The organism is Undibacterium sp. RuTC16W (assembly GCF_049339445.1).
Lineage (GTDB): Bacteria > Pseudomonadota > Gammaproteobacteria > Burkholderiales > Burkholderiaceae_D > Undibacterium.
Map to the genome: position 1 here is coordinate 1 of NZ_JBMPPE010000002.1, position 115,343 is coordinate 115,343.

The following is a 115,343-nucleotide window of genomic DNA, read 5'->3' on the forward strand; positions in this document are numbered from 1 at the left end:
TAAACACGCTTACGCGCCCCTAACTCCCACTTCTAACATCCGTATCAACCGCTTCTCTTTCTCTTCCTTACCTTCCCGCCTCTCGACGGGAGCCGAACTATAGCAAATTCCTTCCGCCATTGGCAAGGATTATGTTTAAAAATATTCTTCATCAGAAATAGTCAATATTAAAACCCGCTTTGTTACTATCCAAAACACAATCGGCCATTCACATAACAATGACAAACTTCCAAAGACATCAATATCACACGCTAGATGGCATGCGCGGAATAGCCGCACTATTGATAGTTTTGTTTCATACATCTAATTATTTTGCGGGGCTATTTTTTCCTGAGAGTTACCTGGCTGTTGATTTGTTTTTTGTTCTTAGCGGATTCGTCATTGCAAAAGCATATGCACAACGCCTTGACGAGGGAGTATCAACTTACTCTTTTATGCGTATACGTTTGATCAGGCTTTATCCACTCTATGCCATGGGAACTGTGCTGGGAATTATTTTAGCAATAGCGAGTGTTATTGCAGGAAGCAATGCCGCCAATTGGAGTATCACGACCTTATTGCTCAGTAGCACATTAGCAATGCTCATTCTGCCATCCCCGTTAACACCTCAGCTCTATGCGGTCAACGCACCATCCTGGTCGCTACTATTTGAATTACTTGCCAATGCGCTTTATGCGATGTTCTATCGGTTTCTTAGCATCAAAAAATTAATCCTCATCACATTTTTAGCCGCAATTGGATTAAGTATTTGTGCCATCAAATTCGGACATCTGGATCTCGGCTACCAATGGTCGAGCGCCGTCGGCGGTGTTCCCAGGGTGACATATTCTTTTTGTATGGGTCTACTCATTGCGGCTTACAAGGGTCAATCTCTCCGTCCGAAACTACCGAGTTGGTGTGTTCTGGCACTTTGCATAAGTTTGCTATGCATAAGCCCAACAGCGGATCTACGCCCTTTTTATGATCTTGCTACGGTTTTGTTTCTGTTCCCCTTATTGGTATTGATCGGAAGCAGATCAGAATCAGATAAAAAATGGATGAAAGCCAGTTATGCCACATTAGGTTCTATTAGCTATGGGCTGTATGTCTTGCATGTCCCGGTTACTCTTTTAATTGACATTGCCTGTAAAAAATTAATTGGCAAAGAATTTGCCGCCTATGCGCCAACCTCAGGAATTATCTTGCTGCTTACTTTGGTACTCATAACCTGGTGGCTCGATCGAATCTATGACCAACCAATCCGAAAAAAACTAACGCAACTGTTGAAATATTGAGCTCACGTACTCATTTCATCTCGGGATAGGGGCTTTTACCGCCCTCAGAAATAAAGCGATCGATGCGTTGCTCTAATACTGATAGCGGGACAGAGCCCAACGCCAAAACCGTATCGTGAAAATTTCGGATATCGAATTTTTCTTTCAGTGCAGCTTCTGCTTTGCGACGAACCTTCCAGATAGTCATCTCACCCAAATAGTATGAAAGAGCCTGGGCCGGCCAGGAAATATATCGATCAACCTCTGTTTCAACTTCATGCATAGAAAGCGCTGTATTTTCCCTCAAATACTGCTGCGCCTGCTCCCGGCTCCAACCTTTTGCATGAATGCCCGTATCAACGACCAAGCGAGCCGCCCGCCAAGCTTGATAACTCAGCATTCCAAATAATTCGTAGGGCGAGTCATACATGCCCATTTCAACACCTAGACGCTCAGCATATAAAGCCCAGCCTTCACCGTAAGCCGACAAATAAGCCTGCCGAAACTCGGGCCGTCCCTTTTGTTCCATCGCAACGGGCATCTGAAACGCATGTCCCGGTGCGGACTCATGCAAAGTCAATGCAGGCAAACTATATAAACCTCGCGATGGCAAATCATATGTATTAACTAGGTAGATCCCAGGACCGCCACGACCTGATGTGTAAAACGGTGCCTGATCAGCAGGAACCGCTCTAATGGCAAAACGTCTGCGTGGCAAATAGCCAAAATAAGCTGCCGCCTTACCATCAAATTTCTTCGCAATAAACGCGGCTCTCATCAATAATTCCTCAGGCGTTTTTGCATAAAACTGAGCATCAGATCTAAGAAATTGCAAAAAGGCTGGGATATCTCCTTTAAAGCCGGCTTGACGAATCACGTCATCCATTTCTCGCCGTATCTTCGCGATTTCAATCAGGCCGATCTCATGAATATCGTCTGGAGATAGTGCTAAGGTCGTAAATTCTTCTATCTTTGACCGGTAGTAGGCCTTACCATCCGGCAGGCTTTCTGCACTTAGGTCTTGCCTGGATTGCGGAAAATATTCCGTTCGCAAAAATTGCAATAATAGCTTGTGTGAAGGCAGCACGAATTCTCGTATCGCCTTCATAGCTGCCTGGCGCAAACGAACTTGTTCTGTTGTGGGTACAGAATCAGGCATCTTGATAAAAGGAGTGAAGTAAATACTACTCTCTATATTTGGTACATTAATAACCGACTCAACTGATGCATCACGTCCCAGCAAAGTCACGCGGGGCGGAGTAAAGCCACGCTGCAAACCCGTCCGCATATTTTTGATTTGTTCAGAGAAATAGCGAGGCATATCACTTAACTGCGCGAGATAATGCTCAAAATCCAAACTACGTGACATTGGCACCTTAGCGATGTAAGTCAGATCAGACCAAAAAGCAGAGTCGGCATTGAGCGGTTTTTCGTAGTCACGAAATTCCTGGCTAAGCAGTAAGCTAGCAATCTGCATCTTATAGACCGCAAAATCAACTTGCTCGGAAGCGGACAATTCGTCAGTATTAATTTTATTCAGCTGATCGACTACGTCAGTCCAATAACGACGCTTCGACTCCTGCACTAAATAACTGACCTTTGGCAAGCTGGCAGATACTTTTTGCTCAGCATCCTCATCTGCCTCTCCTGTCTCGGCTTGCCGCCAGGCCCATTCTTTCATGTAAATATCTTTAAATCGATGGCTGGCAGTATCACTTTCGGCATAACACTGAGCACTCGACAACAAGATGATGCAACAGGTGACTTTAGTAAGGATTGTTCTCATGAATACTTATTCATATTGATGTCTATATAAAATCAACATCGTGACTTACAAAAAGTTTACTTATCTGCACGATAAGGATCAACTTCAGGCGAAATCTCCGGGGCAACCAGTGGCAATACCATTGTGAAGCGAGTGCCTTTACCGATATGACTTTCCAGATCAATTGATCCGCCCAATACACCGGTGACTAAGTTATACACGATATGCATACCTAGTCCAGAGCCTCCCTGCCCCAATTTTGTAGTAAAAAATGGATCGAAGACGCGCTTTTGATCTGCATCTGCAATGCCGTTGCCATCATCCGCAAACACAATCTCCACATGTCCGGCATCACGAAGACGGCTTGATATCCGCATCTCACCGCTCTCTTTGCCATCAAATGCGTGATTCAATGCATTTGTCATAAAATTGGTAATGATTTGCCCAAGAGGACCAGGAAAACTGTCCATGGCCACGTCTTGAATTAAATCAGTTCTCAAAACAAAAGCACCTTTGTGAAACATAGGCATCAATGTCGCAATGACCTCCTCTAAAGCCGCTTTTAAATCAAACTGCCGTCGCTGATTACTAGACTGATCTACAGCGACTTGCTTAAAGCTCCTGACCAGCTCACGCGCAATACCTAAGGTCCTCATTAAAAGTGCCGTACCGGTACTAGCGCTTTGTAAATAGCTATCCAAGGTCGAGCGACGTAATTTGCCTTCGTCAATATCTTGTAACAACTCTCTGGTTTTATCCTGCAAGGTGCTGGCAACGGTGACACTATTGCCGATCGGCGTATTTAGCTCATGCGCAACGCCTGCCACAAGAGAACCTAGCGCAGCCATTTTTTCGGAGCGGATCAATTCATCCTGCGTTCTCTTCAGCGACTCCATTGCTTCAGCGAGTTCTATATTCGCCTGCTCAAGCTTGATCGTTCGCAGCCTGACACGAGCCTCCAGTTGCACCGTCATCTCGCGAATTTCCTGCTCAATCTGGTATTGTCGAGTGACATCATGCAAGCCAAAAATAAACACTTTTTCGCCGTTCATGGTAAATAGACGCGCAGACAATAAACAAATGAGCACCTGCCCGTTCTGGTGGCGGTGATGTATTTCAAAACGATCGACACGCCCTTCGTTAAATAGCAACTGCATCATGGCATCGCGCTGCTCAAGTTTTTCCCAGAATTGCAATTCGAGTGCGGTTCTTCCCACTACATCGTCGCGCAAATAACCGAACAGTGCCAGCCACACATCATTGACCTCGATGAATAAGGACGAGTTAACACTGACGAGTCCTAATGCAATTGGGGACAATTGGAAGATCGTCGAATATTTGTATTCGTTCTCACGCAAAAGCATTTCGGCTTTTGCTCTTGCCATCTCGGCGGCGATCTCCTGATCAATATTATGGGAAGCTAACAAAAGGTAAGTCTCATCACCCGCCACAAATTTAGAACCAGAAACACGGCATTGAAAAATATGCCCTTCCTTGTGACGAAAGGCGATTTGCATTCCCCTTACCTCTCCATCCTGCTTGATCAGCTCAATCATCTTCTGACGCTGATCTGCAGATGCCCAAAGATCCAGATCTCCCGATGTGCGTCCAATCGCCTCTTCGCGCGCATAGCCAGACAAAGGTTCCCAATTCCTGTTCACATCAATGTAGTGACCATCAGCCATGCGGGTAATCGTCAGTGTATCTGGAACCAATTGGAAGACCGTTGCCAGAACAGCTTCTCTTTCTCGTAAATTAAGTTCCGCGCGCTTTCTTGCCTGCTCGCTTTCACGAATTTCGGTGATGTCACGCATTGCCGTCAGCAAGTATTTCTGTCCGTCGGATTCAAAAATTGTACAAAAAGCTTCCGCCAATATTGACGCATCTTCCTTACCTCTGAACCTGATCTCCTCACCGCGTATGCTATCCCCCTGGTCTAAGGTCAATAATCTACTGATGAATTGTGCTCTGCGCTCAGTATCCAGCCAGAGATTTAAATCCTGCCCGGGATGCTTGCCGATTGCCTGTTCGCGCTGCAAACCGAACATGGATAACCAGTGCGTATTCACATCAACTAACATGCCATTATCCATACTGATAATACTGATCGCTTCCGGGACCAGATCAAATATTTTGACAAATCTCTTTTCACGCTCACGGAGCTGAATCAAAGCCTCTTTGCGTTGATTTTCAATCTTATGAAACTCGGTCCGGTCCTCGACCAGATACATTACAAAAGACTCTCCACCAACCTCAAAACGCACACCAGAAATACTCACAAAATAATGATGTCCCAGTTTATGCCGGTAGATCGCCTGGAGGTCATGCACCTCACCAGTAGTCCGGATAGCCTCCAGTAATTGATCGCGCTGACTAGTATCGACCCAAAGGTGCAACTCCAATGAATATTTACCTAGAGATTCCTCACGGCTATAACCAGTCACCGCTTCCCAGTGCCGGTTTACCTCGACGTAGCGGCCATCCTTTTCTTTGCATATGACAAGTACATCCGGTACAAATTGAAAGACTTTTTCAAACAAAGCCTCTCTCTCCCTTAATACACCCTCAGCTTGCTTGCGTACGATCATTTCATCCTGAATTGAGGCTGACAATATCTCGCTCTGCTTTCTCTGTTCCAGAATGGCGACTACCAATAAAAGCATGCCTGTACTTAGGTCTAATAAACTAGACAACATGAAACCCCATGGCAGCAAATCACTATTGCCCCGGACAAAAGGAAAATCAAGAAGATGTATGCCTCTCAATGCAATCAATAGCGATAGTGCCTTATACCCGCCATTGCGATCCGTCTGCGGCACACGCCAAAAACTAACCGCCGATGTAATCAGCATCAGACCAGCAAATAAGTACACGGGAAACTCACGGAACAAACGATCAATTCCGGTCAGATGCGAGACAAAACTCCAGAGCACCAACAAGGAGAAGCACAAAATAATGCGGGGAGTAGCAGCGAATTTATCTAAAAAAATGCGCGTACCGTACCAAAAAGAACATGCGAGCCCTACCGTGAAAAAATCAACCCCCATTGCAGATAACGGAAATTGATAAACCTCTAATAAGGAACAAAATTGACGAAGAGCGATGCAGGCGTACGCAATCGCCCAGAATCGGGTGGCCCTGGCGCTGACTTTGATGCGCTGCAAATACACCAGGACAAGCATGGTAATCGAGCTGATGCCGATTGCCCAAGCGATTGCAACGGGTAGAAAAAAAGACGGCATAGAGACTGTGCTCAGACTAGTGTAGAACTACCAAATACTACGATGATGAATATTACCACCGGGTATTTGCACTGGCATAATTTGAAATAGAAAATATGCTAATTAGTTGTCATTTGTTAAAAATAGTGGTTCGACCTCTTGATTATCACAGGCGCATCACATAAGATTAAAACAGAGAAAAAATTTAATCCAAGCAACAGGGAGAAAACTGATGAAGCTTCAGAACAGTAAAATGCCCGGCTTGTTAGACCTCCACAATAACGATATTCAGACACCCTGTCATTTAATGGCATCTGGCATTCATCTCCGTGGATTTAAGCAAACAGGCATGATTGCTCGCCTGTCCGACGATGTCATCTCCAGCTGTTCTGTTGATCAGAGTGACGATGACGATCTCATTGATTTTTTGGAAGAGGAGCTGGAAACGCAAGACACAAAGCTGGCAACACTCCCCTGGAAAATCCTGATTGCCGATGATGATAGTAATGTGCACGATACGACTTTGCTTGCATTGAGTGGCGTGAAAATCCACGGTCGTCCACTTGAGTTTTTACATGCATATTCAGCAAAAGAAGCTCGTCAATTAGTCGTTGATCACTCTGATATGGCTCTCATTTTGTTAGACGTCGTCATGGAAACCGTTGATGCAGGGCTGAAACTCGTCAGTGTCATCCGCAATGAATTAGGTCGTCATAACTTACGTATCGTCTTACGCACCGGTCAACCTGGCTATGCGCCGGAAAAACAGGTTAATTATGAGTTTGCGATTGATGGCTACACAACAAAGTCTAAATTAACACGATCAATTTTGATCTCTGTGTTAAATGACACACTCTCCGAAACGCTTCCTGCACAAAATTTGCCGAACTAAACTGATTGCCGTTAAGTCACTGGCAAAAAAAAGGATGTTAAACAATTTAACATCCTTTTTTTACGCTCACGACTGACCATACAGCTTACTCAGCGTCTATCTGCCTCGCTGGAGATGCCTCCATAAAAGCCGGAAGCTGCATGCAATGCTGATTAATACTCATCAGAGTAGGCACCTGACTTAAATCACAGTTAAAGCGCTGAGCATTAAAAATCTGGGGAATCAGGCAGCAATCCGCCAGACTAGGCGTATCACCAAAACAAAAACGGCCAGCACACTGATCTTCAACCAAGCGCTGCTCTAAAATACGCAAACCTGACATACACCAATGTTGATACCAAATGTTTTTTTGCTCATCACTCAGCCCCAGATCTTTGGATAAATATTTCAATACCCGTAAATTATTTACTGGATGAATTTCACAAGCGATTCCCAACGCAAACGCGCGGATTTTAGCGCGGACAACCGGATCCTTGGGCAACAGCGGAATCTCAGGATATACCTCCTCCAGATATTCCATCATAGCCAGCGATTGATTGACCGAAAATTCCTGCCCCTGATATTGATCCACCAAAGCCGGCACCAAAGCATCGGGATTAATTTGCTTAAACGTATCCGATAATTGTTCGCCGCCATTTTTTACCAGATGAACAGGCAAGACCTCATACTCAAGGCCTTTCAGATTCAAGGCGATGCGTACCCGATAGGAGGCTGAGCTGCGAAAATAGCTATAGAGTTTCATAGAATATCTTTAAGTAGTCTTAAGAAATACGGACTTTTAATTCGCCGACGCCTGCAATACGCGCTTCCATTAAGTCGCCTGACTTTACTGCAGCAACTCCTTCTGGCGTACCTGAAAATATCAAATCGCCAGGCTGTAATTCATACAAGGTAGATAGAGTGGAAATCACTTCCGCCACATTCCAGATCAATTTATTGATATCGCTATCTTGCCTCTGCACTTGATTTACATCCAGATGAATATTGCCCTGATCTATCCATCCAGTCTGAGTCACTGGATAGACCGGGGAAATCGGTGCCGAAAAATCGAACCCCTTCGCCGTACACCAAGGTCGTCCTTGCTCTTTAGATTCTTGTTGCAAATCCCTGCGTGTCATATCTAGCCCCACTGCATATCCCCACACATGGGACATCGCCGTTCCCACAGAAATATTTTTTCCGCCGACACCAATCGCTACAACCAGCTCAACCTCGTGGTGCAGATTATTCGTCGTACTTGGGTAAGGCATTTCACCGACTTGTCCGTCTAACACCGGCAGCACCGCATCTGCCGGCTTCATAAAAAAGAAAGGTGCTTCACGCCCAGTCCAGCCCATCTCTTTTGCATGCTCCACGTAGTTTCGCCCCACACAGTAAATTCTGTGGACAGGAAACAGCAAATCTGAATTTGCTACTGGCACTGACGGTGTCTTAGGGTCGAATACATAACTCATAGCATTTCCTTCTCTTTTGCTCTCTTTAATTCTGCTTAGCTTGTTTGACAAAGGCAATGGTTAGATGTTGCTCGCTTTCAGCAAGCGCGCTACGCGCTGTTGCTGAGACGGCTCCAGAACCGCAGGCGTGGAATACAGTCGTTGCAACTGCTCAAGGCTGGCGCTGTGCTTATTGCCAGATTTGAGCGTTTCTTGCAACACGTCGACCTGCATCTGCAAACGAAGCCGGGACAATTCTGCCGGGCTATCAATACCATTCAATATTTCCAATTGCAAAATGATTTTTCCTGCGATTTCTGCATTAGCGGACAACTGATCGGCATAGGTCACATCCCCCGACTCAACCGCTTGCATCCATGCGGTAAAGCGCTTATTTAATGCCTGATCGAGTAAGGTAGATACTGCTTTTTTCTGCGAAAGATGATTCCATTCTGCCACCCATTTTGCCAAGCTCAATTTGCTTTGCTCAAGATTCTCTGACAACTGACGTTCAACTTGCTGACACAAATCGAATTTTGACTGCAACTGATGTCTGGCTGCCTGAGCATCACTTTCCCTTGCCTGTTCAATCTGATATTTTAGTTGTGAACAAATTGCCTGAAATTTTTTCTCAATCGCGTCGTCCTCATTACGCGGAACCGCACCGGTCTCACGCCACGCCTGCGTGATCTCTCGCAGTAATAGTTGAAGCTGAAACTGATCTTGCTGCTCAGCCGATACAATCACCTGCTCGACACGCGCGCAAATTGCAAGTTTGGTTGCCAAATTCGATTTGCGCTCTTCGTCAATCTGGCCGATAGTCGCTTTCCTCTGCATAAATAACGCATCACAGGCAGCGCGGAATTTTTCCCAAAGCTGTTGTTCATCTTTACGACGCAAGGGTAAAGCGAGCGCCCGTTCTTGCCAGCGAGCTTGCAGCTGCTTTAACTGATCAACAGCATCACGGCGTGCAGAATCAATTGCCGTCACTTGTTGAATCAATTGCTCTCTCAGATCAATCTCGGTTTTTCTTTGCAGTTCTAACGGCTGCGACAAGCACTGATATAGCGTATTAAACGTCGTATCAAGACGTTGTTTATGCTTACGGTCTACATTGCCCGATTCGCGCCAGGCTTGTTTCAGCTCGTTTAAAAAATGAGCTGCCGACTTCCAGTCTGAGCTTGCCAGCAACGCATCGGCTTTGTTCCGCCAGTCTGTGAGCAGCGCCTCCGCTTTTTTCAGATTCTCTGATCGTCCCTGAGCAAGTTGCTGAAAATATGCCGCAGCCGGTGCGTATGCAAGATTGCAAGCAGCGTCAAATCTATCCCAAATCTCTTTTGATGCGCCGCCACTGCTTGCCTCCAAGGATTTCCAGCGCTCTCTCAAACCGCCAATTTTCTTTGCGAGTTCATTAGGCTCTAGTTCTTGCACAGGCAAATTCTCTGCGGTTTTAATCAATTCATCCCGCGAAATACTACCGCCCCATTTGGCCCATGACAAAAGACGTCCTAATTCCGACTGAACTTTAAAAAGACGTTCTTTCTGGTCGCTGGCTAGGCTGCTACGTTTTACATCAACACCTCGCAAAATCTCACGCTCAATTTTCTGTGCCTGCAATGCGCTACCCTGCTCAAGAGCAAGCTCCATCGCCTCTATCGCTTTAATGATTTGCTCTGTACTCACCGCAGATACGGCTGGTGTAACTGGTATGGCTGATTTAATTTTTGATATCGGCAATACCGCTACTGACGTACTCTCGTCATCCTCACTTACAACAACATTCGATGACAAATGAGCATTGCTCTCAGCATCATCTGCCGGCATCTGCTCATGCACCATGTCTGAACGCACTACCGCTTCTTCAGGATTGCTTTTTTGCGTTTGCAACCATACCCATTGCTGACGTACCGCTTGCATTTTTTCAGTAAAATCTGACAGCAGATTCTTAGGCAAGCCAGGAGCTTCAGGATCAGACAATAGTTGATCAAATTCGTTTTGCCATTGATCGAGCTGTGCTGCATGCTCTGCATCAGCAATCCCCATTGATGCCGCCAGCAGATGAGATAGATCGATGATTTTTCTTTGCAAAGCCGTCTGCGACACAATCCTTGCCTGCAATGTTTGATACTGATGATCGAATTCTTGTTTCAGATCATCAGGGAATACGCTGAGCTTTGCGGTTAATTTATCCAGCTCAATAAGCTGTTGCGGAATCAGTTTTTCGTCATGAACTAATCGCTGCGCCTGCTCTACATATTGGATCGCTAATTGTCGTTGACGATCCAGTGTCGCAATGTCATCCAGCCTGGATTGCATTAACTTCACAACGCGTTTATCCGTATTGCGCAAAGCCATCGCAATTTTTCGTAAAGCCTCCTGACTGTGCACGTGCTGTGCAGCGCTAAAACGCCCATCTGCAAAATCACAACTGAGGACGATCTCGACCAGTGCGTTTTCATCCTTCGTCAGAGTTTGTATGCGCTCCATGAGCTCGGTGCGCTGGCTCGCATTTTTTACTGTATTTTTCTGATGTTCGGTCTCTTTTTGTTTTCCCTCGGCTAAAGAGGTTACATCTGCCGGGGAGATGTTAGTGGATGCAGGTCGGCGCTTAAAGAGGAACTCAAACATGGGGATAGATAAAGAGAGGTAAATGAGCAAAACACACATCATAACAATATCTGCCAGCCGCGACCAACATCGGTTTAGGAGAAGCAAGCTACCTTAGCCGATATTCTCGCCTACCAGGCTGCCCTGGGCGTAGAGATAGTCAATTCGTTCGACACCGCTGGCTTTGCCGCCGTCATGGTATTTGGCGACGATGTGACCGGCTGCGTCGTTGACGTAGTGGTTGATTTCGGCCCGATCCATGGCGTCGTCGAAGGATCTGATGGTTTGTTCTCAACCGTCGCCACTGTAGGTATAGTAGTAGGCCTTGTCGTTCGTGCAGGTGGTGTGCAGGGCGGTCTTGCTGATGCGACCAATGCCGTCGAACTCGCGGGTGAGTTCTTGTCCGCTACTTTCTTATTGCAGGTAATTGTTGGTGCCGCCACCGTTATAGATGACTTGTGCCAGACTGGGTGACGGGGTCTCATTCTCTCCGCCGTGGTACTGGTAACCGACTCACAAATATTCAATCGGTGCAAAATTGCGCCGCGAGATTTTGTTAATATCCGCAAAAAACAAAGCCTGCCTTAGCGTGGGCTTTTTTTAAAGTTGAAATTTCGCAGATGTCTATCTTATTGAAACAAGCCCCATGGATAAACGAACCTTACAGTTATTAGCAACGCTTAGAAAAATAAGTAAAGCGAACTAGATCATACACACAGACTAAATTGTGCGAGCGCTGGATTAACTACTGGAGCACTGTTGAAAGAAAGCATCGACAATGGATTCGGTGGGAAATGGTCGGGCCGTAATGGGCGAAGCCGTTTCCTGCTTTGTTGCATGGTTTGACCTGTGGAGCGAAGAAGCGTGACGGCGCACCATGCGAAAGCCAGGAATTATCAAAGTCAAATGGACGATGCCGTGTCCATGGCAAAGCGAGCGCGGGACCAGGAACGCCAGAGGGTAAGGCGAGGTCTTCCGTCAATGGCGAATTAGTGAAAATGTGGGCTTCTTTGCGAGCTGACTGACCGAACTTTGAGTCAATTGTTTCCCTCCCCGTCCTCATGTTGGCGATCATAGTCGTACTGAAAGTTCCCTTCGGTCATTCTTACGAGGTTTATTTGCTTATTGTCGTCTAAACGTGGTTGGTAAATACGAGCGAAACCCGATCGACGTCTCATGTGGAATATGTCAACGTAATCAATATATCCAAACACCCACAAAGTCTTATTGCCTGTCTTGACATCGTTGATGCTTTGTCCATTTATATTGAAATTTCTGGAGTGCGGGAGCGAATCATTCGGGACTAAGAATGCTTTTGGAATGACTTCACGGGCCGCAATATCAGTGTTACCAAGTTGCTCACCATTTTCTAAAATTTTAGATCCGATCGCAACATCAGTTACATTACCTGGAGTGCGTCCGTGATTCATGATTGCGATATGAACTTCAAATAACCCAGTAGAAGCATTTATCCATTTAAGTCCCGGCAACACGACAGATGCAGTTATATAAGCTCTTTCTGAGAGCATTGAGGTATCGGCACTTTTTTTTGCGGAATCTGCAGAAATTTTTGAAATTCTAAGGGATTCTTTCATCTCGCTGGCCTGCCTTTGTCCTGATTCTTTCGCGTCATCACCAAGAGCGACGGTGGCCTTAAACAAACATGCTGTGAAAATAAATAGCCCAATTGTTGCCGCCGCCAACACGCCCGTAAGATAGACGAGCCACCATTCAGAAGATGCGTAATCGTGATGTTTTTCAGTTTTATCAGTAGTTTCTATCTGGAGTACTGGTGCCTTAATTATTTCTATTGTTGTTGGTTGTTTTAAAATTTCTTTTTTGTCATCTTTTTGATCAACTGACGGCTCCGATTTTTTAACCGATTGCGAAGACATCGACTGTACCGACTTTAAATCAGATTCTGCAGATGATACGTTCGAGAAAAAAACAGAGCACAGCATTACGACAATGCTGAACCGTTTACGATAATTTAGGTGCAGGTTTCTTGTTGACATAGTCATTTGTGATCTAAGTTAAATTATTTTCGATTTTACAATATTGAACTTGCGTCATTGACGGGTATTGAAAACTCCCATTGATGGCTGGCTACAGTCAATACTGAATGTCCCTCGCGTTTAGGGATGTTTGCGGACATCTCCAGCATTGAAGGATGTCTTAATACTTGGGACGATTGACTCGGCAACTTTGCGGAGTCCAAGTCGTGTTTGAAACTCGACCCTGCGTTGCAAGACGGGTTTACAAATCCGGAGCTCAAACTGAGGATATGGCTATCCTGCATTGGCGGACGGCATTTCGTAAATCTATGAAATGAAAAAACTACTAAAAACGTTTTATTGATTGAAAAACATTCTCATTTTCAATCAAATTAGAAAGTAATCAGGGGGCACCAGTAACGGAATGCAGTAACTATCGCAGTAAATTTTAATGACAATCCTTAAGAGACTTTATCCAGGCCATTTTCGATTCCCGCCGTCCACCAATATTATTGCTAAGCCACTGACTCGTCAGTGGCTTTTGCATTTTTAGAACGTTCAGCTTTAATTTTACTTATTCAAAAATCGCGTTCATACGGTATGTACACGCTTATGCATGCGACGCAGTCCCAGCCATACGCCGACGGCAACAAAGGGGACTAATATGCCGACGACTGCATCAGTATTGACGATTAGTCCGAATACTTTCGCGGCTTTGCCTGTGTAGCTGAATAAACCGATGACGTAATAGGAAATCGCTGCGACGGAGAGGCCCTCGACCGCTTGTTGCAGATGTAACTGCTGTGCGGCTCGGGCGTTCATTGATTGTAGGATCTGGCGATTTTGCGCTTCTTGTACGATACCGACGCGGGTACGTAACAGGTCGTTCGAATTGGCGATCCGCTGTGCCAGTGCTTCCTGGCGACTTGCCATTGCATCGCAGGTATTCATCGCGGGTGTCAAGCGTCTGTCCATAAACTCCTCGACCATCGGAATTCCCTCGATCCTGACTTCACGCAACTCTTCGATGCGCGCATGTACTAGGCGCACATAGGCTTTAGATGCAGAAAAACGGTAGCTGTTATCGAGTGACAGTTTTTCTATCCGCGCGGCCAATCGCGTGATCTGATCAAGCAACGCACGCTCAGATACGCCGGACTGCTCTGATAGCTCTGCGTTCGCCGCCTCATCGGTCTCGACCATCGCACCGGCAAGTGCGACCAGCTCATTTTCGATGGCATTCAAGGCAGGAGCGGCTCTGTGTGCATAGGGCAAACCCAGCAGCGCCATCATCCTGTAGGTTTCGATTTCGAGCACACGCTGCACCAGACGCCCTGCCTGCAAAGCACGCATGCCAACGTCGCGAATCACAAAACGGCTGAAACCATCTGCCTGTATCGCGAAATCCGTCCATAGCTCGCCTCCCTGCATCACGTAGCTACCTGCGAGTACATTACCCTCAAATACTCGTTGCAGACTTTGTGCAAAGGCCTCTGTCCTGCCGCCGCTATCGTCAAGGACAACATGGGCGGCAACGATGATTTTGCCCTTCAGACTGAGCAACCATTCTTCAGGTAACTGCAACACCGGCATTGCCAAAAACGCTTCAGCAACCGGCAATGCACGCTCTAGCCGCTCAGCGAATGTATAAGTCGCAAACTCAGTGTGGCATTCCCATTTCAAGCGAAAATGACCAAAATCATAGTAAAAATATTTGGACTCAAGCATAGGCGGCGTGACGCCAAAGTGCGCGCACAATGCAGCCAGTGTTGCATGCTGCTCAGCGGCGATTGAGCTTAATGTGACCTCATCACTATCGCGATATACAGCAAAATGAGAGACCAGCTCAGGTGCTTCCAGCTTTAAGAAAGGTCGTGAATGAATCTCTGCCGCAAGTGGAACGCGCAGAGCGTGGTTGAGACTCGAGTAAGTGATTGTCATAAGGCAGGGTCCATCAATGAGAAATCAATTCGCAGTCGTTAGTACATGTGTACTCCGAATTCCGGCTATCGTCTCTAAGAACAAATACTGAGGCGTAACACTCTGTACAACGCTTGCCTTTGTACGTACAGCGCACTGAAGCAAATCAGCCTCCGGTCAGAGCGAGTAGTCTTGTTGGCGAATAATGCCAGCAGCATCCATTTTGCACGGTAGTTCGATCAAAATGCTCTGCACGATCAAAAAACACACCACTAACTCAGTAAGCTTCAGAACCATGGTACACACCATATTTGCTTGTATGCCACAGAGCGTTTCAAAAAGGATATTTCAAAAATGAAACCGCAAGCTGGGCAAGCCTATTAGCCCGAAAAGCCTCTGGAAGCCGCATCCAGCCTGCGGATTCATGTGGGATCTTCTAAAAACCTTCAAATTGAAAAATCACATCGGTAGGACTGACGCAAAAAAACAAATCCTTTCACCACGGAGACACAAAGACACATAGAGAAGACAGGAGTAAGCGGTTCCATGAATATTGACTAAAGGGTTTTTAGAAGTTCCCGGCGGGATAGCTCTATTGCTACGATAATGAAGTATGCCGATCCATTCAATGGAGCTCTCAGGTTGTCACGCCGGAGAAAGCATGCAGGAATGACGCGCTTTAGGGGTAACAACAACCTCGTGTCCGAGCACATCGCGTCATTTTAATACCCCCCCCCTCTTTAAGCCTTTCCATACCTTGGTAACACGGTGCCAAGGCTGACCATTCTGCCAGATACCACATCTCGATTACAGAGCATGGAGGCATTCCCGGAGAGTTGTGAGGAGCAAAATTTTTTTGCGTGAATCTGATTAAAAAGAATTATAACGACAACATGCATTTTGATCATCCACATCCAGTCAATCTGAGCAAAGATAAAAGCTCAGGTGATGTTTCTCACTATTTTTTGACTCATCTATTTTGACCAGCAACGACAAGTGCCCACATCCGAGGCAGAATTCAGGGGTCGCCAACGCTTTTTTCTAATTTCGGTTACCCTCTCGTCCTACTATTTGATCTGCAATTCCATAAGGGATATTCCTTGAATACTCAATTGACACGACGTCTTCTATTGCTGGCTAAAGATCAGCACCGTTCTCTCTTGGGCCAAGGGTTACGCGGCATAGAAAGAGAAACTCTGCGCATTGATCCAAAAGGCAAGCTGGCAGCGACTCAGCATCCGCTTGCGCTCGGTTCTACGCTGACACACGCGCAGATCACGACCGATTATGCCGAGACCTTGCTGGAATTCATTACGCCCACAGATAGCGATATCGCTACGACCTTAAATAAACTAGACACGATTCACCGGGTCGCTTACAGCGCATTAGGTAGCGAAATGCTGTGGAGCCAATCGATGCCGAGTATTTTGCCGGCTGAGAAAGATATTGAAATCGCCTGGTATGGCAAGTCGCATATCGGCATGCTCAAGCACGTATATCGTCGCGGCCTTGCTTTGCGCTATGGCAAAGCCATGCAATGTATCGCCGGTATTCATTACAATTATTCATTGCCTGAAACGTTGTGGTCTTTGTTCAAGCAAGAAGAAGATGTGTCAGGCACTGAGCAGCAGTTTCAATCCGAGAGCTATATCGCACTGATCCGGAATTTTCGTCGCTACAGCTGGCTGCTGATGTATTTGTTCGGCGCATCGCCTGCCCTGTCACGTTGCTTCTTGCAAGGGCGCGATCATCATCTTGATCGCTTGTCTGAAGATACGCTCTATCTGCCTTACGCCACTAGCTTGCGCATGAGCGATCTCGGCTATCAGAATGATGCGCAATCTGGCCTGCGTCCGCAAGAAAATAGCCTGGAAAGTTATGTCAACACTTTGTCGGATGCGGTCAGCAAGCCCTATCCTCCGTATGCCGCCCACGGAACCAAGAATAGCGACGGTGAATGGATACAGCTCAGCACGAATATTCTGCAAATAGAGAACGAGTATTACTCAACAATCCGCCCTAAACGTGTGATACGAAGCGGCGAGCGCCCGATACAAGCGCTGTGCGGCAGAGGTGTGCAATACATCGAAGTCCGCTGCATGGACGTTGACCCATTTGAACCAGTTGGCATCAGCCTGGAAACCGCACGCTTCCTCGATGTATTCTTGCTGTTTTGTGCACTGGATGCGAGCCCGGCCATTTCAGCGGAAGAAAGCCAGGAGCAGGCTGCCAATTTTGCGCTCACAGTGAAGGAAGGACGCCGTCCTGGCCTGTCTTTAATGCGACAAGGCGAGGCAGTTAATTTGCAAGCATGGGGACAAGATTTATTATCAAAAATGCGTCCGGTTGCCGAGCTTCTGGATCAGGAGCGTGACACCGGCTGTCATACAAGCAGCATGCATACACAATTGCAAAAACTACAGGATGCCGCGCTGACGCCATCAGCCCGTGTATTGCAGGCGATGAGTGAGCATGGTAATTCTTTCCATCAGTTTGGACTGCATCAAAGCGTGCAGCACGCTGCTTACTTCAAAGCGAATCCGCCAAACGCTGAGGAAAGTCATACCTTCAACGAACTTGCGGACAAATCGCTGGCAGAAACTGCGCAATTAGAGCAAGAGCAAACCGGAAGCTTCGACGACTATGTCGCCGCGTATCTTGCAAGCAGTCTGTGCAAGTCAGCGCCTTAGATCGAACGTAGTTGTACGTAATCGCACGTAATCGCACGTAATCGAACATAGCTGAGTTTGCCATGGCCGTAAAACCCTCCGCATTGAAGCCTGAGCGCCACACCGATGGTGACGGCAAACTACATCCGCGCAATCGTCACCAGGGCCGTTACGACTTTCATCAGCTGATCCCGGCAGAACCTTCTCTGGCAGAATTTATCCAGAAAAATATCAGCGGTGACGATAGTATTGATTTTGCTAATCCTGCTGCGGTCAAGGCACTGAATCGCGCTTTACTCAGGCAACACTACGGTATTACCTCCTGGGATATTCCGCAGGACAATCTTTGCCCACCCATACCGGGGCGCGCTGATTACCTGCATTATCTGGCCGATCTGTTGGCAATTAGTAATGGCGGCAAAATTCCCAAAGGTAGCGCGATACAAGTCCTGGATATCGGCGTCGGAGCAAATTGCATCTACCCATTGATCGGCTACAAGGAATATCAGTGGCAATTTGTCGGAACCGACGTCAGTACAGCATCACTGAGCAACGCGCAGACAATACTGGACGCTAATCCTGACGCAAAATCAGCCATACAACTCCGTCTGCAGACATCGAAAAATACTATTTTTAAAGGCGTTGTCGCGGAGGATGAATGGTTCGACCTGACCATGTGCAATCCGCCATTTCATGGCTCGGCAAAAGAGGCGGCAGAGGGTACGCAGCGCAAGTGGAGCAATCTGGGTAAGGAGGCCGCCAAACAACACAGCGCACTCAATTTCGGCGGGCAAGATACAGAATTATGGTGCCCCGGCGGTGAAGCCGCGTTTATCCAACGGATGATAAAAGAGAGCAAAGAGATCGCCACACGCAGCTTTTGGTTCACTACGCTGGTATCCAAGTCAGCAAACCTGCCTGCTCTTCAGGCGAGCCTAAAGCAAGCAGGCGTGTACGACAGCAAAACAATCTCGATGAGCCAGGGGCAAAAGCAGAGTCGCTTTCTGGCCTGGACATTTCTGAATCCGGCGCAACAAGGCGCGTGGCGCAAATTACGCTGGCCAAAAGCCTGAGTCAGGTCCGCAGACCGATGTGATCTCCGCGAATCATCGATCAGACTAGCATGTCCGTATCAGAAGTACGGTGCCGTGAGACCTTCCATGTCAAAAGTCCGCTTAACGCAAGGCCGCTCAGCCAGCCGGTTCAAAAATTTACCCAGATGCTCACGGTCTCGTGCCGGATTCTGCATATTGCGTGTCCAGCGACACAGCATGAATAAATAAGGATCGAGTATGCTGAATTGCTCGCCTAATAAATAGTTGCCGCCTGACCGGGCCAGATTGTTTTCTAACAAATCGATCATCTCAGCAACACGCGCTTCTGCATGTGCTTTTACCTGTGCAATGGCGGCATTGTCAGTCGCCAGACGATGCGGATAAAAATACGTGATCAACTCAGCCTGCAAGGTATTCGTCAGATACATCAGCCACCGATACAACTGCGCGCGCTGCGGTGTGCCCACAGAAGGCACGAGCTTGCCCTGGGAATATTTATCCGCAAGATGCAGACAAATCGCCGCCGTTTCTGTCAATACCAGATCGTCGTCCAATAATGCCGGTATCTTGCCAGTCGGATTCAGTTGCAGGTAAGCAGTTGCCTGATGTTCTTTCTTCTCGGTATCGACCAATACCAGCTCGTAAGGAACGCCCAATTCTTCGAGAATCATATGCGGTGCCAGATTGGCATTGCCTGGATAGTAATAAAGTTGAATCATGATGGTTGCTTTCTTTTGGTGGTTTTCGATGGCAATAATGATCTCAATCCCATAGGCAATCCGAGCGGCATCGCGATCAGGTTTAATGAAGCAGACGCTTAAGGGTAAAATACTGGATTAGTCAGCAATTTTACCTTGCTGGCATCACCTTGATTTTTGTTTTACCTGGAATACTGTAAATGCTACGCCTGACTGACATACAACTCCCTCTAGATCATCCTGAATCCGCTATTCAAGCGGCGATATTGCAGCGACTCAGCATTGCAGAAGAAGATCTGGTCAGTTTTATTATTTTTCGCCGTAGCTACGATGCACGCAAAAAATCTGCGATTGTATTAATTTACACGATTGACGTAGAGACCAGGCAAGGCAACCAACTGCTCGTCAGTATAAAAAATAAATCAAATATCACGATCACTCCGGATACCAGCTACCGCTTTGTTACTCATGCAGAGGCCGCGCCCGCATTACGTCCCGTCGTTATTGGCTTTGGCCCATGCGGTTTATTTGTTGCACTGATACTGGCACAAATGGGCTTTCGCCCTATTGTTCTGGAACGCGGCAAAGAGGTACGTGAACGCACCAAAGACACTTGGGGTCTGTGGCGCAAACGTGAGCTGCAGCCAGAGTCGAATGTGCAATTCGGAGAAGGTGGTGCCGGTACATTCTCGGATGGTAAATTATGGAGTCAGGTCAAAGACCCGAAACATTACGGTCGTAAAGTCCTCACAGAATTCGTCAAGGCCGGTGCGCCTGATGAAATTATGTATGTGAGCAAACCGCATATCGGTACTTTCCGTCTGGTCAAAATGATTGAGGAAATGCGCGCCAATATTGAAGCGCTTGGCGGCGAAATCCGCTTCCAGCAAAAAGTGACTGATATTGACATCGAGGATGGTCAGGTGAAAGGTGTACAGCTCGAGGATGGCGCATACATCCCGACCAGACACCTGGTACTCGCCGTCGGACATAGTGCGCGCGATACATTCCAGATGGTGCATCAACGCGGCATTTATGTCGAAGCAAAACCCTTCTCCGTCGGCTTCCGTATTGAACACCCACAATCGGTCATTGATAAAGCGCGCTTCGGTCCAAATGCCGGTAATAAAATTCTCGGTGCCGCAGATTATAAGTTGGTGCACCATGCAAGTAACGGACGCTCCGTGTACAGCTTCTGCATGTGCCCCGGCGGTACGGTCGTTGCTGCGACCTCAGAACCAGGTCGTGTCGTGACAAACGGGATGAGCCAGTATTCACGTAATGAACGCAATGCGAACAGCGCCATCGTGGTTGGTATCACGCCGGCAGATTATCCGGAACATCCTTTGGCGGGGATTGATTTCCAGCGCAAACTGGAGTCACTAGCTTATCAATTGGGCGGTGAGAATTACAATGCACCTGGTCAGCTGGTCGGTGATTTTTTAGCGAAAAAAACATCCACAGAGTTAGGGACTGTAGTCCCCTCCTACAAACCAGGTATTACGCTGGTGGATCTGGCACAAGCGCTTCCCGCTTTTGCGATTGAGGCAATTCGTGAGGCTTTGCCTGAATTCGATAAGCAGATCAAAGGTTTTGCAATGAATGATGCAGTGATCACCGGCGTAGAAACCAGAACATCATCACCGATCCGCATCAAACGCGATGATCACTCTTTACAAAGCCTCAATACCAAAGGACTCTATCCTGCAGGAGAGGGTGCGGGCTATGCCGGAGGTATTTTATCGGCAGCGATTGATGGCATCCGGGTAGCTGAGGCGCTTGCACTGGATATGCAGCGTAGTCTGCAACCAGAGGCGACATAATCTGATATCGCTCGAAATATCAAATGGACCAATCTCTGCGTCACACCTTACCGGACCGTCTGATATTTCCCATTTTGCTGAAGTCGCTTAACTAATTGAGTTAAGTAGATAAGTTAAGCGATTAAGTCTTCCATGCCCTCACTCAGCTCTGCAATTGGCGGCATGTCATTAAGTATGAGCGTCGCAGAAATGCCGAGTTTTTTAGCAACATCTTCAGGGAATGTGGCTTGCAACTCTTCTGCAGAATAATTATTCTCTAAAGCCCGGGAACGCCACGCAGCAATATGGATCACCGCGGCCATCGGTTCAAAAACCGTTGCCGATAAAGGCTCTGGAAACGCCAGTATGACTGAGGCAAAATTATCAGGGAAGCGCCAGCGCTTTGCCAGTTCCGCACCGACATCTGAAAAGTTATAGTTGAAAGAAGTCCGCTCTACATCCAGACGGCGCGAATCGTATGGACTCGCCACTTTGTCTATTTGCAGCATATTTTCTGGCATGGCCGCATGCATAACAAGCTGACCGATCGCATGCATCATCCCGACGGTAAAAGCAAAATCAGAATTACCTTTTAGCTGTTTCGCCAGCCATTTTCCGATGATCGCAGTATGCAGGCTGTAACGCCAGAATTTTTTCAAATCCACGCCTGGCATCGCTTTAAAACCACCGGTCAATCCACTGCTGACAACCAGAGTACGTACTGTCATAAAGCCCAGCATCAGCACGGCATCGTCAACAGTGCCGACACTACGGGATGCATGATAATAAGAGGAATTTGCCAACCGTAATAATTTAGCGCTAAGCACTTGATCTGCGGAGAGTTTCTTCGCGATCTCATCGATCGACACGTCCTCGTTATTGAAGCTATCGATGACTTCCTGAACCACTTTTGGGATCGTTGGCAATGCATTTTGTTGCTGGAAAAGTGCGTCGAAATTCATATAGCATCTCCTTTAAAGACAGTGTGCGACAGTATCGATACTGTTACAGCTCTTAATTGATTTTATATGCACGAAGAAGACCGTAAGAATCCTTCAAGGTAAGTGAGCGCCGAAGCAGATCGCACTCACTATGGAAAATAATACTCTGATACCTTAATCAAAGAAAACAATTTTTTTATGACATGTGTCACGAACATTGCATTCGCAACAAAATATATTTTGGATTAAAGCGCTTTTTGCCAGTAACCGACATCAACCCAGCGATCTTTTTTAAAACCAATCTGAGAAAAATGGGCAACTTTGGAGAAGCCAAGCTTTTCATGTAACGCCACACTGGCGGAGTTCGGCAGAGCGATGCCACCGATGACGCTATGAACACCTAACGTGCTTAACTGATCAAACAGACTTTCATACAATAAGGTACCTGCCCCCTGTCCGACCGCGTCATTCGACAGATACACAGAACATTCCACTGAAAAACGATAGGCGGATCTGGGCTTCCACTTCGTCGCATATGCATAGCCAACCACCATTCCGTCTCTCTCCAGCACTAACCACGGATAATCATGAGTGATATCCAGAATCCGGCGCGTCATCTCTGTTACACCAACCTCTTCTTCCTCAAAAGAAATCGTGCTATTGACTACGTAATAGTTATATATGCGGCAGATAGCTTCTGCATCATCGATACTGACCATACGCAAACCGGACATCATCAACACTCCGTAAAAAAGCTGCGGCTACCGAATTATCGGCAGCCGCAGCCTGGGTACTTATTTACGATTGAAAATAAAAACCATGCATCGACAGCTTATTCGTCTTTTGCACCGTCAATACCGAGTTCCTGAATTTTTCTGGTAATCGTATTGCGGCCAATTCCCAGCCGGATTGCCGCATCATTTTTTCTGCCATGAGTATGCTTTAATGCGGCTTTGATCACGATAGATTCAAAGCTTCGTCCCAATTTATCAATCACCTCAGATTGTCCCTGGGTCAGCATTGCAGTCGCCTCTGCTTCCAGCAAGCTCATCCAACTTTCCGTTTTATGCGCACTTTGTACCTCAGGGATGCTGCCGTTCGCAAAACTCGTACCGTTGCTAACAGTCCCTGTATGTGCTGAATTCGTTTCCGTATGACGCGCCTGCATATCGCTGGCCTGACTTGAAGAACTCAGTGATACGAGCTGGCTGGCTGCGGGGATCAGGTCCTGAGGCAAATCAGGCACTTCTACCGTTTGACCTGGTGCCATGACCGTGATCCAGTTACACAAATTTTCTAACTGACGGACATTGCCAGGGAATTCCAGTCCAGATAAAAACTGCAATGCCGCTTCTGACATGCGTTTCACTTCGACCCCCAATTGCTTAGCACTCTGGGCCAGGAAGAACTTGGTCAGCAAGGGGATGTCTTCACGGCGCTCACGTAAGCTAGGTAAGCGCAAGCGAATCACGTTAAGGCGATGATACAAGTCTTCGCGGAACAGGCCATCTTTTACACGCGACTCCAGATTCTGATGCGTTGCTGCAATCACGCGCACATTCGCCTTCATCGGCTGATGACCACCTACACGGTAAAAATGTCCGTCAGACAGGACGCGCAATAATCGTGTCTGTAAATCAAACGGCATGTCGCCAATTTCATCAAGAAACAGCGTGCCACCCTCTGCCTGCTCAAAGCGTCCGCGCCGTGTTGCTTGCGCACCCGTAAACGCGCCGCGCTCATGACCAAATAATTCTGACTCCAGTAAATCCTTAGGGATAGCTGCCGTATTTAAGGCGATAAAAGGCTGAGCAGATCTGGGGCTGTGTTTATGCAGAGCACGTGCGACTAATTCCTTACCGCTACCTGATTCGCCAGTGATCAATACTGTCACATTCGATTGAGATAAGCGTCCAATAGCGCGGAACACATCCTGCATGGCCGGTGCTTGCCCGAGAATCTCCGGCGTTTCAGAAACATTCTGTTCGACATTGGATTCACGCAGACTTTCGTCCAGCGCACGACGGATTAATTCAACGGCCTTATCCAGATCAAATGGCTTGGCTAAATATTCAAACGCCCCCCCCTGAAAAGCCGCTACGGCCGATTCCAGATCAGAAAACGCCGTCATGATGATGACGGGTAATCCGGGATATTTTGCTTTAACGACTTGCAACAACTCCAGCCCTGATGCGCCATGCATGCGAATATCAGACACCAATACTTGCGGCGTATCACTTTGCAATGCTGTCATCGCATCACGTGCGTTCGTGAAGCTCTTGGTCGCGAGATTCTCACGTGCCAGCGCCTTCTCAAGCACCCAGCGAATAGAATCATCATCGTCAACTATCCAGATTGGTTTCATATAATCGTTTTACATCCTGCGTAAGAAAAATAAGCCATTAGATCGGAACACTTGTGATATTCCGGTTTTCCAGTTACCTGCTTTAAGGTAGTGGAATTAAAATACGAAAATCCGTACATCCCGGCCGGCTTTCGCACTCAATGACACCCATATGCTGTTCAATGAAAGTCTGTGCCAAAGTCAGTCCTAATCCGCTACCGCCATCCCGCCCAGATACCAGAGGATAAAAAATACGATTGCGAATTTCGGCTGGAATGCCTGGTCCGTTATCGATGATATGCAAATCTAATGCCAGCCTGTAGCGTACTTTGGCCAAAGTGATCTGACGCACAACGCGCGACCGGAAAGTCAGCTCAGCATCGCCATGTCTGATCCGCTCACTCAAGGCCTGTGCCGCGTTATGGGCAATGTTTAAAACCGTTTGAATCAACTGCTCTTTATCACCGCGGAATTCTGGTATCGATAAATCGTAGTCACGCTTAATACTCAAGCCTTGAGGAAATTCAGCAAAAATCAGACTGCGTACGCGTTCGCAGACTTCGTGAATATTGACGTCGCCGACGATGTGCGGCAACCGATGTGGTGCCAATAAACGGTCTACCAACGTCTGTAAACGATCTGCTTCCTTGATAATGACCTGGGTATATTCACGCAACTCTTTTAACTGACGCTCAGGTAATTCCAGCTCTAGTAATTGAGCTGCGCCGCGGATACCGCCAAGAGGATTTTTGATTTCATGGGCGAGATTACGTATCAGCTCTTTGTTTGCCTTGCTCTGATCGAGCATGCGCTCTTCTCTGTCCAGCTTTAGTTGCTGGACGTTCTCACGCAGCTCAATTAATACTGGCGTTGCAGGATTGTCCAGTGCCGTCACGATACTGTGCACATGCAAAGGCTCGCGACCTGCGCGCTCCAGTGTCAGGTCTTGCCGCTTATCGGCAAACTGATGCGCAACTGCCTGATCGAACACGGTTAATAACTCGTCGCCGTTCAAAAAAAGATCAGTTAATTTTAAATGGGATAAAGATTTTGCCGAGCTGTCCAACATGCTTTCGGCAGCGGCATTCGCATACAGGATACAGCTATCAACATCCAGCACAATTACGGCAGATGTCAGCAAATCAAGTCCGGCAAACGAGGTCATAGAAGTAGTCAAAATGATCCATAAAAAAAGGCCGCATAGTGCGACCTTGTTACGCAAGCATCATGCCTGAAATGCTGATTTTTCAGTTCTTGAATAATTATTTCAAATTACTGAGTTCTCGTTTCAGTGCTTCGATGTTTTTTTCGGTGCGACTAATATCATCTTTCATCATTATGGTGCGTTCTTGATATTTGGCGTAGTTCTTTTCATCGCCACGTCGCTCTGGCTCACCGTTGTTGTAGTCCTTCTTCAGATTCGCCAATTTTTGCTCCTCTGTTTTCAATTCATCTTGCAAAATCTGACGCCGATCTGAATCACGCGCTTTTTGGGTGCCTTCATCTACCTTAGGAAAATCAGCAGGTGCTGATGCGGCTTTGGCTGCGGATTTTTTTGGTAAGGCAGGCGCTGGCACAACCGTAATACCGGGAAGCTCTACCCGCTTACACCCCTTGGTTTCGCCAGTATTTTTGTATTCTTTTTTACCATTCTCATCAACACATAAATAGACATCGCCATCAGCAAGCGCAAACGACGCCGAAGAAGCGAGCGAGCTGAGTGCTACGGCAGCGAAAATTGCACTACGTAAAAGTTGATTCATTTTGTCAAGGTTTGGTCACTAACAACTTTAGTGTATTCCAAGCAGGCTCATAGCACAATTGCCACGTACGCTTATCGGGAACTTACATGTGACAATCGGTAACAAGAAAGGAAAAAGTGTCTTTATAGAATAAAAAGACGAAAAAAAACGGGGCAATTACCCCGTTTTTGGATTCTGTATTTTTTAAAAAAATTACAGAGAGTAGTACATATCGAATTCAGCAGGATGTGTCGTCATGCGCATGCGCTGTACGTCTTGCATTTTCAGTTCGATATAGGCATCGATCATGCTGTCGCTGAACACACCACCGCGTGTCAGGAATTCGCGATCTTTGTCCAGCGCTTCCAGTGCTTGTTCCAGGGAATGGCAGACTGTTGGGATCAGTGCATCTTCTTCTGGTGGCAAATGGTAAAGATCTTTGGATGCGGCTTCGCCCGGATGGATCTTGTTCTGAACGCCGTCCAGACCAGCCATCATCAATGCGGAGAAGCACAGGTATGGGTTCGCCAGAGGATCTGGGAAGCGTGCTTCAACACGACGGCCTTTTGGATTCGCAACGTAAGGAATACGGATCGATGCAGAACGGTTTTTAGCAGAGTAAGCCAGTTTTACCGGTGCTTCGTAACCTGGTACCAGACGCTTGTAGGAGTTAGTACCTGGGTTCGTGATCGCATTCAAAGCGCGGGCATGTTTGATGATACCGCCGATGTAGTACAGAGCGAAATCAGACAAACCGGCATAGCCGTCGCCTGCGAACAGGTTTTTACCATCTTTCCAGATCGATTGATGCACATGCATACCAGAACCGTTGTCGCCAACGATAGGTTTTGGCATGAAAGTCGCTGTCTTGCCGTAAGTATGCGCCACGTTCCAGACGACATATTTCAGGTTTTGTGTCCAGTCAGCGCGCTCTACCAAAGTAGAGAACTTAGTACCGATTTCGTTTTGACCTGCGCCAGCGACTTCATGGTGATGCACTTCAACCGGAATACCCAGGGATTCCAGAATCAGGCACATTTCAGAACGCATGTCCTGGAAGCTGTCGACTGGAGGAACCGGGAAATAACCGCCTTTAACGGTTGGACGATGGCCAGTGTTGCCGCCTTCGAGTTTTTCGCCTGTTGTCCATGACGCTTCTTCAGAATCAATCTTCACGAAGCAGCCAGACATATCAATTTTCCAGCGTACGCTGTCGAAAATGAAGAATTCTGGTTCTGGGCCGAAGTAAGCGGTATCGCCAATGCCTGAGGATTTCAGGTAGGCTTCTGCGCGTTTGGCGATGGAACGTGGATCACGGTCATACCCTTTGCCGTCGGCCGGTTCGATCACGTCGCACTGCATGAACAGTGTGGTTTCTTCCATGAACGGATCGATATTGGCTGTATTTGGATCAGGGATCAGCAACATATCAGATGCTTCAATGCCCTTCCAGCCAGCGATAGACGAGCCGTCAAATGCGTGGCCAGATTCGAATTTATCCATACCGAACTGGGAAACTGGAACAGTCACGTGCTGTTCTTTGCCTCGGGTATCAGCAAAGCGGAAATCAACGAATTTAACTTCGTTGTCTTTCGCCATTTTCAAGACTTCTGCGGCTGTCATTGCCATGTGAAACTCCTCAAATAGAGCTAAAAATAAATTCGTAAGATGCTGAGCGGTCTGCTAACCAACTTAGCTCTGAACCTGTGATTCCAAGCTGATCTTTCTGCCCGGACTGTCTTTATCTGACATTCAGGATAAAAAATCGCATAACTATAGTACACCAAGCTATTAGCAAAACTCACCGGGGATAATAGCAGAATCCATGCCATCCTCTGCGCAATCTCAAAGTTCCCAATAAAAGCGCTAAACCTCTGTTTTCTAGACACTTTTCAAGTGTAAGGGACGGGACCTCAAAAAATCGCCTACCGAGAAAGCGCACCATTTAGACGCAAATTTAACATATTGCACCAAATTAATGCAATTTATGAAAAACGATATGTTATTGAGCTTTTTTGGTGCAATTGATTTTTATGCCGAACAATCATTCGCATAGACAAGGGGAATAAAAATACCTCCTTATGCCAGATTCCGCAGTTGAGTTTTGTGGGTATCATGCATAATTAGTTGACTCACATACACCAATCCACATTTTATTATGACAACTCAACTCATCGCTATTGCCCGCCAACGCGCTCAGGAACAAGGTTTGCCTTATGCTGGCGCTGTGACGCCGCAAGAGGCGTTTTCCTTATTGCAAACGGGTACTGGTGTGGTACTGGTAGATGTCCGCACCAATGCGGAACGCGATTGGGTAGGCCGAGTGGTAGTACCAGAAGCACAGCACAAAGCGGTGCAATGGAGCACGTATCCAGGCGGCATACCCAATCCGGACTTTATGTCCGAATTACACGCTGCAGTTCCTGACACGACAGCGACCTTACTGTTTTTATGCCGCTCCGGCGTTCGCTCCAGACATGCCGCCAAGCTCGCAACAGAGCATGGCTATACCGCCTGCTTTGACATTCTGGAAGGATTTGAAGGGGATAAAGATGCCGGTGGTCATCGCAAATCTATCGGCGGATGGTGCCAAAAAAATCTTCCCTGGGCTGGAGCCTGATGTGATCGGCAGTGCAGCTCAATCGGGACTGCGGTATCACTTGGTGGATTCCGTGCCACTCCCCCACCTTCAAATTACTTTTCAGATTGCAGCAACCCGGTCGCAATCTCATTTGTATCTTTCAAGGTCTGCAATACGATATTGGAACGAATATCCAGGACGCCGGTCGTTTTGTATAGACGCTCAAGTACAAAAGAAGAATAGTGCTTCAGATTACGCGCCTTCACCCGTAATAAATAATTCGCGTCACCGGTAATAATGTAAGAGCCGACAACCTCAGGCCAGCTTTGCAGCGCAGCTGAAAAATTTTCATGCCATTGTTCGACATCACGCCGCATGGTCACTTGCACAAAAGCATCAACCTCCAGACCCAGCGCTGTCGCATCGAGCACCGCGCTGTAACGACTGATAATGCCGGCCTCTTCCAGCATCCTGACCCGCCTCAGGCAAGACGATGGCGACAAAAATACCTTATCTGCCAGATCTTGATTACTGATACGTCCCTCACACTGCAGGAAGTGCAAAATCTTAATATCGGTCGCGTCTAGTTGCATTTCACATATTCCATCAAATATTACCTATTCATTCGCAGTTTATTCTACATAAATGCAATTATCTATTGCAATTTGCAAGAACTCATCACTACTTTCAGAATAAAATTATTCTTATCAACAGCCCCGAGGAAATTCCATGTCCGCCACCGAAGCAAGGCCTGATTCACGTATCTGGGACATCACACCGTCTATGCGAAAAGGGATGCCGGTCTGGCCCGGCGACACGGCTTATGCGTCCGATACCACCTGGCAAATTGAAGATGACTGCCCGGTCAAAGTCAGCAAAATCAGCATGTCCACCCATACCGGCGCGCATTGCGACGCGCCATCGCATTACGATGCATCAGGTGTCGCGATCGATCAGGTCGATCTGACAACGTATATCGGCACCTGCCGCGTTATCCATTGCATAGGCCGCGCAACAGTGGAGCCTGACCATATTGCCGCCCAGTTAAACGGGACGCCACCACGCGTTCTGTTACGCACTTATTTCAGAGCACCGCAAGACCAGTGGGACGATGATTTTCCGCATATCGCACCTGCGACCATTGCCTTGCTGGCGACGCACGGTGTGCGGCTGATCGGTATCGATAGTCCCTCACTCGATCCGCAAACCTCTAAAACCATGGATTGCCACTGGGCTGTCAAACAACATCAGATGGCCATACTCGAAGGTATTGTGCTGGATGACATCAGCGCTGGCGATTACGAATTAATTGCCCTGCCGCTGAAACTCGCCGGACTCGATGCCAGTCCGGTACGCGCCATTCTCCGTTCACTTCCACTTTGATTTTTCTATGACTACCATTGATCGCCAACACTGCCTGAATCTCGATGCACAAGATGTACTGGCCGGACTAAGACAAGAATTCGATTTACCTGACGGTGTGATTTACCTTGATGGCAATTCACTCGGTGCCATGCCGAAATCCTCAGCAAGCCGCGCCCAGCAAGTGATACGTCAGGAATGGGGAACGGATCTGATTAAAAGCTGGAATAACGCGGGCTGGTTTGATCTGCCATCACGACTGGGAAACCTGCTCGCTCCCCTTATCGGCGCACGCCAGAACGAAGTCGTTGTCACCGATTCGACATCAATTAACTTATTCAAAGCCATCGCAGCCGCCCTGCATATTCAGGCCAGCCATCCTGTCAGTGCAGAACGAAAAGTGATCGTCACGGAGCGCAGTAATTTCCCCACCGATATTTATATGGCAGAAGGACTGACGCGCTGGCTGGATCGCGGCTATCAGCTTAGACTGGTCGATACGCCCGAAGAACTCCACAAGGCTATCGATAAACACACCGCGCTGGTGATGCTGACTCATGTAAATTACCGCAGCGGCTATCTGCATGACATGAGTGCGATCACCGCACATGCACATACGCAAGGTGCGCTGATGCTATGGGATCTTGCTCATTCCGCTGGCGCAGTGCCGGTGCAATTAAATGACGCCAAAGCCGACTTCGCTGTCGGCTGCACCTATAAATATCTGAACGGCGGACCGGGCTCACCGGCCTTTATCTGGGTACCAACGCGCCACCAGGAAGTCTTTTCGCATCCGCTGTCGGGATGGTGGGGTCATGCCAAACCGTTTGAAATGCAGCCAAGCTTTCACGGCACACCCGGCATACGGCGTGCGCTCTGCGGCACTCAGCCTATCGTCTCGCTGGCAATGGTGGAATCCGGTTTAGAAATTTTTGGCAAGACAACGATGGCAGCATTACGCACAAAATCGCTGGCACTCACCGATCTGTTTATCGAACTGGTAGAAAGTCGTTGCGCCTCACATCCCTTGCAATTAGTCACCCCACGCGAACAAGAGCGTCGCGGCAGTCAGGTCAGCTTTACCCATCCACATGGTTATGCCGTGATGCAGTCATTGATCGCGCGCGGCATCATCGGTGATTACCGCGAGCCTGCCATCATGCGTTTTGGTTTTACCCCACTGTACACCCGCTTCAGCGATGTCTGGGATGCTGCCGAAGGTCTGCGTGACATCCTGGACAGCAAAGCCTATTCGCTCAGCGGCGTACGTAATGATGTTACCTGAAAACGTAGGCTGCCAGCGCAGTACACCATAGCTGCCGGATCATCCATCATTCAATAATAAATACATTCAAATACATTCAAATACATTCCAATATATTCATTAAGCGACCATCATGAGCACTCAAGATCAGCAAAATAACAATGGCGATAGCCAGGCGAAATGCCCCATGTCCTGGCATGGGGCAAAAATGGATTTCAGCAGCGACATGAGTTATGGCGACTATCTCGGGCTGAATCAAATCCTCAATGCACAGCACCCGCGCTCGCCCAATCACAACGAAATGCTCTTCATCATTCAGCATCAAACCAGTGAACTCTGGATTAAATTGATGCTGCATGAACTGCATGCCGTGCGCGCGCAATTGCGTGCAGGCGATCTGCCACCCGCTTTCAAAATGCTGTCGCGTGTTGCACGCATCATGGATCAGCTCGTCCACGCCTGGGATGTGCTGGCAACGATGACGCCCAGCGAATACACGGCCGTTCGCCCGTATCTCGGCAACTCGTCCGGCTTCCAGTCACATCAATATCGCGAACTAGAATTTTTGCTTGGGAATAAAAACGCGCACATGCTCAGCGTCCATGAGAGCAATCCTGATGCGCACGCCGCGTTGAACGCAGCTCTGCTGGCACCATCGATTTATGATGAAGCGATCATGCTGATGGCGCGTCAGGGATTCACGATTGATGCTACGCGACTGAATCAGGACTGGACTCAAGGCGTGGTCGCCAATGAGTCTGTCAAAGCCGCTTGGTTGCAGGTTTACCAGACACCTGAGCAGCATTGGGTTTTGTATGAACTGGCAGAAAAGCTGGTCGATATGGAGACGGCTTTCCGCATCTGGCGCTTCCGTCATGTGACCACGGTAGAACGCATCATTGGATTTAAAACCGGCACAGGCGGCACTGCCGGCGTCAGCTACCTGCGCAAAATGCTTGATGTGGTGTTATTTCCTGAACTGTTTTCTTTGCGTACAGCCCTGTAAAAACAGTGAAAATACCAAGAAACAAAAACAGAGCAACCCACTGCATAACAATTCCGGTGACCAATGGCAAGGCCTAGTCATCGGCAACGCTTCCTATACAAGATTGCGCGTTGAACCAATAAAAATATACTCCCATACAGTATTAATTCAATCCCCATATAAAATATGCGCAATAAGGCATGTTTTATATCGAAAAATTGGGAGTATATTCATTCATCATTCTTATATCGTATCAATCTGCCCTCAGCAAAGTGTGAATAGCTTCTAGCCCAGTCATGTCCATTAAGAAAATTAATGAATTAAAAGACAATTTATTGCGCACATTCATTACAATTTGATTTATCATTTGCCAACATACTTGATTCGGTATTCAGCAAAACAACGCAACTTGATCAGACCAATAAGCTCATCAAGGACCTGAATTTTTTCGATGTATTGGATGCATTAATAGCCCCTAGCAAGCAGTTCCCTATCAATTCCTACCGCACCGCTGATGGATTGTAGCGGTCAGTGTTAGCAAGGTGATGCCATGGCGACGCGCGATAGACAGCAAGAACCAGCCCCACATGATGGAATGGTGAATGGCAATCTATCGACCATTGCCGATGTCGATCCGGTCAATAGCGACGACATCCCTCCCCATCAGACACCCTTACCTCCACGCAGCTGGTTTGGTCTGCGTGAAAAACTTATGGCATTAGTCATGAGTGTCGCCATCCTGTGTATGCTGGCTGCGGTCGCAACCTTTTTCTTTGTCAGCCAGCGCTCGATGGAAATCGCCATCGAATCTCACCTCGCGTCCGTCGCGCGCCTGCATGCGCAGCGCATCAATGAGTTCACCAATTTTTTGCGCTCAGAGTTGCAGCTCATGAGCAATCGCACCCAGCTCAGCAAATCCGTCAGCAGCTATATCGATCACCGCAGCAGCGATGCCCTGGAGCAAACCAATCAACTCCTCAATGATGCTAAACGCAGCGCGTCATTTATCGATAATGTGCTGGTCTATGGCATCGATGGCAAGCTGATTACCTCCGTCTCGGCAATCAGCCAGGAATCGCAAGAACTCGACGTCACGACGCGTGACACCTTACTCACCAATCCACTGATCACCGCCAGTGTCGTCGGTGCAGACGGTCGACGGCTGATCAGGGCGGGCGGCCCTTTAATGGATGGGCGGCGGGTCATCGGTATTCTGGTAATACTGACCAGCATGGAGCCGCTACGGGTCATCTCAGGCGGCAGCGCTGGCTGGATTTCGGAAGAACTCATCATCACAGAGACGGGTACCAACGGCGAGCCTCGCCCGATTACACCGTTGCGTTTTGCCATGCTGGAGGACGTACCGGTCGCTAAGCTGACCCGCATCCACGAGCCACGCTCCAGCACATCAGAAGAACGCCATCTGCTCAGCGGCAAAGATTATCGCGGTGTTCCTGTGCTGGCATATACCCATAATCTGACGCAACCAAACTGGACCATCATCGTCAAGATCGATCAGGAGGATGCGTATAAACCGCTGCGTGATCAGCGCAATCTCTGGCTGGGACTGATGCTGACGATTTTTATCGTGACAGCAGCGATCGCCGTCTGGCTATCGAGTCACTTTACCCTCCCGATATTGCACATGGCCGAGGTCGCCGTGATGATTGCCAGCGGCGATCTGAAACGTCGTATGCAACATCCATCCCGCGATGAACTCGGCATGCTGTCGTACTCTGTCAATCGCATGGCAGATAAGCTACTCGATGTCAGCTCCGAACTGGAAATACAACTGCGCCTACAGCAAGACCGTGCCGAACGCCTGAACGAGCAACTGATCCACGCCAATAATGAATTACATTGGCTCTCGCGCACCGATGCCCTGACGCGCCTGTTCAATCGCCGCACGCTTGATGAGACGCTGGAAAGCGAATGGCTACGCGCCACTCGTAGCAAACACTCGCTTGCGGCGATCATGATCGATATCGATTTTTTCAAGCTGATTAATGATATTTCAGGTCACGCGAGCGGTGACGAATGCCTGCGACGATTCGGTGCCTTGCTAAAAGAGACAGCACAGCGCAGCGGTGATTTTATTGCGCGTTATGGCGGTGAAGAATTTGTGGTGCTGGTGGTGGATGCAGACCTGCCACATGCCATGGCATTTGCCGAGAGAATCAAAGCGCGCCTGGCTGACGAAGCGATTCCTCACCCCGCCTCCGAGACCGGCCCCAATGTCACGGTCAGTATGGGTATCGCCGCGCTACATCCAAGTAAAGAGACCTCGCCACAAGTCTTGCTCTCGCTTGCAGATCAGGCACTGTATCTGGCCAAATCGCGTGGACGCAACCGTATCGAAACTTTAAGCGGGCATTAAATCTTCAATTTAAAAAACTCATAAAAAAAGGACGCACAGTGTGCGCCCTTTTTTAACCATACAAGCTCATCACCAGAATCAGAACGCAGCAATCCCCGTCTGTGCACGACCCAGTATCAATGCATGAATATCATGTGTGCCTTCGTAAGTATTCACCACTTCCAGGTTCACCAGATGACGCGCGACGCCGTACTCATCCGAGATGCCGTTGCCACCCAACATATCACGCGCCATGCGGGCGATATCCAGAGACTTGCCACAAGAATTACGCTTCATGATCGAGGTAATTTCGACGGAAGCCGTACCTTCATCCTTCATCCGTCCCAGGCGCAAACAGCCTTGCAACGCCATCGTAATTTCTGTCTGCATATCGGCGAGTTTTTTCTGGATTAACTGATTTGCTGCCAGCGGGCGACCAAACTGCATGCGATCCATCGTATATTGACGTGCTGTATGCCAGCAAAATTCTGCAGCTCCCAGTGCGCCCCAGGCAATACCGTAGCGAGCCGAATTCAGGCAAGTGAATGGCCCTTTCAAGCCCTCAACTTTCGGCAGCATATTTTCCTCAGGGACAAAGACTTCATCCATCACAATTTCACCAGTGATGGATGCACGTAATCCCACCTTGCCATGAATCGCCGGTGCGGATAAACCTTTCCAGCCTTTTTCCAGAATAAAGCCGCGAATACGGCCATCATCCGTTTTCGCCCAGACCACAAATACATCGGCAATCGGGCTATTGGTAATCCACATTTTTGCACCGCTCAGCGAATATCCACCCGGTACAGTCTTCGCACGTGTCTCCATGCTGCCAGGATCGGAGCCGTGATTCGGCTCAGTCAGACCGAAACAACCGATCCATTCGCCCGTCGCCAATTTAAGCAGATATTTTTGCTTCTGTTCCTCATTACCAAACTCATTGATCGGCACCATCACCAGAGAACTTTGGACGCTCATCATGGAACGATATCCGGAATCAACACGCTCGACTTCACGTGCGATCAAACCGTAAGAAACATAATTCAGACCTGCACCGCCATACTCCACCGGAATCGTCGGCCCCAGCAAACCCAGTGCCCCCATCTCAGGAAAAATAGAAGCATCCATTTTTTCATGGCGAAAAGCATCCAATACCCGCGGAGCCAGCTTCTCTTCACAATACACCCGCGCCGCTTCCTGCACCATGCGCTCCTCATCGCTCAACTGCGATGACAGCAATAAAGGATCGTCCCACTGAAATGATGCTTTCGCCATTTGTCTCTTTCTTTTTTAATTCATATAAAAATGCCAGAACTGGTGTCGTTCACAAATGCGCTCTGGCTACATTCTAGCTGCGTATTCTAAACCTTCTGCCTCGTAAGCGATTCAATTCCCATCAGGACTTGTCATATATCAACCTGGACTGACGCAATGGTATTTCTGCTTTTTAATTCGTCGACAATTTAATACCGAAGCCAATCAGCGTCACACCCGCAAGCTTGTGTGCGATCTTGCCTATCCACACATGTTGTTTCAGACGTGTTGTGATGACATTCACCAGCAACACGACGGCAAAGCAAAACAACATCGTCAGACAACTCACTGTCACGCCCATTGCCAATAAAGTCCAGGCACCATGATGCTCGGCAGGATTAATAAACAAAGGGAAAAACGCCATATAAAACACGATCGCTTTGGGATTCATCAGCGTAATCAAAAACAAGCGCCGGAAATCCCTGGTGCCCGCGTCCACACTTTGTCCCGGTGATCTTTGTCCCGGCAATGCAGACGGCTCCGCTACTTTCACCCGCAACAAAGTCACGCCGATATAGATCAGATAAACCGCCCCCAGATATTGAATCACCTTAAACACCAGAGGATTTGCCTGCAATAAAGCCGCTACGCCAATCCCCGCCAGCATCATATGCACCCAGTCACCCACCACGACGCCCAGCGTACTGACAAAACCTGCACGCTGACCATTTTTCCCTGTGGCCGCAACGATCCCCAGCAGTCCGGGGCCGGGTATCGCTAAGAATAATAAAACCGTGAGTACGAAGGTAGGGTAATTAACGATGCCAAACATGCTGCGCTCCTGCAGAGACTAGCTTTGAGAGCAGAAAGACTAGCACAAATTAGTATTTTGTTGAGTCGCAGCAAAATCCAAAGTCCAGTTAAATAAATAGAAACTTGTATTGGGGATAGCACTGAGTAACTATTTTCTGTATGGTCCCTCCGACAAGAATCGAACTTGTATCCCACGCTTAGGAGGCATGTGCACTATCCATTGTGCTACGGAGAGACTCTATTCGAGCACCAGATACCGCCATGCTCTTTGAAGAGAGCAGCATCTTACCTGAGGGTGGCATAACAAGCAATTGACGGCTTTTGCGATAGAAGGTCTCGGCTCAAGTACAATACTGCCTTTATTCATCCAATTTCAGCGGATTTCGGTTGCTTCAGGCGGCATTTTTCAGACAACATTGACGCCGTCTCGTTCAATCACCGACACTCCCGGCTTTAGTTAAATCACACCCTCGTTTACCAGGTATTTATGGCAGTCATTTCACTCAGCAATGCCCAATTGGCATTCGGTCACGTCGCCCTGCTCGATCACGCAGAATTTTCTATTGAGTCCGCCGAGCGCGTTGGTCTGATCGGGCGTAATGGCACCGGCAAATCCTCTCTACTCAAAATCATTGCCGGTACATCGAAGCTGGACGACGGCTTGCTGGTGATGCAGCAAGGTATCAAGATCGCCTATGTTGAGCAAGAGCCGCAGTTTTCGCCAGATATCAGCGTGTTTGATGCGGTCGCCTCCGGTATGGGCGAGATGGCCGCCTTGCTCGCTGAGTACGAAGCACTGACCGGACAGTTTGGCGGCGATAACGACGACGCGCTGATGGAACGTATGCATGACATCCAGATCAAACTCGATGCAGCAGATGCCTGGAGCCTGACCAACAAAGTTGAAACCACGCTAGACAAACTCAATCTCAGCAAAGACGCCATCATGAGCACCCTGTCAGGTGGTATGAAGAAGCGTGTCGCACTGGCATGCGCGCTGGTGAGTGCGCCGGATGTGCTGCTGCTCGATGAACCGACCAATCATCTGGATTTTTCGTCGATCAAATGGCTGGAAGGTTTGTTGCGCGACTTTAAGGGCAGCGTGCTGTTCATCACCCATGATCGTAGCTTCCTCGATAACGTGGCGACGCGCATCATTGAATTGGATCGCGGCAAAATCACGTCCTACCCGGGCAACTTCACTACGTATCAGACGCGTAAAGAAGAACAACTCGAAAACGAAGAAGTCGAAAACGCCAAGTTCGACAAGTTCCTTGCCCAGGAAGAAATCTGGATACGCAAAGGCGTCAAAGCCCGCCGCGTTCGTGATGAAGGCCGCGTCAAACGTTTAGAAAATTTACGCCTGCAACGCAGTGCGCGCCGTGATCAGCAGGGTCAGGTCAAGCTCGACGTGACGACAGGAGAACGCTCCGGCAAGATCGTGGCAGAACTGGAAAACGTCTGCAAATCCTTTGGCGAAAAAGTCATCGTGCGCGACTTCTCCAGCATCATTATGCGCGGCGACAAGATCGGCCTGATTGGTCAAAACGGCGCTGGCAAGACCACGCTGCTCAAGCTGATCCTGGGGCAAGATGAGCCGGATAGCGGCCTGATCAAGCAAGGCAGCAAATTACAGATCGCCTACTTCGATCAGATGCGCGCGCAATTAAATGACGAGATGAGTCTGGCCGACACTATCGCACCGGGTAGTGATTTCGTCGAGATCAATGGTCAGCGCAAGCACGTCATGTCCTATCTCGGCGACTTCCTGTTCGCACCGGAACGTGCACGCTCACCGGTAAAATCCTTATCCGGTGGCGAACGCAATCGACTGTTGCTGGCGCGCTTATTTGCCAAGCCAGCGAACGTACTGGTACTCGATGAACCGACCAATGATCTGGATATTGATACGCTGGAATTGCTGGAAGAATTATTAGAAGACTACGACGGCACGGTGTTCCTGGTCAGCCATGACCGCACCTTCCTGGACAATGTCGTTACGCAAGTAATCGTGGCCGAGGGTGATGGTCAGTGGGGCGAGTTTATCGGTGGTTATTCCGATTGGGAGCGCTATCGCAGCTCTACGCCGCTAGTCAAAACAAGCAGTAAGCCAGATACCAAATCAGAGTCCAAAGCAGAGGCGAAAACGAGTACGCCAGCACCCGCCGCGAAACAAAAGAAGCTCAGTTATAAAGAGCAACGCGAGTTAGATGAATTGCCCAATCTGATCGCAGCGATGGAAGCAGAACAAAAAGCGATCACTGAAAAACTTAACGATGTAAATCTCTACAAACATGGTGCAGACGAAGCCAATATGCTGAACGCACGCTATGCAGAACTGGATGAGTTACTCATCGAAGCGCTGGATAAATGGGAAAAAATCGCAGGCTAAATTGCGGTGACAATATCGCAGGCACATAAAAAAACGGGGCACGTGATTGCCCCGTTTTTTTATTGAAAAAATCTGTTGAACACAGAAATTACCTGATTACCGAATCTGGCTCCACCGCTTGATCTCAATGCTTGATTCCACAACGGGAATTTCTAAAAATTCTTTAATCGATATTTCACGGAACCACTTACTTCCGTTACTCCGGCCTTTTCTCTGTGCCTCGGTGTCTCTGTGTCTCTCTAGTGAGAGATCTCGGCTTTTGCGTCAGTCCTATTGATGGGATTTTTTAGTGCGGAGGTTTTTAAAGACCTCCAACCTAATTGCGCAATCACAATGCGGCTTTCCAGCTATTATTGGTCTGGAAGGCGCACCCGCTATGCGGTTTGCCCTCCAGGTACTTCACCAATATGTATTACTTAACCGCTTTACGAAAATCCTTTAAGCGGAATCCCATCGCAAACAAGGCAGAAAAATACGTCAGCATACAAGCCACAATCACACCGCCCAAGATCGCAACCCTCGTGAGTTTATGCGGCTTCAATCCTATCCAGTCAACTTGAGCAGACAAGAAAAACGCGACGCCGCCCATCAAAAGCAAGGCAACCAGCAATTTAAGCAAAAACCCCATCCAGCCAGATTCTGGTGTGTAGATGCCACGCTTTCTCAGTCCTGCATACAAAAACGCCGCATTGATACAAGCGCCCAGGCCAACAGACAACGCCAAGCCGACATGCCCCATTTTTAAGCCGCCTAAAAACAGCAGATTCATCAACTGCGTGCAGACCAACACGCCAATCGCGATTTTCACCGGCGTCCGTATATCCTGTTTGGCATAAAAACCCGGAGCGAGAATTTTAACCAGAATCAATCCCATCAGACCAACACCATACGCACTCACGGCCTGCGACGTCATATGCACAGCATCTGCACCGAATTTACCGTTATGGAACAACGTCGCCGTCAGCGCATCAGGCAAGGTACCCAGTGCGACCGCTGCGGGCATCGCCAGCAGACAGGTCAGACGCAAACCCCAGTCAAGCAGCGATGAATATTCTTTCGTATCCGACTCAAAGTTCGCCTTGGATAAACTGGGCAACAAAATCGTCCCCAAAGCCACGCCCAGCAAAGCACTAGGAAATTCCATCAAACGATCAGCGGACGCCAGCCACGAAATACTACCGTCCGGCAAATAGGACGCCCAGGTTGAATTAATCAGGATACTGATTTGCGTCGCAGACACCGCCAGAACAGCCGGCCCCATCTGACGCAAAGCCCGCTTCACACCAGGATCGCGCAACGCAAAAAAAGGATTCATCCGGAAGCGCGGCAATACACCCAGCTTCATCAAAGCCGGAACTTGAATCACCACCTGCAACACACCGCCGACAAATACCGCAATCGCCAATGCATAGACAGGCTGCTCAAGATGCGGCGCTAAAAAAATCGACGCCGCAATAAAAGACAGATTCAATAAAACCGGCGTAAAAGCAGGAATTTTAAATTCGCGCCAGGTGTTCAAAATCCCGCTAGACAAAGCCACCAGCGACATAAAACCAATGTACGGAAACATAATCCGCGTCATCACCACGGTCGCCTCGAACTTATCCGGATTTTGGGCAAAACCCGACGAGAACAAATACACCAGCACCGGCGCACCGACCACACCCAATATACAAGTCGCCAGCAGCGTCCACGCCAGCACCGTAGCCACATGATCGATCAGCTCTTTGGTGACGACATCGCCTTTTTGATTTTTATATTCAGCCAGAATAGGAACGAAAGCCTGAGAAAAAGCCCCCTCAGCAAATAAGCGGCGAAAGAAATTCGGAATCCGGAAAGCCGCGTTATACGCATCCGTCAGCGCCGTCGCACCAAAGTAATTATTGATCAGCACATCACGGACTAGCCCCGTAATACGTGACAACATCGTCATGCCACTGATCGTGGCGAGCGTTTTGAGTAGGTTCATGGAGCGGCATTATAACGTTTGCACGCGCTAGCAACCCACCAGAAAATAAGCCGTGCCGCAGACACCGGCAGCAGTCAAATTAACACGAGCAACCAGCAACACCAGAACAGACCAAAAACCAAGGGAAAATCGTGTGCGGGAATAAAATATTTGCCGTGAAATCTTTATCTGCTATAATTGCGAGCTTCGCAAATGAGCAGCACTGCGAAACTGGAGAGATGGATGAGTGGTTTAAGTCACACGCCTGGAAAGCGTGCGTAGGTTCATAGCCTACCGGGGGTTCGAATCCCCCTTTCTCCGCCAGAATTTATAAGGCCCTCCTCGTGAGGGCCTTATTTTTTGCGCTATTCAAATCTACTCCGCTATTCAAAATCAATTTCCCGTTAATGCACGGGACAATTTCGATCTCATCTCAGTACAGTCAATTTTTTCGAGCCACAACTTTAGTGCGTAAGCTACTGGTCGAAAAAATGGCAATTCTGTTAATTTTGCTGATAAAATTATATCGCTATTTTATGCACTTTTTCACAATTTGCTTATCACCAGTATTTTTGAGGTATAACCGATTTGAATTAGGAAGCATAAGGGTTTCAAGGGGAAAGAAACCGATAACCCTTTTTTCAGTTGCCCGTTAATTTTGCAAAATGAAAATTAAATCAGGTTATCTTTATTTCTTCTTCAACCAATCATAGGAATTTATATGTCTATCAAAGAGCCTCATCTACAAGTTTACAATGCTGAAAACAAGCACATAGGACACTTCGATGGACAACTTTTCTATACGTCCCCAAAAGTGGATTTAAAAGTTGATGGTGAAGAAGTTTACACACTAGAAATGCCTTGCAAACTTATTGGTTACTACAAGAACAATTCTATTGCACTTTTAGATGGAACTAAGCTTTACTATTTTCAAAAGTAGAGTTCTCTAACTATTGATAGACCACTTCTGCTGTTTTGACTAAATAATTAGCATCAGATACGGAGTTGATGCCGCATACAGCTAGAAACGAGACACCTAGGAGCAACTACCAACCAATGGAACCGACTCTATCACCCTCATACGAACCAACAACGACACCCTCTCCAAAACAGGTGCGAGATTGGTTCGGCTATCTATTTACGACCGTGATCGGCATCGTTGCCACTGTCATAGTTGCTTGGTATCAGCTGTTTGCCACACAAAAGGAGGCAGCAGCAGCAGAGTTGGAGCGAGCCCGGTCCGTAAAGCAAACTGCGGTTGCCATAGTTGAAGAGCATGTACTTAACGGCAAGAAGCTTGAGACAACTAGACTGGCTCGCTTAATCGATCAACGTAGGCGAGACGAGACAATTTCCATACCGATATCCGTGTCGGAGGTCGTTGAGCAGGCTGAGTTCAACATTGCAAGCAGCCATCATCTTTCGGTCGATCGAAAGGAAGACATCAAGCCATTGTTTGATGCGTTCTATTCAGACCTTACCTCACGTAGCTTCAGCGCGTTTCCAGCAGGAACAACAAACGCAGATTTGCTGAACGAAATTGCAAAGAAGATTCAGGACGGAAAGTCTTCCGAGGCAATAAGCACCTTGAAGCGGTTGGAAGAATCCCACGCCAAGGAGCTCTCTGAGGCGACACGGCTCGCAAAGCCTGGAATTCTCGAAGCCTTTAGAGAGTTCACATCGTCACCCTGGAAGCTGACTGCGTTAGTCCTAGTGTATGTTGCTCTCCTCTTCACAACGTTGCGAGTGCGTAGAGGCGTAAAAATCAGGAAGCGTCGCCCCCCGTTTCTGTGAGCAACTCGGCTTCTAACCCATCATTCAAACGAGGCATGCGCGAAAAGCCGCACAGTCCGGTTAATTCAGACGTTAGACGTCGGAAACAAGCACCGTGAACACTCAGCAAGCCCTTGAACTCGGAGCACAGATACTGCAACTGCAGTCGCTGATGATTGCATTCGTCGCCGATGGCCGAACCAAGGAACAGCCAGCCGAGTACCGCGAGCTCTTTGCCTGGGTTCAGATCGGACTTGAAGCGTCAAAATACGCTCACCCAAACCCGCATAGGTCATTAGAAGTGTTCTCGGCATTCTGCAAGCTTCAAGAGATGAAAACGTACGCTAGCAGGCGCACGTATGTCGAGGAGCTGTACTCAGATATCCTTTTGGACCTGAAGCGAATTCAAGCGCACAAACCGACTCCAAAGAACTGGGCAAAAGCGAATGACGCCCTGAGCGATGAACTTTCGCTGGTTCGAGTTCAGTGGCTCAAGGCCAAAAATTTTATCGTTGCAGCCGCACCAGACTTTGAGAATTCAGTGAAGGAGTCAATCAGCTCTGTTGAGAGTTGCCTCATGATCTTGCTGAAGGAACCGAATGGCACCTTAGGGAAATTGATCAAGCGGGCCGGACTCGATGAAGACATTGAACGCCTTATAAGTCAGGCCTATGGTTTCGCGAGCAACAAGGATTTCGTCCGCCATGGAGGAACAAACGACTCGCAACTGGGAAAAGAAGAGGCAGAGTTCTTTCTTGAGTTCTCGGGCTCTGCCATCGTGTACATAACAACCAAGCTCAAGCGTGCCAGTACCGACACCTAGCTCCTACTTCAAGGCAAGGCCCAACTCAAACGTTAAAACATCAAACTTTCAAATCTTGACCATTCCCTTTCGGTCTTTTTCTGTCTTTTACAAAAAAAGCATACTCAAGGTAAGGGCTCAATTAATTCCGGCTTTCGCCTATACACTCGTTCGTTATTTTCACTATCGGCATGAGACAAAATAGAGGCAGCGCGCTCTAAAATTTTTGCGTCACTGCCACACATTTGCTCTGTTAGTTTAGTTTCGTCCATTACTCTGGCTAAACAACTACGTACAAAGATTTTCTCCACCTGCCCTGCCGATGGCTTCGTTACAGCATCATTTCCCATCACGATAAATAATCTTCAGAGACACACGGACGGCTCTTCGGGCTGCGCGCTAGCCTGTGATGTATGTACCGCAGATCAGACATCTTCGGTAGATGTCTGGGGATGCGCAATATCGGTGGCAGTAGATATCGCAGGCCCAATTACATCGGAATTGATCTTGAGTACGGACTTGCCTGAGCGTCGCTACAAACATGGAAGGACGAGGCGAAATCCGCTGGCAGTGATCAACAGCGACGAGCAAGGATGATCATTTCTGGTTGCGCAATCGCTGTAATAGCGCGTCGGCACTGCTGCTGAGCGGCACGTTATGCTGGCGTAATAACTGGATGTGGAGTACCAGATTTTCCAGTACCAGTTTGGCAGAGACTGCGAGCAGAGTCAGGTGACGATCTTGCTCGCTAAAACTCTCCAGACTCTGCGCCATGTCACATAAATGATCAGCGACGAGTGCGCGCAGTACATGCTCTTCTATGGGGAGGTCGGCAAAGTCGATGGGATCTTCCCGCTCGACTTCAAGTATGAGTTCTTGCAATTGCTCAGGCGTAATCGGCATCATGGCATCCTCGCTGTGGCATGCCTTCATTATAGTGCGATGTTTATCCTGAGTGAAACCACTAAAAAAATGACACCGAACCTGAATAATTAACCGGGCTGCGTCGCTGGTCTGCTCTTATGAAATACCAAGGGACTATAGGACACACTCGATGGCGGCGCTGACTGCAATATATTTTTCTTCATCTTGCCGACCACATGCATTTCGCATGGTTTGCAGTCAAACCTGAGCGTCAGTTTTTCATTGCCGTTCATGAGCGTCATTGGCTCTGCTTTGACCTGGCCTTGCACTCCCTGTACACCTTTGGCTTGTTTAGGACAAAGATTAAATGAGAAGCGCAGGCAGTGTTTGGTAATCATTAGAGAGACTTCGCCTGCTTCCTCATGTGATTCGTAAGCGGCCTCAATGAGCTTGACACCGTGCTTCTCGTAGAATGCTCTGGCCTTGTGGTTGTAAACATTGGCCAGGTAAGACAGCGAGGCTTCGGGATATTGTGCTGGTGGTTCTGCCGCGGCTTTACGCAGTGATCGCTGCCAGCTCGCCAGACGGGCAATCTCGTGCTGAGTTACCGCATCGCGGCGCAAGGCGTTAATGACGGAGCTTGGTACAAACCAGGGCTCACGCAGTTGCAGTTCAATTGCTTCTGCATAAAACATGGTGTTGCCAAGTTTGCCGAGATTATCGCGCAGCGCAGCTTCTGCCTTATCGGCTTGCTGTGCTGACTCGAGTGTGAGTTCAACATGTGCGGTACTACTCACGCCATCAGCATCGAATAAAGACAGACTGAGGCCGCGTTCGTGATCTTGTAAAGTCATCCACAGGCCAAGTTTACGGTCGGCGGATTTTTTAGTTAGTGCAGATTCCCAGTGATGGTCACGATTGCGGTTAATCGCCACACCTACTTTTAAACCGAGTAAATCAGCCATTGCCTCGTTAGGATGCACGCGCCAGGTAGTGCCAATTTTTTCTACCGTGTTTGCTTGTATGCCAGCGACCTCACGCTTGTGCATGTAATTCAATCCATCACCGTTCGCCAGAGGATCACTCGCATCCAGATCGAACCAGGTCGGGCCCATCTGGGTGACATAACCGAGATGCAGACCGACATACTTGGGTGAATCAAAAGCACCGATATTATCGAGCCTGCCGTTGGCAAAATAATCTGTGTGACCGCGATGAAATGTTTTATCGACATTCGGTGTAAAAGCGATCTGGCTATGTCCGCTGGAGGCGCGTGAGAATTCGGTGCGACGCGACATTATTTCGTCTAGTAGCAAACGATAATGTGCCGTGATATTTTTGACATAGCCCATGTCTTTATAACGGCCTTCGATTTTGAGAGAGCGAATACCCGCATCAATCAAGGCTTCGAGGTTACTGCTCTGATCATTGTCTTTCATCGACAGCAAATGTTTGTCGTAGGCGACAACCCTGCCTTCACCGTCCGTCAAGGTATAAGGCAAGCGGCAGGCTTGAGAGCAATCGCCACGGTTTGCACTGCGCCCATTGTGGGCATGCGAGATATAGCACTGTCCCGAGTACGCAACGCATAAGGCGCCATGAACAAAATACTCAAGCGGCGTATCGACTTCTGCCTTGATGGCTTTAATCTGTTCTATCGTCAATTCACGCGCTAATACCAATTGAGAGAAGCCCGAATCGCCGAGAAATTTTGCCTTGGCAACACTACGGATATCACATTGCGTACTCGCATGTAATTGAATCGGCGGCAAATCCAGTTCGAGCATCGCCATGTCTTGTACGATCAGGGCATCCACACCAATGTCGTACAACTGATGGATTAATTTACGTGCAGGCTCTAGTTCTGAGTCATGCAAAATCGTGTTCATCGTCACAAAAATCCGTGCATGAAAACGATGGGCATATTCCACCAGTTGCGCGATCTCACCAATCTCATTACTCGCATTATGGCGGGCACCAAAAGACGGACCGCCAATGTATACCGCATCTGCGCCATGCAAGATCGCCTCACGTCCAATCTCAATAGTTTTGGCGGGAGCGAGGAGTTCCAGTTGATGCGCAAGAAGTGTCATAAAAATGATTCGGTAGAGGTGAGGCGAAATTATAGCGAAATAGGGGTGTGATGTCTGTTGCTAGACGCACTTGATAAAGGTATGACCAGGCCTGTAGCAGACCTGTGCAGGCTCCATAAAGCCTGCAGGAGGTCTGACAAGGGCTTATAAACCTGACATAAATATGAGAGCGCCAGCAAAGACCGCCTGTCCACTATCCAGACAGAGGGTTTTCTACAAACAATCATGCCGTTGAAGTTAGCACAGTTCTCACCATCCGTTATCAAATTCATCTTTTTACTTATCAAATTGGCTTTTTCTCTTATATATCAGTCACTTAGTTCATAAAAAAATTGAAAAAAATCGTGAAATCGGATTGACACAAATCACCAAACCGCTAGAGTGAAGTCTAGGGCAAACTTATTGAAAAGTAAGGACGCAAAACTTCCGGCCTAAGGTCTGTCACAGATCATGGTAGCGGGGTCGCCAACAAAGTGATCTGTTCATCGATGCAACAGTTATCCATAACATCACTTTATTGTCAGCGTATGCCCTTTGTTTAAACACTTAACAAAGGGATCAAAATGAAAAACTCCACAAATGGCATGTCTGCTTCGCGCAAAATTTTAGCGCTTGCTGTCATTGTCGGTCTCGGAGGACTTGGCGCCTATGCCAGTGTCAGCCTGAGTACCGACGACAAGACTCCTCTGGCCAGCGCAACTAGCTCAACGCATTCAGCACATTCAACGCATCTGGCAACGGCCTCGACTACAGCAACAGCGTGGGGCAGCAATCCTCTGCAATTAGCCCAGGCAACGGCGCAACCTGCCGAAAAAATTCCGGCGATCAATCAGGGTGTGAATACGGTATTAGCAAACAATGCAGTGACCGCGCAGATTGACATGCCGAATGACTTCGTGCCCTCCAGCGCCGAAGGATCAACCGAGAATTCGCCGTTCGCGCGAATCAACCTCGACGAACTCTCTTCCGGGCAGCGTGCCATCACTTTACTGGCCAGCAATCTCGATGCGGTCGCACAGTGGTATGGCATGAGTTCAGATGGTCTTAAACAATTATTGTTATCCGATAGCACTGTGCATATCGATAAAAAAGGACGTTTATTACACATCGATAGCGGCGTTACTGCTGCCGGTGATGTGATGAACGCGACCACGACAGCGACTACAACAACCGTGGCAGCGAGCACCTCGCCCTTCCCTCTGGATCAAACATTTAAACTGCACACCAAAACAAATTCGACCAGACTCCTGTATCTGAACTTTACCGGCTTTGGCAAAAATCCTGCTTTTGATCTGGATAAAGCGCCAGCGACATTCAGTGATGCTGAGCGACTCCTGATACAAAAAGTCTGGCTACGTGTTGCTGAAGACTATGCGCCTTTCGACGTCGATATCACAACAGAAGCACCAAGTGTCGTCACCGGAAAAATCGGTGTGATGATTCTGATTACGCCGCAAACCAACACCGCGGGCGGCTATGCGTATGTCAACGCTTTCAGTACCTACAATCCAAATGCCTCACCGGCTTTTTGCTTCCCGAATAACCTGGCGAATAGCGAAAAACCCATCGCCGAATGCGTCTCACACGAGCTTGGTCACACTCTGGGCCTGCTGCATCAAGGTAGCACCTCGACCGAATACTATGCAGGTCAGGGCGATGGCGAAACAGGCTGGGCTCCGATCATGGGCGTCGGCTATTATAAGAATCTGACCCAATGGGCCAAGGGTGAATTTACCGGTGCTAATAACAAGCAAGATGCCTATGCCATCATGCTCAAACAAGGTCTGAGTCCCCGCGTCGATGATCATGGCGGTACGATTGCATCTGCCGATGCGATGAGTAGCACCGTAGCGAACGGCTTTAACAATGTCAGCGCCAGCGGCATTATTGAAGTTCCCGGCGATGTAGACATGTTCAGCTTTAATGCAGGTGCGGGTGCAATTACATTGAAAGCTGCAACAGCCGCTCTCGGTGGTAATCTCGATATCTCACTGCAATTACTCGATGCGACGGGCAAAGTTCTCGCCACCTCAAACGACGCTGCCACGCTGGCAACGACGCTTACCGCCACACTCACAACGTCCGGCACTTACTATCTGAGCGTGACCGGTGCTGGTAAAGGTTCTCCTCTGCAAACAGGTTACAGCAACTATGGCAGCCTCGGTCAATACAGCATCACTGGCACAGTGCCGATGGCGATTGCGGCACCAGCGGCTATCGTCCTGACCACCTCCGCAACAGAGGGCAAGGGTCCGTTCACGGTCAGCTTTGATGCGAGCAAGACGGAAACAACAACTTTAAAAATCTGGTCTTATACCTGGAGTTTTGGTGACGGCTCTGCCGCAGTCACCAGCACACCTAATGTCGTCAACGCAATGACCAGACATACTTACACCAAAGCAGGCACCTACGAAGCTGTACTGAAAATTATCGATGCGAATGGAAAAACCAACTCCAAGAGCATCAAGATCACGGTCAGTTAATCCGGTAATGAATCACCAAAGCGTCAATAGCGCTTTGGTGAGCATACGACTTAAACCCAGATTTTCCATTAGGCCGCGATCACTTCGTGGAAATGCAGATAGCATGCGACTGTTAAGGGAATCACACCATCGCGATGTGAGTGGGAGCGCTATAACGACAAGTGCGCACCTGGCGAACTGTCTGCCGTTGTCCTAATGAAAAATCCGGGTTAAACGAACTCTCCATTGCGCCAGGTCTGATGATCTGGCATTTTTTTGAGCATGAAACAGCTCACCATCTCTGTCAGATAAGCAGGCGAGACAGCAATCTGCGCCGCATGTTTGCACTACAATGTCCGTGTTTGTACATCACGGAGTCACAGCATGTTCGCATCGGTTTTATCGGCACCAAGTTTGCAAGGGAAAAGCAGGTCACTGGTCTCGATGTGTTTGATGAGTGTATTGAGCCTGTCGGCATCGGCAGCACTTAGCCAGACTAGTTTGCCGCCCTCGGTAGAAGCCGCATTGACGAAGGCAGGTATTCCAGGCAGCGCCATCAGCGTGATGGTACTACCGGCCGAGAGCAACACGCCGACACTCGCGATTGGCGCGACAACGCCCATGAACCCCGCCTCCACCATGAAGCTGCTCACCACACTCATTGCCTTGGAAGAGCTGGGGCCGACCTTCCGCTGGAAGACGCAGTTCTTAAGTGACGCCACACTAAAAAAAGATACCTTAAATGGTGACCTCTATCTGCGCGGTGGCGGAGCACCGGATATTAGCTGGGACAAAATCAGCCTGATGTTACGGGGATTGCGCAATCAAGGCATCCGTAAAATCAATGGCGACATCGTGCTTGACCGCACCTATTTTTCACCGGTACGACCTGACCTCGGTACCTTGCCGTTTGATGACACACCGAATACTTACTACAACGTGATCCCCGATGCACTGATGGTTAATAGCAATATCCTGACTTTCGATATTGATACCAACGGCGGCAGCATCAAAGTACAGACCACACCGCCAATGGCCAGATTACAGATCAAAAACGAGTTAAATGTTGACGACAGATCGTGCAGCGAATGGGATAGCAAATCGCATCCCCCGGTGATCGAGACTAATAGCAAACACCAGACTACAATCACTCTTAGCGGACATGTGCCGCCACGCTGCAAGTTATCCATGTCGCTGAACATCCTTGATCGCAATCTTTATATCGAACATCTCATACGCCAGTTGTGGCAAGAGATGGATGGCATCTGGAGCGGCAACGCCAAAGAAGGTAAAACACCCCTCAGCGCCAGTGTCCTGTTCGAGAGGCAATCCGATACGCTGGCCGATATCATTAAACCCATCAACAAGCGCTCTGATAATTCGATGGCACGCAGCGTTTATCTCAGTCTCGGCGCAGAGTCTTCTGATGCGAAAAATTATCTGACCAGTGCACAGGCAGCCGAGGCTCGCATCCGATCATGGCTGTCAAAACGCGGCATCAATCCCGACAATCTGATTCTGGACAATGGATCTGGATTGTCACGCACTGAGCGCATCAGCGCGCTGCAAATGGCGCAATTATTAAAAATTGGCACGACCAGTAACTGGTATGCAGAATTTGCCACCAGTCTGCCAATCGTCGCGATAGACGGAACCATGCGCAAGCGGCTCAAGGATACCCCGCTGGAAGGCCGGGCAAGAATCAAAACTGGTACCCTACAAGATGCGACTGCAATCGCCGGTTATGTACGCGATGTACAAAATAAAACCTGGATCGTCGTCGCCATGGTGAATCACAGCGATGCAGGCAAGGCCAGACCCGCACTCGATGAGCTGATCTACTGGGTCGCTACCAGCCAGATCAATCAAGCCAATCAAACCAATCTCACGCCGCCGACAACACCTTAAACCCGGATCAGCCAGCAAGACAGCGCTGGTTGATTGACGGGGAATGCAGTAGCATCCTAGCTTTGTTTCATCACGGCAGTTCTGGCATGACCTCACATTCGCAACAACGCAGTATTCCCTTGACTAAAAAAGCAATACAGATCCTGACGATGGCGTGCCTGAGCATGCTATCTGCCTGTAGCAATCAGACGACCCAGCCAACACCGGCAACATCACCCAATGAGGCCAAGCCAGCGACAGATATCGTATTGCCAAAGGCAATAGCAACAATATTAGCTACACCCGTCATACCGACAACACAAGACACAAAAAATCGTGCATCCCAGCTATCCGCGCCGCCAGCACCGAGGGAGTTCCGTGCTGCCTGGGTCGCAACAATAGGCAATGTGGACTGGCCAAGTCAAAAGAATCTCAGCGTCATCCAGCAGCAAGCGGAGATTATCCATATCCTTAACACTGCCGAGGCGATGCATCTCAATGCGATTGTGCTGCAAGTCCGCCCGAGTGCCGACGCCATCTATCCATCGGAGTTGGAACCCTGGTCTGATTACCTGACAGGCGAACAAGGTAAGGCACCAACACCGTTTTATGACCCTCTGCAATTTTGGATAACGCAGGCACATCAACGCGGACTGGAGCTGCATGCCTGGTTCAACCCTTATCGCGCAAAGAGCAACGCCAATAAATCACGCCTCGCCGACAAGCATATTTCACGCACCCATCCCGAGCTGGTCAAAAACTATGGTGACATGCTGTGGATAGATCCCGGCGAGCCTGCAGCGATGCAGCACACGCTGGCAGTGATTCAAGACGTCGTCCATCGTTACGATATTGACGGCGTACATATCGACGATTATTTTTATCCTTATCCAGTCAAGAATGCGGCGAAAACAGAAATCGATTTTCCGGATCAACGTTCCTGGCACAGTTATGTCGGCAATATCGGCACTGGCAGCAAACTCGCCAAAGCCGACTGGCGTCGTGAAAACGTCAACCAACTCGTCGAGCAAATACACCACAACATCCACCAGGAAAAACCCTGGCTACGCTTCGGCATCAGTCCGTTTGGCATAGGCAAGCGCGACAAACTACCGCAAGGCATCAGCGGCTTCAGTCAATACGACAAACTCTATGCCGACGTAGAGCTATGGCTGGAGCGCGGCTGGCTCGATTATCTGGCACCGCAACTTTACTGGCCAATTCAACAGAGCCAGCAATCGTTCACAAGTCTGCTTACCTACTGGCGCCAGCAAAACCCACAGCACCGCCACATCTGGCCGGGCCTCTACACCAATCGTGTGGATAACGGCGACAAGCCGTGGCAAGCAGAAGAAATTCTTCAGCAGATCAAGGCAATCAGGCTGAATACCGGCGATAGTAATGAACCCGGTCACCTGCATTTCAGCATCACGGCGCTGCTCAAAAATCGTGGCAAGATCCGCGACAAGTTGCGTGACCATCCCTATGCCAGCTCCGCCTTAGTACCGGCAATGACATGGGTGAGCAATACTCCACCATCGGCTCCGCAATTAAGCAGGCTCAACGATCAACAAATTCAGGTAGCAATAACTACGGCAGACAACGCGCACCAGATCGCGATCTGGCGACGATTTGGCACGACATGGGTATTTTCAGTTCAGGAGGTCACGCAGACCACGATCTCGCTTGAGCAGGAAGGGCAATCAAGCAATGCTGACCAGCTTGTGGTGAGTCTTGTTAGCCGGTTTGGTGTTGAGGGGGAGCGGGCGGTTTATACCCTGCGATAAAACGCACATGCCCCCAATTTATCCGGGTTACGGAAATTAAAAAGAGAGTTTTGAAAACAGAATCCGCAATATCCATGCGGCTTTCAAAGGTATTTCACGCCAGGAGCCGCATTAATGCTGCGCATTATAATTCGGGATCTGCTAAAAACCTTCACATTGAAAAATCTTATCTATAGGACTGACACAAAACCAAGACCGCTCACCACAGAGACACAGAGACAAGACAGGAGTAAGCACTTCCATGAAATACCGACTAAAGGCTTTTTAGAAACTCTCATTTAGTTTTCTAAAATTTAGTCTTCTAAAATCCAGCAATCACAATCTACCGATCCTGGTAAACAACATTATCCGACCTCAGTAAAATCGTCACATCTCGAAAAGACGTAATATTTCCAACAACCTGCCCTTCGCGGCTCAGGTAATTACTAAAGCAGAGAACCGCAATCGCTTTGGAGTGATTCGCTGGCATCGTCACATTCACATCGGTCGCAGGCGGGATTTGTAGTGAGACAACCTGGATTGCTGTCGCCAATCCGGCCGTCAGCGCTGCCTTGGTGTCGAACCACTGCGTGCTGGATTTCGGCATCAGAGCCTCAACATTTTTATCATAGACGAAGACAATGTCGACTGCCGTTGCGTTCAGTTGATTCGCGTCTGGGGATGCGACAATCTGAATGCGATTGACTCTGCTGGTAGTTGGCGTGCTCATGCATGCGGACAGGAGAGCGATGCACGCCAGCAGGCAAATCTGTCTGAGTAAATTACGCGAAAAAATAGCTGTATTCATATTGCGACGAAACCTCTTGAGTACAAACGATTGATGTGATCTTTAATAAAAATTCTTCTATTATATTTTTCATCTCAGTGGTGAGACTGGATGGTATCCGTTTTTTGTATCAACAGAAAATCTCACACCAGATCCTGCATGATTGATGGACATCCCACAACGCTCGTTCACTATGACGCTCCGCAAGACGCATCAACATGATGCGCTCATTGATACTGATCTTCTGAAATTCATTTACAAGTAATTTTTCTTTCATCAACACTCGCATCACGATTAGATGAGCCAACAGACTGAGTTAATGTGCTTCCACATCGAGATAACGCCAGTTCGTGAAGCTTACCGGATGCCGCTTATAGTTTTTTAACCAGGGTTGCCAGATGTCGGCGGACAGAGGGTGAATCCGTATGACCCAAGGTGCATAAGCGTGCACCAGCTGTGCCATGTCGTGATACATTTTTTGTTTCTCCGGCGATTCTGGCATCGACAGTGAGCGCTCATATAGTTGGTTAAAAGCAGGCAGATTAAAGCGGGCATAATTTGCCCGTCCACGGTTGGGGCCGTACAGCAATTGATAAAAGTTTGATCCATCCGGGAAATCGGCGATCCAGTTAGCTTCGGTCATTTGTACTTTGCCGAGTCGTGCTGCCTTGATGATTTCGCTATGTTTGTCGCTAACGAAGTTAATCCGGATTCCGATTGACTCCAGATTTCTGCGCCAGTTTTCATCGCGCAAACGCCCTGTCGTGGAGGCCAGATTATGCATCGTGAGTAAAAGCGGCTGACCATCCGGCAGACGCCGGTAACCGTCGGCACCACGCTGATAAGAGAACTTATCAAGCAAGGCATTGGCGAGCCGGATGTCGTGCCTGACAGGACTGCGATACTGCGCGTCATAGCCAAGTACGTTCGGCGGCAGCGGTGATTGTGCAGGCAAGGCCAGACCTTTTTCTGATACGGCAATATCTTCTTTGCTGTTGTAACTCAGCGCAATCGCACGGCGCAGGGCGATCTTCTCCGGCGTATAGCCGCCGATCACAGGATCTTCCATATTCATCCACATGTAATAAGTTTGTAGCGGTGCGAATAAAGATAATTGAATACCTCGCTGGCTTAGTTCAGGTTTCAGTTCAGTTTTTAGTTGCGACTGGTTCAGTACCATGTCGGACAATGGTGGTGGCACCTGTTCGAGATAATCAAATTCCTTGTTGAGAAAACCGAGTACCCGCGACTGGTGCTCCTCAACAATTTTGATCTCAATACGATCGACACGCGGCAAACGCTGACCTCGTAACGCCGCTGCTACCTGAACGTCTTCTGGTGCTGTTGATGTTGAAGAAAAAATGACTTTGCGGTACGTGGGATTCGCCAGTAATTCAATGCGGTAGCTGCGCTGCCATGCTCCCATTCTGAATGGCCCAGTGCCCACGGGATGATTGCCGACCTGATTGCCATAGGTATCGACGACTTCACGTGCCACAGCAGCGGTCGCCGGAGTCGCTAGCTGAAATAATAACTGGTGATCAGGTGCGGCGAGTCTTATCCTTAGCGTGTAGCGGTCAAGTACTTGCAAACCTTCAATCTCGGTGTCGATATTGAACTTGGACATCGTATCTTTGCTGCGCAGAAGTTTGTCGTCACCTAGCAGTTTATGCTCGAACAAAAATAACCAAGGCGATTTGAGCGCCGGGTCGTACAGGCGCTTGATGCTATACACATAATCCTGGGCAATCAGTTCACGCTTTTGTCCCTTGAACGCCGGATCATCAGCAAAATAAATCCCAGGTTGCAGACGCAGCAGATAACTTTTTCCGTCATCACTGACCTCAGGCATCGCTGCAAGTGTATTCAGTCTTAGTCTGAGCGGTCTGGCCAGATAGTCGTACTCCAGCATCGTATCGAAAATATTTTCATTGATGCTGACGGACTGTAGATCCGAGGCCGCCGCAGGATCGAGTGCCGCTTCTGGATTCGTCAATAAAACCCGCAAGGTTTTCAGTGATGATGCGGTGGCAGAAGGTAAGGGTGCAGAGGCCATCGCTGCCGACATACCGGCAAGATCAATCAGACTAATGAAGAGCAGCACCGGCAGAATCTGCGCGCAGCGATATTGCAGTAAATATGAAAAACGACATGGCATGAAAGTATCCAGACAAAAGAAATACGCAAAGTCACATGGTTTAATAACACGATGTGACTTTAAGATATCTCAGTCTAAACGCTCTGACACCACTCAGCAATTTTTCAATTGCCTGCACTTGGCTGAGTTTGAAGCGGGTCGCTTCCACCAAGATGACATGACTACCTTTGTGGAGGCAAAAACAAGGAATTAAGACTTACACAAAACGACAAATTCCCTATCAACATATAAATAGAAGTCGCATACTGTATGCGGCTTCCAGAGGCATTTCGTGCCAGCAGGCGCATTCTGCTTACGGATTTGGTTGATATCGATATTCCGTTGGATCGCTTACCCCTGCATTTTTTCTGTGTCTCTGTGGCGAATGTTTTTAGTTTTTGCGTAAATCTGGATAATTTATCAGGCCTTCATTTCTGTTTTAGTTTCAGCGTTCGGTCCCTCTTTTACTTGACCAAACCAGGTCAGGCCAAATAAATGCGCGGGATCCAGCATCTTCTGGATGTCGCCTGCCAACTGCTGGGCAGCATCGGATGTGTAGCGATGATAGTAGATCTGATTATAGGGACCAACACCGTGCTCTGCGCTGAAGCTGCCCTGATACTCATGAACCACCATATCGTAAATCGCAGTTCGCAAAGTATTGACGATTGCAGCATCATAAGCGAGGCTCGCGGCGTGAGGCCAGACCAGATTAAAATGACTGCCGCCATCGGCCCAATGACCAAAATCCATGATCTGTAATTGCGGATAATGTGTCTCCATCAATTCGATTGCCCGCTGGCGAAAAGCGACTAGCGATGATCGTGGCATGGAGATATCAAAGGCGATGATCTTGCCTTCGCTACGTAACGATTCACTGATCGCATGGCGAATCCGCCAGAGATCTTTGCCGCGCCCAACAACCGCATTCGTGATGACTTCACCAAAATGGGTTTCGAGTATCTGATTCAACAAGACCTCAAGATGCAATCCCGATTGATGCGCTGACATCGTGCTGTCGAGTTCGATCAGAATGCAATAGTCAGGCACGGCTTCAGGCGCAAACGGATTCGTGATTGCAGGAATATGGCGCAATACGGATGCCATCGCCTGGCCTGAAATACCTTCAAAGGCGCTGAGAAATTCGCCGCACTCCTGTTCAAGTATTTGCAACAGCTCTAATACCGCCGCCTGATCGCGTGGTACTACCAGAGCAGTAGCGGTTTGCTGTGGCAGGCGATGCACTTGCAAGACAGCACGGGTAATGATGCCATAGGCACCGCTGGTACCGACCAGTAATTGTTTGAGATCGGGACCGGTATTATTTTTTCGCAGGGCGGCACGCAGATCGAGTACGGTACCGGCAGGGTGAAGTAACACAGCCTCCAGACCAAGCAGATTAGCCCGCACATCACCATACTTGATCAAGCGCGCGCCACCGGTATTGGCGGCGATCATGCCACCGATACTGGGATTCGCACCGAGATCAACCGGAAAGCATAGTCCGTGCACCTCCAGCGCCTGATTCAGGTCATGCAAAGTTACTCCGGCATCGACTTCCACAGACCGGTTGATGACATCGATCTGAATATGGCGATTCAAGCGCTCGGTACTTAGTACGAGAAAATGACCGCTGGCATCCGGTGTGCTGGCAGCGACCAGTCCTGTGTTAGCGCCCTGCACCACGAGTTTGATCTGATACCTGGCGCAAAACTGCGCTAATTGTGCGACCTGCTCAGTATTTGCAGGACGCACGACGGCCAGCGCACGTCCTGCACCATACCGCGCGCCCGTGACGTAACGGGCGCAGTCAGCGACATCACTAATCACTGCGGAATTACCCAGAAGGCGGCTGAGTTCAGCAATCAATTCAGCAATGAATTCGCTACTAAATTCAGTCCTGCTTACAGCCGGATCAACGGAGGTGTACATATCATCAGGCATTGGCAGTCATCTTAAAAATACCCTGGGCATTCCCCGTATCAAAACTCAGATCCAGCTGCTGAACTCCATTGACATCCGTCATCTGATCCCGTGTGATGAATTCGTAAAACGAACCAGGCACCTCACGCATGATCACACCACCGGTATCCGTGCGAAATTCTCGCAGGACGGTCGCTGCTTTAAATGCGGTCTGACGCACACGTCCAGATCCAGAAACTTCAACCTGAGGCTTGATCGGACGGCCAAGCTGACGCTGTTCCTCCGCAGTCTGGAATACATCCACGACACGATCAGTCGCATGGTTGAACACATTACCTTCAGTTGCGATCCAGGCCATCTCAGCCGATTCACTTTTGAGAATATCGTAATCGGACAAGGCAGGGATACCATGCTGGCGGTCAAAACACTTGATCAGCACGGGCAATAGCTCGGTCGCTTGTTGCATGCTGAGAGTGCCGTCACGATCGAGTTCATTTAGCAGACTTACTGCACCCGGCGTCAGCGGATCAACCGAGTCACCCAGTACACGGGTGACCGCTTCTTGAAATTCCCTGCTGAAACGTTCCGGATGCAACTCACTGACAAAAAATTGAGAAATATTTTCCGGATCATCCCTGTGCGCATATGAGCGACCAGTCATGCTCAAACGATCAAGCGGATACCTACCCTGCAAACGATAACCGAGCGGTTTCAGAATGCGAGTCAAGGCGGCTTCTCCGGGCGGCAGGTCGCCAATCCCAAACCAGCGCACCGTACGCAAAGCACCATGATCGAGCATCACCTTGCCACCACGGGCAATGACGTCGCTGGTGTAGTCCTTGCCCGTGGGAACACGCTGCAAAATCCCGTCAAATAACATCATATTCAGCGCCTGAGCCAGCTCGGCACGGCTGACACGCCCTTCTTCCCAGGCGCTAAATTTAGGCGATATATGCAATAAATTCATTAACTCATGAGATTTTGCGTCACCAGCACAAATGGAAATCAGTGTATCGATATTGGTTTTCATCTTAATTTTACTAATTGAAGTAAAGACATTTTGCGACAAACCCAGAGTAAGGACAAACGAGTTAAAATCACAAGTTAGTGAGGAAATGGAATAATGCGAAAAAAAATCCCTAGTTTACATGCCCTGATAATCTTTGAGGCGGCGGCTCGCCTGCAAAGCTTCACCCGTGCCGCCGACGAGCTGGCACTGACCCAGAGCGCGGTCTGTAAACAGATCGCCAGCCTCGAAGAATGGTTAGGCCTAGCCTTGTTTGCACGTGTCAAACAACGCATTATTCCAACGCCAGCCGGACGAAATTATGCTGAAAAAATTCGGACACATCTGAGTCGTATCGAACGCGACACGCTGGAGCTGATGGGTACACAGGACGGCTCTGGCACTCTGGAGCTTGCCGTGGTCCCGACGTTTGCAGCACAGTGGCTGATCCCCCGGCTAGCAGAGTTTCATACCTTACGGCCTGACATCACGGTCAATCTGAGCACCTGTACCGACGCATTCATGTTCACCGAATCACCATTCCATGCCGCGATACACTCAGGCGAAGCACCCTGGCCCGGCACAAAAGGCGATTTTTTATTTGGTGAAGACGATACGACACCGGTATGCAGCCCTGCTTTTCTCGCTCGCTATCAGGGCAAATCAAAAAAACTGAGCATAGATGACATCAGCCATATGCCATTGCTGCATCTGATGACACGTCTGGATGACTGGCGTCGCTGGTTTGACCTGCATGACCACAGTAATGATGTGTCAGCAGTTAAAGGAGCGCGCTATGAGTTATTCACGATGCTGATCAGCGCGGCGACTGCTGGTCTGGGGGTGGCGCTGATACCGCGTTTCATGGTGCAAGCAGAGCTTGATGCGGGTACATTGACTATTCCGCTGGCATTAAGCCTGCCGCGATCGGCTGCATATTATCTGGTGTATCCGGAAGAGAATACGGCACTCGGCCCTTTGCTCGCCTTTAAAACCTGGTTACTGGCGCATACTCAGATCCGTGGCTAATGCAGCGAACAACACAGCAACAATCGCCTGATTGCGGTGACGGAAATTTTTTACTATAGTCTCTGACACGTTCTTTTACATACGCCAACCAAGCCACACCCCCAAGAAAGGCAGGCCCGTATTGAAACGCTTTATTACTTATGCATTGCTGAGTGTTGTTCTGATTCTTGGCGCGATCGGCAGCTGGCTGTACTACCAGATAAAAATCCACCTGGCCTGGCACCCTACGCCGACCTGTGGATGCCCCCGGCACCAGCATCTGACCGGCAAGCTCAATTGCGCGTGACATTTTTGGGTGTATCGACTTTGTTGCTCGACGATGGAGAGACGGCGATACTGACAGACGGATTTTTCTCGCGTCCCGATGCGAAGACGGTATTCACCGGAAAAATTGCGCCCGATCTTGAAATCATTCAGCGCTCCTTGCAGCACGCCGGAATTAAGCAGCTTTCCGCCGTCATCGTCGCCCACTCCCATTACGATCACGCAATGGATGCGCCGGAAGTTGCCAGACGTACCAATGCTGTCCTAGTCGGATCTGAATCCACCGCCAATGTAGGGCGCGGCTGGGGTATCAAAGAACCGATGATCAAAGTAGTGCGTGATGCGGAGAATCTCAATTTTGGTCGTTTCCAATTAAAGCTCATCCGCTCACAACATGCTCCTACCGGTTTTACCGGCGGCACAATCGATGCCCCGTTAGTCCCGCCAGTAAGAGCAAATACCTACAAAGAAGGACAAAGCTTTTCTATTCTGCTCACGCATGAGGGTAAGTCGATACTGATACATAGCTCAGCAGGCTTTGAGGTAGCGGCATTGCAGGGACAGCATGCAGACGTCGTATTTCTAGGGATAGGGACTCTGGGCACTCAGTCTAAGGAATTTCAGGAAACTTATTGGAAAGAAGTCGTCGCCAGGGTAGGTGCGCAGCGCGTGATACCGATTCACTGGGATAATTTTTTCCTGCCACTCGATCAACCTCTGCAAGCAGGCCCTCGTCCTTTCGATAATATCGAGAATTCGATGCGATTTTTATTGACCAAAGGAAAGCAGGAGAAAGTGGAAATCAGGCTGGCACCCGCATGGGTGGTGATTGATCCGTTTTTTGGTCTGATGAAAGTAGCAGAAATAAGCAATCTGAAATAAGCAATCTAAATTAAGTAATTTGAAAGAAGTAATCTGAACACAGCTGCACCAGTCCAATGTCGCGACGCACACTTTACACGTGTTGCTGCCGTATGCATTGACAGTGCTCTTCAAACTGCATTATCGCGATTGAATTTACTTTGCAGGTCTGGCGCCTGCAAGTCATTCTGTAGTATTCTCGATATCAGAACACATCATCCTAACGTATTGCGCTGTCCCTACGGAACCCCCGTTACGATTCATGAATCCGAGACCGAGCGACCATGGTATTAAATCAGCGCTGCCTTTGCGAGCAGTCATTGCCATTACGGTTGCGGTCGGAATCGCCCTGGCATCAGCACTGGTCTATCTGGAAGAAGCCACCCGTATCGAGCAAGAGCATACGGCGAATGTGCAGGTCGAACTGGAACGGCTGACCACCCTGACCTCTCTGGCACTACGCGAATCTTTGTGGCAATTTGTACCGCAACAGGCCGATTCCATCATCGAAGCGGCGTTTGTCAATCCTGATATCACCAGTATTAAAGTCGTAGAAGGTGCAGGTTCGCCCTTTGCATCCAAGACACGGAATGATTTTCAGGATGAAAAATCTCTCATGCTGAAACAGGACATCGTACGGGATGGTGTCAAACTCGGTCAATTGACAATCAGTATGACGACAGCGGGCTACCGGCAAAAACTCAAAGCAGTCACCATACGGTATGGTCGCGCCGGAATACTCATTATTATCGGCTCCTTACTTTTTATCCTGTTCGTGATGCACAGGCGTTTTGTCTGCCCCATGGATCAACTGGTTGAAGCCTCACAGAATCTGGCACAAGGCAAACTCGAAATACCTATTCAGGCGATGCGCCATGATGAATTAGGCATACTCGCGCAAAGCCTGGAAGAGACACGCAAATCGCTGCTCGACCTGTTTAACAAAGTAGAGCAGCGCAACGCCGAACTCAAGGAGTTGAATGAGCATCTGGAACAAAGGGTCGAAGAGCGCACCCGATCCCTGGAAGAAACTTTGCAAACGCTGAACCGCGCTCAGCACGATATGATACAAACTGAAAAACTTGCTTCCCTTGGTCGCGTGGTTGCCGGTGTCGCTCACGAATTGAATACGCCGATAGGCAATGCCTTATTGGTCGCATCCACAATCAATGGTGATCTGAAAGAGTTACGAACCGAAGTCGACTCTGGCAATATTCGCCGCAGCACCTTATCCAAAGTACTTGATCACTCCCAGCTTGGCTTCGATATTTTCTTCAACAACCTGGAGAGGGCAGCACGTATTGTCGGCGATTTCAAGCAAGTCGCCGTTGATCAGACCAGTGAACAGCGCAGGCAATTTAACCTGGGTAACGTCAGCAGCGAAATCCTCACGATGCTGAATCCTGCCATACGCAAAACCGGATGCACAGTGCGTCTGCAGGCCGAACCCGATCTTCTCTGTGATAGTTTTCCAGGACCTTATGGTCAGGTGCTGAATAATCTGATCATGAATGCGGCGCTGCATGCCTTTGCCGATGACAGTGGCGGCATCATTCTGGTCACAGTAAAGCGTCTCAATGCTGACAATGTACAACTCATTGTCAGCGATAACGGCGCGGGTATGGATGCAGACGTACGTAAGCAAATATTCGATCCCTTTTTTACGACAAAAATGGGCAACGGAGGTACGGGATTAGGGATGAACATCGTACACGGCATCGTGGTCAGGATCCTCGGCGGCACGATTACCGTCTCCAGCGAACTTAACAAAGGTACAGAAATTCTGATCACCTTCCCTACGGTATCGCCCGTCATGAAAGCCTAGGACATTTTTATGCATTTGCCTGCCCGTGTGCAAGATCAGCAACGGCGTATCCACTCAATCCTGATGGTCCTGGCAACCAGTATTACGGTAACGGCATGCGCTAGCATTCCGCCTGGCAAGATGAGCAGCGCGTCTGATGTAAGCGCATTTAATCTGAACAACATAGATACAAGCAAAGCCGCAAAAAGTCAGGAAAGCCGGGTGAAATTTATCATCCTGCATTACACCGCACTCGATATGGCCTTATCGCTCCAAGTGCTCAGCGAACAAGCGGTCAGCAGCCATTATCTGATCGGTGATGATAGTCCGTATATGGTCTATCGTCTGGTTGATGAAAACCGTCTTGCTTATCACGCAGGCGTGAGTAGCTGGAAAACCTATCCCCACTTAAATGCAAATTCCATCGGCATAGAGATCGTGAGTCTTGGCTATCAGGACACGCCATCGGGACGCATCTATCAACCCTATCCAGCTCATCAGATCGATGCACTGATTGTTTTACTCAAAGACATCGTAAAACGCCATCAGATTCAACCGGAGAATATCCTCGGTCACAGCGAGATCGCACCACAGCGCAAACCTGACCCCGGCCCTTTATTCCCGTGGAAAAAACTTGCCGATGCGGGTCTGGTCAATTGGCCAGATAGTCGGCAAGTACAGCTAAGGCAAACTGTATTTGAACAGCAATTACCGGATGTCATCTGGTTCCAGCAAAAACTGGCCCAGCATGGCTATGCAGTACCGCAAACCGGGGTATGGGATCAGGCAACACGTAATGTGATGACCGCATTTCAGACACGATATCGCCCCGGCCTGTTCGATGGCAATCCTGATGCCGGGTCGGCAGCCCTCCTTGATGTATTGACGCAAAGTCCATAGCACTTTGACCTGACGACCGCTAGCATCCAAGCGGCGGCTAAGTGATTAAGTAGCTAGTGACCAATTAACTAAGCAGCGGCAGAAACTAGTCGCCATCCATCCCCTAAAACAGATCGGTTACACCTGAGTTTTTGCATTTCGTCGCAAGCGGCTGGAGATCATGGGATCGTGTGGCTACAGTACAGTCACATCAACCGACTCCGAAAGGAAATAGTATGAAACTCAGCGCAAATATGGATGGCGTTGTCATCGCTAGCATCGCCATCGTCATGATCAGCAGTCTCTTGCATCAACTGTTAGCTTGATAACTTAACCAGGAAAAATGATGATGGGCTTATTACTCTGGATTATCTTATTGATCGTATGCTGGCCGTTGGCATTGCTCGCTTTAGCGCTCTACCCGCTGGTCTGGTTGCTTTGCCTGCCGTTCAGACTACTGGGTATTGCGGTCGAAGGTGTCTTTGAATTATTGCGTGCAATTGTGATGTTGCCGGCACGGTTGCTTGGTGGACGGCCATAAGAGGTGATGGTTACAAATGGTCTTCTGATGCTAGTCTGATAATTTGATCGTGATCGTGATCGTTTAGCGATGGGTCGGTGCCGGACAATGCTCAGGCAGCCGTGTTAAATATTTCGTGCAGTTCATCGAATGTATCAGCAGCTTCGTCCATCGCCAGACCTAAAAACCCACACGCCAGCTCGCCACCTTTTTCCCATTCAGCGGATAACTCTTGTCCATGATATTTCTGAATACCATATTCCGACATCAAGGCTAAGGCAATCAGAGAGCGAACAATTTCCGAGGTCGACATATCCTCCAGTACCGCATAATCGTGATGCAATAAAATCCCTGTCGATACATGTTCAGGCAAGCCCCAGGTACGTGCCATCAGTGAACCGATGGCAGCATGGTTACACGCATGTTTTTCGTCTTCGATATCGGTAAAGCGCTTGACGAATTCCTTATTCGCCGCGGCCAGCGTCGTTGAATAATCAGGAAAACGTTCCAGCATCAACGGCACACCGATATCACAAAACAAACCGAAAGTATGCGCGATATCCGCCGGACAAACGCGAATACGACTGGCCAGATAGGCCATTGCCTGCGCCCGCTTGCTGGAGAAATCCCAGAACTTCACCAGCGACCGCCCTTGCACCACAACGGACTGACGCGCAATGATGCCCGTCATCAGCAAGCCACATTGACTTAATCCCAGCAAATCTACCGCATGATCGACGGATGTCGCTTTTAATCGCAAGCCGAAAAAAGACGAATTTGTCAGTTTCATCAATGAGCCCGCCAAAGCAACATCGTTGGCGATAATTTTCGCCAGACGCCGTGGACTGGGATCCTTGGATGCCATCTCTTGCTGCACGTCTGCCAGCAAACTTGGGCGCGGCGGAATACGTATCGTCTTCAGCAAAGCATCTACCGACTGTTCCGTCGTTTTACCCGGTGCAATGGATGTGTTCATTGATTTCTTCAAATTGGTCATGCAATCTCTTATTTTAAGGTGCATTCGTTTCCATGAAGCATTATTTGAGGTGATTACACACTCTAAAACTCATTTAACTGAATCGAGTGTATTTTTTCTTGTAATTAAAATCAAATCTCAGTGACAATTTGCACACTTTGTATATATTGCAGTTTGCTCAACACCGTCACCGAAGGCTTTATGCACACAAGCGCAATGCTGGCGACTTTCGCAAAAATCTTTGTCTTGCCACCGCTTAGCCTTTTCTTAATTTATCTGGTGGGCATGCTGATCAGCAAATGGCGTCCGCGTACAAGCCTCATTTTGCGTATCGGTTCTATTTTTTTGCTGTTCTTTATCAGCACAGGAATTGGCTCATGGCTATTGATACGGCCACTGGAATCTCTGGAGCCAGCGCTGGCCTCTGACAAAAACACCCATGCGGAGGCCATCGTTATTTTAACGGCCGGCAGGATAGAGAGCAGCCCCGAGTACCACCATCAGGACATCCCCGACTACATCGCGCTGGCACGTATACGGTATGGCGCCCATCTCTACCGCACTACCGGCTTGCCAATACTGGTGACAGGCGGATTAGGGCAATCCAGCGGGAATACCGAAACGCTCGCTGTTGGGATGAGGCGAGCATTGGAGCAGGACTTTCTTATTCCAGTGAAATGGGCAGAAAACAATGCGCGGAATACGGAAGAAAACGCCTATTACTCAGCACGCATTCTCCAGCAATCCGGTATCAAACGCGTGCTGCTCGTGACCGATGCAATGCACATGCGAAGAGCGCGTATGGCGTTTGAGCGTAACGGTTTACAAGTCGTACCGGCACCGACAATGTTTTTGGCGGACACCGATTGTGCGCCATGGAATCTATTTACCTCAGCAGAGAATATGCGTCGCTCACACTATGCTTTGTACGAATGGCTGGGCTTGCTCTGGTATCGAGTTGAGGCTTGGTTCAACTGAATCTGATTCAAATTGATCACTGACAATCAGGTTTATTAATCAGGGTTTATTAATAACCCTGAGAATTTTAAAAATTCTAAAAATTCTAAAAATTTTATGCGCATCAACATCCGCCCCTACCTGCTGTATTTTCTTATCCCGATCACCCTGATGCTACTAGCGGGCTGCGCTGTGCTGTATTACCTGCAACAAGCAGGTGTAACGCCTCGCGCACTGTCTCCGTATGTCGAACGCCGAACATCGGATCACAATCCCTTCATCGTTAAAGCCGGTGAATTAGCAGGCAAGACGCTGATGCAATTGGATCGTGGCATAGCCTTACCGCATCAAGCCATCCACACCACCATCGGCGCTCAGGCAAATCCATTGCCCCGAACCGGGCTTGAGTCTGCTCCTCATGCGACCCAAGCTGAATCGGACATTTTAGTCACATCGGGTACACAACTAGTAGCAGCATTGGCCAAAGCCAATCCCGGGGACGTCATCACAATCATGCCGGGCACTTACTATGTTGTGGGTACGCCGTTAATCGCTAACCGGCCCGGCACCGCTAGTAACCGAATCACGGTGCGGGCAATACAGTCCGGAACCGTATTTCTGGAATTTAATCTTGGTGAAGGTTTTCAAGTTTCTGCGCCTTACTGGACCTTTGAAAATCTGTCTATCCGGGGCGTCTGTCAGTATCACGACAACTGCGAGCATGCTTTTCATGTGACTGGCGGCGCCAGGTATTTTGTCTCGCTGAACAATACGATCTCTGATTTCAATGCACATTTTAAAATCAACGGCAGCGATGGTCGCATGCCTGATTTTGGTCTGATTGAAGGCAACACATTAAGTAATACCAGTGCCAGAAAAACTAGCAACCCGGTCACTTTGATTGATCTGGTTGCGGCAAATAATTGGCTTATCCGGCGTAATATGATCTCGGATTTTATTAAGGATCAGGGTGACAGAATCAGCTATGGCGCATTTGCCAAAGGTGCAGGCGCGGCCAACAAATTTGAACAGAATATCGTCTTATGCGAACACCTATTGCGAGGCGCGACAGGGCAACGGGTCGGGCTATCGCTGGGTGGCGGCGGCACAGGCAAAGAGTATTGTCGCGACGGACGATGCATCACCGAACAGGATAAGAGCATCATTCAGTCAAATCTGATTGCCTCGTGCTCCGACGATGGCATTTATCTGAATCGTGCTGCGGCTAGTGTGGTGACGCACAACACCCTGCTCGACACCGCAGGAATAACCGTACGATTCCCCGAGAGCAGCGCAGATATAGAAGGCAATCTGGTGGATGGAGCTATCCGCAGCAGGGATCAGGGATTATTACGCAGCCAGGATAATAAAGAGACCTCAATTGCGCTGCTGTATCTTGGATACCATCCGGTGCGTAGTCTATTTTTGCAGCCGGAAGCAGCTAATTTTATGGTGAAAGATCAGTTACCACGCCGCTCTGACACGCCAGGAAAACTGCCCGACTTATGCGGAGACTCCCGACCTGCGACACCGAGTTATGGTGCGTTTGAAGATTTTTCAGGATGTTTGTTATCAATGCAAAGAGTGAAATAAACACGTGACCGAACAAAGGAAAAAGCCTGTCGGATAAGCATGGCGGGAACAGCGAAGAAGGCGTCCAAAAATAAACCGAACGCCCTCAGCATAGCCAAAAAACTAATCGCTATTTCAGCGGAATTGTCGTCGCTCTATCCACCGGCACCGCTGTCACACTATTTTGCGGCGAGCCGTCAATCAAGCGATCAGAGTAGGTCAGATACACCAATGCATTACGTTTGGCATCAACTACTCTGACGATACGTAATTTCTTGAACAGGATAGAAAGACGTTCATTAAATACTTCTTCCTGCTGCGCTAAAGGTTTAGGAAAACTGATAGGCCCGACCTGACGGCAGGCGATTGACGCTTCCGACTTATCAACAGCCAGACCAATCGCTCCTTTTATCCCGCCCGTCTTGGCACGTGACACATAGCATGTCACACCGGCGACCTTGGGATCATCGTAAGCCTCGACAACAATCTTGTGATCCGGACCAATCAGAATGAACGCAGTATCCACGCTGCCGATCACTTCGGCATGGGCGACAACCCCTGTCCCCGCCAACAGCATTGCGGCGCCCACGGACAATAAAAATCGAGCAATTAGATGATTCATTTTTTTCCCTTATTAATATACTGCCATCAGATGTAGCTAGGGCTCCTGGATTACAAGAGCCCTACGATTTTCCGCGGAATTATCTTTCTCGTTACTTACCTGCACCAGTATGCAGTCGTGAGTGGCGCATACCGTACAGGAAGTAAATCGCTATCGCAACCGTCATCCAGATACAAAACACCCAGTAAGTAGTCGGCGGTAAATCTTTGACGATATACAAGCAGGCTAATACGCTTAACCCCGGCAGCAGATAAGGGCCAAATGGCACGCGGAAGCCATCGCTGTCAGCGCCGATCCCTTTACGACGCATCACCGGCACGGCAACGGATACCACCATAAAGGCGACCAATGTTCCCATACTGACCATATCCCATAAGAAAGTGGCATCGACCAGTCCGGCGACAATGCCTACAATCATACAAACAATAATGGTGTTACTGACGGGGGTTTGGGTACGGACGCTGACCTTCTGGAATGACGGCGAAATCAAGCCGTCTTTGCTAATCGCATACAAGATACGGGTCTGACCATAAATCGTCACCAGGGTCACGCTAAATACAGAAATCACCGCACCAGCCGACAAGATCAGTGCAGGCCACGCCTTACCGGTGACGTTTTGTAAAATCACCGACAAACCCGCTTCCTGACCTTCAAACATACTTGCAGGTTGCGCACCGAGTGCTGCAACCGCAACCAGCATATAAAACACCGTCACGATCACCAGCGCGGAAAGAATCGCCAGTGGCACATTGCGTTTGGGATTTTTTACTTCCTCACCGGCAGTTGCCACGGTATCGAGTCCAATAAATGAGAAAAACACCGTACCTGCCGCAGCAGTCACACCAGCCATGCCAGCGAGGCCTTTGCTATTGTCCTGATTGAAGAAAGGCGTGAAATGCTCTGGATTAAACCCAGAAAAAGCGATAAACGCGAAAAAGCTCAGGATGACCAGTTTGATCATCACCATAATGGCATTGACAGTAGCGGACTCTTTAGTACCGCGTAACAGCAAAAAGCCGCAGACAATCACCAGAATAACCGGCGGCAAATTGATCTGCCCTGAATGTATCTCCACGCCTTTGGCTCCGGCAACAATCATTGGTGAGCGCAGCATTTCAGGAATTTGCCAGCCGATGGCATTGCTTAAAAAATTGTTCAGGTAAGCAGACCAGCCCACCGCCGTTGCACTGGCGGCCAGCCCATATTCGAGTAACAGACAGGCGGCAACAATGTAGGCGGCAAACTCACCGACCGTCGCGTACGCATACGAATACGACGAACCTGATGCCGGAATCCGCGAGGACAATTCGGCATAACATAATGCAGTTAAACCCGCCGTCAACGCAGCCAGCAAGAACGACAGGATGACCGATGGACCTGCCTTCGGTACCGCCTCAACCATCGTAAAAAATATTCCGGTACCGATGGTCGCACCGACGCCGATCATCGTCAGCGAAAACAAACCTAACGAGCGATGCAGACCACTGCTATTACGCTCTTCTCCTTCTTTGCTGTTGTCAACTGGCTTGGTGCGTATCAGTTGCTGCCCGAATGTCTGCTGTCTCAAAAGAATATCCTTTTTTTATAAATAGGGAATGCCTGCGCACACGTCGCTGATGGCGGCTGTGCACTGTACTACCTGTAACCTGTAACGTGTGTCATCAGCCGCTGAAGCTACTGGCTACAAGATTATTTGGCCGCAGGTACTTTAATCATATCGCCGTCCTTCATCACGAACTCCACCTTGGTCAAGGTCGTGACATCGCGCAGAGGATCGCCGAAAACCGCAATGATATCTGCAAACTTTCCGGCTTTTATACTGCCTATCGTTTTTTTCCAGCCCAATAAATCGGCGGCATTAATCGTTGCGGCCTGGATCGCCTGCATCGGACTCATGCCATATTTGACCATGTAAAAAAATTGTTTTGCATTGTCGCCATGTGGATACACACCGGCATCCGAACCAAATGCCATCCTGTCGCCATATTCAAATGCTTTACGGAAATTATCTCGTTGCAGTTGACCGATTTCTTTTTCCTTCGCCAGCGACTCTGGTAAGAAACCGGCTTTTTCACCTTCGCCGAGAATATAGTCATCGTTATAGATATCCATTACCAGCCAGGTCCCTTTTTCTTTAGCAAGACGCATGCCCTCGGCATCGATCAGACTGGCGTGCTCGATAGAATCGACACCGGCACGCAAAGCATCGTTAATCCCACTGGCGCCATGGGCATGCGCTGCGACCTTGCGTCCCAGCTTGTGCGCTTCGGAAACGATAGCCTGCATTTCTTCCAGGGTATATTGCTGTGCGCCAGCAGCATCACCTTTGGACAAGACACCACCGGTTGCACAGATTTTGATCAGGTCAGCACCAAATTTTGCCATTTCACGGACCTTGGCACGTGCCGCCCAGGGACCGTCCGCCACGCCTTTGCCGATGTCGTTGTACTCCGCTGGCAACAAATTATTATCGCAATGGCCGCCCATAATGCCGATGGCATAGCCAGAGACCAGCATGCGCGGACCGATGATATCGCCGTCATTGATCGCGTCCCGCAAAGCCACATCACCGTAGCCATCTGCACCGACATTACGTACTGCGGTGAAGCCCGCATTCAAGGTATCGCGCGCCGCACGGACGCCATACAGCGCGGCACGGATATTCGAGGTACCGATCCCGGTATAACCATGTTCATGCGGATTGCTCGTAAGGTGGGTATGCGCGTCAATCAAACCGGGCAAAACCGTTGCTTTAGATAAATCGATGATCTGCGCGCCCGCCGGGATAGCAGTCGCCTGACTCGATCCGACCGCAATAATATGCTGACCCTTGACGATAATGACCTGATCCGTCAGTACCTGTGCGGTCTCTACATCGACTAACTTGCCGGCTTTGATCGCGATTGTTCTGGCAGATTTTTCATCCGTTACCGTAGCCGCGCTGGCGGCATGCATGGTCGTGAGCAGCAAACTAGCTGAGAGGCTGAATGAAAAACCGATTGAAAGACTGGCAGAAAAAACCGAGCGCAATGGCTTGTGCTGATGCATAAAAAAAATCCTTTTTTACAAAACCGGAAAATTGGAGAAAATATTCATGGTCCGTTACTCGCTAACAAGTGATACACAAGGACAAAAATAAGGACAAAAATAAGGATAATCAATCCGCCGTTTTTACTACCTCAGCTTTATTACCTGAAGATGAACTTATGCCACGCATTCTATCTGCGCTGAAAAAAGCTGTCCGTTGTATTTTGTTTCAAATACAGCAGAAGATCGCTAATTGCTCTGATTTGCCTGGGATCTGGAGTGTAATGCCTCGCCGCCAGGCCAATGGCAGCGCGCTTTAGTCCTTTCATGGACTCGCCAGGGATGATTTTGAGACCTCACTTATGCTATAGTCCCGCCCCATGACCCTAAGACGCATTTCCCGCCAACTTGTTGCCCTCGTACTATTTTTGTACGCAGCGGCTTTGGGCGTTGCGATTGCGGCACCAGTAGTCAATCCGCAGGCAATGAGCCTGATTTGTACCAGCACTGGTTATAAACTGATCAGTCAGCAAGATAAAGACTCACCAAAAAGTAGTAAAAGCATGACGCACCTGCTCGATTGCTCTTTCTGTCTGGCGACCGGTATCACACCGGTTTTGCCGCAACAAGATGCCGTACAACCGGTGCATGCGCTGTCCTATGCCTTGCGCTCTATCCCCGCAGCACGTCTGGCTGCGATTGTCTCCGCTCCTCTTCCCGCCCGTGGCCCGCCGGCCTGAACGCCGTCTGCACTCATTCTGAGTTAATTCGTCGCTGAGTTATGACTTAGTCATGACTAAGTCATAACTCAGTTGCACCTCAGTTACCCCTGAACATACACCTGAACCGCGATGCCTTGCATTCGCTTCCGGTGCGTCCAATTTATTTGTAGTTTGCTTTTTAAAGCCTGAGCCATGATCTCTATTCAATGTTCGCGTGCTGCTGGCACGCGCTTTTCCCTGCCTGTTACTTCTTCAGCTTATGCCACCTCTGCGATTTCTGCTATCCGCACAATGAGCGCCGCAGTGGCTGCGACACTGCCGTTTATGTGCACAAACAGCTTCGCCGCGGAAACGCTGATCGCCGACAACGGCCTGACGGATCGCGTTGTCATCACTGGCGGTCGCCCCTCCTCATTACCGACCGAAATCCCGACAACGATAGAAGGGATCAGTGCCAAAACGATGGAACAAACCATCAATGCGATCGATGCCGAAGACGCACTCAAATACATGCCAAGTCTGCTGGTACGCAAACGTTATGTCGGCGACTACAATCACGCCGTACTGGCAACCCGGGCGTCAGGCACGGGCAATAGCGCACGCTCACTGGTCTACGCTGATGGCGTGTTGCTATCAAACTTACTCGGCAACGGTGCCAGCTTTACCCCGCGCTGGGGCCTGGTCACACCGGAAGAAATCGAGCGTGTTGACGTACTATACGGCCCCTTCTCTGCTGCTTATCCTGGTAATTCTGCCGGTGCCGTGGTCGATTACATTACACGCATGCCGACGCAGTTTGAGGGGCATGCAAAAGTGCTGGCCTTCAACGAAAATTTTCAGCAATACGGTACCGATAAGTCGTATAGCGGTCAGCAGCTCAGTGCATCTCTGGGAAATAAACAAGGAGACTGGTCGTGGTGGGCAAATATCAATCGTCTGGACAGTGACGGTCATCCTATCGTCTTTGTGAACAAATTATTGTCCACGGGGATTACCAGCAATGCAGGTATGCCCGTTACCGGTGCGATCTTTGATAAGAATCCGAAAAATCAGGACTGGCTGATCCTCGGTGCAACCGGGCAATATCATACGGTGCAAGATCATGCCAAAATCAAATTGGCCTACAACATCACATCCGCGCTGAGTGTCAGTTATACCCTGGGATACTGGCGTAACAATATGAACAGTAGTGTCGAAAGCTACCTCCGTGATACAGCAGGCAATCCAGTCTATAGCGGCGACATTAACGTCAGTGGCAAAAAATATACCTTAGCCGCAACCGACTTTGCTAACAGCACGAATAGTCTTGAGCATATCGCACAAGGCCTGAGCCTGAAAAGCAATACCAAGGGCGTGTGGGACTGGGAAATCGCCGCAAGTCTGTATGATTACAGCAAGGATATTGCACGCTCACCTATTGTCGCCATACCGCAAGCCAATATAGGTGGCGCAGGTCGTATCACTGATATGAACGGCACCGGCTGGAATACACTGGCACTCAAAGGTATCTGGCGTCCAGACTCGGCCAAAGGACATACGTTTGAATTCGGCTATCAGCGCGAGGCATATAAGCTACGCACTCTCGTCTCCAATACCAGCGACTGGATCAATGGCGCAGCCGGTTCGCGTTTCTCAGGATTTCAGGGGAATACCGAATTACAAAGTCTCTACATCCAGGATGCATGGCGCATCAGTCCACAATGGAAAGCCATTCTCGGTGGTCGCGTAGAGCAGTGGCGTGCCAGCGATGGCGCTATTTCTTCAGCAGGCACCACATTACCGTTCGGCGCGCGCGAAGAAAATGCCTTTTCACCGAAAGCAGCATTAGCCTACAAGATCGATAACGACTGGACCATGAAGGTATCAACCGGACGCGCTTTAAGAATGCCGACCGTATCAGAGCTATATCAGGGATCGGTCAGTGTGAATACCATCGTGAATAACGATCCCAACCTGAAGCCAGAGAAATCCTGGACCTCGGAATGGAGTATCGAGCACGCGCTGGATAACGGCATGCTACGTGCCACGATTTTCCATGAGCGCACGCAGGATGCACTGTATTCGCAAACCAATGTCAGCGTCACGCCGAACGTCACCAATATCCAGAACGTCGATGACATCCATACCACAGGATTAGAACTGGCCTATATCGCCAATGATGTCTTCGTGCGCGGACTCGATATGACTGGCAGCCTCACGTATGCAGACTCCAAAATCGTCAAAAACGATAAATTCCCCGCCAGCGTCGGAATGTGGCAGCCGCGTGTGCCAAACTGGCGCGCTAACTTTGTCGCCAGTTACAAAGTCAACGATCATCTCGCCGCCACTCTCGGTGCACGATACAGCGGTAAGCAATACGGCACCCTGGATAACAGCGATCCGAACGGCAAAACCTATACCGGTGTCTCCAGTTTCTTTGTGACCGACCTGCGAGTCCAATACAAGGTCGCCAAGCAATGGACTGCCTCCGTCGGCATCGACAACCTCAACAATGCAAGTTATTGGGCATTTCACCCTTACACGCAACGCAGTGTTGTCGGCGAATTGAAGTTTGACTTTTAACCCTCGACTTGAAATAAGTTCAGGTTGAATGTGACTTTGGACACCGCAGCATCTATGCGCCTTTCCAGCCATTATTGGTCTGGAAGGCGCATTTTTATTAGTGGATGCTTTATGGGAACTGCTATTACTAAAGCCATTCACCCTGTTGATCAATTCAATTAAAACCTCAAGCTGTAGCGGTCTAACGAAAAATCTAGGTTTCAATCTGGTTTTGCAGATAGCGCACTGAAAGCAAAACAACCTACCGGTATAGAAATAAAATCACGGCAAGCAAACTCGCCGTAAACCGCAATACAACTTTATAATCAAGACCTCAGATTTTTTCGGAGTATGTATGAGCGTATCGATGATGATTATTTTCTTCAAGGCCTTGATTGTCGTGCCGATCACGCTGCTGCCTATCCTGAACCCGATTGCGATCGCGCCGATTTTCTTGTCGATGACGGGGCCGATTGAATCAAGCCTGGCGAATCGTCTGGCTAAACGGATTGCACTGAATTGCTTTTTCCTGCTGATGGGCGCCATCTTTATTGGCACTTATGTCCTCGATTTTTTCGGCATCTCTTTACCTATCGTCAGAGTCGCGGGCGGCATCGTCGTCGGGATGGCAGGCTGGAAGCTGCTGAACGACCAAGGACAGGATAAATTACGCACCTCTGTCGCAGAATCCCACGTTGGCACCTGGAGCAAAGAAGAATTGCGTCGCCGCAGTTTTTATCCGTTTAGTTTTCCACTGACAGTAGGGCCGGGGACGATCGCGGCGTCCGTGACGCTCGGCACACAGATGCCCCATAAACCGGTGGACTGGCTGATCACCAGTATCGCCTCGGCTCTCGGCGTCTTGCTGACGACTCTGGTGATCTATCTGTGCTACCGTTTTGCACGGAATATGGAGCGCTTTTTAGGCGACATCGGTGCAACCGTGTTAATGCGCTTATCTGCATTTATTTTGCTGTGTATCGGGATTGAAATCGGCTGGACGGGCATTTCAGAACTGGTAGAGGATTTAAAATTTCATTGAATATAAAAATATCTAATCCCCCGTATCACCGGCCAATCATCACAGATATTGTCGTCAATAACACCTTAAGAAAAAGCGCCATTCAAGTAGTTTGAATGGCGCTTTTTTATTCTGATCAGAGCGATCTGGCGATACATTGAAGCAGGTAGATCAGGCCTCAGCAGCAACTGGCGCAGGCGTTTCCATCAACATCAGGGCATGCTCAACCTGAGGTGATTCATCGCCAATCTTGCTCAGCCAGGCACGCGAAAAATAGGACTTTTCTTTTTCACTTGGAGCGACATGCCAGATCACCATCAAAGTCCCTTTGTGATCATGAATTTTTGCTAGCTTAGTGATGCAATCGACGTTTCTATCAGCATCGGCAAGACCGATTGCGTAGCCATAAACGCGATATAAGCGATCAAGGCGATCTGGTTCTGTTTCGCTATGAGTTGCCGAAATCTTTGGGTGATCGAGGTACATCGTGCACACTCCGTCGAAATAGTTAAGCGGGAAAAATCGAATAAATCAGATGCGTATAGCGTCTAACATCCGAAACACATTTCATAGTAGGTGAATATACTGCGATTATGCTGCGGCGCACACTATGCATGTGCATGCCAGTTATTCTATCCGATAGCCGGACGCTGTACCGTGCCGGTGATTATTTTTTGTGGGGCCTTGTGGTTTATCGCAACATCAAGAATTGCTGACTAGCGGATACGGCTACGTTTTTCCCATTTGCACTCCTGCGTATGCAGGATGTTATTGTGCTGATCAACGGTTTCCAGATACACATCAAAACCCCACAAGCGGGCGACATGCTTCAACACCTCGTCCGTTTGCTTGTTCAGCGGACGGCGCAGATATTCGTTATGCCGCAAGGTCAGGGCACGATCACCCTGCATATCGACAGACCATATCTGAATATTAGGTTCACGATTGCCAAGATTGTATTGACCTGCCAGTTGCTGTCTCAGGTACTGATAGCCACTCTCATCATGAATAGCAGAGATACTGAGTTTGTCTTGATGATCATCATCGAGTACAGAAAAAAAATGGAATTCCCGTATCAGTCTCGGTGACAAATATTGTGCAATGAAGCTCTCATCTTTGAAATTACGCATCGCAAAATTCAAGGTCTGTTGCCAGTCGCTACCTGCAATATCGGGAAACCATTTTTTATCCTCCTCATCAGGATGTTCGCAAATGCGACGAATATCACGCATCATCGCAAACCCAAGTGCATAGGGATTAATCCCGTTAAAGTAACGGCTGGTCACAGGCGGCTGGTACACCACATTCGTATGACTCTGCAAAAATTCCATCATAAAACCATCGCCAACAATTCCCTCATCAAACAACTGATGCAAAATCGTGTAATGCCAGAAGGTCGCCCAGCCCTCATTCATGACCTGAGTCTGGCGTTGCGGATAAAAATATTGAGAAATTTTCCGTGTAATGCGGACGATTTCTCTTTGCCATGGTTCCAGCAAGGGCGAATATTTTTCAATGAAATACAGAAGGTTTTCCTGGGGTTCGGTCGGAAAACGTATGGCTTCCTGATCAGCCACCGTTTCATCACGACGCGGCAAGGTGCGCCAGAGATCATTCACTTGCGATTGCAGATAGCGCTCACGTTCTTCTTGTTTTTCCCTCTCTTCTGCCAGCGACAATTTAGCTGGCCGCTTATAACGATCCACACCATAATTTTGCAGGGCATGACAAGAGTCGAGCAACAGCTCTACTGCTTCTATGCCATACCGCCGCTCACAATCCGTCACATAATTACGTGCAAAAACCATGTAATCAATAATCGCGTCAGCATCGGTCCATGTGCGAAATAGATAATTCCCCTTAAAAAAAGAATTATGTCCATAAGCAGCGTGTGCGATCACCAGGGCCTGCATGGTCAGGCTATTCTCCTCCATCAGATAGGCGATGCAGGGATTGGAATTAATCACGATCTCGTACGCCAGTCCCATCTGACCACGCCGGTAACTTTTTTCAGTCGAAAGAAAATGCTTGCCGAACGACCAGTGATGATACGACACTGGCATCCCGACTGACGCATAAGCGTCCATCATCTGCTCGGCAGTAATGACCTCGAGTTGATTCGGATAAGTATCCAGTCCAAAATTTTGTGCCACACGACGGATCTCTTCATGCGCCTGTTCGATCAATTCAAATGTCCACTCTGATTGTTCTGGTAATCGATGTGGATTGCTGGAAGTCGTAACCGGGCTGTTCATCACGATACTCACTTCACTTGTTTTTTAAACAGTTCACGGAACACCGGATAGATATCGGCCGGTGTTCGGATTTTTTGCATGGCAAAGTGCGCATGATGTTCCGGCACCTGCGTATATTCTTGCCATAAATTTTGTGGCTCGCCTTCGGTAATTTCTACGTAAGCATAATATTGGACAAGCGGCATAATCGTGTTGATTAATAATTGACGGCACGTCACTGAATCGTTATCCCAATTATCGCCGTCAGATGCCTGTGCGACATAGGCGTTCCAGTCTCCGCCAGGGTAGCGCTCCTGTATGATCTGCGTCAGCAAATTCAATGCCGACGAGACAATCGTGCCACCCGATTCACGTGAATGGAAAAATTCATTCTCATCCACTTCGGATGCCGCTGTGTGATGACGAATAAAGACCACATCAATTTTTTCATACGCTCTGGTCAGGAACAAATATAAGAGAATAAAAAATCGCTTGGCGGTTTCTTTTTTTGCTTCATCCATCGAACCGGACACGTCCAGTAAACAAAACATCACGGCCTGAGTCGATGGCTTCGGCACCTTGACGCGATTGCTATAGCGGAGATCGAAAGGATCGATAAAAGGAATCGCCAGAAGCCGCGTGCGCAGATGGTGAATTTCATGTTTTAAGGTAGCGATACGCTGCTCGTCCAGATGATCCGGGTCAGGTGATTTACGTAATAGTTCCGCCATCTCCAGCTCAGCCTGCTTCAAACGTCGTGCTGATTTACCGCCAACGGCAATGCGCCGCCCCAGTGCACCACGCAAAGAGCGCAATACATGCAGACTCGATGTGGTACCGGATGTTTTATACCCGGCACGTTGACTTTTAAAATCGGTAGTAGAGGCGAGTTGCGTTTTGACGAGATTCGGCAATTCCAGATCTTCAAAAAAATAATTCATGAACTCTTCGCGACTTAACTGAAAAATGAAATCATCTTCACTCAGTTCGTCGCTATTACCGGCCTGTCCCTTACCCGCACCAGCGCCGCCTTTTGGCCGGGCAACCTGATCACCTTTCAGATATTCTTTATTTCCTGGCTGAACCGTTTCCCAGACGCCGCCACGATCATGTCCAAATGTCGGTTCATTGACATCCTTGACGGGAATGCGTATGTTCTCACCGCTCTCAAAATCAGTGATAGACCGTCCTTTAATTGCTCTGGCTACGGCATCTTTAATCTGCCCTTTATAGCGACGTAAAAACCGTTCACGATTCGGAGCAGATTTATTTTTTCCTTGAACACGCCTGTCAATCAGATGAACCAAAATGGTCTCCTGCAAAATAAGGTTCAACACACCAGTCAGGAAGAATTGCCCTTCCCGTCAGATGTCCTGTTGCTGCATGAGCCGGACATCAGGATGACTTTCTGACACGCAGATACCATTCGCATAATAGACGTACCTGTTTAGCGGTATACCCCTTCGCCACCATCCGTGAAACAAACTCCTGATGCTTATTCGCATCGTCGGCGCTTGCCTTGGCATTGAACGAAATGACAGGCAATAATTCTTCCGTATTGGAGAACATTTTTTTCTCTATGACCGTGCGTAGTTTTTCATAACTGGTCCAGGCCGGATTTTTACCCGCATTCTGCGCTCTGGCACGCAGGACGAAATTCACAATCTCGTTTCTGAAGTCTTTAGGATTCGAGATACCGGCAGGTTTTTCTATTTTTTCTAATTCGTTATTCAAGGCATCACGGTCAAAACTTTCACCTGTATCGGGATCACGGAACTCCTGATCCTGTATCCAGAAATCAGCGAAGGTCACATAGCGATCAAAGATATTCTGACCGTATTCCGAATAGCTTTCCAGATAAGCCGTCTGGATTTCCTTACCGATGAATTCTGCATAACGCTGGGCAAGATATTCCTTGATATACGAAAAATATTTCTGCTCAGTTTCCGGTGCAAACTGTTCACGCTCAATTTGTTGTTCCAGAACATATAACAGGTGTACTGGATTCGCAGCGACTTCTGTCGTGTCAAAGTTAAATACCTTGGACAAAATCTTGAACGCAAAACGCGTGGACAAACCGTTCATCCCCTCATCTACACCTGCGTAATCCGTGTACTCCTGACGCGACTTGGCTTTGGGATCAGTGTCTTTCAGATTCTCTCCGTCATACACCAGCATCTTGCTGTAAATACTGGAATTTTCCGGTTCTTTGAGTCGTGACAACACGGCGAATTGGGCCATCATTTTTAAAGTTCCCGGAGCACATGGCGCCTGATCAAGAGACGACGTCCTGACCAGTTTTTCGTAAATTTTGATCTCATCACTGACCCGCAGGCAATACGGTACTTTGACGATATAAATACGATCAAGGAAGGCCTCGTTATTTTTATTATTTTTAAACGCCTTCCATTCCGATTCGTTTGAGTGCGCCAGAATAATGCCTTCAAAAGGAATCGCGCCAAAACCTTCTGTGCCTTTGAAATTTCCTTCCTGCGTTGCGGTCAATAAAGGATGCAGTACTTTGATTGGCGCCTTGAACATCTCGACAAATTCCATCAGTCCTTGATTGGCAAGACAGAGGCCGCCTGAGTAGCTGTAAGCATCAGGATCATCCTGGGCATAGTCCTCCAGCTTACGGATGTCGACTTTACCGACGAGCGAAGAAATATCCTGGTTATTTTCATCGCCTGGTTCAGTTTTAGAAATTGCGATCTGCTTCAAGACTGATGGGTAGCGCCGGACGATGCGGAATTGATTAATATCACCATTAAATTCATGCAGTCTTTTTACTGCCCATGGACTTGGAACATTCCGTAAATAGCGTCGTGGAATACCGAAGTCTTCTTCAAGAATAGTGCCGTCTTCATCCTCATTAAACAATCCCAGAGGAGATTCATTGATAGGAGAACCCTTGATGCAGTAAAAAGGAATTTTCTCCATCAGATATTTTAGTTTTTCGGCAATCGATGATTTACCACCGCCGACCGGCCCCAGCAGATAAAGAATTTGCTTACGTTCTTCAAGACCTTGCGCCGCATGCCGGAAATAAGAAACGACTTGCTCTATGACTTCTTCCATGCCATAAAATTCACGGAAAGCCGGATAAATCTTAATAACTTTATTTGAAAAAATCCGGGAGCGCCGGGAGTCATGTCGCGTGTCGATCTGCTCAGGTTCTCCGATGGCAGCTAACATGCGTTCGGCAGCAGAGGCATAAGCGAGAGGTTCTTTTTTACACAATTCCAGAAACTCTTGCATCGAATACTCTTCTTCACGAGTCCGTTCATAACGCGCTGTGTAGTTGTCAAAGATTTTCATTGTGATCTCCTTTGAAAGCGATGGATCGACTATGCGACTGAGCAAGGAAACGATATTTCAACATCTGCAGTACATGGAAAACATCCACACGGAATCGTTGCTCTGCTGCACCTGACAACTTTAGTGTAGGTGAAATTAAAAAGAATGTTGAGAATTTCCGGTTTTATTTGTATCGAAAAAAGACATTGACCCGATGAGAATACGGAAGTCTCTTCCCTGCTGGATAAAATCGGATTAGAGTTGTTTAGTTAGATGCGAATGACCGATTAAATCACAACATCTGCGTGGAGATGATGGTAGGTATTCACAGTCAAAGAATCCTGCTCTTTTCAGCTGAAGTGAGAAGACCGCTCCCGCCCTTAGTCTGTTTAAAGTAAAGCGAATTCTTTATGCATGGTTAGCATGCTGATCTCGTTATGAAGGTGATTAGGAGAAGGCTTTTATGAAATGGCAGTATATCGAGATGGATAAACTGGTATCTCAATGCTATTGGTAATAAGCTTATTATTTCACGGCAGACAACATAATTTTGTACGACGGAAGTAATAAAAAAGCCACCAGTTTTCATTCTGGCGGCTTTTAATTTTTTAGTTGCAATTACATCGCTTTACATTGGCGTAACTCACATCTCGCCAGAAAACTTTGCCCACTTTCACATTGCATACGATAAATTTCTACTGGCCCTGCCGGAGTGATTAAACCGGCACCTTTGCCACCATTGCAACCATACTCTCTCGCAATTTTCTCAACAGTCGTCGACGATGTACCGGTAACGAAATCAATGGTCTGGATTTTATAGGCGCCAGGTGCCGGTGCCTGAGTTGCGGCAACTGGCGCAACCGGGGTAGAGGCGGAAACTGTTGCTGGCGCTGGTGCCGTTGCTGGCACTGGTGCAGATCTTTCAGGCATTGCCTGAGACGCACTTACTGTAGCCGCTGGAACTGATTGCTGTCCGTTCATTTGCGAAGCCACTACTGGCTGTCCCTCTACTTCATTGCGACGATCAAAACTCAAACTCTGTCCGAAGACCAGATTCATCCATTTTGGATAGGTATAAGCTGAACCATTACTATGATCAATCAATGCCCCTATACCGCCGCCAATAATAATATTGCCGTACATATTCATATTGGCGCGTGAGGTTGCAACCGCACTTGCATCGGCGTAACCAGGTTTAGCACAGTCAATTCTCAGGTTAACGGATGAACGATGAATGTTTCCATAATCCGGCGTGGTAACACTGACCTGACCGTAATCATTCGCCAATTTACAACTTGCGCCCGGCACTTGATTGCCACTTTGGTCATAGGTTTCGATCCTTACCTGCTGACTTCTGTCACCGGTAATCGAAGCGCAACCGGTCATTGCGGCAAGAATGGCACAACATGTCAGGATCTTGAAAAGAGAGTTCATTTTTTTTAACCGAATTAGAGGAGAAAACATTGTAGATTATCTGGAAGCAAGATTATTCAAATAATGTGTTTTACTCAGGTTTTGTGGTGTTTCTGTCAAAAAATAATTTCTTCGCCCAAAAAAACCAGCAAGGGCAAATTTCTTGAATCAAGCGAAATAAATTCCAGGAAGAAATATGACCTATCCATGAAGTACCGCCAATCATGTGTAACGCAAAATCAGACTAAGTCAGTGCGTTGCAAACCTACATTCGCTGATCAGTTACGAGGCAAGTACTTCGTCAAGAATCACGGAATTTTTCTGTATCAGCAGGCTCACGGCATCAACTTCCAGGGGACGATAATATAAGTAGCCCTGAAAATAGTCACAACCAATATCTCTGAGAAAGGATTCTTGCGCCAGATTCTCAACACCTTCGGCAACCGTCTTACAAGAGAGAATTCCGGCGAGTGAGACAATCGCTTTGATGATCATTTCACTCTTTTGATTATTCCCGATGTGAGCAACAAATGAGCGGTCAATTTTGACGCTGCGTGCCGGGAAATGGCTGAGTTTGGATAAAGAGGAATAGCCAGTACCGAAATCATCAATTGCAATACCGAAGCCCCGTTCTTTAAGTTGATCCAGGTAGCGGATGGCCTGCACCTCATTTTCGATCAAGCCTGTCTCGGTGATCTCAAATTCCAGAAATGACGGCTCCACTGCATGCTCTGCACAAATGCCGTCGATTAGCGCCAGCAAGTCATTGCGTGCCATATCGGACGCAGATAAATTCACCGCGACAACCGGGCTGAAACCGAACTGATCGAGCCAGCGACGAATTTGCGCGCATGCGGTGTTCAGCACAAAGTTGCTGATATCGCGGATCAGACCAGCGCGTTCGGCGATCTCAATAAACTCCACCGGACTGACGTTGCCGAGGTTCGCCGATTGCCAGCGCAATAAGGCTTCTACTCCGGCGAGAGAACCGTCCTGCTTTACTTTAGGCTGATATACCAGCCTGAATTCTTTTTGTCTTAGGCCGCTGACGATACCCATTTCGATTTCTACACTACGCCGTATTTCGGCTTCGTCTTCTTCATCGAACAGGGTTGCGCCAGGGTCACTGGAGCGCCTTGCGGTGTCGAGTGCGACTTCACTACGACGTATCAGATCGTCCGGTTCACTCTCGCCAGGACGTACCAGGGCGATCCCGGCGGAAAATTGAATTAACAAACTCTCGCCATCGATATCAATTTCTTTCGGTAAAGCATGGCGTACATGATCAACCATCTTGATGATTTCATTTGGTGTCGAAAAATCATCCACAACAAAAGAGAACACAATGCTACGCAGCCGTGCGCAAAAACTGTTATGCGGCAATGCCGCCGTCAGTTCTTCGGCGAAGCGACGCAACAAAATATCGCCGACATAAATCCCCAGCTTTTGATTCGCATGACGGATGCTATTCAAACGAAAAGATACCAGCGCAGTGACTTTGCCCTGATCGGCTTTGGCCAAAACGTCTTTGAGATGCTTACGCAACATATCACGATCAGGCAGGCTGGTGAGCTTATCGTGATTGCTCAGATAACTCTCACGTTCCTGGCTTAACTCCAGAGCATGATGGATGGAATGCAGATTCGACACATCACGCAGCGCGACGATGTAATGCTCGTTCTTGGTCTGCGCAATACTTTCCATCGCCACGAGTTTGCCATCACGGGTACGATATGCCGACATACGCAGATTAGCGCCATCCTCGGGATTGCCGCCCTTGAGGCGAATGCTGTTATCCAGAGACAGCCAGTCAAACAAAGTGGAGTCCTTAGAGGATGCGGTAGCCGGTGCAACGACCCGCCCCAGCAAACTATTCGCAAGATGATTTGCCTGCAAAATGATGCCGTGCGCATCAGTCAATAATAATGGGCTACCGGCATTTTGAAAAATTTCGTGATACTGATCATGGCTGATTTCTAATGCAGTCGTAGCTTTACGATGACGCAAGGCCGACGCATCCAGCGCATGCAATACCCTGAACACTGCTAGCGGAATGCAGATGTTGAAGAATAAAAATAATAAAGACTGAATATACGTATGACTATCCGGCAGCGTCGTATTGATGCCGATAAAATTAAAAACCGGTTGATTACGTAATAAGAAAAAGAAGGGAAGTACGTTCAGCGCCATCAGAATCACAGCAAGCCTGCTGGTGAAAAACAACCTGGCGATGATCGGTGTCGTATAAATAAAGAGAAAGCCGAGTTTGGCAATCTCAAACTGATCAATAAATGCCACGATGGAGAACGCTGCCCCATAGACCGTCGCGATTAAGATACCGGCGCTCAGATTGACATTACGAGCCGAGTAATACAATCCCATGCCCAGAACAGCGTAGAAAAAACCGACAATCCACAGGATGTGATAAGACCCGACAGCGATCGCTTGCAGCGAGCTATCAATAGCGACAATTGCTTCGAGCAAAAAACCCGACGCCAGGATAATGCGCAAAGCGCTTATTTTCCAGATGGCGTGTTCAGACGGGTCTAATGCGCTTTCGTTAAGTGAAAGCCAGCGAAACATCATCAGCGAGCTTGTTTACTTGGGTGTAACACATGACCAGTCGTTATAATTTCCAAAAGGAAACTAATATTATCGCACAGAACAGGTTTGATCCCTATGGTCAACTTGTCCTGAAATTGTAACGGTGACGCCCTGAGTACATGGAAAGATAAGATGATGAAGCATGGCCTTCTCAACGTAGGCATATTTTTACTTGAAACTAGACGACTGGTCTAATAATATGCGCACATGGACAAACCAGATCAATATCAAGATACCCGTGAACGCATACTCGCCATCGGCGAGGGCTTGATATTGGGGCGCGGTTTCAGCGCAATTGGTCTGAATGAGATTTTGACCAAGGCCGAGGTTCCGAAAGGCTCGTTCTATCACTACTTTCAATCCAAAGAAGGTTTTGGTGTCGCCATGCTGGAACGCTACTTCGAGACCTATCATCAGCGCACGCAACAGCTATTTACCAATGACACTTTGAGCATCGGTGAGCGCTTGTTCGCCTATTTCAGCCATTGGCGAGATGTTGCGGCCAGCAGTCAGTGTCAGAATATGTGTCTGGCTGTGAAGCTAGCCGCAGAAGTGGCCGATTTATCCGAGCCCATGCGTATCGCACTGAGCCGCGGGATGGCAGGTATTACTGCGCAGATCGCCGATGCATTGCGTGTTGCTCAGAAGAGTGGCAGTTTGGCTGCCAGTATCGATCCCGATCAATTAGCCGAATCTTTATACAGTATGTGGGTAGGCGCCTCTCTGCTAACCAAGGTGAGTCACAGTATGACCGCGATGAATCTGGCGTACAAGCAGACAGAACAGATGTTGAAGTCACCGGATTAATAGTCACAAGCTACAGCACTTTGCAAGACGGGCAAGCGATTGCCCTTTTTTTGAATCATCAACTAGACGACTGGTCTAATTTTAAAAGGACGAACATGCTCAAGCACTTACTCTCTCCGGTCCGTACCGGTAGCATCCATTTAACTAATCGCGTTGTCATGGCACCACTGACACGCTCACGCGCGGGTCAGCCGGGCGACGTGCCACGTGCACTGAATGTCGAGTACTATGCCCAGCGCGCAACCGCCGGCTTAATCGTTACCGAAGCGAGCCAGATTTCCCGTCAGGGTCAAGGCTATGCCTGGACGCCGGGTATTTATACCGATGCGCAAGAAGCTGGCTGGAAGCAAGTTGTCGATGCCGTGCATGACAAAGGTGGTCGCATTGCCTTACAACTCTGGCACGTCGGCCGCATCTCTCATTCGCTTTTGCAAGAAAACGGCGCAGCGCCAGTTGCACCATCCGCCATCATCGCAGCGAATAGCCAATGCTTCGTTGTACAAAAAGACGGCACACCAGCCAACGTACCGACAGAAACACCACGCGCTTTAGCATTAGAAGAAATCCCCGGCATCGTTGCGCAATATCGTGAGGCAAGCGTCCGCGCAAAAAAAGCAGGCTTTGACCTGGTCGAAGTCCACGCCGCGAACGGCTATCTGCTGCAACAATTCATGTCAACGAACAGCAATGTGCGCACCGACATCTACGGCGGCTCAATTGAAAACCGTGCCCGCCTGACACTGGAAGCCGTTGACACCGCCATCGCCGAACTCGGCGCAGATCGTGTTGGCGTCCGTATCTCCCCGAATTTTGTGGCGCATGGCATTGCTGATACAGAAGCGGAAGCAATGGCGCTCTACCTCGCCGCAGCGTTCAATCAGCGTGGCATCGCCTATCTGCATATCGCGGAACCGGACTGGGCAGGCGGTCCGGTATTGACCGAAGAATTCCGCAAGCAACTGCGCGCAGCATTCGCCGGCACATTGATTTGCTGCGGTGGTTATACCGCCGACGAAGCAGAAGCGCTGATCGCCAGCGGTCTGGCAGACGCCGTTGCGTTTGGTCGTCCTTACATCGCCAACCCCGATCTGGTCGCCCGCTTCGCAGCAGGCGCATCGCTCAATGAAGGTGATCGCACAACCTACTACGGCGGTGAGGCGAAAGGCTACACCGACTATCCGACACTGCAAGAATCAAAAGTAGCTGCGTAATACCGGTACACGTATTTGCGGATCAATACCGTAAATAAACCAAAGGCAGAAGACGATTACGTCCTCTGCCTTTTTCACGACAATTTACTATACTCACCCCGAGTATTTTAAAATCCCTATATAGAAAATGCGGAATATGCACTATTTATGCATATACTCCTGTACATTTATCAGATCGGTGAAATGATATAGCGCTGCTTTGGACGCGATCAGGTCCAAAACAAGAGCAATCACAAACGCCATCTTATCCAGGCAATACCAGCGTCACCACGACACCGCCCTCCTGCCGGTTTCGCATCAATATTCTGCCGCCGTGCGCTTCGATAATTTCTCTTGCGAGCGCCAGCCCGAGTCCGGTACCGCTACGTTTGGTCGAGTAAAACGGCACCAGAGCATTCGCCATCACGGCATCATTCATCCCGCTGCCCTGATCCATCACGTCAATACGTATGCCGCCCTGAATGCGCCGGACGGATAAACTCACATGCTCCGCTGCCGACCCGGATTCATGCGCATTTTTTAACAGGTTCAATAATGCCTGCTCCATCTGCGCGATATCAACGTTCACCGTATCTTCAAGCAAATCACCGATCAGATGAAAGCTGATTTGCGATTGCAACCGCGAGATAAAGGTATTCCAGGCTGTTGCCTCGATTCGTGGTGTCGGTAATTTGGCAAAACTGGCATAACCATGAATGAAGCTCTCCAGATGACGGGTACGCTCTTCTATCGTCGATAAAATTTCCGGCAAACGTTCTATCTGCCCGCGCCTGAGCAATTCACCGCCAGAGTTCGCCAGCGACGCGACCGGCGCCAGTGAATTATTCAACTCATGACTGATCACGCGGATGACTTTTTTCCAGGTTCGTACTTCCTGACGGCGCAATTCGGTGGTCAGATGCCTGAGCAAAAGCAGCTCATGACTACGGCCATTCAGGCTGAAATTCCGCCGCGCCAGGTGGTACACCTCTTCGTCCTCATCGGGATTACCGTCAATCAGGGTCTTGCTGCTAACGGTAAATAATCCGTCGCCACCCCGGTCAATCGCCTCACGCAGCGAGGGCGACAAATGCCGGAGAACATCGCTGAGCGTATGCCCTTCGATTTTGCGGCCTTCAAACAACAACTGGCGTGCCGCGATATTGGCAAACACAACCGGTCCCTGATCCGCAATCAGGAGCATCGCCACCGGCGTGTTTTGCACCATGGTATCGAGCAAGAGTTCACGCTGAATCAAATTCAAACGCTGCTCGCGCAAGACATTGCCAAGTGCATTATGCGCATCGACCAGAGCGGCAAGTTCGTCTCGTCTGTCCCAATGCAGACCGAGAGAATAATCACCGTCCTGATAACTGATCACCGTACCGCTGAGCGCCCGAAACAACGCCAGCATGGCATGCAACTGACTGCGCATCACGATGATCGTCACGGGCAACATCACCATCATCACCACAAACGCCATACTAAGCGGATCATGTGGAAAGAGCAGCGATACTCCATACGATAAAGCCAGCGTTGTCAGCACCAGCAAGAACGCCGCCAGGCTAAAACGCGCCGCCAGTGATACAGCGAGTGATCCTGCCGCTGCAGATCTATTGGTCGCTGCTGCTGCGGTTGCTGCGGTGGTTGCTGCTACAGTATCCGCAGCTTCTGTTTTTTCTGTAGGCATTGGTTTAACCGGACTTGCTAATACCCAGCCGGTCCATGCGCCGGTATAGCGATTGACGGCTCAGCCCCAGCTCTGACGCTGCCTGTGCAATCACACCATTCGCTTTATCCAGCGCCTGCTCGATTGTGTCGCGATCCAGGATGACCTCACTGATGACGCGCGGTGCTGATTGCGCAGGCAAGCCCAAATCACCGGCCCTGATCTCACTGGTCGTTGCCAGCAAGGCGGCTCTCTGCATCACATTTTTAAGTTCACGCACATTACCCGGCCAGGAGTGCTGCAATAACGCCGCCCGTGCACTCAGGTGTAGTGTTTTCTCCTCACCAAGGAAGTGCTCTGCCAGAGGAATAATATCCTCGGGCCGCTCCTGCAAAGCTGGCAGATTCAGTTGAATCACATTCAGGCGATAGAACAAATCTTCGCGGAATTGCCCGCTCCTGATCATCGCAGACAAATCCGCATTAGTCGCGCTGATGACGCGGACTTTGACACTACGTTCTTTATTCGACCCAAGCCGCTCGAATCGCCCGGTCTCCAGAACGCGCAATAATCTCATCTGGCCTGCCAGCGGCAAGTTACCGATTTCATCAAGGAATAACGTACCGCCATCAGCGGCTTCAAACTTACCTTCACGTGCTTTAACCGCTCCCGTATAAGCACCCGCCTCAGCACCGAATAATTCGGCTTCGATCAGTTCGGCAGGCAAGGCGCCACAATTCAACACGACAAAAGGTCCGTCCCTGACATGTGAATTTGCCTGAATAATCTCGGCGATTCTTTCCTTACCGGCACCGTTCGGTCCTGTGATAAGAACGGACACATCTGAGCGGGCAACCTGACATGCCATTTCCAGTAGTCGCTCTGTTGCAGGATCTTGCCAGACCAGCTGACGCACATCATATTTTTGCTCCAGCTCGCGCTTCAGTTTGCGCTCACGCTGTACTCGTTGTTGCAAAGCGCGATTCACCTGTCCGAGTTCGATCAGATTTTGTACCGTCGCAATCAGGCGCTGATCGTTCCACGGTTTTGCCAGATAATCAGCCGCTCCGGCTTTAATCAAATCCACAGCCACATCCAGATGCGTCCAGGCTGTCAATAAAATTACCGGTAAATCCGCATGCCGCTGACGGATCTGATGAAATAAGGCGACACCCTCCTCGCCCGAAGTCGTATCGGTGCTGAAGTTCATATCCTGTATCACCAGATCAACACAAGTCGTCTCCAGTTTTGCCAAACCCTGCTCCGGTGACTGTGCACTGATCGTTGCAATGTCATGCAGCGACAGCAGCACATCCAGCGCAATGGCAATCGAAGGATTATCGTCAATGATCAGTACAGTGGGCATAGTGTCATGGTCTTAGTGCGTAGTTGACGGCGGGTTTGAAAATGGAGCTGGACAAAAGAGAAGCGTAGATTCTCAGCTCTCAGTACTATTTAAAATAACTTGCAACGACATAGCCCAGGACGCAATCCCCATGCGGCCTCTGAGCCTGATGCCTTGCAAAGGCACATGGATGGTGCGCAACAAGGCATGAGCCTGTGTATTTTTCAACTAAGGATTCTAGTCGAAAAATACGATCAGGCTCATGGTTTTTTAAGCACTGCGGGTTGCTGTGGCGGGTGAAATACCGGCAGCGCGTGATGCTGGTCCGAATGTCGCAATCAATCCTAGAGTCCAGAAAATAAATGGCGCGAAGAATAAATACGGAAGCGGTAATTTACTTAATTCAAACTGACTCACGAGAACCTGATTCAATCCTATGCTGAGTGCAATACCGACTGCGATTCCGCCGCTGGTAATCACGATATTTTCGGTGATGAAGTAACGCAGAATATCTACCTTACGCGCACCGAGGGCACGACGCACACCGATCTGCTTACGTCGTTGCGCAACCCAGAGCGTACTCATGCCGACAATCCCGCTGGCAGTCACCAGCATCAGGAGCACACTCACAGCCAGCAACATCCACGCCAAACCTTTTTCAGAACGGTACCGCGAAATACGCATATTCTCCATCGTCCTCATGGTGACTTTAATTGGCGTCATCGAGTCTCTGCGCAATGCGTTTTCCACTTCCTTCATTACCCGGTCGCGCTGACCAGGCTCTGCCCGCACGGCATAACCTTCGTAGGGGATGTTTGAGAGGCGAGCGGGCATCAATGTGGTGTAGCCTCCTCTTGGCTCTGTTTGTCCATTCGATGTCTGCAAGGTCTCTACAACACCGATAATTTTGACACCTTTCGCATCATCTCCTGAACCAAAGAAAAATTCCTTGCCGATGAAATTACTTTGATCAGGAAATAATTTTTCCGCCAGGGCTTTGCTGACAATCACTTTTTTGACAAATTCTTTGCTGGTATTAGGATCCGTCTCAATATAATCACCCGCTTGAAAATCCTGCCCTTGTATCAGTTGCAAACCCCAGGTCTTAACTAGCGAATCCGCCGTAAAATAAATGCCAGAGTCGGCAGTTCGGACAGTCTGTTTGCGATCGTTATAGACACTACTATTACTACCAGAATAAGAGATAGGAAACGAGTTGGTACGCGCGACCGAGGTGACGCCTGGGACAGCGCGTATCGTCGCGGCCTCTTGTTTTTGCATCGCCATCTGATCCTCATGCCCACCCAACTTCTGGTTACCAATATGCACTCTGAATACATCCAGCTCATTGGCGACACCGCTAGGTCGTGCAGCAGCAACTAAACGCAGATTCACAATATAGATGGCATTCACCAGAATCGCGAGACTTAAGGCAACTTGTGTTGCCACCAAAAATGGCCCCAACTTATTGCGTAATAAGGCAGAGAAAATAGGGCGTATTTCAAAAAGTGTTTTCATTATTTTTTATCCAATCCGATGATGGCGATACGATTAGGGCAATCCGGTTATTGCGATTTAAGTTGCATCGCTGGCGTGACCTGGCAAGCGCGCCATGTTGGCAACAAGCCAGCCAGAATTGCCGCAGTGACCGTCATCACAAAGGTCAGCCCCAACATAGCAAGATCCATATGCGCCACCATCGCCAATGTCCTCGACTGTAAGGCAATCAGTTGTAATGCACCCAGCGCCAATATCACGCCAAGTCCCGCGCCAACCAGACCGACCACGCTGGTTTCAATCAAAAATTGGCTAAATATGTCGCGACGTGATGCCCCTAGTGCACGACGCACCCCCACCTCGCCGGCACGCACAGAAAACTTGGCGAGTAACAGACCTATCGTATTAACCAGACACAACAACAGGAAACCGAATGCCAGCCAGGCCGAGAGCTGACTATCATCACCGATGACCTGCATTTCCTGTAAAAACTCGCGTACATTAAAGAGGCGATTTTTTTCCTGCCGTTGAAAGCGGCCAAGTTTGCGCTGTTCGCTCACATAGCTATCCAAATAATTTTGTAATTCTGCACGCTGCCCAGATGACTTCAATTCGAACCAAAAATGCATCCAGGTACATTCCGAATCCAAGCGTCCCTGCCAGCCAGGCTCAAACGGGAAAGAACAACTCATGCCGCCAGCATGTGTGGCTTCTCTGCGAATCGAATTACTCAATGGGATAATAAATTCTGCCTCGTCAGTGAATGCGCTATCACTTCCGTTGTAATAATAAAATCGCGGCTGAGGCAACCATTTTTCAGTGACGCCAACAACAGTGTAATCACCACCCATCATACGGATGCGCTGACCGACAGGATTGATTGCGCCAAACAATTTATCGGCGGTCTTGTTACTCAACACCACCACATCTGCTGCACTGGCATCTTCACTTGCCTGCCATCCCTGTCCAAACTTAAAGGGCACGTCAAACATGGCAAACATATCTGAAGTCGCCGCCAGACCTTCAAACTCAATCACATTCAAATCTTTGCGGCTTGGCTCGACGTTAGCTAAGATCGAATACAGTCCTGTGCTACGTACACCCTGCTTACTGGCGAGGAGATTGATCACATCCTTGTACGTCAGTTGATGGTCATTTACTTTTCCACCCGGCGTATGGCCTTCCTTCGGACCATTATCCAGAATAGGGGCGAACAAGCGATCGCTCTTGTGCGGAATAGGATCGCCCGACATCACATGTAAAATCGTCAGTGTAGAAATACTAGCGGCAACACCTATCGCCAGAGTCAGTATCATCAGGGACGTCAGCGCCGGGTTGCGACGCAGGCTGCGTAGCCCGAGTAAAAAATAATAAGCAAACATAGTAAGTCCTCAGGCCGCGGCAGAGATAAGCGAATGTGCATCATGATTCGCCTCGTGCAGGGAGGGTGTTTTACGGATTAAATCACTCACCTGTCCATCGATAATATGCACATTGCGTTGTGCTCTGACCGCCAGCTCAGGATCATGTGTGACCATAAGAATCGTCGTACCACCGGCATTGATCTCTTCAAGCAACTCCATCACGCTACGTGCCATATGAGTATCGAGATTACCTGTTGGTTCATCCGCCAGTAACAACTTGGGCTTACCCGCTAATGCGCGGGCAATTGCAACCCGCTGTTGCTGACCACCGGACAACTCGGCCGGATAATGCTTCATACGCGACACCAGTCCTACCTGAGTTAAGGCTTCCTCTATCCGGCGCTTGCGCTCCGCTGCATTAAAACCACGATAGCGCAGAGGTACATCAACATTGTCGAATAAGTTCAGGTCTGGGATCAGGTTAAATCCCTGAAAAATGAACCCTAATTTTTCATTCCGCAAGCGCGACCGGTCGTTATCGTTCATGCCTTTGACATTGACACCATCGAGAAAATAATCGCCGCCTGAAAACTCCTCCAGCAAACCTGCAATATTGAGGAAAGTCGTTTTCCCCGATCCGGATGGTCCCGTCACGGTCACAAATTCACCTTCTTTGACATGGATTTCAAAACCACGCAAGGCATGGGTTTCTATCAGATGGGTGCGATACACTTTGCTCAGATTATTCATGCGTAACATAGATATTCTCTCGATGGTGATGGATTAATTATTGATTGAAATACGTTGAGCGCTCTGGAACGTATCTGTACCAGAGATAACAATTTTGTCGCCCACTTTCAGGCCGTCTACAATCTCTACGGCGGTCACACTGGTCGCTCCGATCTTGATCGGTTTGCGTACGGCTACTCCCGATTCGACAACATAGGCAAAGCGCCCTCCTTCACTTTCCACAAAAGGGCCGCGTGGCAGAATCAGTACATTTGGTTTTTCTTCAATCAGCAAACGTGCTGAGACGCGCTGACTTTGACGCAAGCCAGCCGGCTGTTCGCCGCTGAAGCGCGCTCTTGCCAGCACCTGATTTTTGACAACCTCTGGTGACATTGCAGATAATTTCCCTACCGCTTTTATCCCATTGACCGTCATTTCGACATTCATGCCCAGGCCCAGATCAGTGACATAGCTTTCAGGTATTTCCAGCTCGACCTCAAGCTGCGACAAATCCACTAAGGTCATCAATGCCGTATTCGCTGCGACCACGCTGCGGTTGGCGACAGATAGCGTACCGACCACGCCATCTACCGGTGCGCGCAGCTTGAGGTCATCGACACGACGTTGCGCGTTGTCACGGACAAGCCGTTGTTGCTGCAACTGGCTGATTCTGGTTTTCAAGGCAAGATCGACGTCTTCGTTTTCCAGGCCAGTTGCCTGCTCTGCGTGCTTGGCACGGATTTGCGCGGATTTCATTGCGTCCTGCGCTTTTAAAAAATCGATCTTGGCAACCACACCAAGCACACCGGCGTTTTCTATGCGCTGATAGGTTCGCTCAGCGGAGATGCGTTCAATCTCGGCCTGATCTGCCTCGCGGCGAGCCAGTAGCTTTTGCTTGCGGGCGAGGATGTGCTGACGCGCGACTTCCGCTTCCAGCTGTTCATAACTGGCTTGCTCGCGCTTGAGTTCATTGCTGAGATCTGGCGATTCGAGTTCGGCGACGATCTCGCCTTTTTTGACTTTATCGCCTGCGTTGACTTTGAGTGTCACGGTGCTGGGTGCGGTCGAATACAGGGTCGGACTGTTTGCGGCGACCATGCGACCATTGACGGCAGCATCACGGACCAAATTACCTCTGCTAACCGTCGCAATACTTAAACGGGCAGCGCTAACGGATTGGCTGCTGCCACTCCAGGCGACGCTTACAATCAGGGCGGATGCGATTACCACAACAGCAAACCCGGTCATCAAATAAACTTTTTTGTTACGCCAGACGGGTGTTGCAGCAATGACGGCATCTTGGCCGGAGGTATCACGGATCATAGAGAGTTATGTATAAAAGTTATTGATTGATCAGCAGGAAACGTGCCACAACTAAGTCATTGATTTGCTGAGATTTTTTGTTTTGACGATCACTGTCCGCGGTGTCCGGTCTGTCCGCACGGTGTCCGCAACAGAGTTCGCGGACAGATTGGACGTCGTGATGATCTGTGCCAGCCGGCTGCTGTCCAGGTGCAAAAAGAAACGGCATTGCTGAGCGAGTTCGATGTTGATACGAAGCTTGAATATATTCGCATCCCATGTGCCGCGCCATTCACATTGGTCACAATCATGATTGATGCTCACCGCTTGTACAACACGACACAGCAAGGTGTCGGCCTGATCGCCGCTCGCCTGACTGCTGGGATAACTCAGCAAAATTATGCTCATCAGCACTGCAGTGAGTATGCCCAGTACAACCGTCAGCGAGGTTTTGATGATCAAGACCATCCGCTTGACCAACGGAAGCCGTTGAGCCTGGTTAGCCTGGTGAGCGTGGTAACTGGAGCGAGTCGCGGTTGCAGTATTCATAGCACTATCCCTGGTAAGAATAGTGATCATTCAGCACTAAGCGTGCCAGTGTAAAATAAAAACACAAACCATTGATTTACAAGAGTATTTTATTTTTCAACGACAGAAAAAGATTGTCCGGGCGGTGTTCGTTCGTATCCGTGGACACCTGCTGCGGACAGTCCGGTTCGATAAAAAATTAGACTGCTTGCGTCGTCAGTGCGCTGATAATCGGGCATTTAGCCTGGGCGGAACTGCTTGCACATTGGTGTATCAGCTGCGACAGCATATGCTCCATCTTATGCAGATCATGGAGTTTGGCTCTTACCTGCTCTAGTCGCTCGCTGGCGATGTCGCGTATCGCACTCCTGTCGTTGCTATCCTCTAATAGCAATAAATGCGCGATTTCCTCCAGGGAAAATCCTAATTCCTGTGCCCGCTTAATAAAACGGATTCGCTCAGCCAATGCCACCGGATAGGACCGAAAACCCGTATCGGTATGTGGGACAGGTAACAAAGCGCGGCGCTGATAATAGCGTATGGTCTCTACACCGACATTCGCTGCGCGTGCCAGTTGCCCTATGGTGTAAGTCGCCTGTGCATTATTTTTCATATAGTCCTTGACTCCGTTCCTGGGTACAGCGTCTATCATAAATTGAAATAGCTATTGGAGCATTTGCGATGAATCAAACTAAGCCACATGATCACCAGCACGCGTCTGCCGACGGATCCTGCTGCAGCCCGCCGTCATCCGACGAGAACATCACGGCAGATACAGCATCAGTCGCAGAAAAAAACTACACCGATCCGGTCTGCGGTATGCAGGTTACAAAAAATCCGGACAAGACGGCTCGCTATCAGGGGATTGCCTATTATTTTTGCAGCCGCTCCTGTGTCGAAAAATTTCAGGCAGCGCCAGGCAATTTTGTCAAAGCAAAGAAACTCATTACGCCCAAAGTCGTGACAGAGGCCGTAGCGTCCTCAATCATTGCTGCAAGCGACACAAAGACGACGACAGAATCTGCGGGCTCATGCTGCGGCGGCGGAAACGCCGGCAAGGGCAAACAGCTTGATCCGGTATGCGGCATGACGGTGGATGAGAGTAGTCCGCATCAACTCGATCTCGACGGACAAACGTATTATTTTTGCTGTACAGGCTGTCTGGAAAAATTCCGCAAAAATCCGCAACACTGGTTGAATCCGGCATCACGTCCAGCCCCAAAACTTGAGGCAAAAGATGCTATCTATACCTGCCCCATGCATCTGGACATTCAGCAAATCGGCCCTGGTACTTGTCCTAAATGCGGCATGGCTCTGGAGCCGATGGAGGCCAGTGCGGAAGAGGATACCAGCGAGCTTGATGATATGACGCGGCGTTTTAAAATCAGCGTCGTACTCAGTTTACTTCTTTTACTCATCAGCATGGGCGACATGCTGCCAGGCTTACGGCTGCATGATCGCCTTGGTATGACTTTATTTAACTGGCTGCAGTTTGCTCTGGCGACGCCTGTCGTATTGTGGGCCGGGATGCCATTCTTTGAGCGCGCGCTGGCGTCGTTTAAAACGCGTCACTTGAATATGTTTAGTCTGATCGGTGTCGGTACCGCAACGGCATATCTTTTTAGCCTCGTCGCCTTACTCCTCCCTGGCAGCCTGCCAGTCGCCTTCCTCATGGACGGCATGGCGCCGCTGTATTTTGAAGCAGCAGCGGTCATTATTACGCTGGTCCTGCTTGGCCAGGTACTTGAACTGCGTGCCCGTTCACGCACCAATGCAGCGCTGAAATCTTTGCTGGCACTGACACCGGCAACCGCCATCCGGATTGATGCAGAAGGTAAGGACAGTGAGATCCCTCTGGATCAGGTGCAGCTCAAGGATCTTTTGCGCGTCAAACCTGGTGCGCATATTCCGGTAGATGGCGTGATCATCGATGGACGCTCGAATGTTGATGAATCTATGATCACTGGTGAAGCCTTACCCGTCTCAAAACAAATTAATGACCACGTCAGTGCCGGCACGATCAATCAGCAAGGCAGCTTTAGCATGCGTGCGGAGCGCATCGGTCGCGACACCTTATTGTCAAAAATCATCCAGCTTGTCAATGATGCAGGCCGCTCTCGCGCACCGATACAAAGTCTGGCAGATAAAGTATCAGGCTATTTTGTACCCGGCGTGATCGCGATCGCCGTAGTCGCTTTCATCGTATGGGCACTCGTTGGCCCGACACCGGCGCTGGCAAATGCGCTGATGGCGGCGGTGTCGGTCATGATCATTGCCTGTCCATGTGCGCTCGGTCTGGCGACACCGATTTCGGTGACTGTCGGTATAGGACGCGGCGCGACTGAAGGCATTTTGATTAAAGATGCCCAAGCATTAGAACAATTAGAAAAAATCGATACCCTGCTCATCGACAAAACCGGTACGCTGACTGAAGGCAAGCCCGCCTTACAACAAATCGTCTGCGAGCATGGTCACACCGAACAACAGATCATCAGTTTCGCCAGTGCCATTGAAAAATCCAGCGAACATCCGCTTGCCCGCGCTATCTTGACATATGCAGAACAACACCGGATCACCAGCGCATCGATGACAGGTTTTACTTCGGTGACAGGCAAAGGTGTTAGCGCTACTTCGGAAGGCAAAACAATTTTATTCGGCAATCAGCAGCTGATGCAGGATCATCGGATTCAGACAAGCGAGCTGGACAAACGCTGCGGCGAATTGCAAGCGCTGGGGCATACGGTGATGTTCCTCGCGATAGATCAACAGCTTGCGGGTCTGATCAGCGTAGCGGACAGTATTAAGACGACCAGCCTCCAAGCCATACAGGAATTACAAAGCTCCGGTCTGCGCGTGATCGTGCTGACCGGCGATAACGCGATTACTGCGACAGCCGTCGCAACCCAGCTCGGCTTACATGAAGTCCATGCTGGGGTGCTGCCGGCAGACAAGCACCGCTTTGTACAGCAACTGCAAGCACAAGGGCGCATTGTCGCCATGGCAGGAGACGGGATCAACGATGCTCCCGCTTTGGCACAAGCTGACGTCGGCATCGCGATGGGCAACGGTACCGATATTGCGATGAACAGCGCACAAGTGATCCTGGTCAAAGGAGATCTGCGCGGTATCGTGAAGGCAAGGCTACTCAGTCAGGCTACGATGAAAAATATCCGTCAAAATTTATTCTTTGCGTTTGCGTATAACTTCATCGGTGTCCCCGTCGCTGCCGGCGTGCTGTATCCGTGGTTCGGGATTGTATTAAGCCCTATGATAGGCAGTGCAGCGATGAGTCTCAGCTCGGTCTCTGTCATTGCGAATGCCTTGCGGCTAAGACATACCAGGCTGTAGGGATCTGAGATCGCTCTATTAACGTAGACTCAGGGCAAATCAGATAGAAAATGCTGAAGCGGTTAGAATACCGCTCCAGCAAGTGCCATCTCTACTCATTCAATATTCCATGTTCAGACTCTGTATCCCCGCGCTCCGGCGCAGACTGTACTCCCATATGGCTGCGTTGATCGCATGTTCTGCGATATCGATGGCACCGTCAGTGCTGGCATCCGAACCCGGACAAGCATCTAAAACTAAACCACAAGCAGTAAAGTCCGTCACCGTATATGTCGCAGGCGATATCGCCGACTGCCGTAAAAAGCCTTATACCGAGAGCATGGCTGAAAAAACTGCAGAACTGGTCGAAGCCGGTCTGGCAAATGATCCTAAAGCCGTCGCTCTGACGCTGGGTGACAATACCTATCCGGTCGGCAAACCCGAAGAATTCAGCCAATGTTATGACCCGACCTGGGGACGTTTTAAAGCACGCACTCTGCCATCACCCGGCAATCATGATTACGGCATGCCATCGGCACATGGTTATTACAACTATTTTGGCGATCTGGCAGGTCCAGAAAGACGCGGTTACTACAGCCGTAAAGTCGGTCAATGGCAGCTTATTTCGCTGAACAGCAATGTCGATGGTGCACAGATGCAAGCACAGCTGCAATGGCTTAAAGAAGAATTAAATAATAACCCGCGTCGTTGTACTCTGGCATTTTGGCATCACCCTGTTTTCAGCACCGGTGGTCACGGCAATAACGACATCATGCAAGCCGCCTGGAAACTCCTGTCGGATGCTAAAGCGGATATCGTATTGACCTCACACGATCACGACTACGAGCGTTTCGTGCCACTCGACGAGCATGGCAATATCGATCAGAAAAATGGCATACGCAGCTTTGTCGTCGGCACAGGCGGCGCGAAACTGACACCGATGTTTTTTCCTAAAATTATTACCGAGATTCGTGATAATGCGACCTATGGCGTATTGAAACTCAGCCTGCATGAAAAAAGCTACGACTGGGAGTTCCTGCCGGTTGCCGGACAGACCTTTACTGACAAAGGTAGCGGTAGCTGTCATTAACAACAACTTATCACCCACTCACATCTCTTCCGTTACGGAGAGACCTACCTGCAAATTTATCAGACTTGCTGAGGCAGCATACTTAGGGGTACCGTTAAGAGCACTGATGATTAAAAGCTCATCAACTCGCAAGCGCACAACATATCATCATACTGATAATCCCTATGTAAAAATAAGATCAGCATCCGCCTGCAAATTAACTATACTCAATTACGGCTCAAAGATTTTCCCTCATCCAGGTCGTCTGCCACGCGACCACAGGAGTCGTAATGCACATAGAAGAATCTCTCAAACTCGATTTTAAAGACGTACTAATCCGTCCTAAACGATCCACCCTGACATCACGCTCCCAAGTTGAATTGCAGCGTGAATTTGTCTTTCATCACTCGCGTCAGACTTATCACGGCATTCCGATTATTGCGGCGAATATGGACTCCACCGGCACACTGGAGATGGCGCACGCGCTTGGCGAACATCAATTATCCGTTGCACTGCACAAGCATTATGATGAAGAAACATTAGTCAGTTATTTCACTAGCCTGCAAAAGAAATCGACCGCGTTTTATTCCATGGGGATCACGCAAGCTGACTTTGAAAAATTCTCTGCCGTCATGGCACGTGCCCGCAATACCATTGATTATGTGTGCATTGATGTAGCGAACGGCTATACCGAGGGATTTATCAATTTCGTCAAAAAAGTGCGTAACGCCTATCCGCATCTGACCATCATGGCGGGCAATGTGGTCACTGGCGATATAACCGAAGAATTGATCTTAGCCGGTGCGGATATTGTCAAAGTCGGTATCGGTCCCGGATCGGTCTGTACGACGCGCAAGATGACCGGAGTTGGCTATCCGCAGCTATCCGCTGTGATCGAATGTGCGGATGCCGCGCACGGATTGGGCGGACAAATTTGTGCTGATGGTGGCTGTGTGGTGCCTGGCGATCTGGCAAAGGCTTTTGGTGCCGGAGCTGACTTCATTATGCTGGGCGGCATGCTGGCGGGGCACGATGAGTGCGCCGGTGATCTGATCGAACGCGATGGCAAACAGTACAAACGTTTTTATGGCATGAGCAGTAAGGCCGCCATGGAAAAGTACGCGGGTGGTGTCGCCAAATACCGGGCATCCGAAGGTAAGGAAGTCTTGATTCCCTATCGCGGCCCCGTCGAAGCAAGTCTGCTCGACATCTTAGGCGGCGTACGCTCGGCATGCACCTATGTCGGTGCACATAAGCTGAAAGAGCTCACCAAACGAACCACCTTCATTCGGGTAACCCAGCAGTTGAATGAGGTGTTTGGCAAATCCTAGAGATAAGCGTAGAGATAAGAAATGCTGGACGTACCATCAAGTGTGCGCCGTCATTCAAACGACAGGCGCACATTTACAGCAAAGTCAGACTTCAGCGGACTCCGCTCCCGCAACATGAGGAACGACCGGAGGAGTGGCGAGCTGTTTTAATACATGCGCCGCCGCCCTCAATCCAAATGACGCGGTCACCACAATCGACGAACCGAATCCCGCACAGTTCAATCCGGTGACACCGGACGCAACGCTCTCAATGGGATTAGACTGACTACTGTCACTGACCACCTCACAGACCTCGGCCGTCTCCGGCATGGTCAGTGCTTCCATCGAAAATACGGCATCGATACCAAATTTACTCTTTGCCCCACGAGGAAAACCGTGATTCTGGCGCAGGCGTTTGCGTACCAGCGCGAGCAAGGGTTCTTGCTCAGTACGTGACAGATCACGGATCTCAATCTTGCCCGGGTCGGTTTGTCCGCCCGCGGCGCCAATCGTGATCAGTTTGATGGCATGCTCGCGGCAATACGCGATCAGAGCCGTCTTTGCCTTAACGTTATCAATCGCGTCGATCACATAATCAAACTGCTGAGTTCCCAGTATCTGCTCAAGATTATCCGGCGCAATAAAATCCTCAACTTCGGTGACCCGGCAAAACGGGTTAATTTGCGCAATACGTTCAGACAAGGCGGTCACTTTGGCTTTGCCTACAGTATCAGTGAGTGCCTGTATCTGGCGATTAATATTGGATTCCGCCACATTATCGAGATCAATCATCGTGATGTGACCAATTGCGCTGCGAGCCAGGGCCTCTACGATCCAGGAACCGACGCCACCGACACCGATGATGCAGATTCTGGCAGTTTTAAAACGTTCCAACCCGGCAGCGCCATATAAACGGGCAATGCCACCAAAGCGGCGTTCAAAATCGACGGCTAATTCATCTTGCATAGGGTTTTACTCAGCATTTCTGGCTATTCAACTGTCGCTATTTTACAAGAGCAGGCTGCCGGGCTGTCGTTTGCTTGATATGGCGCAAGCAGGATTGTGCTAAATGATCGATAATTTTTCATTATTTTAGTCCCACCACAGCCAAACACATCGAGGTATCGTGACTACATTATTCGACAGCGCACCGGGATTTGATCAGCCGATCGCCGTGCTAAAACATTGCCATGACCGGATTCGCAAGCAAATCGCCACGCTGGACAAATTACTGACGCATCTGCCAGTACACGGCGCTGATCAGGACGCACGGCAGGCAGCACAGGCAGTGCTGAAATACTTCACGCAAGCCGCGCCCCTGCATCATGAAGACGAAGAAATGGATTTATTGCCAGCGCTGGAAACGACCGCCACACAAGAGGATGCTGTGCTGCTGAAACAATTGTTGCCAGAAATTATGAAGCAGCACCTGCAAATGACGGCACAATGGTCCAACCTGGAAAAACAACTGAGGCAAATTCAGGAGGGCAGTTCAGCCCAATTATCCGCGCTGGATATCCGGCATTTTTCTGATATGTATCTGCATCACATGGAGTTGGAAGAAACCCATATCGCACCGATGGCAAAACGAATTTTGAGCGACGTGCAGATGCAAAGATTAGGTGCTGCCATGCGAGCGCGACGCGGTATTTCACCGGACACGCCTTAAATATTACCCCTATCATCCATATCGTCCATATCCTCCTTCAATAACAAGATTTAATACTCCCGATAAAGAGCATCACTATGTCATTAGCCGATTTACGCAAAGATTATCTCCAGGCGAGTTTGTCAGAATCCGACGTCGCCAGCGATCCTGTTCAGCAGTTTTCTACCTGGTTTGACCAGGCGATCAAAGCCGATGTCGCCGAACCCAATGCCATGAGCCTGGCAACAGTCAATCCTGAAGGACGTCCGAGTTCAAGGATTGTCCTGATCAAAGAATTTGATGGACGTGGATTTTGCTGGTTCACCAACTATGTCAGCAGTAAAGGACATGATCTGGAAACCAATCCCCATGCTGCTTTGTTATTTCACTGGGTTGCACTGGAGCGTCAGGTCAGGATCGAGGGGCGCGTAGAAAAAATTACAGCACAAGAGAATGATCGCTATTTCAACAGCCGCCCGCTGGGTAGCCGTCATAGCGCGATTGCATCACAACAAAGTGAAGTCATCGCAAACCGGGATTTATTGGAAACGCGTTTATCAGAAGTAGTTACCGCTTATGGTGATCAACCACCACGTCCGGCGCACTGGGGCGGATATCGTCTGATACCTGAGCGCTTAGAGTTCTGGCAAGGTCGCCGTTCCCGCCTGCATGATCGTATCGTCTATACCAGACAGGCCGACGGCACATGGACAATCAGCAGGTTGCAGCCATAAATGCTAGCTGAAGGAGGCCAGGTTCGGATAATTTGAAGATTGTTATTCCTTATCCAGTCACTGCTTGAGATCGCCATCGGTCTCAACTGCCTATCTACCGAGATGACAGACTGCCAGAGAAAAACTGTCTTGCTTTAGCAACCTTTGGTGCTACGACTAAGGTGCAATACCGCTGCTGGCTATTCATCTTGAAGTAATTGTGATGATAGTCTTCAGCGGGATAAAACATCGGTGCCATCTCGATGGCAGTCACAATAGGCTTCTCCCACTTTGCCTCGACATCCGCCATGACAGCGGCTGCACAGGCCTTTTGCTCTTCACTCTGGCAAAAAATCACAGAACGATATTGCGTACCCACATCACTGCCCTGACGATTCAAGGTAGTCGGATCATGGATCGCAAAGAAAATTTCGACCAGCGCCTTATAACTCACCGCCGCATTATCAAAGATCAGACGCACGACTTCTGCATGTCCGGTATTGCCCTCGCAAATCTGATCGTAACTGGGATCGTCAACCTGCCCCCCTGAGTAACCCGGCTCAACGCTCTTGATCCCGCGGATTTGCTGAAATACTGCTTCGGTACACCAGAAGCATCCGCCGCCAAATGTTGCTATCTCTAAAGCCATTATGTTTCTCCTTGTTTCATCAGCAATCTGAACTGCCTAATTCCACTGTATTTTCCACTGCGTTTCAGTTGAAACGCCCGCAATCTCTGCGGCGGAGTGAATTATCAAGTCAAGCAAGAATGTGATCAATCAACAAACAAAGAGTCGCATACAAGGTGGCTTGGTGTATTATTTTTTAATACTTTTTTACATTTTAGATTTTACTGATCATTAACACTGGAATTTCCGATGCTAAAAGCAACTATTTTGATCGATGCCTTGAAGCGCGAATTAAAGGCGAGAAACATCACCTATGCCGATCTGGCGACACGGATTGATATGTCGGAAGCGAGCGTGAAACGCATGTTTTCCCAAAAGAATTTCACGCTACAACGACTAGACGAGATTCTGAATGCAACGGAGATCAGTCTGCGCGATCTGGCGCTGGCATCGAACGAAGACACCTTGATTTCTGAACTGACATTTGATCAGGAAAAAGAAATCATCAACGACCCGAAAAAATTCATTGTCGCCGTCTCGGTACTGAATCTGCTTACCGTCGAGCAAATCATCCGCATCTACGATATCAGCGAGATTGATGTCGTTAAGCATTTATTGCGTCTGGACAAAATTGGCTTCCTGGAATTGCTCCCCAATAACCGGGTAAAACTGCTGGTATCACGGACTTTCCGCTGGATACCGAACGGCCCTATCCAAAGCAGTTTTCGCGATCAGGCTTATGCCGAATATCTGGAGTCGAATTTTGATGGTGAGCATGAAATCATGCGTCTGGTGAACGTCATGCTGTCGAGGCAGTCGGTGGCGGCGCTGATCACCCGCCTCAAGCAAGTCGCCCGCGAATTTTCAGAACAACACCAGGAAGACGCAAAGTTACCGTTTGAAGAAAAACATCGTATCAGCTTCATGCTGGCCGCGCGTCCCTGGCTGCCAAAGCAATTCAAATCGCTGGTACGCAAAGACTATATCGAGCAGCATGAACAGAAAAAAAGCAAAAAAAAGTGAGGTAATTAGCCTCACTTCAACAAACTTCAACAACATGCGCTCACAACATCACAACTAGCCAGCAAGCTTACTGGCAAATAGCTTGCGTGCTTTAGCGACTTTGGGAGCCACTACGATGGAGCAATAGCCCTGATTCGGATGTTGCCTGAAATAATTCTGGTGGTATTCCTCAGCGATATAGAACATCGGCGCCAAAGTCAGCTCTGTCACGATAGGGTCATCCCACACACCAGACATCGCGGCAATTACCTCCTGCGCGACGGTTTTTTGTGACTCATCATGAAAGTAAATCACCGAGCGGTATTGTGTACCGCTGTCATTACCCTGGCGATTCAAGGTCGTCGGATCGTGGATCGTGAAAAAAATCTCCAGTAACTCACGATAGCTAATCACCTCAGGATCAAAACTCAGCCGTACCACTTCCGCATGCCCGGTGCGGCCAGTACAAATTTGCTCATAGGTCGGATTGTGAACTGCACCGCCGCTATAACCGGACTCCACCTTGTGTACGCCGCGAATCTGTTGAAACACCGCCTCTGTGCACCAGAAGCAGCCGCCACCCAGCGTGGCTATTTGCCATTGTGTCATCTTGTTATCCTCATCTTTATTGGTACAACGCCGGATTCAGTCATTCCCAATCCGTCTTGTTTAGTCGGACTCAGGTGCATTTTCTTACAAATCATGAATGACCGTATGGTCACGGCAGTTTTGCTCACGCTGTCACGGGCAGAGTTCACGTAGCTTATTAAAAAATGGGGAGTATAGGTAAAAATAATGCCGATACCGCATTGTTTACATAGCCTTTCAAATTTACTCCGTTCCAGTATATACAGAAAACCAAAAAAATTACGCCAACGCTATCCATCCAACTACGTCCTCTTTAAAAGTACCTTGTGGATTTACAAAAGTTCTTGCCACGTTGCAACTCTTCTATTTTAAGAGGAAGGTGATTATCTGTCGAATTCCGCGCCATCGACTGAAATGCTGTAAGCCCATTGTTGATACGGAAGTTTAAGAATTATTCGATCTTTTGGAGACGCGCCCATTGCAGTCAGTCGGCACCATAAAGATACAGAATTTTGAATTAATAGACACATTGCATCAGGAGAATTAAAGAAAGGTTCTTTACCCTTCCTCCAAACAACTACCGTTGTTCCTGTTGGTACGGCTCCAATAGGTTGGATTGAATAAAAGCCAATATTCAGGTACGCCACAACAAATAAAACTGTAACAAAGAGCGCTGCAACTGCTATTCCCTTCTTCATGGGCAACCTATTGTGAAAATTTTAATGACTTAATCATATTTAAAATGTTTGTTAAATGGTTACATTTAGAAACAACTAGTGATATATTTTGCCATATTAAAAATTAAACAACAATTAAGGCTAGATGTCATGCTTTCAAAACTCTTAAGGTGTGTAGCTGTTTGTGTAGTGGTTAGCATATCCGGTTGTGGAAGTGCGCCAGTAAAACGAGACGAAATTGCTGGCAATTATTTAAAACAAGCCGAGGAAAAAAGGCAAGCTAGCGATATTTATAACTTTAGTTCTTATGTTGATAGAGCCTTATATCAATCCAATGGAGCTGAAAAAGTTAAAGCATATTTCGCTATAACTCCTGCTGCTCGAAAATCGTTTAAAGATTTTCAAATTGGAATTTGTTCAGAAGTCTCATCTCCTCAAGAGGCAAATATCAAGCTCGGCAATTTAATGTCTTTATCAAAAGATGACATTTTAACTAGTATGGAAATTTCCGAATGTTCGGCTTTGATAGAAAAGCAGGTTATAGATGGAAATTTAAACGGCAAGGTAGCGTTTGATTTAGGTGATAACACTGACGCATTTCCAATTTTGAAAAATTCACCTCATATCGAGTTAATTGTGAACAGAACTATTAAGCATTTACAAGAGAATAAATCTAATAGCAGACCAGTTACGCAATTAATGGCCTACATAGAAAAGGGCGGTGTTGGCTCTCCTCTAGCTAAAAAAGTGTCTCCGCTCCTATCGTCGATGAATATCAAGAGAAGCGAATTTGAGTCAGTTGCAAAGGTTTATCCCGACTTTGTGAGGATGCGAATGGAAATGACTCCCACGCGAGTGTTCACACAGTTTAAAAACGCAGATAGGCTTTTGTCAGACGATATTCAAACACTCTTAAAAAATAAGTTTGATAAGGTTCAGTGGGTTACAACGTCGGACGAAAATACTGTAACCCTTAACATTGATCGGCTCAGAAACGATGAGAGAGTCATTCCAGAGAGTGCACAAACAATTACGTACGGATTTTTTGATGTGAACATTGTTTATGCATCGCTTTATATGCCTAAGAATGCGTCATATTTATATGACATCATTACTGGAGGCGCACAAATTGAATACGGTTACGAGGTAACTGCGTTTAAAGGCGGGAAGAAAATATTTGATGATGTCGCTCGTGGAAGAGTAGGAGGTGAGTCAAGCCGCTGCCAAAACCAACGAGTGCAAAACGTATTCGGAGGAGTCTCTCCAGCTAACTTTGTAGCGAATGACGATATGCAAAGACGTTGCTCAAGCAACTCCACTGTATCAATTGATCGACTCAGAAATGAGGTACTCACCTATATTGTTAGTGTCGTTGGCTCAATTCCTGAAATTAAAGAAATGCAGGAGCTTAACTAAATATTGAATCCTCTATGTAGACATTATTTTCATGCTTGCACAGAGGATTATTTACGCTACATATAATTTTGAGTACAGCGATAATATCGTGAGATATTCGCATAGTTGGTTGATTAGACTTGGTTTTGAAGATGCACCTATAGAAAAGAAATAACCTAAATTCATGCGTCGGAAACTTATTTTATCTTTTTCGCGATTGTTTGTAACATGCCCCCTCTATATCTATGGGGTCATGACCTTCATAAAATGTAAAATCGTGTCCTAATTCATCTGGAATATTGACAAATTTCTTAAATCCATCATAGCCGCCCATTGAATTCTTTGCATTAACCTCTCCACAAACCATCGAGCCATCTGATGAAACAGAAAGATTTTTAAACTTAACGGATTCAGGGTCTTTCATAGCGTCAATTATGTCCTGCTTTACTTTGTCCACTGATTTAGACGATTTTCGCTTCAGTTCTGCACTAGCAGATAGATTTTGCCGTGCAGCGGAGGATTTAAGTGTTTCGTATTCTCTTGCATATCGTTTTATAACTTTATCTTGCACTTCAATGGCTGCAACATCATTTTTAAAACGGTTTTCCAAGTCTTTGAGATTTAAATTATCTGACTCACAAGATGATGTGGTTTTACCCGAACAAAATTTAAAATAAATTCGCTTTTGTTGATCTATAAAGGTCGCTGATTTATCCACTCCTTCCTTATGAATTACATAAAGCGCTCTTTCTAAGCAGAGTTTTTCACCAAATGATTGAATTTCTTCTTGTTGGGAAATTGACATTTTTCTATCTTTTGCTTTTGCCACGTCCTGAGCAATGTTCGTCTTACAATCGTCGTCAGGCGTTGCAAAAGCGTTTGAAGCAAAAACAAATAGAGGTATTAAAAACACTAGTCTAAACATTCAAGACTTTCAGAGAGATTTAACGTTTATTGTATTAATGCCAAATGAGCATAACACTTTTTGCGGATGATATTATGCGTCACTATTTCCAAATCGAATGGATAAGCAAGGATTTAATAAATACGCATGCAAAATTTCTCCAACGAACCATCCAAAGTACCTGAGCCAGGCCATGAAGATGACGACGCACTACAGTCGTTTTTTCGTCCAGGCATCAGCCCTGACGATGTTGCACCGATATTCCCTTTAAAACGTGCGCAGCCACTGCTGCAAGCCTTCACTGCGCTGTTCCACGGCGGGTTTAACAACGTCATGCTGCGCTTGCTGGTCTTGCGCGAACTTGCTGCCGACGTCGATACGCCGTCGTTGTCCCGTGCCGATATCAACGCCAAGCTGGGCTACATTGATCCGGATCGCTTAGAAACCATCCTGATGCGTTTACGCTCGCACAACCTGCTGGCCTGGGATGCAGGTCAATCGGTGTATCGCATCACGCCCACAGCCCGTAATGTGCTGGCAGCACTGTCCTCCTTATTGCAGGCCGAGCATCAGGCGGAGCAACAAGGTGATGAAGCTGAAATGAGCTATATGCTCACGCAGGTCGCCGGGGCGCAGGCGGTCGGTGGCGTATCGGTAGAACAGTTGCACCATCTGCTCGGTCGTCTGATCGAATTGACCGAAGAATTTTCCGACGCGATTGCCTCAGGCTCCGAGTTCCAGCTACGTACCGCCCAACAAAAATGGCACACCGCCTGCGACTGGGTAGAAAAAGGCTCGCAGATCATTCATGCGATCACCAACGATAGCCGCGCCGATTCCGCAACCCACAGAGCGGCGCAAGCGATCGGCCGTGCTCAGAGCGCATTGCTGAATATGCAAGGCATGTTTTCGCGTGCGCTGAACCAGATCGAACGTCAACGCGTCCATCTCGGACAATCCGGCTTATCCACCACCGATATCAAAACCTGGCTGCTGCAATACGCCGATCTGGCATCGCTGGCGGATGATGCGCTGGCTTATCCGATGACGCCGCTGTTCATTACGCCGTCTGAAATGATTGACGTAGCCGAAAGCGAATTGCTGACAAATCGTCAATCCGCCGTCGCCAACATTTTACCGACGGGCGAAAACGCACCGGAGATCGCCAATGACGACAGCGATGCTTTACTGGAACTGGATCACTGGCTCGATAGACTGACCAATATCGAACACATGCAAGCTGGCAAGCCAGTGCCATTGCAAGAATTGCTGTTGCCATCCAGCTTTGCCATTGCTTCGTATCGCGCGTCCTTGCTGCCGCTGCTGGGCGACGTCAACGAATCGGCCTTGCAAGGCGCAACCGCCGCGCTGGCGCGCCTGCCGCTGGAATTTAACTCGAAAGACAAAATGCAACGCGTGTCTGACCCGCACGTTTCCGCTATCTCGGTCGCCACCCTCACCGCATTGAGTAAAAAAGAATGACAGAAGACGCACAATTCCTGATCGCCCGCCTGCTCGCGCATCAAACCCTGCGCCGTGAGGACAAGCTCGTTAAACGCGCCCTCTCCGACGAATTATTCCGCGCCGATGTCGATGCAAGGCTAAAAGCCTGCGGTATGAAGTTCATCGACAACGTGTATGCCGATCACGTCACGCTGGCGCTGACCCGCGATAGTGAATCGAAAGTATTCGGTACCAGAGAAACCTGGCAGAACAATAATTTTAGTCTGGCACGTGACGGCGTTGCACTGCTGGTTGTCTTATGGTCGCTGATCATTTTGCCCAAACGCGAACGGCAAGAAGCACATCAACTTGCTGAAGAAAATCAGAACGATATGTTTGGCAAAGACAAGCCCATGCCGCGTGCCGAGGATACGTCCATCGGTATTTCTTACCGCGCCCTCCTCGCTGATTTTGGCGAAAAACTGGGTAAGAAAACCCGTATGGATATGAATCTGGGTCAGCTCGTGCGGTATGGTTTTGTCGAGCGCAAAGCGGATCTGATCGTCGAAGGGCCGCTGCTCGATCTGATGATGGATACCGATACCCTGAAAGACCGCATCATCAACGGTGCGTTGTCGGACATTTTCAAAATTCCGGTCCGGACACCCGCCATCATTGCGCCAGCCAGCGAAGACCGCGAGGAAGTGGTCGCTACCCATGACAGTGACACTGGTAGTAACGCAAGCACAGACCAAGACAGCGCCGATAATCTCGACAATCATCACATCGCAGAAGAAGAATAAGTCACATGTTCCATATCAAATCACTAGAACTGGTCCATTGGGACTACTGGCAACGCATCAAGAATATTCCGCTCGACGCCAAGATCATCACGATCGCTGGTCAGAATGGCTCGGGCAAGACGACCTTGCTGGATGCCTTGCGTACCCTGTTCGGACTCGAATGCTCCATGGGGCGCTCGTACAAACATTACGCACGGCATTCGGGTCAGCAAACCGCCTGGATACGCGCTGTCGTCGATAACAGCGCCGTCGGGCCGCAGATCTCCAACCGCCCTTTCCGCATGTCCGGCCTGTATGAGGACGAGGTCACGCTGTTCTGCCAGATCCAGAAAAACGGCGGCGACTGGAAGCGTCAGTACCTGATGCGCAGCGGCAAAGTCGAGATAGAAGATATTCAGGAAGCCAACGACTGGCTCGGTGTAGAAACCTACCGCAAACGTCTGTCACACGCCGGTCTGTCGACCGCGATGGGTAAAGTGCTGGCGCTGGAACAAGGCGAAACTGACAAACTCTGTGAATACGCACCGCGTCAATTGCTTGATCTGGTATTTCAGGTTTTTGGTGATAAAGAAGTGCTGGACGCCTATGACGATGCGAAACGTCATCAGCGTGATACCGAGACCGAATTACAGCGATTTGAAACCGAACTCGAAGGTGCAAAAACCAACCTCGAAGGCCTGCGCCTGCGCGTGGCGAACTACCATCAATGGGAAAGCCTGAACAAGGAAAAGCGCGACCTGCAAGAAGAAATTTTGCCAACGCTGCAATACCATGAGGCCTTGCAACATGCGTCGGCAACCAGCCAGAGCCTGCGTCACGGCAAACGCCAGCTAAAAGCACAAGAAGACGGTTTGTCCGAGCGTCGCGGCAGTCTCGCCATGCAGGCACAGATGCACAGTGAAGCGCAGCAGCATGAGGCCGCATTAGAAGCAGAAGAATCTCAACTGCGCGAAAAACTGCAACACATCAATACGAAGCTCAAGCCGCAAGAGAGTTTGCTGGAACAAAAAACTCGTCTGCAAAAACTCGCGGCAGAAGCAGATGCCGATGTCGCCAACGTCGCCGATGATTTAGAAAAAAAAGAAGCCGAACTCTCGCGTCACAAACAAGAGCGCGACACGCTGTCTAACCGCATCGCTGCCGAGCTGGAAACCATCGCTGCCCTGCAAGGCAAAGCTGCCCTGCCCGACCCGGAAAACGTACGCAATATGCGTCGTGCTTTGAACGATGCGGGTATTTCCCACAGCATGTTGCCAGAGATTGTGGAAGTAACGGATCCCAAATGGCAAGGTGCGGTCGAAGGCGTCTTGCGCGGTTATACCTCGGTCATCTTACTGGACAAAGCCAGTGATGCGAGCGCAGCTTATCGCGTCGGTGAAAAGCAACGCTATGGTCATTTCATCGTACCAGACCGTATCCACGCACCGACTGTCAAAGATAAAAGTCTGTTATCAGTAGTGAACTTTACTGCCGCAGCACCTGCCTGGCTGATCGAGCAATTACAGCGTATCGAGATGGTCGATTCGGTTGAGGTAGGACTCAGCTTTAATAAATCTCAGTCCAAATCGCAAGAATGGATCACGCCCGATGCTTATCATGGCGAACGCCGCGGTGGTCGCTCGCTGTTTGTCGAGGCGTCACGCTATCGTTTTGGCAGCGCAGGCCGTACTCAAAGGCTTGAGGCATTACAACGATCTTTGCCACGTCTGCAATCGCAGGAAGATCAGCTCACGATTACCATCAGCAAACTTGCCGGTGAAATCAGCGCCTTCAAAGCGCGTCTGGCCGGTGTCGATGCAGCAAAAGAACTCAGTGCCCGCCATGCTGAATTTGAAGAAGCCAGCCGCCATATACAGCCACTCCGACAACAACGGATCGAAGTAGGCAGTCGCCTCGGTGAGATTTCACCTCTGCTTAAATCAGCGACCGAACAACGTACCGTCGCCCATCTGAAATGGGAACAAGCTAAAGCCGCGATTGCCGATGCAGAATCCCAATTACGCAGCGCAGAGAAACGCTTGGCGGACGAACGACAAAGCCATTTTGCAACCCTCACCGGCATGCGCCAGACCTGGCACCAGCTACCGGTTAACTGGAAGCGCGCCAAACACAGACAGGAGCTGGTTGCCGAACATGAAAACGTCCATCAGATCGAACTGCGTCTGCGCAGTCTCGGCAATAATCTGGCACGCGAGGATTGGGAAACCGATTCAACGGTCGTCGATCAATTCGTACGCCTGAACGCTCTGCTGCAAGGTCGCCAGGCCGAGACCGATGAACGTCGTTATCAAAACAACCGAGCCTCAGAAGCAACCGTCAATGCACGTGCAGCCTATATGGATCGCCTGCGTTTCACCATCAAAACCTATAGCAAAAACATCAAACAGCTCGGCGAGCTGGCAGGGATCGAAGTCCACACCGATCCGGTTAAATTGGAGAATGACGACATCCAGCTGTCACAAGCAGGTCTGCACGTCCGGTTCAAGTTCGACGGCAAAGGCCCGATCGGCATGAATGACGGCGAAGCGTCCGGTGGTCAGCAAGTCATGAAATCGCTGATCCTGTTAATCGGTTTATTGAAATCCGAAGATGGTTCAGGCGGTTTCGTCTTCATCGACGAACCGTTTGCCCATCTGGACATCCGTAACATTCAGCTGGTCGGTGAGTTCCTGAAAAACACCGATGCACAATACCTGATGACCACTCCGTTGACGCATAACACCGACGTCTACGATCCATCAGAACTGACGCTGATTACCAGCAAAAAGAAAAAAGACACTGAATGGGCACAACCGATTTTTGTGCTGCAGCGCCGGGTAGAGAAGTTGAAAGATGTCAGGGCGTAATTTATAGTGAACGTACAATACTAAAAACCTGTTGACTGACTAAATTCACCGACAGATTTCATATCAATCACAGGCATCTGGGGCAGCAATGGGAATCGAAATTGACGTATCAAGCGATGTGATCACTCAGGCTGCTGTCGTCAGTGAATTTGATCATAGCGGTGGCAATACATCTAGAGATGCGACTGGAGATGCGCCTACACGCGCGTCATCTGAGTCGCATGAACCACATGGTGAACACGGCAACTGTGCCAATTGCGACGTTATTCTGACTGGTGCTTATTGTCACGTGTGCGGCCAGCATGCGCACATCCATCGCTCTCTGCTGCATATGTTTGAAGAGCTGCTGCACGGCTTGTTCCATTTTGAAACCAAGGCATGGCGCACGATTCCCGCATTGATCTACCGTCCCGGAAAATTAACACGGCAATACATTGAGGGTAAGCGCACTTCGTTCGTATCACCGCTGGCCTTATTTCTGTTCATGATTTTTCTGATGTTTTTTGTGTTTTCTTTCACCATGAAAGATCCGGCCAAAAATCTTATGGAGGAAGACACCAAAGAAGAAGTGATCAAGGAACTCGATCAAACCAGGCAAACCCTTGCCCGACAAAAAGAGCAAGAAGCCGCCCTGATTGCAAAACATGAAAGTGTCACCGACATTCAAGAAGAAATCAAAGAGACACAAACAGAAATCCTGGCACTGGAATTAGCAGTGACTAAGGCGACTAGCGATACAAAGAAATCGAAAGAAGAAGTCGAACATCAGCTCCAGGAAGCCAAAACCAAGTTAAGCACACTAGAAGCTGAAAAACGCAAGCTGGGTCCTGATGTACAAAAACGTATCGGTATCAGTAAAGAAATTTCATCAGTAAAAAAAGAAATCCATGCACTAGAGGTCGCATCAGCACAATTATCTGATAAGAAAAGTGACTCTGCCAAAAACAAGTCAGACACAGCAAACAGCTCATCCGTATCGAATTCAAGTGACGGTCTGGCCATCAATATTAGCGATGACAACGCACTCAGTGAAATCCCGGGAATAGGATCGTCTTTAGCCAAAGCGAACGCCAACCGGGAATTAACGTTGTATAAAATGAAGGCAAACTCATCGAAACTCGCTTTCTTATTAATGCCTATTTCACTGCCATTTTTATGGTTGCTATTCGCCTTCCACCGCCGCTATGTGATGTTTGACCACGCAGTTTTTTCTCTGTATTCCCTATCGTTCATGTGTGTGCTACTGATCATCGTGGCGTTACTGAATAAATTTAATTTCACTGGTACCGCAGTGTTTTTGCTCATGGTTGTCCCACCGGTTCACATGTATCTGCAATTACGCGATGCTTATCAACTCAGCGGTTTCGGCACACTCTGGCGCACTGCCGCGCTGTTGTTGATCGCAATGATTTCGCTGTTGATTTA

At 48.8% G+C, this 115,343-nt stretch carries 89 protein-coding genes, 2 tRNA genes and 1 riboswitch (1 of these 92 running past the window's edge); of the genes, 43 read left to right on the forward strand and 48 right to left on the reverse strand.

What is annotated here, in order from left to right; translation table 11 throughout:
- The first annotated feature begins 218 nt into the window (after window positions 1-218).
- The gene (locus ACO0K4_RS04530; protein ID WP_422955437.1) at window positions 219-1,274 is read left to right on the forward strand and encodes an acyltransferase family protein; all 1,056 of its coding nucleotides are present in this window, start codon (window positions 219-221) and stop codon (window positions 1,272-1,274) included.
- A 10-nt stretch (window positions 1,275-1,284) separates the two neighbouring features.
- Here ACO0K4_RS04530 and ACO0K4_RS04535 read toward each other — a convergent pair whose 3' ends face one another.
- Window positions 1,285-2,859, reverse strand: a complete 1,575-nt coding sequence (locus ACO0K4_RS04535) for a DUF885 domain-containing protein (protein WP_422955438.1) — start codon at window positions 2,857-2,859, stop codon at window positions 1,285-1,287.
- Between the two features lie 236 nt (window positions 2,860-3,095).
- Window positions 3,096-6,260: a PAS domain-containing sensor histidine kinase gene (locus ACO0K4_RS04540; RefSeq protein WP_422955439.1), complete on the reverse strand. Its 3,165-nt coding sequence runs from the start codon at window positions 6,258-6,260 to the stop codon at window positions 3,096-3,098.
- Between the two features lie 211 nt (window positions 6,261-6,471).
- Between ACO0K4_RS04540 and ACO0K4_RS04545 the strand changes: the two genes are divergently transcribed.
- A complete protein-coding gene (locus ACO0K4_RS04545; RefSeq protein ID WP_422955440.1) occupies window positions 6,472-7,131 on the forward strand; it encodes a hypothetical protein in 660 nt (219 codons plus the stop codon).
- Window positions 7,132-7,216: 85 nt separating this feature from the next.
- On the opposite strand, the gene maiA is transcribed toward ACO0K4_RS04545, so the two are convergent.
- The 3 genes from maiA to ACO0K4_RS04560 are packed head-to-tail and all read right to left on the reverse strand — an operon-like array spanning window position 7,217 to window position 11,192.
- Window positions 7,217-7,873 (reverse strand): maleylacetoacetate isomerase, encoded by a 657-nt coding sequence (gene maiA / locus ACO0K4_RS04550; protein ID WP_422955441.1) that lies wholly within the window; start codon window positions 7,871-7,873, stop codon window positions 7,217-7,219.
- Between the two features lie 19 nt (window positions 7,874-7,892).
- On the reverse strand, window positions 7,893-8,585 hold the full coding sequence (locus ACO0K4_RS04555) for a fumarylacetoacetate hydrolase family protein (protein WP_422955442.1): 693 nt from the start codon (window positions 8,583-8,585) through the stop codon (window positions 7,893-7,895).
- 60 nt (window positions 8,586-8,645) lie between these two features.
- Window positions 8,646-11,192 (reverse strand): DUF349 domain-containing protein, encoded by a 2,547-nt coding sequence (locus ACO0K4_RS04560; RefSeq protein WP_422955443.1) that lies wholly within the window; start codon window positions 11,190-11,192, stop codon window positions 8,646-8,648.
- A 174-nt stretch (window positions 11,193-11,366) separates the two neighbouring features.
- Here ACO0K4_RS04560 and ACO0K4_RS04565 point away from each other — a divergent pair, with 174 nt between their 5' ends.
- On the forward strand, window positions 11,367-11,645 hold the full coding sequence (locus ACO0K4_RS04565) for a hypothetical protein (RefSeq protein ID WP_422955444.1): 279 nt from the start codon (window positions 11,367-11,369) through the stop codon (window positions 11,643-11,645).
- Window positions 11,646-12,013: 368 nt separating this feature from the next.
- Window positions 12,014-12,196 (forward strand): HGGxSTG domain-containing protein, encoded by a 183-nt coding sequence (locus ACO0K4_RS04570; protein WP_422955853.1) that lies wholly within the window; start codon window positions 12,014-12,016, stop codon window positions 12,194-12,196.
- Between the two features lie 12 nt (window positions 12,197-12,208).
- On the opposite strand, the gene ACO0K4_RS04575 is transcribed toward ACO0K4_RS04570, so the two are convergent.
- Both ACO0K4_RS04575 and ACO0K4_RS04580 read right to left on the reverse strand, forming a co-directional pair.
- On the reverse strand, window positions 12,209-13,066 hold the full coding sequence (locus ACO0K4_RS04575) for a hypothetical protein (protein WP_422955445.1): 858 nt from the start codon (window positions 13,064-13,066) through the stop codon (window positions 12,209-12,211).
- A gap of 690 nt (window positions 13,067-13,756) precedes the next feature.
- Window positions 13,757-15,106 (reverse strand): DUF3422 family protein, encoded by a 1,350-nt coding sequence (locus ACO0K4_RS04580; RefSeq protein ID WP_422955446.1) that lies wholly within the window; start codon window positions 15,104-15,106, stop codon window positions 13,757-13,759.
- Window positions 15,107-16,185: 1,079 nt separating this feature from the next.
- Here ACO0K4_RS04580 and gshA point away from each other — a divergent pair.
- Together gshA and rlmF are read left to right on the forward strand one after the other, a co-directional pair.
- Window positions 16,186-17,775: a glutamate--cysteine ligase gene (gene gshA / locus ACO0K4_RS04585; RefSeq protein WP_422955447.1), complete on the forward strand. Its 1,590-nt coding sequence runs from the start codon at window positions 16,186-16,188 to the stop codon at window positions 17,773-17,775.
- A 62-nt stretch (window positions 17,776-17,837) separates the two neighbouring features.
- On the forward strand, window positions 17,838-18,827 hold the full coding sequence (gene rlmF, locus ACO0K4_RS04590) for a 23S rRNA (adenine(1618)-N(6))-methyltransferase RlmF (protein ID WP_422955448.1): 990 nt from the start codon (window positions 17,838-17,840) through the stop codon (window positions 18,825-18,827).
- Between the two features lie 59 nt (window positions 18,828-18,886).
- On the opposite strand, the gene ACO0K4_RS04595 is transcribed toward rlmF, so the two are convergent.
- Entirely contained in the window at window positions 18,887-19,528 is a 642-nt protein-coding gene (locus tag ACO0K4_RS04595) for a glutathione S-transferase family protein (RefSeq protein WP_422955449.1), read from the reverse strand.
- Window positions 19,529-19,707: 179 nt separating this feature from the next.
- Here ACO0K4_RS04595 and ACO0K4_RS04600 point away from each other — a divergent pair, with 179 nt between their 5' ends.
- Window positions 19,708-21,330, forward strand: a complete 1,623-nt coding sequence (locus tag ACO0K4_RS04600; RefSeq protein ID WP_422955450.1) for an NAD(P)/FAD-dependent oxidoreductase — start codon at window positions 19,708-19,710, stop codon at window positions 21,328-21,330.
- Window positions 21,331-21,443: 113 nt separating this feature from the next.
- On the opposite strand, the gene ACO0K4_RS04605 is transcribed toward ACO0K4_RS04600, so the two are convergent.
- The 6 genes from ACO0K4_RS04605 to glnA all read right to left on the reverse strand — a co-directional run bounded on the left by ACO0K4_RS04605 (window position 21,444) and on the right by glnA (window position 27,965).
- Window positions 21,444-22,271: an HDOD domain-containing protein gene (locus ACO0K4_RS04605; RefSeq protein ID WP_422955451.1), complete on the reverse strand. Its 828-nt coding sequence runs from the start codon at window positions 22,269-22,271 to the stop codon at window positions 21,444-21,446.
- A 224-nt stretch (window positions 22,272-22,495) separates the two neighbouring features.
- A complete protein-coding gene (locus tag ACO0K4_RS04610; RefSeq protein WP_422955452.1) occupies window positions 22,496-22,987 on the reverse strand; it encodes an arsinothricin resistance N-acetyltransferase ArsN1 family B in 492 nt (163 codons plus the stop codon).
- Between the two features lie 95 nt (window positions 22,988-23,082).
- Window positions 23,083-24,615 carry a nitrogen regulation protein NR(I) gene (gene ntrC, locus ACO0K4_RS04615; protein WP_422955453.1) on the reverse strand — a complete coding sequence of 511 codons (1,533 nt, stop codon included), beginning with the start codon at window positions 24,613-24,615 and terminating at the stop codon, window positions 23,083-23,085.
- Window positions 24,616-24,697: 82 nt separating this feature from the next.
- Window positions 24,698-25,759, reverse strand: a complete 1,062-nt coding sequence (gene glnL / locus ACO0K4_RS04620) for a nitrogen regulation protein NR(II) (protein WP_422955854.1) — start codon at window positions 25,757-25,759, stop codon at window positions 24,698-24,700.
- Window positions 25,760-25,856: 97 nt separating this feature from the next.
- Entirely contained in the window at window positions 25,857-26,357 is a 501-nt protein-coding gene (locus tag ACO0K4_RS04625; RefSeq protein ID WP_422955454.1) for a DUF4124 domain-containing protein, read from the reverse strand.
- Between the two features lie 192 nt (window positions 26,358-26,549).
- Window positions 26,550-27,965 carry a type I glutamate--ammonia ligase gene (gene glnA, locus ACO0K4_RS04630; RefSeq protein WP_422955455.1) on the reverse strand — a complete coding sequence of 472 codons (1,416 nt, stop codon included), beginning with the start codon at window positions 27,963-27,965 and terminating at the stop codon, window positions 26,550-26,552.
- 529 nt (window positions 27,966-28,494) lie between these two features.
- Here glnA and ACO0K4_RS04635 point away from each other — a divergent pair.
- Entirely contained in the window at window positions 28,495-28,956 is a 462-nt protein-coding gene (locus tag ACO0K4_RS04635; protein ID WP_422955456.1) for a rhodanese-like domain-containing protein, read from the forward strand.
- A gap of 74 nt (window positions 28,957-29,030) precedes the next feature.
- On the opposite strand, the gene ACO0K4_RS04640 is transcribed toward ACO0K4_RS04635, so the two are convergent.
- Window positions 29,031-29,510, reverse strand: a complete 480-nt coding sequence (locus tag ACO0K4_RS04640) for an Lrp/AsnC family transcriptional regulator (RefSeq protein WP_422955457.1) — start codon at window positions 29,508-29,510, stop codon at window positions 29,031-29,033.
- 136 nt (window positions 29,511-29,646) lie between these two features.
- On the opposite strand from ACO0K4_RS04640, the gene kynB reads away from it, so the two are divergent.
- From kynB to ACO0K4_RS04660, 4 genes are all read left to right on the forward strand, one after another.
- The gene (gene kynB, locus ACO0K4_RS04645) at window positions 29,647-30,300 is read left to right on the forward strand and encodes an arylformamidase (RefSeq protein ID WP_422955458.1); all 654 of its coding nucleotides are present in this window, start codon (window positions 29,647-29,649) and stop codon (window positions 30,298-30,300) included.
- Window positions 30,301-30,307: 7 nt separating this feature from the next.
- Entirely contained in the window at window positions 30,308-31,564 is a 1,257-nt protein-coding gene (gene kynU / locus ACO0K4_RS04650; protein WP_422955459.1) for a kynureninase, read from the forward strand.
- Window positions 31,565-31,676: 112 nt separating this feature from the next.
- A complete protein-coding gene (gene kynA, locus ACO0K4_RS04655) occupies window positions 31,677-32,549 on the forward strand; it encodes a tryptophan 2,3-dioxygenase (protein WP_422955460.1) in 873 nt (290 codons plus the stop codon).
- Window positions 32,550-33,078: 529 nt separating this feature from the next.
- Window positions 33,079-34,905 carry a diguanylate cyclase gene (locus ACO0K4_RS04660; RefSeq protein WP_422955461.1) on the forward strand — a complete coding sequence of 609 codons (1,827 nt, stop codon included), beginning with the start codon at window positions 33,079-33,081 and terminating at the stop codon, window positions 34,903-34,905.
- 78 nt (window positions 34,906-34,983) lie between these two features.
- Here ACO0K4_RS04660 and ACO0K4_RS04665 read toward each other — a convergent pair whose 3' ends face one another.
- The 3 genes from ACO0K4_RS04665 to ACO0K4_RS04675 form a co-directional block, all read right to left on the reverse strand.
- Window positions 34,984-36,159, reverse strand: a complete 1,176-nt coding sequence (locus ACO0K4_RS04665) for an acyl-CoA dehydrogenase (RefSeq protein ID WP_422955462.1) — start codon at window positions 36,157-36,159, stop codon at window positions 34,984-34,986.
- 172 nt (window positions 36,160-36,331) lie between these two features.
- Window positions 36,332-36,970, reverse strand: coding sequence for a LysE family transporter (locus ACO0K4_RS04670; protein ID WP_422955463.1), 639 nt, complete (start codon window positions 36,968-36,970; stop codon window positions 36,332-36,334).
- A gap of 141 nt (window positions 36,971-37,111) precedes the next feature.
- A tRNA-Arg gene (locus tag ACO0K4_RS04675) sits at window positions 37,112-37,186 on the reverse strand.
- 252 nt (window positions 37,187-37,438) lie between these two features.
- Between ACO0K4_RS04675 and ACO0K4_RS04680 the strand changes: the two genes are divergently transcribed.
- Window positions 37,439-39,343 carry an ATP-binding cassette domain-containing protein gene (locus ACO0K4_RS04680; RefSeq protein ID WP_422955464.1) on the forward strand — a complete coding sequence of 635 codons (1,905 nt, stop codon included), beginning with the start codon at window positions 37,439-37,441 and terminating at the stop codon, window positions 39,341-39,343.
- A 412-nt stretch (window positions 39,344-39,755) separates the two neighbouring features.
- Here the strand turns inward: ACO0K4_RS04680 and murJ are convergent, their stop codons facing one another.
- Window positions 39,756-41,312, reverse strand: a complete 1,557-nt coding sequence (gene murJ, locus ACO0K4_RS04685; RefSeq protein ID WP_422955465.1) for a murein biosynthesis integral membrane protein MurJ — start codon at window positions 41,310-41,312, stop codon at window positions 39,756-39,758.
- A gap of 212 nt (window positions 41,313-41,524) precedes the next feature.
- Between murJ and ACO0K4_RS04690 the strand changes: the two genes are divergently transcribed.
- The 4 genes from ACO0K4_RS04690 (at window position 41,525) to ACO0K4_RS04705 (ending at window position 43,887) form a co-directional block, all read left to right on the forward strand.
- Window positions 41,525-41,615: transfer RNA gene (locus ACO0K4_RS04690), tRNA-Ser, on the forward strand.
- 397 nt (window positions 41,616-42,012) lie between these two features.
- A complete protein-coding gene (locus tag ACO0K4_RS04695) occupies window positions 42,013-42,231 on the forward strand; it encodes a hypothetical protein (RefSeq protein ID WP_422955466.1) in 219 nt (72 codons plus the stop codon).
- 116 nt (window positions 42,232-42,347) lie between these two features.
- The gene (locus ACO0K4_RS04700) at window positions 42,348-43,085 is read left to right on the forward strand and encodes a hypothetical protein (protein WP_422955467.1); all 738 of its coding nucleotides are present in this window, start codon (window positions 42,348-42,350) and stop codon (window positions 43,083-43,085) included.
- 94 nt (window positions 43,086-43,179) lie between these two features.
- Entirely contained in the window at window positions 43,180-43,887 is a 708-nt protein-coding gene (locus tag ACO0K4_RS04705; protein ID WP_422955468.1) for a hypothetical protein, read from the forward strand.
- 576 nt (window positions 43,888-44,463) lie between these two features.
- Here the strand turns inward: ACO0K4_RS04705 and ACO0K4_RS04710 are convergent.
- Both ACO0K4_RS04710 and ACO0K4_RS04715 read right to left on the reverse strand, forming a co-directional pair.
- On the reverse strand, window positions 44,464-44,769 hold the full coding sequence (locus ACO0K4_RS04710) for a hypothetical protein (RefSeq protein WP_422955855.1): 306 nt from the start codon (window positions 44,767-44,769) through the stop codon (window positions 44,464-44,466).
- 89 nt (window positions 44,770-44,858) lie between these two features.
- Complete coding sequence (locus ACO0K4_RS04715) at window positions 44,859-46,823, reverse strand: peptidase U32 family protein (protein WP_422955469.1); 1,965 nt, start codon at window positions 46,821-46,823, stop codon at window positions 44,859-44,861.
- A gap of 382 nt (window positions 46,824-47,205) precedes the next feature.
- Window positions 47,206-47,293: riboswitch (cyclic di-GMP riboswitch) on the forward strand.
- 93 nt (window positions 47,294-47,386) lie between these two features.
- On the opposite strand from ACO0K4_RS04715, the gene ACO0K4_RS04720 reads away from it, so the two are divergent.
- The 3 genes from ACO0K4_RS04720 to ACO0K4_RS04730 all read left to right on the forward strand — a co-directional run bounded on the left by ACO0K4_RS04720 (window position 47,387) and on the right by ACO0K4_RS04730 (window position 52,959).
- Window positions 47,387-49,306: a PKD domain-containing protein gene (locus tag ACO0K4_RS04720; protein ID WP_422955470.1), complete on the forward strand. Its 1,920-nt coding sequence runs from the start codon at window positions 47,387-47,389 to the stop codon at window positions 49,304-49,306.
- A gap of 363 nt (window positions 49,307-49,669) precedes the next feature.
- Window positions 49,670-51,193: a D-alanyl-D-alanine carboxypeptidase/D-alanyl-D-alanine endopeptidase gene (gene dacB / locus ACO0K4_RS04725; RefSeq protein ID WP_422955471.1), complete on the forward strand. Its 1,524-nt coding sequence runs from the start codon at window positions 49,670-49,672 to the stop codon at window positions 51,191-51,193.
- An 86-nt stretch (window positions 51,194-51,279) separates the two neighbouring features.
- Window positions 51,280-52,959: a glycoside hydrolase family 10 protein gene (locus ACO0K4_RS04730; protein ID WP_422955472.1), complete on the forward strand. Its 1,680-nt coding sequence runs from the start codon at window positions 51,280-51,282 to the stop codon at window positions 52,957-52,959.
- A 322-nt stretch (window positions 52,960-53,281) separates the two neighbouring features.
- On the opposite strand, the gene ACO0K4_RS04735 is transcribed toward ACO0K4_RS04730, so the two are convergent.
- From ACO0K4_RS04735 to ACO0K4_RS04750, 4 genes are all read right to left on the reverse strand, one after another.
- Window positions 53,282-53,746, reverse strand: coding sequence for a hypothetical protein (locus tag ACO0K4_RS04735; protein ID WP_422955473.1), 465 nt, complete (start codon window positions 53,744-53,746; stop codon window positions 53,282-53,284).
- A gap of 295 nt (window positions 53,747-54,041) precedes the next feature.
- Complete coding sequence (locus ACO0K4_RS04740) at window positions 54,042-55,883, reverse strand: ABC transporter substrate-binding protein (protein WP_422955474.1); 1,842 nt, start codon at window positions 55,881-55,883, stop codon at window positions 54,042-54,044.
- Window positions 55,884-56,282: 399 nt separating this feature from the next.
- Window positions 56,283-57,806, reverse strand: a complete 1,524-nt coding sequence (locus tag ACO0K4_RS04745; RefSeq protein ID WP_422955475.1) for an FAD-binding oxidoreductase — start codon at window positions 57,804-57,806, stop codon at window positions 56,283-56,285.
- On the reverse strand, window positions 57,799-58,815 hold the full coding sequence (locus ACO0K4_RS04750; protein ID WP_422955476.1) for a DUF1338 domain-containing protein: 1,017 nt from the start codon (window positions 58,813-58,815) through the stop codon (window positions 57,799-57,801). Before ACO0K4_RS04750 ends, ACO0K4_RS04745 begins: the two co-directional genes overlap by 8 nt.
- 93 nt (window positions 58,816-58,908) lie before the next feature.
- Here ACO0K4_RS04750 and ACO0K4_RS04755 point away from each other — a divergent pair, with 93 nt between their 5' ends.
- The 5 genes from ACO0K4_RS04755 (at window position 58,909) to ACO0K4_RS04775 (ending at window position 64,169) form a co-directional block, all read left to right on the forward strand.
- Window positions 58,909-59,820: a LysR substrate-binding domain-containing protein gene (locus ACO0K4_RS04755; RefSeq protein ID WP_422955477.1), complete on the forward strand. Its 912-nt coding sequence runs from the start codon at window positions 58,909-58,911 to the stop codon at window positions 59,818-59,820.
- Window positions 59,821-60,060: 240 nt separating this feature from the next.
- Window positions 60,061-60,966: an MBL fold metallo-hydrolase gene (locus ACO0K4_RS04760; RefSeq protein ID WP_422955478.1), complete on the forward strand. Its 906-nt coding sequence runs from the start codon at window positions 60,061-60,063 to the stop codon at window positions 60,964-60,966.
- A 241-nt stretch (window positions 60,967-61,207) separates the two neighbouring features.
- Window positions 61,208-62,770, forward strand: a complete 1,563-nt coding sequence (locus ACO0K4_RS04765; protein ID WP_422955479.1) for an ATP-binding protein — start codon at window positions 61,208-61,210, stop codon at window positions 62,768-62,770.
- A gap of 9 nt (window positions 62,771-62,779) precedes the next feature.
- A complete protein-coding gene (locus ACO0K4_RS04770) occupies window positions 62,780-63,649 on the forward strand; it encodes an N-acetylmuramoyl-L-alanine amidase (protein WP_422955480.1) in 870 nt (289 codons plus the stop codon).
- A 325-nt stretch (window positions 63,650-63,974) separates the two neighbouring features.
- Complete coding sequence (locus tag ACO0K4_RS04775) at window positions 63,975-64,169, forward strand: hypothetical protein (RefSeq protein WP_422955856.1); 195 nt, start codon at window positions 63,975-63,977, stop codon at window positions 64,167-64,169.
- Between the two features lie 91 nt (window positions 64,170-64,260).
- On the opposite strand, the gene ACO0K4_RS04780 is transcribed toward ACO0K4_RS04775, so the two are convergent.
- Window positions 64,261-65,124, reverse strand: a complete 864-nt coding sequence (locus tag ACO0K4_RS04780; protein WP_422955481.1) for an HDOD domain-containing protein — start codon at window positions 65,122-65,124, stop codon at window positions 64,261-64,263.
- 201 nt (window positions 65,125-65,325) lie between these two features.
- Here ACO0K4_RS04780 and ACO0K4_RS04785 point away from each other — a divergent pair, with 201 nt between their 5' ends.
- Together ACO0K4_RS04785 and ACO0K4_RS04790 are read left to right on the forward strand one after the other, a co-directional pair.
- Entirely contained in the window at window positions 65,326-66,102 is a 777-nt protein-coding gene (locus ACO0K4_RS04785) for a YdcF family protein (protein ID WP_422955482.1), read from the forward strand.
- 96 nt (window positions 66,103-66,198) lie between these two features.
- A complete protein-coding gene (locus tag ACO0K4_RS04790; RefSeq protein ID WP_422955483.1) occupies window positions 66,199-67,674 on the forward strand; it encodes a right-handed parallel beta-helix repeat-containing protein in 1,476 nt (491 codons plus the stop codon).
- 109 nt (window positions 67,675-67,783) lie between these two features.
- On the opposite strand, the gene ACO0K4_RS04795 is transcribed toward ACO0K4_RS04790, so the two are convergent.
- From ACO0K4_RS04795 to ACO0K4_RS04805, 3 genes are all read right to left on the reverse strand, one after another.
- Window positions 67,784-68,230: a CreA family protein gene (locus tag ACO0K4_RS04795; protein ID WP_422955857.1), complete on the reverse strand. Its 447-nt coding sequence runs from the start codon at window positions 68,228-68,230 to the stop codon at window positions 67,784-67,786.
- A gap of 136 nt (window positions 68,231-68,366) precedes the next feature.
- Window positions 68,367-69,842 carry an APC family permease gene (locus tag ACO0K4_RS04800; RefSeq protein WP_422955484.1) on the reverse strand — a complete coding sequence of 492 codons (1,476 nt, stop codon included), beginning with the start codon at window positions 69,840-69,842 and terminating at the stop codon, window positions 68,367-68,369.
- A 122-nt stretch (window positions 69,843-69,964) separates the two neighbouring features.
- Window positions 69,965-71,323, reverse strand: a complete 1,359-nt coding sequence (locus ACO0K4_RS04805) for an amidohydrolase family protein (RefSeq protein WP_422955485.1) — start codon at window positions 71,321-71,323, stop codon at window positions 69,965-69,967.
- Between the two features lie 359 nt (window positions 71,324-71,682).
- Between ACO0K4_RS04805 and ACO0K4_RS04810 the strand changes: the two genes are divergently transcribed.
- The 3 genes from ACO0K4_RS04810 (at window position 71,683) to ACO0K4_RS04820 (ending at window position 75,607) form a co-directional block, all read left to right on the forward strand.
- On the forward strand, window positions 71,683-72,042 hold the full coding sequence (locus ACO0K4_RS04810) for a DUF2946 family protein (RefSeq protein WP_422955486.1): 360 nt from the start codon (window positions 71,683-71,685) through the stop codon (window positions 72,040-72,042).
- Between the two features lie 174 nt (window positions 72,043-72,216).
- On the forward strand, window positions 72,217-74,586 hold the full coding sequence (locus ACO0K4_RS04815) for a TonB-dependent receptor (protein ID WP_422955487.1): 2,370 nt from the start codon (window positions 72,217-72,219) through the stop codon (window positions 74,584-74,586).
- A gap of 334 nt (window positions 74,587-74,920) precedes the next feature.
- Window positions 74,921-75,607: a MarC family protein gene (locus ACO0K4_RS04820; RefSeq protein WP_422955488.1), complete on the forward strand. Its 687-nt coding sequence runs from the start codon at window positions 74,921-74,923 to the stop codon at window positions 75,605-75,607.
- 150 nt (window positions 75,608-75,757) lie between these two features.
- Here ACO0K4_RS04820 and ACO0K4_RS04825 read toward each other — a convergent pair whose 3' ends face one another.
- The 6 genes from ACO0K4_RS04825 to ACO0K4_RS04850 form a co-directional block, all read right to left on the reverse strand.
- Entirely contained in the window at window positions 75,758-76,072 is a 315-nt protein-coding gene (locus ACO0K4_RS04825; RefSeq protein WP_422955489.1) for a hypothetical protein, read from the reverse strand.
- Window positions 76,073-76,302: 230 nt separating this feature from the next.
- Window positions 76,303-77,841, reverse strand: coding sequence for a SpoVR family protein (locus tag ACO0K4_RS04830; RefSeq protein ID WP_422955490.1), 1,539 nt, complete (start codon window positions 77,839-77,841; stop codon window positions 76,303-76,305).
- An 8-nt stretch (window positions 77,842-77,849) separates the two neighbouring features.
- A complete protein-coding gene (locus ACO0K4_RS04835; RefSeq protein WP_422955491.1) occupies window positions 77,850-79,127 on the reverse strand; it encodes a YeaH/YhbH family protein in 1,278 nt (425 codons plus the stop codon).
- A gap of 88 nt (window positions 79,128-79,215) precedes the next feature.
- The gene (locus tag ACO0K4_RS04840; RefSeq protein ID WP_422955492.1) at window positions 79,216-81,138 is read right to left on the reverse strand and encodes a PrkA family serine protein kinase; all 1,923 of its coding nucleotides are present in this window, start codon (window positions 81,136-81,138) and stop codon (window positions 79,216-79,218) included.
- Between the two features lie 597 nt (window positions 81,139-81,735).
- Window positions 81,736-82,551, reverse strand: coding sequence for a hypothetical protein (locus ACO0K4_RS04845; RefSeq protein WP_422955493.1), 816 nt, complete (start codon window positions 82,549-82,551; stop codon window positions 81,736-81,738).
- A 261-nt stretch (window positions 82,552-82,812) separates the two neighbouring features.
- Window positions 82,813-85,116 carry a putative bifunctional diguanylate cyclase/phosphodiesterase gene (locus ACO0K4_RS04850; RefSeq protein WP_422955494.1) on the reverse strand — a complete coding sequence of 768 codons (2,304 nt, stop codon included), beginning with the start codon at window positions 85,114-85,116 and terminating at the stop codon, window positions 82,813-82,815.
- A 225-nt stretch (window positions 85,117-85,341) separates the two neighbouring features.
- Here ACO0K4_RS04850 and ACO0K4_RS04855 point away from each other — a divergent pair, with 225 nt between their 5' ends.
- Window positions 85,342-85,941: a TetR/AcrR family transcriptional regulator gene (locus tag ACO0K4_RS04855; RefSeq protein ID WP_422955495.1), complete on the forward strand. Its 600-nt coding sequence runs from the start codon at window positions 85,342-85,344 to the stop codon at window positions 85,939-85,941.
- Between the two features lie 95 nt (window positions 85,942-86,036).
- On the forward strand, window positions 86,037-87,152 hold the full coding sequence (locus tag ACO0K4_RS04860; RefSeq protein WP_422955496.1) for an alkene reductase: 1,116 nt from the start codon (window positions 86,037-86,039) through the stop codon (window positions 87,150-87,152).
- A 244-nt stretch (window positions 87,153-87,396) separates the two neighbouring features.
- On the opposite strand, the gene ACO0K4_RS04865 is transcribed toward ACO0K4_RS04860, so the two are convergent.
- The 8 genes from ACO0K4_RS04865 to ACO0K4_RS04900 all read right to left on the reverse strand — a co-directional run bounded on the left by ACO0K4_RS04865 (window position 87,397) and on the right by ACO0K4_RS04900 (window position 96,178).
- The gene (locus ACO0K4_RS04865) at window positions 87,397-88,821 is read right to left on the reverse strand and encodes a sensor histidine kinase (RefSeq protein WP_422955497.1); all 1,425 of its coding nucleotides are present in this window, start codon (window positions 88,819-88,821) and stop codon (window positions 87,397-87,399) included.
- Between the two features lie 4 nt (window positions 88,822-88,825).
- Window positions 88,826-90,166: a sigma-54-dependent transcriptional regulator gene (locus ACO0K4_RS04870; RefSeq protein WP_422955498.1), complete on the reverse strand. Its 1,341-nt coding sequence runs from the start codon at window positions 90,164-90,166 to the stop codon at window positions 88,826-88,828.
- 249 nt (window positions 90,167-90,415) lie between these two features.
- Window positions 90,416-91,663 (reverse strand): ABC transporter permease, encoded by a 1,248-nt coding sequence (locus ACO0K4_RS04875; protein WP_422955499.1) that lies wholly within the window; start codon window positions 91,661-91,663, stop codon window positions 90,416-90,418.
- Window positions 91,664-91,710: 47 nt separating this feature from the next.
- Window positions 91,711-93,024 carry an ABC transporter permease gene (locus tag ACO0K4_RS04880; RefSeq protein ID WP_422955500.1) on the reverse strand — a complete coding sequence of 438 codons (1,314 nt, stop codon included), beginning with the start codon at window positions 93,022-93,024 and terminating at the stop codon, window positions 91,711-91,713.
- 9 nt (window positions 93,025-93,033) lie between these two features.
- The gene (locus ACO0K4_RS04885; RefSeq protein WP_422955501.1) at window positions 93,034-93,765 is read right to left on the reverse strand and encodes an ABC transporter ATP-binding protein; all 732 of its coding nucleotides are present in this window, start codon (window positions 93,763-93,765) and stop codon (window positions 93,034-93,036) included.
- Window positions 93,766-93,789: 24 nt separating this feature from the next.
- Window positions 93,790-95,058: an efflux RND transporter periplasmic adaptor subunit gene (locus ACO0K4_RS04890; RefSeq protein ID WP_422955502.1), complete on the reverse strand. Its 1,269-nt coding sequence runs from the start codon at window positions 95,056-95,058 to the stop codon at window positions 93,790-93,792.
- 51 nt (window positions 95,059-95,109) lie between these two features.
- Window positions 95,110-95,586, reverse strand: a complete 477-nt coding sequence (locus ACO0K4_RS04895) for a hypothetical protein (RefSeq protein ID WP_422955503.1) — start codon at window positions 95,584-95,586, stop codon at window positions 95,110-95,112.
- A 178-nt stretch (window positions 95,587-95,764) separates the two neighbouring features.
- Window positions 95,765-96,178, reverse strand: coding sequence for a MerR family transcriptional regulator (locus ACO0K4_RS04900; RefSeq protein ID WP_422955504.1), 414 nt, complete (start codon window positions 96,176-96,178; stop codon window positions 95,765-95,767).
- 68 nt (window positions 96,179-96,246) lie between these two features.
- On the opposite strand from ACO0K4_RS04900, the gene ACO0K4_RS04905 reads away from it, so the two are divergent.
- From ACO0K4_RS04905 to ACO0K4_RS04915, 3 genes are all read left to right on the forward strand, one after another.
- Window positions 96,247-98,913, forward strand: coding sequence for a heavy metal translocating P-type ATPase (locus ACO0K4_RS04905; RefSeq protein ID WP_422955505.1), 2,667 nt, complete (start codon window positions 96,247-96,249; stop codon window positions 98,911-98,913).
- Between the two features lie 157 nt (window positions 98,914-99,070).
- A complete protein-coding gene (locus tag ACO0K4_RS04910; protein ID WP_422955506.1) occupies window positions 99,071-99,982 on the forward strand; it encodes a metallophosphoesterase family protein in 912 nt (303 codons plus the stop codon).
- Between the two features lie 269 nt (window positions 99,983-100,251).
- On the forward strand, window positions 100,252-101,292 hold the full coding sequence (locus ACO0K4_RS04915; RefSeq protein WP_422955507.1) for a GMP reductase: 1,041 nt from the start codon (window positions 100,252-100,254) through the stop codon (window positions 101,290-101,292).
- A gap of 84 nt (window positions 101,293-101,376) precedes the next feature.
- Here ACO0K4_RS04915 and ACO0K4_RS04920 read toward each other — a convergent pair whose 3' ends face one another.
- A complete protein-coding gene (locus ACO0K4_RS04920; RefSeq protein ID WP_422955508.1) occupies window positions 101,377-102,237 on the reverse strand; it encodes a tRNA threonylcarbamoyladenosine dehydratase in 861 nt (286 codons plus the stop codon).
- A 160-nt stretch (window positions 102,238-102,397) separates the two neighbouring features.
- Between ACO0K4_RS04920 and ACO0K4_RS04925 the strand changes: the two genes are divergently transcribed.
- Both ACO0K4_RS04925 and pdxH read left to right on the forward strand, forming a co-directional pair.
- Entirely contained in the window at window positions 102,398-102,940 is a 543-nt protein-coding gene (locus ACO0K4_RS04925) for a hemerythrin domain-containing protein (RefSeq protein WP_422955509.1), read from the forward strand.
- Between the two features lie 77 nt (window positions 102,941-103,017).
- A complete protein-coding gene (gene pdxH, locus ACO0K4_RS04930; protein ID WP_422955510.1) occupies window positions 103,018-103,653 on the forward strand; it encodes a pyridoxamine 5'-phosphate oxidase in 636 nt (211 codons plus the stop codon).
- A 94-nt stretch (window positions 103,654-103,747) separates the two neighbouring features.
- Here pdxH and msrA (ACO0K4_RS04935) read toward each other — a convergent pair whose 3' ends face one another.
- Window positions 103,748-104,281: a peptide-methionine (S)-S-oxide reductase MsrA gene (msrA, locus tag ACO0K4_RS04935; RefSeq protein ID WP_422955511.1), complete on the reverse strand. Its 534-nt coding sequence runs from the start codon at window positions 104,279-104,281 to the stop codon at window positions 103,748-103,750.
- A 228-nt stretch (window positions 104,282-104,509) separates the two neighbouring features.
- Here msrA (ACO0K4_RS04935) and ACO0K4_RS04940 point away from each other — a divergent pair, with 228 nt between their 5' ends.
- Window positions 104,510-105,283: a helix-turn-helix domain-containing protein gene (locus ACO0K4_RS04940; protein WP_422955512.1), complete on the forward strand. Its 774-nt coding sequence runs from the start codon at window positions 104,510-104,512 to the stop codon at window positions 105,281-105,283.
- 54 nt (window positions 105,284-105,337) lie between these two features.
- Here ACO0K4_RS04940 and msrA (ACO0K4_RS04945) read toward each other — a convergent pair whose 3' ends face one another.
- Both msrA (ACO0K4_RS04945) and ACO0K4_RS04950 read right to left on the reverse strand, forming a co-directional pair.
- Window positions 105,338-105,871 carry a peptide-methionine (S)-S-oxide reductase MsrA gene (gene msrA, locus ACO0K4_RS04945; protein WP_422955513.1) on the reverse strand — a complete coding sequence of 178 codons (534 nt, stop codon included), beginning with the start codon at window positions 105,869-105,871 and terminating at the stop codon, window positions 105,338-105,340.
- Window positions 105,872-106,233: 362 nt separating this feature from the next.
- Complete coding sequence (locus ACO0K4_RS04950; RefSeq protein WP_422955514.1) at window positions 106,234-106,548, reverse strand: hypothetical protein; 315 nt, start codon at window positions 106,546-106,548, stop codon at window positions 106,234-106,236.
- Between the two features lie 129 nt (window positions 106,549-106,677).
- On the opposite strand from ACO0K4_RS04950, the gene ACO0K4_RS04955 reads away from it, so the two are divergent.
- Window positions 106,678-107,943 (forward strand): hypothetical protein, encoded by a 1,266-nt coding sequence (locus ACO0K4_RS04955; RefSeq protein WP_422955515.1) that lies wholly within the window; start codon window positions 106,678-106,680, stop codon window positions 107,941-107,943.
- Window positions 107,944-108,124: 181 nt separating this feature from the next.
- On the opposite strand, the gene ACO0K4_RS04960 is transcribed toward ACO0K4_RS04955, so the two are convergent.
- Entirely contained in the window at window positions 108,125-108,751 is a 627-nt protein-coding gene (locus tag ACO0K4_RS04960) for a hypothetical protein (protein WP_422955516.1), read from the reverse strand.
- Window positions 108,752-108,973: 222 nt separating this feature from the next.
- Between ACO0K4_RS04960 and ACO0K4_RS04965 the strand changes: the two genes are divergently transcribed.
- The 4 genes from ACO0K4_RS04965 to ACO0K4_RS04980 all read left to right on the forward strand — a co-directional run.
- Window positions 108,974-110,308 carry a hypothetical protein gene (locus ACO0K4_RS04965; RefSeq protein WP_422955517.1) on the forward strand — a complete coding sequence of 445 codons (1,335 nt, stop codon included), beginning with the start codon at window positions 108,974-108,976 and terminating at the stop codon, window positions 110,306-110,308.
- Window positions 110,305-111,072 carry a hypothetical protein gene (locus tag ACO0K4_RS04970; protein WP_422955518.1) on the forward strand — a complete coding sequence of 256 codons (768 nt, stop codon included), beginning with the start codon at window positions 110,305-110,307 and terminating at the stop codon, window positions 111,070-111,072. The genes ACO0K4_RS04965 and ACO0K4_RS04970 overlap by 4 nt, the downstream gene beginning before the upstream one ends.
- Window positions 111,073-111,077: 5 nt before the next feature.
- Window positions 111,078-113,918, forward strand: coding sequence for an ATP-binding protein (locus tag ACO0K4_RS04975; protein ID WP_422955519.1), 2,841 nt, complete (start codon window positions 111,078-111,080; stop codon window positions 113,916-113,918).
- An 88-nt stretch (window positions 113,919-114,006) separates the two neighbouring features.
- Window positions 114,007-115,343, forward strand: partial view of a DUF3667 domain-containing protein gene (locus tag ACO0K4_RS04980; protein WP_422955520.1) — the 5' portion only. Its footprint extends 31 nt past the window's final position; only the first 1,337 of its 1,368 coding nucleotides appear in the window; the start codon lies at window positions 114,007-114,009; its stop codon lies beyond the right edge, outside the window.

Bases quoted from the DNA above. Each gene is read 5' to 3' on its own strand.
- ACO0K4_RS04530 (WP_422955437.1), top strand. From the start codon at position 219: ATGACAAACTTCCAAAGACATCAATATCACACGCTAGATGGCATGCGC.
- ACO0K4_RS04540 (WP_422955439.1), bottom strand. From the start codon at position 6,260: ATGCCGTCTTTTTTTCTACCCGTTGCAATCGCTTGGGCAATCGGCATC.
- ACO0K4_RS04545 (WP_422955440.1), top strand. From the start codon at position 6,472: ATGAAGCTTCAGAACAGTAAAATGCCCGGCTTGTTAGACCTCCACAAT.
- maiA (WP_422955441.1), bottom strand. From the start codon at position 7,873: ATGAAACTCTATAGCTATTTTCGCAGCTCAGCCTCCTATCGGGTACGC.
- ACO0K4_RS04555 (WP_422955442.1), bottom strand. From the start codon at position 8,585: ATGAGTTATGTATTCGACCCTAAGACACCGTCAGTGCCAGTAGCAAAT.
- ACO0K4_RS04560 (WP_422955443.1), bottom strand. From the start codon at position 11,192: ATGTTTGAGTTCCTCTTTAAGCGCCGACCTGCATCCACTAACATCTCC.
- ACO0K4_RS04565 (WP_422955444.1), top strand. From the start codon at position 11,367: ATGGTATTTGGCGACGATGTGACCGGCTGCGTCGTTGACGTAGTGGTT.
- ACO0K4_RS04575 (WP_422955445.1), bottom strand. From the start codon at position 13,066: ATGTCTTCGCAATCGGTTAAAAAATCGGAGCCGTCAGTTGATCAAAAA.
- ACO0K4_RS04580 (WP_422955446.1), bottom strand. From the start codon at position 15,106: ATGACAATCACTTACTCGAGTCTCAACCACGCTCTGCGCGTTCCACTT.
- rlmF (WP_422955448.1), top strand. From the start codon at position 17,838: ATGGCCGTAAAACCCTCCGCATTGAAGCCTGAGCGCCACACCGATGGT.
- ACO0K4_RS04595 (WP_422955449.1), bottom strand. From the start codon at position 19,528: ATGATTCAACTTTATTACTATCCAGGCAATGCCAATCTGGCACCGCAT.
- ACO0K4_RS04600 (WP_422955450.1), top strand. From the start codon at position 19,708: ATGCTACGCCTGACTGACATACAACTCCCTCTAGATCATCCTGAATCC.
- ACO0K4_RS04605 (WP_422955451.1), bottom strand. From the start codon at position 22,271: ATGAATTTCGACGCACTTTTCCAGCAACAAAATGCATTGCCAACGATC.
- ACO0K4_RS04610 (WP_422955452.1), bottom strand. From the start codon at position 22,987: ATGATGTCCGGTTTGCGTATGGTCAGTATCGATGATGCAGAAGCTATC.
- ntrC (WP_422955453.1), bottom strand. From the start codon at position 24,615: ATGAAACCAATCTGGATAGTTGACGATGATGATTCTATTCGCTGGGTG.
- glnL (WP_422955854.1), bottom strand. From the start codon at position 25,759: ATGACCTCGTTTGCCGGACTTGATTTGCTGACATCTGCCGTAATTGTG.
- ACO0K4_RS04625 (WP_422955454.1), bottom strand. From the start codon at position 26,357: ATGAATCAACTTTTACGTAGTGCAATTTTCGCTGCCGTAGCACTCAGC.
- glnA (WP_422955455.1), bottom strand. From the start codon at position 27,965: ATGGCAATGACAGCCGCAGAAGTCTTGAAAATGGCGAAAGACAACGAA.
- ACO0K4_RS04635 (WP_422955456.1), top strand. From the start codon at position 28,495: ATGACAACTCAACTCATCGCTATTGCCCGCCAACGCGCTCAGGAACAA.
- ACO0K4_RS04640 (WP_422955457.1), bottom strand. From the start codon at position 29,510: ATGCAACTAGACGCGACCGATATTAAGATTTTGCACTTCCTGCAGTGT.
- kynB (WP_422955458.1), top strand. From the start codon at position 29,647: ATGTCCGCCACCGAAGCAAGGCCTGATTCACGTATCTGGGACATCACA.
- kynU (WP_422955459.1), top strand. From the start codon at position 30,308: ATGACTACCATTGATCGCCAACACTGCCTGAATCTCGATGCACAAGAT.
- kynA (WP_422955460.1), top strand. From the start codon at position 31,677: ATGAGCACTCAAGATCAGCAAAATAACAATGGCGATAGCCAGGCGAAA.
- ACO0K4_RS04660 (WP_422955461.1), top strand. From the start codon at position 33,079: ATGGCGACGCGCGATAGACAGCAAGAACCAGCCCCACATGATGGAATG.
- ACO0K4_RS04665 (WP_422955462.1), bottom strand. From the start codon at position 36,159: ATGGCGAAAGCATCATTTCAGTGGGACGATCCTTTATTGCTGTCATCG.
- ACO0K4_RS04670 (WP_422955463.1), bottom strand. From the start codon at position 36,970: ATGTTTGGCATCGTTAATTACCCTACCTTCGTACTCACGGTTTTATTA.
- ACO0K4_RS04680 (WP_422955464.1), top strand. From the start codon at position 37,439: ATGGCAGTCATTTCACTCAGCAATGCCCAATTGGCATTCGGTCACGTC.
- murJ (WP_422955465.1), bottom strand. From the start codon at position 41,312: ATGAACCTACTCAAAACGCTCGCCACGATCAGTGGCATGACGATGTTG.
- ACO0K4_RS04695 (WP_422955466.1), top strand. From the start codon at position 42,013: ATGTCTATCAAAGAGCCTCATCTACAAGTTTACAATGCTGAAAACAAG.
- ACO0K4_RS04700 (WP_422955467.1), top strand. From the start codon at position 42,348: ATGGAACCGACTCTATCACCCTCATACGAACCAACAACGACACCCTCT.
- ACO0K4_RS04710 (WP_422955855.1), bottom strand. From the start codon at position 44,769: ATGCCGATTACGCCTGAGCAATTGCAAGAACTCATACTTGAAGTCGAG.
- ACO0K4_RS04715 (WP_422955469.1), bottom strand. From the start codon at position 46,823: ATGACACTTCTTGCGCATCAACTGGAACTCCTCGCTCCCGCCAAAACT.
- ACO0K4_RS04720 (WP_422955470.1), top strand. From the start codon at position 47,387: ATGAAAAACTCCACAAATGGCATGTCTGCTTCGCGCAAAATTTTAGCG.
- dacB (WP_422955471.1), top strand. From the start codon at position 49,670: ATGTTCGCATCGGTTTTATCGGCACCAAGTTTGCAAGGGAAAAGCAGG.
- ACO0K4_RS04730 (WP_422955472.1), top strand. From the start codon at position 51,280: ATGACCTCACATTCGCAACAACGCAGTATTCCCTTGACTAAAAAAGCA.
- ACO0K4_RS04735 (WP_422955473.1), bottom strand. From the start codon at position 53,746: ATGAATACAGCTATTTTTTCGCGTAATTTACTCAGACAGATTTGCCTG.
- ACO0K4_RS04740 (WP_422955474.1), bottom strand. From the start codon at position 55,883: ATGCCATGTCGTTTTTCATATTTACTGCAATATCGCTGCGCGCAGATT.
- ACO0K4_RS04745 (WP_422955475.1), bottom strand. From the start codon at position 57,806: ATGCCTGATGATATGTACACCTCCGTTGATCCGGCTGTAAGCAGGACT.
- ACO0K4_RS04750 (WP_422955476.1), bottom strand. From the start codon at position 58,815: ATGAAAACCAATATCGATACACTGATTTCCATTTGTGCTGGTGACGCA.
- ACO0K4_RS04755 (WP_422955477.1), top strand. From the start codon at position 58,909: ATGCGAAAAAAAATCCCTAGTTTACATGCCCTGATAATCTTTGAGGCG.
- ACO0K4_RS04760 (WP_422955478.1), top strand. From the start codon at position 60,061: ATGCCCCCGGCACCAGCATCTGACCGGCAAGCTCAATTGCGCGTGACA.
- ACO0K4_RS04765 (WP_422955479.1), top strand. From the start codon at position 61,208: ATGAATCCGAGACCGAGCGACCATGGTATTAAATCAGCGCTGCCTTTG.
- ACO0K4_RS04770 (WP_422955480.1), top strand. From the start codon at position 62,780: ATGCATTTGCCTGCCCGTGTGCAAGATCAGCAACGGCGTATCCACTCA.
- ACO0K4_RS04775 (WP_422955856.1), top strand. From the start codon at position 63,975: ATGATGGGCTTATTACTCTGGATTATCTTATTGATCGTATGCTGGCCG.
- ACO0K4_RS04780 (WP_422955481.1), bottom strand. From the start codon at position 65,124: ATGAACACATCCATTGCACCGGGTAAAACGACGGAACAGTCGGTAGAT.
- ACO0K4_RS04785 (WP_422955482.1), top strand. From the start codon at position 65,326: ATGCACACAAGCGCAATGCTGGCGACTTTCGCAAAAATCTTTGTCTTG.
- ACO0K4_RS04790 (WP_422955483.1), top strand. From the start codon at position 66,199: ATGCGCATCAACATCCGCCCCTACCTGCTGTATTTTCTTATCCCGATC.
- ACO0K4_RS04795 (WP_422955857.1), bottom strand. From the start codon at position 68,230: ATGCTGTTGGCGGGGACAGGGGTTGTCGCCCATGCCGAAGTGATCGGC.
- ACO0K4_RS04805 (WP_422955485.1), bottom strand. From the start codon at position 71,323: ATGCATCAGCACAAGCCATTGCGCTCGGTTTTTTCTGCCAGTCTTTCA.
- ACO0K4_RS04810 (WP_422955486.1), top strand. From the start codon at position 71,683: ATGACCCTAAGACGCATTTCCCGCCAACTTGTTGCCCTCGTACTATTT.
- ACO0K4_RS04815 (WP_422955487.1), top strand. From the start codon at position 72,217: ATGATCTCTATTCAATGTTCGCGTGCTGCTGGCACGCGCTTTTCCCTG.
- ACO0K4_RS04820 (WP_422955488.1), top strand. From the start codon at position 74,921: ATGAGCGTATCGATGATGATTATTTTCTTCAAGGCCTTGATTGTCGTG.
- ACO0K4_RS04825 (WP_422955489.1), bottom strand. From the start codon at position 76,072: ATGTACCTCGATCACCCAAAGATTTCGGCAACTCATAGCGAAACAGAA.
- ACO0K4_RS04830 (WP_422955490.1), bottom strand. From the start codon at position 77,841: ATGAACAGCCCGGTTACGACTTCCAGCAATCCACATCGATTACCAGAA.
- ACO0K4_RS04840 (WP_422955492.1), bottom strand. From the start codon at position 81,138: ATGAAAATCTTTGACAACTACACAGCGCGTTATGAACGGACTCGTGAA.
- ACO0K4_RS04845 (WP_422955493.1), bottom strand. From the start codon at position 82,551: ATGAACTCTCTTTTCAAGATCCTGACATGTTGTGCCATTCTTGCCGCA.
- ACO0K4_RS04850 (WP_422955494.1), bottom strand. From the start codon at position 85,116: ATGATGTTTCGCTGGCTTTCACTTAACGAAAGCGCATTAGACCCGTCT.
- ACO0K4_RS04855 (WP_422955495.1), top strand. From the start codon at position 85,342: ATGGACAAACCAGATCAATATCAAGATACCCGTGAACGCATACTCGCC.
- ACO0K4_RS04860 (WP_422955496.1), top strand. From the start codon at position 86,037: ATGCTCAAGCACTTACTCTCTCCGGTCCGTACCGGTAGCATCCATTTA.
- ACO0K4_RS04865 (WP_422955497.1), bottom strand. From the start codon at position 88,821: ATGCCTACAGAAAAAACAGAAGCTGCGGATACTGTAGCAGCAACCACC.
- ACO0K4_RS04870 (WP_422955498.1), bottom strand. From the start codon at position 90,166: ATGCCCACTGTACTGATCATTGACGATAATCCTTCGATTGCCATTGCG.
- ACO0K4_RS04875 (WP_422955499.1), bottom strand. From the start codon at position 91,663: ATGAAAACACTTTTTGAAATACGCCCTATTTTCTCTGCCTTATTACGC.
- ACO0K4_RS04880 (WP_422955500.1), bottom strand. From the start codon at position 93,024: ATGTTTGCTTATTATTTTTTACTCGGGCTACGCAGCCTGCGTCGCAAC.
- ACO0K4_RS04885 (WP_422955501.1), bottom strand. From the start codon at position 93,765: ATGTTACGCATGAATAATCTGAGCAAAGTGTATCGCACCCATCTGATA.
- ACO0K4_RS04890 (WP_422955502.1), bottom strand. From the start codon at position 95,058: ATGATCCGTGATACCTCCGGCCAAGATGCCGTCATTGCTGCAACACCC.
- ACO0K4_RS04895 (WP_422955503.1), bottom strand. From the start codon at position 95,586: ATGAATACTGCAACCGCGACTCGCTCCAGTTACCACGCTCACCAGGCT.
- ACO0K4_RS04900 (WP_422955504.1), bottom strand. From the start codon at position 96,178: ATGAAAAATAATGCACAGGCGACTTACACCATAGGGCAACTGGCACGC.
- ACO0K4_RS04905 (WP_422955505.1), top strand. From the start codon at position 96,247: ATGAATCAAACTAAGCCACATGATCACCAGCACGCGTCTGCCGACGGA.
- ACO0K4_RS04910 (WP_422955506.1), top strand. From the start codon at position 99,071: ATGGCTGCGTTGATCGCATGTTCTGCGATATCGATGGCACCGTCAGTG.
- ACO0K4_RS04915 (WP_422955507.1), top strand. From the start codon at position 100,252: ATGCACATAGAAGAATCTCTCAAACTCGATTTTAAAGACGTACTAATC.
- ACO0K4_RS04920 (WP_422955508.1), bottom strand. From the start codon at position 102,237: ATGCAAGATGAATTAGCCGTCGATTTTGAACGCCGCTTTGGTGGCATT.
- pdxH (WP_422955510.1), top strand. From the start codon at position 103,018: ATGTCATTAGCCGATTTACGCAAAGATTATCTCCAGGCGAGTTTGTCA.
- msrA (WP_422955511.1), bottom strand. From the start codon at position 104,281: ATGGCTTTAGAGATAGCAACATTTGGCGGCGGATGCTTCTGGTGTACC.
- ACO0K4_RS04940 (WP_422955512.1), top strand. From the start codon at position 104,510: ATGCTAAAAGCAACTATTTTGATCGATGCCTTGAAGCGCGAATTAAAG.
- msrA (WP_422955513.1), bottom strand. From the start codon at position 105,871: ATGACACAATGGCAAATAGCCACGCTGGGTGGCGGCTGCTTCTGGTGC.
- ACO0K4_RS04950 (WP_422955514.1), bottom strand. From the start codon at position 106,548: ATGAAGAAGGGAATAGCAGTTGCAGCGCTCTTTGTTACAGTTTTATTT.
- ACO0K4_RS04955 (WP_422955515.1), top strand. From the start codon at position 106,678: ATGCTTTCAAAACTCTTAAGGTGTGTAGCTGTTTGTGTAGTGGTTAGC.
- ACO0K4_RS04965 (WP_422955517.1), top strand. From the start codon at position 108,974: ATGCAAAATTTCTCCAACGAACCATCCAAAGTACCTGAGCCAGGCCAT.
- ACO0K4_RS04970 (WP_422955518.1), top strand. From the start codon at position 110,305: ATGACAGAAGACGCACAATTCCTGATCGCCCGCCTGCTCGCGCATCAA.
- ACO0K4_RS04975 (WP_422955519.1), top strand. From the start codon at position 111,078: ATGTTCCATATCAAATCACTAGAACTGGTCCATTGGGACTACTGGCAA.